The 114,352-nt window shown below is 55.2% G+C and carries 90 protein-coding genes and 2 tRNA genes (1 of these 92 running past the window's edge); 47 read left to right on the top strand and 45 right to left on the bottom strand.

What is annotated here, in order from left to right:
* The first annotated feature begins 960 nt into the window (after positions 1 to 960).
* Positions 961 to 1,974, top strand: a complete 1,014-nt coding sequence (locus tag OHL19_RS18285) for a glycosyltransferase family 2 protein (RefSeq protein WP_263359252.1) — start codon at positions 961 to 963, stop codon at positions 1,972 to 1,974.
* A 28-nt stretch (positions 1,975 to 2,002) separates the two neighbouring features.
* On the opposite strand, the gene OHL19_RS18280 is transcribed toward OHL19_RS18285, so the two are convergent.
* The gene (locus tag OHL19_RS18280) at positions 2,003 to 2,527 is read right to left on the bottom strand and encodes a hypothetical protein (RefSeq protein WP_263359251.1); all 525 of its coding nucleotides are present in this window, start codon (positions 2,525 to 2,527) and stop codon (positions 2,003 to 2,005) included.
* A gap of 64 nt (positions 2,528 to 2,591) precedes the next feature.
* Here OHL19_RS18280 and OHL19_RS18275 point away from each other — a divergent pair, with 64 nt between their 5' ends.
* The gene (locus OHL19_RS18275) at positions 2,592 to 4,031 is read left to right on the top strand and encodes a hypothetical protein (protein ID WP_263359249.1); all 1,440 of its coding nucleotides are present in this window, start codon (positions 2,592 to 2,594) and stop codon (positions 4,029 to 4,031) included.
* Positions 4,032 to 4,175: 144 nt separating this feature from the next.
* On the opposite strand, the gene rfbD is transcribed toward OHL19_RS18275, so the two are convergent.
* From rfbD to OHL19_RS18255, 4 genes are all read right to left on the bottom strand, one after another.
* Positions 4,176 to 5,078: a dTDP-4-dehydrorhamnose reductase gene (gene rfbD / locus OHL19_RS18270; RefSeq protein WP_263359248.1), complete on the bottom strand. Its 903-nt coding sequence runs from the start codon at positions 5,076 to 5,078 to the stop codon at positions 4,176 to 4,178.
* Positions 5,078 to 5,623: a dTDP-4-dehydrorhamnose 3,5-epimerase gene (gene rfbC / locus OHL19_RS18265; RefSeq protein ID WP_263359247.1), complete on the bottom strand. Its 546-nt coding sequence runs from the start codon at positions 5,621 to 5,623 to the stop codon at positions 5,078 to 5,080. The genes rfbD and rfbC overlap by 1 nt, the downstream gene beginning before the upstream one ends.
* Positions 5,620 to 6,519: a glucose-1-phosphate thymidylyltransferase RfbA gene (rfbA, locus tag OHL19_RS18260; RefSeq protein WP_263359266.1), complete on the bottom strand. Its 900-nt coding sequence runs from the start codon at positions 6,517 to 6,519 to the stop codon at positions 5,620 to 5,622. The genes rfbC and rfbA overlap by 4 nt, the downstream gene beginning before the upstream one ends.
* A 136-nt stretch (positions 6,520 to 6,655) precedes the next feature.
* Positions 6,656 to 7,156: a MogA/MoaB family molybdenum cofactor biosynthesis protein gene (locus OHL19_RS18255; RefSeq protein WP_263359246.1), complete on the bottom strand. Its 501-nt coding sequence runs from the start codon at positions 7,154 to 7,156 to the stop codon at positions 6,656 to 6,658.
* Positions 7,157 to 7,279: 123 nt separating this feature from the next.
* Here OHL19_RS18255 and OHL19_RS18250 point away from each other — a divergent pair, with 123 nt between their 5' ends.
* Entirely contained in the window at positions 7,280 to 7,849 is a 570-nt protein-coding gene (locus OHL19_RS18250) for a glutathione peroxidase (protein WP_263359245.1), read from the top strand.
* A gap of 129 nt (positions 7,850 to 7,978) precedes the next feature.
* Here the strand turns inward: OHL19_RS18250 and rhaT are convergent, their stop codons facing one another.
* On the bottom strand, positions 7,979 to 9,046 hold the full coding sequence (gene rhaT / locus OHL19_RS18245) for an L-rhamnose/proton symporter RhaT (RefSeq protein ID WP_263359243.1): 1,068 nt from the start codon (positions 9,044 to 9,046) through the stop codon (positions 7,979 to 7,981).
* Positions 9,047 to 9,235: 189 nt separating this feature from the next.
* Here rhaT and OHL19_RS18240 point away from each other — a divergent pair, with 189 nt between their 5' ends.
* Entirely contained in the window at positions 9,236 to 10,483 is a 1,248-nt protein-coding gene (locus tag OHL19_RS18240; RefSeq protein WP_263359241.1) for a DUF6786 family protein, read from the top strand.
* 46 nt (positions 10,484 to 10,529) lie between these two features.
* Here OHL19_RS18240 and OHL19_RS18235 read toward each other — a convergent pair whose 3' ends face one another.
* Positions 10,530 to 11,168: a MarC family protein gene (locus tag OHL19_RS18235; protein WP_263359240.1), complete on the bottom strand. Its 639-nt coding sequence runs from the start codon at positions 11,166 to 11,168 to the stop codon at positions 10,530 to 10,532.
* A 319-nt stretch (positions 11,169 to 11,487) separates the two neighbouring features.
* Here OHL19_RS18235 and OHL19_RS18230 point away from each other — a divergent pair, with 319 nt between their 5' ends.
* The 6 genes from OHL19_RS18230 to OHL19_RS18205 all read left to right on the top strand — a co-directional run bounded on the left by OHL19_RS18230 (position 11,488) and on the right by OHL19_RS18205 (position 18,960).
* A complete protein-coding gene (locus tag OHL19_RS18230; protein WP_263359239.1) occupies positions 11,488 to 12,384 on the top strand; it encodes a ThuA domain-containing protein in 897 nt (298 codons plus the stop codon).
* 50 nt (positions 12,385 to 12,434) lie between these two features.
* On the top strand, positions 12,435 to 13,607 hold the full coding sequence (locus OHL19_RS18225) for a Gfo/Idh/MocA family protein (protein WP_263359238.1): 1,173 nt from the start codon (positions 12,435 to 12,437) through the stop codon (positions 13,605 to 13,607).
* 30 nt (positions 13,608 to 13,637) lie between these two features.
* The gene (locus OHL19_RS18220) at positions 13,638 to 14,597 is read left to right on the top strand and encodes a sugar phosphate isomerase/epimerase family protein (protein ID WP_263359237.1); all 960 of its coding nucleotides are present in this window, start codon (positions 13,638 to 13,640) and stop codon (positions 14,595 to 14,597) included.
* 82 nt (positions 14,598 to 14,679) lie between these two features.
* Positions 14,680 to 16,083, top strand: coding sequence for a multicopper oxidase family protein (locus tag OHL19_RS18215; protein WP_263359236.1), 1,404 nt, complete (start codon positions 14,680 to 14,682; stop codon positions 16,081 to 16,083).
* 90 nt (positions 16,084 to 16,173) lie between these two features.
* On the top strand, positions 16,174 to 17,301 hold the full coding sequence (locus OHL19_RS18210) for a c-type cytochrome (protein ID WP_263359235.1): 1,128 nt from the start codon (positions 16,174 to 16,176) through the stop codon (positions 17,299 to 17,301).
* Between the two features lie 54 nt (positions 17,302 to 17,355).
* Complete coding sequence (locus tag OHL19_RS18205) at positions 17,356 to 18,960, top strand: acido-empty-quinoprotein group A (RefSeq protein ID WP_263359234.1); 1,605 nt, start codon at positions 17,356 to 17,358, stop codon at positions 18,958 to 18,960.
* A gap of 96 nt (positions 18,961 to 19,056) precedes the next feature.
* Here OHL19_RS18205 and OHL19_RS18200 read toward each other — a convergent pair whose 3' ends face one another.
* Genes OHL19_RS18200 through OHL19_RS18190 form a run of 3 tightly spaced genes read right to left on the bottom strand, consistent with a single transcriptional unit; the run spans position 19,057 to position 21,517 of the window.
* Positions 19,057 to 19,605: a carboxymuconolactone decarboxylase family protein gene (locus OHL19_RS18200; RefSeq protein ID WP_263359233.1), complete on the bottom strand. Its 549-nt coding sequence runs from the start codon at positions 19,603 to 19,605 to the stop codon at positions 19,057 to 19,059.
* Positions 19,606 to 19,608: 3 nt separating this feature from the next.
* Positions 19,609 to 20,190, bottom strand: coding sequence for a carboxymuconolactone decarboxylase family protein (locus OHL19_RS18195; protein ID WP_263359232.1), 582 nt, complete (start codon positions 20,188 to 20,190; stop codon positions 19,609 to 19,611).
* 7 nt (positions 20,191 to 20,197) lie between these two features.
* On the bottom strand, positions 20,198 to 21,517 hold the full coding sequence (locus tag OHL19_RS18190) for an APC family permease (RefSeq protein WP_263359231.1): 1,320 nt from the start codon (positions 21,515 to 21,517) through the stop codon (positions 20,198 to 20,200).
* A gap of 271 nt (positions 21,518 to 21,788) precedes the next feature.
* Between OHL19_RS18190 and OHL19_RS18185 the strand changes: the two genes are divergently transcribed.
* The 4 genes from OHL19_RS18185 to OHL19_RS18170 all read left to right on the top strand — a co-directional run bounded on the left by OHL19_RS18185 (position 21,789) and on the right by OHL19_RS18170 (position 27,879).
* The gene (locus tag OHL19_RS18185; protein WP_263359230.1) at positions 21,789 to 24,986 is read left to right on the top strand and encodes a TonB-dependent receptor; all 3,198 of its coding nucleotides are present in this window, start codon (positions 21,789 to 21,791) and stop codon (positions 24,984 to 24,986) included.
* A gap of 90 nt (positions 24,987 to 25,076) precedes the next feature.
* Positions 25,077 to 25,673 (top strand): carboxymuconolactone decarboxylase family protein, encoded by a 597-nt coding sequence (locus tag OHL19_RS18180; protein WP_263359229.1) that lies wholly within the window; start codon positions 25,077 to 25,079, stop codon positions 25,671 to 25,673.
* A complete protein-coding gene (locus OHL19_RS18175) occupies positions 25,670 to 26,284 on the top strand; it encodes a carboxymuconolactone decarboxylase family protein (RefSeq protein WP_263359228.1) in 615 nt (204 codons plus the stop codon). The genes OHL19_RS18180 and OHL19_RS18175 overlap by 4 nt, the downstream gene beginning before the upstream one ends.
* A 35-nt stretch (positions 26,285 to 26,319) precedes the next feature.
* Positions 26,320 to 27,879 carry an alpha/beta hydrolase gene (locus tag OHL19_RS18170; RefSeq protein WP_263359227.1) on the top strand — a complete coding sequence of 520 codons (1,560 nt, stop codon included), beginning with the start codon at positions 26,320 to 26,322 and terminating at the stop codon, positions 27,877 to 27,879.
* Positions 27,880 to 28,001: 122 nt separating this feature from the next.
* Here OHL19_RS18170 and OHL19_RS18165 read toward each other — a convergent pair whose 3' ends face one another.
* From OHL19_RS18165 to OHL19_RS18155, 3 genes are all read right to left on the bottom strand, one after another.
* A complete protein-coding gene (locus tag OHL19_RS18165) occupies positions 28,002 to 28,919 on the bottom strand; it encodes a tetratricopeptide repeat protein (protein ID WP_263359226.1) in 918 nt (305 codons plus the stop codon).
* 120 nt (positions 28,920 to 29,039) lie between these two features.
* Complete coding sequence (locus OHL19_RS18160) at positions 29,040 to 29,552, bottom strand: hypothetical protein (RefSeq protein WP_263359225.1); 513 nt, start codon at positions 29,550 to 29,552, stop codon at positions 29,040 to 29,042.
* 41 nt (positions 29,553 to 29,593) lie between these two features.
* On the bottom strand, positions 29,594 to 31,837 hold the full coding sequence (locus OHL19_RS18155; protein ID WP_263359224.1) for a tetratricopeptide repeat protein: 2,244 nt from the start codon (positions 31,835 to 31,837) through the stop codon (positions 29,594 to 29,596).
* A gap of 517 nt (positions 31,838 to 32,354) precedes the next feature.
* Here OHL19_RS18155 and OHL19_RS18150 point away from each other — a divergent pair.
* The 3 genes from OHL19_RS18150 to OHL19_RS18140 all read left to right on the top strand — a co-directional run bounded on the left by OHL19_RS18150 (position 32,355) and on the right by OHL19_RS18140 (position 38,150).
* Positions 32,355 to 34,277, top strand: coding sequence for a CRTAC1 family protein (locus OHL19_RS18150; RefSeq protein WP_263359223.1), 1,923 nt, complete (start codon positions 32,355 to 32,357; stop codon positions 34,275 to 34,277).
* Between the two features lie 56 nt (positions 34,278 to 34,333).
* Complete coding sequence (locus OHL19_RS18145; protein ID WP_263359222.1) at positions 34,334 to 36,106, top strand: tetratricopeptide repeat protein; 1,773 nt, start codon at positions 34,334 to 34,336, stop codon at positions 36,104 to 36,106.
* A gap of 136 nt (positions 36,107 to 36,242) precedes the next feature.
* Positions 36,243 to 38,150 (top strand): CRTAC1 family protein, encoded by a 1,908-nt coding sequence (locus OHL19_RS18140; protein WP_449701831.1) that lies wholly within the window; start codon positions 36,243 to 36,245, stop codon positions 38,148 to 38,150.
* Between the two features lie 16 nt (positions 38,151 to 38,166).
* On the opposite strand, the gene OHL19_RS18135 is transcribed toward OHL19_RS18140, so the two are convergent.
* From OHL19_RS18135 to OHL19_RS18125, 3 genes are all read right to left on the bottom strand, one after another.
* A tRNA-Lys gene (locus OHL19_RS18135) sits at positions 38,167 to 38,242 on the bottom strand.
* Between the two features lie 473 nt (positions 38,243 to 38,715).
* On the bottom strand, positions 38,716 to 40,485 hold the full coding sequence (locus OHL19_RS18130; protein WP_263359220.1) for a carboxypeptidase-like regulatory domain-containing protein: 1,770 nt from the start codon (positions 40,483 to 40,485) through the stop codon (positions 38,716 to 38,718).
* Positions 40,486 to 40,615: 130 nt separating this feature from the next.
* Positions 40,616 to 42,469 carry a GWxTD domain-containing protein gene (locus tag OHL19_RS18125; protein WP_263359219.1) on the bottom strand — a complete coding sequence of 618 codons (1,854 nt, stop codon included), beginning with the start codon at positions 42,467 to 42,469 and terminating at the stop codon, positions 40,616 to 40,618.
* Between the two features lie 362 nt (positions 42,470 to 42,831).
* On the opposite strand from OHL19_RS18125, the gene OHL19_RS18120 reads away from it, so the two are divergent.
* The 3 genes from OHL19_RS18120 (at position 42,832) to OHL19_RS18110 (ending at position 46,314) form a co-directional block, all read left to right on the top strand.
* On the top strand, positions 42,832 to 44,214 hold the full coding sequence (locus OHL19_RS18120) for an HlyD family secretion protein (protein ID WP_263359218.1): 1,383 nt from the start codon (positions 42,832 to 42,834) through the stop codon (positions 44,212 to 44,214).
* A gap of 74 nt (positions 44,215 to 44,288) precedes the next feature.
* Entirely contained in the window at positions 44,289 to 45,038 is a 750-nt protein-coding gene (locus OHL19_RS18115; RefSeq protein WP_317890593.1) for an ABC transporter ATP-binding protein, read from the top strand.
* A gap of 163 nt (positions 45,039 to 45,201) precedes the next feature.
* A complete protein-coding gene (locus tag OHL19_RS18110) occupies positions 45,202 to 46,314 on the top strand; it encodes a sigma 54-interacting transcriptional regulator (protein ID WP_263359217.1) in 1,113 nt (370 codons plus the stop codon).
* A gap of 11 nt (positions 46,315 to 46,325) precedes the next feature.
* On the opposite strand, the gene OHL19_RS18105 is transcribed toward OHL19_RS18110, so the two are convergent.
* The 8 genes from OHL19_RS18105 to OHL19_RS18070 all read right to left on the bottom strand — a co-directional run bounded on the left by OHL19_RS18105 (position 46,326) and on the right by OHL19_RS18070 (position 51,731).
* Positions 46,326 to 47,114 (bottom strand): ribonuclease HII, encoded by a 789-nt coding sequence (locus OHL19_RS18105; protein ID WP_263359216.1) that lies wholly within the window; start codon positions 47,112 to 47,114, stop codon positions 46,326 to 46,328.
* Positions 47,115 to 47,260: 146 nt separating this feature from the next.
* The gene (gene rplS / locus OHL19_RS18100) at positions 47,261 to 47,620 is read right to left on the bottom strand and encodes a 50S ribosomal protein L19 (RefSeq protein ID WP_396126798.1); all 360 of its coding nucleotides are present in this window, start codon (positions 47,618 to 47,620) and stop codon (positions 47,261 to 47,263) included.
* A gap of 110 nt (positions 47,621 to 47,730) precedes the next feature.
* Complete coding sequence (locus OHL19_RS18095) at positions 47,731 to 48,144, bottom strand: VOC family protein (RefSeq protein WP_263359215.1); 414 nt, start codon at positions 48,142 to 48,144, stop codon at positions 47,731 to 47,733.
* Positions 48,141 to 48,959: a tRNA (guanosine(37)-N1)-methyltransferase TrmD gene (gene trmD / locus OHL19_RS18090; protein WP_263359214.1), complete on the bottom strand. Its 819-nt coding sequence runs from the start codon at positions 48,957 to 48,959 to the stop codon at positions 48,141 to 48,143. The genes OHL19_RS18095 and trmD overlap by 4 nt, the downstream gene beginning before the upstream one ends.
* Complete coding sequence (gene rimM / locus OHL19_RS18085; RefSeq protein ID WP_263359213.1) at positions 48,949 to 49,587, bottom strand: ribosome maturation factor RimM; 639 nt, start codon at positions 49,585 to 49,587, stop codon at positions 48,949 to 48,951. Before rimM ends, trmD begins: the two co-directional genes overlap by 11 nt.
* Positions 49,588 to 49,629: 42 nt before the next feature.
* Positions 49,630 to 49,890: a KH domain-containing protein gene (locus OHL19_RS18080; RefSeq protein ID WP_263359212.1), complete on the bottom strand. Its 261-nt coding sequence runs from the start codon at positions 49,888 to 49,890 to the stop codon at positions 49,630 to 49,632.
* Positions 49,891 to 50,120: 230 nt separating this feature from the next.
* Positions 50,121 to 50,378 (bottom strand): 30S ribosomal protein S16, encoded by a 258-nt coding sequence (gene rpsP, locus OHL19_RS18075; protein WP_263359263.1) that lies wholly within the window; start codon positions 50,376 to 50,378, stop codon positions 50,121 to 50,123.
* A 492-nt stretch (positions 50,379 to 50,870) separates the two neighbouring features.
* Positions 50,871 to 51,731, bottom strand: a complete 861-nt coding sequence (locus OHL19_RS18070) for an alpha/beta hydrolase (protein WP_263359211.1) — start codon at positions 51,729 to 51,731, stop codon at positions 50,871 to 50,873.
* Positions 51,732 to 51,876: 145 nt separating this feature from the next.
* Between OHL19_RS18070 and OHL19_RS18065 the strand changes: the two genes are divergently transcribed.
* The 5 genes from OHL19_RS18065 (at position 51,877) to OHL19_RS18045 (ending at position 54,453) form a co-directional block, all read left to right on the top strand.
* Positions 51,877 to 52,611, top strand: coding sequence for an esterase family protein (locus OHL19_RS18065; RefSeq protein WP_317890591.1), 735 nt, complete (start codon positions 51,877 to 51,879; stop codon positions 52,609 to 52,611).
* A 10-nt stretch (positions 52,612 to 52,621) separates the two neighbouring features.
* Positions 52,622 to 53,134, top strand: coding sequence for a DUF1697 domain-containing protein (locus tag OHL19_RS18060; RefSeq protein WP_263359210.1), 513 nt, complete (start codon positions 52,622 to 52,624; stop codon positions 53,132 to 53,134).
* A gap of 88 nt (positions 53,135 to 53,222) precedes the next feature.
* On the top strand, positions 53,223 to 53,564 hold the full coding sequence (locus OHL19_RS18055; protein ID WP_263359209.1) for a DUF2089 domain-containing protein: 342 nt from the start codon (positions 53,223 to 53,225) through the stop codon (positions 53,562 to 53,564).
* Entirely contained in the window at positions 53,561 to 53,923 is a 363-nt protein-coding gene (locus tag OHL19_RS18050; RefSeq protein WP_263359208.1) for a hypothetical protein, read from the top strand. The genes OHL19_RS18055 and OHL19_RS18050 overlap by 4 nt, the downstream gene beginning before the upstream one ends.
* Positions 53,924 to 53,955: 32 nt before the next feature.
* Positions 53,956 to 54,453 (top strand): DinB family protein, encoded by a 498-nt coding sequence (locus tag OHL19_RS18045; protein ID WP_263359207.1) that lies wholly within the window; start codon positions 53,956 to 53,958, stop codon positions 54,451 to 54,453.
* Positions 54,454 to 54,462: 9 nt separating this feature from the next.
* On the opposite strand, the gene poxB is transcribed toward OHL19_RS18045, so the two are convergent.
* Entirely contained in the window at positions 54,463 to 56,187 is a 1,725-nt protein-coding gene (gene poxB, locus OHL19_RS18040) for a ubiquinone-dependent pyruvate dehydrogenase (protein ID WP_263359206.1), read from the bottom strand.
* Positions 56,188 to 56,419: 232 nt separating this feature from the next.
* Between poxB and OHL19_RS18035 the strand changes: the two genes are divergently transcribed.
* The 3 genes from OHL19_RS18035 to OHL19_RS18025 all read left to right on the top strand — a co-directional run bounded on the left by OHL19_RS18035 (position 56,420) and on the right by OHL19_RS18025 (position 62,937).
* Positions 56,420 to 58,615: a DUF4139 domain-containing protein gene (locus OHL19_RS18035; RefSeq protein ID WP_263359205.1), complete on the top strand. Its 2,196-nt coding sequence runs from the start codon at positions 56,420 to 56,422 to the stop codon at positions 58,613 to 58,615.
* 427 nt (positions 58,616 to 59,042) lie between these two features.
* On the top strand, positions 59,043 to 61,553 hold the full coding sequence (locus OHL19_RS18030) for an Ig-like domain repeat protein (protein ID WP_263359204.1): 2,511 nt from the start codon (positions 59,043 to 59,045) through the stop codon (positions 61,551 to 61,553).
* Between the two features lie 355 nt (positions 61,554 to 61,908).
* Complete coding sequence (locus OHL19_RS18025) at positions 61,909 to 62,937, top strand: ATP-grasp domain-containing protein (RefSeq protein WP_263359203.1); 1,029 nt, start codon at positions 61,909 to 61,911, stop codon at positions 62,935 to 62,937.
* Positions 62,938 to 63,011: 74 nt separating this feature from the next.
* Here OHL19_RS18025 and OHL19_RS18020 read toward each other — a convergent pair whose 3' ends face one another.
* Entirely contained in the window at positions 63,012 to 63,626 is a 615-nt protein-coding gene (locus OHL19_RS18020) for an alpha-ketoglutarate-dependent dioxygenase AlkB (RefSeq protein WP_263359202.1), read from the bottom strand.
* Between the two features lie 190 nt (positions 63,627 to 63,816).
* Here OHL19_RS18020 and OHL19_RS18015 point away from each other — a divergent pair, with 190 nt between their 5' ends.
* Positions 63,817 to 64,926, top strand: a complete 1,110-nt coding sequence (locus OHL19_RS18015) for a carboxylate-amine ligase (protein WP_263359200.1) — start codon at positions 63,817 to 63,819, stop codon at positions 64,924 to 64,926.
* 59 nt (positions 64,927 to 64,985) lie between these two features.
* On the opposite strand, the gene OHL19_RS18010 is transcribed toward OHL19_RS18015, so the two are convergent.
* The gene (locus tag OHL19_RS18010; protein WP_263359199.1) at positions 64,986 to 65,522 is read right to left on the bottom strand and encodes a hypothetical protein; all 537 of its coding nucleotides are present in this window, start codon (positions 65,520 to 65,522) and stop codon (positions 64,986 to 64,988) included.
* Positions 65,523 to 65,679: 157 nt separating this feature from the next.
* The gene (locus OHL19_RS18005; protein WP_263359198.1) at positions 65,680 to 69,078 is read right to left on the bottom strand and encodes a TonB-dependent receptor; all 3,399 of its coding nucleotides are present in this window, start codon (positions 69,076 to 69,078) and stop codon (positions 65,680 to 65,682) included.
* A 318-nt stretch (positions 69,079 to 69,396) separates the two neighbouring features.
* Here OHL19_RS18005 and OHL19_RS18000 point away from each other — a divergent pair, with 318 nt between their 5' ends.
* Both OHL19_RS18000 and OHL19_RS17995 read left to right on the top strand, forming a co-directional pair.
* Entirely contained in the window at positions 69,397 to 70,443 is a 1,047-nt protein-coding gene (locus OHL19_RS18000) for an aminopeptidase (protein ID WP_263359197.1), read from the top strand.
* A gap of 117 nt (positions 70,444 to 70,560) precedes the next feature.
* Positions 70,561 to 71,538, top strand: a complete 978-nt coding sequence (locus OHL19_RS17995) for an aldo/keto reductase (protein ID WP_263359194.1) — start codon at positions 70,561 to 70,563, stop codon at positions 71,536 to 71,538.
* 71 nt (positions 71,539 to 71,609) lie between these two features.
* Here OHL19_RS17995 and OHL19_RS17990 read toward each other — a convergent pair whose 3' ends face one another.
* The 3 genes from OHL19_RS17990 to OHL19_RS17980 all read right to left on the bottom strand — a co-directional run bounded on the left by OHL19_RS17990 (position 71,610) and on the right by OHL19_RS17980 (position 74,032).
* Entirely contained in the window at positions 71,610 to 72,137 is a 528-nt protein-coding gene (locus OHL19_RS17990) for a hypothetical protein (protein ID WP_263359193.1), read from the bottom strand.
* Positions 72,137 to 72,928 (bottom strand): hypothetical protein, encoded by a 792-nt coding sequence (locus OHL19_RS17985; RefSeq protein ID WP_263359191.1) that lies wholly within the window; start codon positions 72,926 to 72,928, stop codon positions 72,137 to 72,139. The genes OHL19_RS17990 and OHL19_RS17985 overlap by 1 nt, the downstream gene beginning before the upstream one ends.
* Before the next feature lie 144 nt (positions 72,929 to 73,072).
* Positions 73,073 to 74,032: a hypothetical protein gene (locus OHL19_RS17980; RefSeq protein WP_263359190.1), complete on the bottom strand. Its 960-nt coding sequence runs from the start codon at positions 74,030 to 74,032 to the stop codon at positions 73,073 to 73,075.
* Between the two features lie 291 nt (positions 74,033 to 74,323).
* Between OHL19_RS17980 and OHL19_RS17975 the strand changes: the two genes are divergently transcribed.
* The 3 genes from OHL19_RS17975 (at position 74,324) to OHL19_RS17965 (ending at position 77,096) form a co-directional block, all read left to right on the top strand.
* The gene (locus tag OHL19_RS17975) at positions 74,324 to 75,523 is read left to right on the top strand and encodes a hypothetical protein (RefSeq protein ID WP_263359189.1); all 1,200 of its coding nucleotides are present in this window, start codon (positions 74,324 to 74,326) and stop codon (positions 75,521 to 75,523) included.
* A 425-nt stretch (positions 75,524 to 75,948) separates the two neighbouring features.
* Positions 75,949 to 76,308: a PilZ domain-containing protein gene (locus OHL19_RS17970; RefSeq protein ID WP_263359187.1), complete on the top strand. Its 360-nt coding sequence runs from the start codon at positions 75,949 to 75,951 to the stop codon at positions 76,306 to 76,308.
* Positions 76,309 to 76,322: 14 nt separating this feature from the next.
* Positions 76,323 to 77,096, top strand: a complete 774-nt coding sequence (locus tag OHL19_RS17965; RefSeq protein ID WP_263359185.1) for a LuxR C-terminal-related transcriptional regulator — start codon at positions 76,323 to 76,325, stop codon at positions 77,094 to 77,096.
* Here the strand turns inward: OHL19_RS17965 and OHL19_RS17960 are convergent.
* Both OHL19_RS17960 and OHL19_RS17955 read right to left on the bottom strand, forming a co-directional pair.
* Positions 77,029 to 77,619 (bottom strand): MarR family winged helix-turn-helix transcriptional regulator, encoded by a 591-nt coding sequence (locus OHL19_RS17960; RefSeq protein WP_263359184.1) that lies wholly within the window; start codon positions 77,617 to 77,619, stop codon positions 77,029 to 77,031. The genes OHL19_RS17965 and OHL19_RS17960 overlap by 68 nt on opposite strands.
* 97 nt (positions 77,620 to 77,716) lie before the next feature.
* The gene (locus OHL19_RS17955) at positions 77,717 to 78,292 is read right to left on the bottom strand and encodes a YceI family protein (RefSeq protein WP_263359183.1); all 576 of its coding nucleotides are present in this window, start codon (positions 78,290 to 78,292) and stop codon (positions 77,717 to 77,719) included.
* 206 nt (positions 78,293 to 78,498) lie between these two features.
* Here OHL19_RS17955 and OHL19_RS17950 point away from each other — a divergent pair, with 206 nt between their 5' ends.
* Positions 78,499 to 79,770 (top strand): MFS transporter, encoded by a 1,272-nt coding sequence (locus tag OHL19_RS17950; protein ID WP_263359182.1) that lies wholly within the window; start codon positions 78,499 to 78,501, stop codon positions 79,768 to 79,770.
* A gap of 41 nt (positions 79,771 to 79,811) precedes the next feature.
* Here OHL19_RS17950 and OHL19_RS17945 read toward each other — a convergent pair whose 3' ends face one another.
* Positions 79,812 to 80,456, bottom strand: coding sequence for a flavin reductase family protein (locus OHL19_RS17945; protein ID WP_263359181.1), 645 nt, complete (start codon positions 80,454 to 80,456; stop codon positions 79,812 to 79,814).
* 220 nt (positions 80,457 to 80,676) lie between these two features.
* On the opposite strand from OHL19_RS17945, the gene phoU reads away from it, so the two are divergent.
* Complete coding sequence (gene phoU / locus OHL19_RS17940) at positions 80,677 to 81,348, top strand: phosphate signaling complex protein PhoU (RefSeq protein WP_263359179.1); 672 nt, start codon at positions 80,677 to 80,679, stop codon at positions 81,346 to 81,348.
* A gap of 142 nt (positions 81,349 to 81,490) precedes the next feature.
* Here the strand turns inward: phoU and xylB are convergent, their stop codons facing one another.
* Both xylB and OHL19_RS17930 read right to left on the bottom strand, forming a co-directional pair.
* Entirely contained in the window at positions 81,491 to 82,966 is a 1,476-nt protein-coding gene (xylB, locus tag OHL19_RS17935) for a xylulokinase (protein WP_263359178.1), read from the bottom strand.
* A gap of 238 nt (positions 82,967 to 83,204) precedes the next feature.
* On the bottom strand, positions 83,205 to 85,790 hold the full coding sequence (locus tag OHL19_RS17930) for a beta-glucosidase (RefSeq protein WP_263359176.1): 2,586 nt from the start codon (positions 85,788 to 85,790) through the stop codon (positions 83,205 to 83,207).
* A 601-nt stretch (positions 85,791 to 86,391) separates the two neighbouring features.
* Between OHL19_RS17930 and OHL19_RS17925 the strand changes: the two genes are divergently transcribed.
* The 4 genes from OHL19_RS17925 to OHL19_RS17910 all read left to right on the top strand — a co-directional run bounded on the left by OHL19_RS17925 (position 86,392) and on the right by OHL19_RS17910 (position 91,178).
* Entirely contained in the window at positions 86,392 to 88,173 is a 1,782-nt protein-coding gene (locus OHL19_RS17925) for a sodium:solute symporter family protein (protein WP_317890590.1), read from the top strand.
* 10 nt (positions 88,174 to 88,183) lie between these two features.
* A complete protein-coding gene (locus tag OHL19_RS17920; protein ID WP_263359175.1) occupies positions 88,184 to 88,405 on the top strand; it encodes a hypothetical protein in 222 nt (73 codons plus the stop codon).
* 66 nt (positions 88,406 to 88,471) lie between these two features.
* Positions 88,472 to 89,899, top strand: a complete 1,428-nt coding sequence (locus OHL19_RS17915; RefSeq protein ID WP_263359174.1) for an L-fucose/L-arabinose isomerase family protein — start codon at positions 88,472 to 88,474, stop codon at positions 89,897 to 89,899.
* Positions 89,900 to 90,023: 124 nt separating this feature from the next.
* A complete protein-coding gene (locus tag OHL19_RS17910) occupies positions 90,024 to 91,178 on the top strand; it encodes a M24 family metallopeptidase (RefSeq protein ID WP_263359172.1) in 1,155 nt (384 codons plus the stop codon).
* Positions 91,179 to 91,184: 6 nt separating this feature from the next.
* On the opposite strand, the gene OHL19_RS17905 is transcribed toward OHL19_RS17910, so the two are convergent.
* The 7 genes from OHL19_RS17905 to OHL19_RS17875 form a co-directional block, all read right to left on the bottom strand.
* Positions 91,185 to 92,144, bottom strand: a complete 960-nt coding sequence (locus tag OHL19_RS17905) for a COX15/CtaA family protein (protein ID WP_263359171.1) — start codon at positions 92,142 to 92,144, stop codon at positions 91,185 to 91,187.
* A gap of 79 nt (positions 92,145 to 92,223) precedes the next feature.
* Entirely contained in the window at positions 92,224 to 93,438 is a 1,215-nt protein-coding gene (locus tag OHL19_RS17900) for an acetate/propionate family kinase (RefSeq protein ID WP_263359169.1), read from the bottom strand.
* 133 nt (positions 93,439 to 93,571) lie between these two features.
* A complete protein-coding gene (locus tag OHL19_RS17895; protein ID WP_263359168.1) occupies positions 93,572 to 96,010 on the bottom strand; it encodes a phosphoketolase family protein in 2,439 nt (812 codons plus the stop codon).
* Positions 96,011 to 96,265: 255 nt separating this feature from the next.
* Positions 96,266 to 97,099 carry a glycosyltransferase family 2 protein gene (locus OHL19_RS17890; protein WP_263359166.1) on the bottom strand — a complete coding sequence of 278 codons (834 nt, stop codon included), beginning with the start codon at positions 97,097 to 97,099 and terminating at the stop codon, positions 96,266 to 96,268.
* Positions 97,100 to 97,183: 84 nt separating this feature from the next.
* Positions 97,184 to 98,365 (bottom strand): acyltransferase family protein, encoded by a 1,182-nt coding sequence (locus OHL19_RS17885; RefSeq protein WP_263359165.1) that lies wholly within the window; start codon positions 98,363 to 98,365, stop codon positions 97,184 to 97,186.
* Between the two features lie 23 nt (positions 98,366 to 98,388).
* A complete protein-coding gene (proC, locus tag OHL19_RS17880) occupies positions 98,389 to 99,243 on the bottom strand; it encodes a pyrroline-5-carboxylate reductase (RefSeq protein ID WP_263359164.1) in 855 nt (284 codons plus the stop codon).
* 95 nt (positions 99,244 to 99,338) lie between these two features.
* Positions 99,339 to 100,778, bottom strand: a complete 1,440-nt coding sequence (locus OHL19_RS17875; RefSeq protein ID WP_263359163.1) for an APC family permease — start codon at positions 100,776 to 100,778, stop codon at positions 99,339 to 99,341.
* 63 nt (positions 100,779 to 100,841) lie between these two features.
* On the opposite strand from OHL19_RS17875, the gene OHL19_RS17870 reads away from it, so the two are divergent.
* Both OHL19_RS17870 and OHL19_RS17865 read left to right on the top strand, forming a co-directional pair.
* Entirely contained in the window at positions 100,842 to 103,709 is a 2,868-nt protein-coding gene (locus OHL19_RS17870; protein ID WP_263359161.1) for a PIG-L family deacetylase, read from the top strand.
* A 456-nt stretch (positions 103,710 to 104,165) separates the two neighbouring features.
* On the top strand, positions 104,166 to 106,070 hold the full coding sequence (locus tag OHL19_RS17865; protein WP_263359160.1) for a hypothetical protein: 1,905 nt from the start codon (positions 104,166 to 104,168) through the stop codon (positions 106,068 to 106,070).
* A gap of 89 nt (positions 106,071 to 106,159) precedes the next feature.
* Here OHL19_RS17865 and OHL19_RS17860 read toward each other — a convergent pair whose 3' ends face one another.
* Together OHL19_RS17860 and OHL19_RS17855 are read right to left on the bottom strand one after the other, a co-directional pair.
* Entirely contained in the window at positions 106,160 to 108,715 is a 2,556-nt protein-coding gene (locus OHL19_RS17860; RefSeq protein ID WP_263359159.1) for a c-type cytochrome, read from the bottom strand.
* A 100-nt stretch (positions 108,716 to 108,815) separates the two neighbouring features.
* Positions 108,816 to 109,424: a trimeric intracellular cation channel family protein gene (locus tag OHL19_RS17855; RefSeq protein WP_263359158.1), complete on the bottom strand. Its 609-nt coding sequence runs from the start codon at positions 109,422 to 109,424 to the stop codon at positions 108,816 to 108,818.
* A 249-nt stretch (positions 109,425 to 109,673) separates the two neighbouring features.
* Here OHL19_RS17855 and OHL19_RS17850 point away from each other — a divergent pair.
* The 5 genes from OHL19_RS17850 to OHL19_RS17830 form a co-directional block, all read left to right on the top strand.
* Positions 109,674 to 109,758 (top strand) — tRNA-Leu (locus OHL19_RS17850).
* A 132-nt stretch (positions 109,759 to 109,890) separates the two neighbouring features.
* Positions 109,891 to 110,196, top strand: a complete 306-nt coding sequence (locus OHL19_RS17845) for a DUF3467 domain-containing protein (protein WP_263359157.1) — start codon at positions 109,891 to 109,893, stop codon at positions 110,194 to 110,196.
* Positions 110,197 to 110,202: 6 nt separating this feature from the next.
* The gene (locus tag OHL19_RS17840; protein WP_263359156.1) at positions 110,203 to 111,942 is read left to right on the top strand and encodes a glycosyltransferase family 39 protein; all 1,740 of its coding nucleotides are present in this window, start codon (positions 110,203 to 110,205) and stop codon (positions 111,940 to 111,942) included.
* A 57-nt stretch (positions 111,943 to 111,999) separates the two neighbouring features.
* Positions 112,000 to 113,772, top strand: a complete 1,773-nt coding sequence (locus tag OHL19_RS17835; protein ID WP_263359155.1) for a tetratricopeptide repeat protein — start codon at positions 112,000 to 112,002, stop codon at positions 113,770 to 113,772.
* Positions 113,773 to 113,804: 32 nt separating this feature from the next.
* Positions 113,805 to 114,352 carry the 5' end (the start) of an NfeD family protein gene (locus OHL19_RS17830; RefSeq protein ID WP_263359154.1) on the top strand. The gene runs 817 nt beyond the window's last position, so 548 of the gene's 1,365 nt are visible here — the first part of the coding sequence; it begins with the start codon at positions 113,805 to 113,807; its stop codon lies beyond the right edge, outside the window.

The following is a 114,352-nucleotide window of genomic DNA, read 5'->3' as shown; positions in this document are numbered from 1 at the left end:
CCGTTATCCCAATAATTAATCGACCCAAGATTCAACCCAACTCGCTTCGTCGTCGGACGCACAATCGACTGATCATTCAATACAACACTCTGACACTCAACTCGCAAGATACATAACTGCACAAACAGAAACGAAAGAAAGAACATAAAGGATGACTTCAGGAAACGGCCTGCAGCAAATCGGTTCTGCGATGGCATCGACACAAATGTCATAGTTATAACTCCTCAAGAATCAAATTGACATCGAAGTGGGATTCCCTAATGCTGCATTATGGGCTCCACAAATACCTGCTACCGGCTTCTTCGCCCTCAAGACTCTATTGCGTTACGTTACTTAAGAAACGCAAAGAGAGATGGAGTTTGGACGCACCAATGCGCAAGCAAAAAAACAGTTTTGAACGCATCCTGTGCAGATATTCTGGGGGAGTGAACAGCTATTCAATCTGCGCGAAACATTCGCGTCTCTAGGATCACGCTACACCAAGGAAATGTATGAAATGTAAATACATCAATCGCTTTGCCTGTGGCTACGCAGCAGTCTGGCTGCCGTCGCGCTGACGCCCTTAATCCTGGACACTTGTTTAAATACTACCAAGGAAACTTCAATATCTTCGCCACTTAATAAAGGTTGATTCAATATAGATTCGATATCTCAATACTCATCCAGCAATCTTTAAGTAGACACAATAGTCATGTATATCCTGAAAGTCTAAGTAGTTGTCCAACATTCGAACAATCGAGGAATAACTTTCTGCAAATCTCGATATCTTCGTCCCATTTCGGAACACTTATCTGGCAAGAATTTGCATTTGTTAACTTTTATTCCTTCGTATCTTTGAAAATTCCAATACAACTATCGGGTTTTGCCAGCAAGAATCCATTCGCTACAATAAATTGTTGACTCACACGCAATTCAACTTCTGACACCACGCACGTTCCGGAAAGGAAACCGCCGGATTCCATGACGCCAGACGATTCCCCTTCCTACGCTTTTGATATCTCTCTGATTCTCGTTTCATTTAACACTCGCGAAGTGCTGCGCGAATCTCTTCAGTCTGTTGCGCGAGAAACCAACAATCTCCGCATCGAGACCTTCGTTGTCGACAACAATTCTCACGATGGTTCCGTGGAGATGGTGGAAGCCGAATTCCCCGGCGTCCGCATCTTCCGCAGTTCGGTCAACCTGGGATTTGGCGCGGCCAACAATGTTGCTCTTGAGGTCGCCCAGGGCCGCTACGTCGTGCTGCTTAACTCCGACGCATTCCTCTGCCCTGACTCCCTGCGGCTCTCTGTCGAGCACATGGACGCGCATCCTGAAGTTGGCCTGGCTGGTGGTCGCCTCGTGGGTCGCGATCTTGCGTTGCAGCCCTCGGCCCGCATGTTCCCCAGCGTCTTCAATGACTTTCTCGTCATGACCGGCCTTGCTGCAAAATTTCCGAAGTCCCGATTCTTCGGCAGCTTCGATCGAACCTGGGCCGACCCAATGGAAGCCGCGGAAGTTGACTGGGTCCCGGGGGCGTACTCCATTATTCGTGCCGACGCGCTGAAGAAAGTCGGCTTCTTCGATCCTGACTTCTTCCTCTATTCCGAAGAAGTCGATCTCTGCCTGCGCATCAAGAAGGCAGGTTACAAGATCCTGTACTGGCCGGATATCGTCGTGATTCACATCGGGGGCGAATCTTCGCGTCAGATCAAAACGCTGGAAATGTCCTCAGCTGGAGCGCAGCTAATTCGCTGGCGCATGCGCAGCACCCTGCTCTACTATCGCAAGCATCACGGTATCGGAGCATGGATGGCAAAGATGCTTGAACTCGTTCTCTACCGGCTCATCGTACTGCGCAACAGTATCAGCAGCGAACCCCGGCGAAAAGAACGTGCCGCAAGAAATCGCAATCTCGCTCGCCTCATGCACCAGGCATGGGAGGACACCAATGGCGGCCGTACATCCCCACCCCGCCCATGGAAATTCGACTAATTAGCTAGTGGATTGTTGATAGCCAGCCTCAAAAACGTCGGCTGTCTTTCAACAATCCAAAGCTCGTGAACAACCCAAGCCCGAGCCACAACAAGCCAATCGCCATCACGCCTCCCAGCATTGCGTGAAAGACGGCATCCAGGTAGTGATACGAGAGCGTCTCAGCACACCAGAGTCCGACTGAGAGCAGTGTTCCCACAGTAGCCATCGCTGCGGCTGGCATGCCCCGAAATCGCTTCGACACCCAGATCACAACGCCAATTACGGCAGCGGCCAGCACCAGCAGCGCGATCAGTTGCGGCGAACGACGAAGCTGGTAGACGCCTTCACTCTGCGCCCGGCGCATCCAGAACTCATGCAGCATCCATCGCCAGTTGAAGATCATGTCCAGCAACAGAAGCAGTTGCGCGATGGCAACAGCCGTCAGCCAGGATTCACGTCTACCGCTTTTGTTGTACTGTATCCATGCAACCGCACAGGCCAATAAGGACATCCCATAGCCGACCACTCCGCAAATTTGCGTAGACGAAACCTGCATACTCGAGAGAACCATAATCTATGCTCTACTTTATTCAAGATATTCGCCGAGTCTACGGATATCTTTATCAGGTGCTCTGATGATTCCTCCCCTGGTCGCCCTGTTCGCCTGGCTGCCCATCAGTCTTGTGCTTTACCGGCGTTTTCCCGTCCGGGTGGCCCTGCTCATGAATTTTGTGGGCGGATGGGCCGTGCTCCCTGCGGCCAATTACACGCCGACTACCGTCGAGTTCCCCTACTGGATTTTAGGTACCAGCCTCGAATCGGACTACTTCATCACCAAAGCCACGATTATTGGCCTCGCCGGTCTGCTCGGGATCCTCATCTTCGACCGCGACGCATTCAAGCGTTTTCGGGTTACGGTGTGGGACATCCCCATTATCATGTGGTGCCTGGCGCCACTGCTATCCGCGATAGCCAACCCGGATAACTTCTCTGAGGGTATTCGTGGCGCGGTTTATCAATTTCTTGCCTGGGGCAGCCCGTATCTGCTTGGGCGCTTGTACTTCACCGAGACACAGTCCCTGCGCCTCGCCGCCAAGGCCTTCGTTATCGGCGGCCTGGCGTACATTCCCATCTGCCTGGTGGAGATCGTCACCGGCCCGCGCCTATATGTCTTGCTGTACGGCTATCAGCCTCTCCAGTTAATTGGTGCGGACCGTACAATCGGCTACCGCCCGATAGGCCTTCTCGAAAACGGCAATATGCTCGGCATATGGATGGCAACCGCCTCCATCATCGCCATCTGGCTCTGGGCCCGCCGCACCGCTGACTCCATTCTGCGCATCCCCATCAGTGTCGTTGCGATTGCGCTCTTCGTCGTGACCCTCTTCTGCCAATCGACTGGCGCAATTATCCTGCTGCTCGCTCTGGTGCCTTTTGTTTTTGTAGATCCACGCCATCTTTCGCGCGCCGTCAGTGTGCTCATTGTCTTCGGAGTTCTGTCCTTCGCAGGCCTGCGCATCGCCAACGTCGTTTCGTTGAGGACTCTGGTCAAGCAAAACAACACGGCACACGCCGCAGCCAGCTTCCTGAAGCACATCGGCAAAGGTTCTTTCGGATGGAGACTCTCCCAGGACGAACGCCACATCAACATTGCGTTGGAGCAGCCTCTACTCGGCTACGGCCAATGGAACTGGTGGCAGCGCGGCTTTGAACGCCCCTGGGGCCTCTGGCTGCTTTCCTTCGGCATGTACGGCATCATCGGGCTGGCTGCGCTGGAAGCCGTCCTGCTCATCCCGGCATTGCGTGCCGTCTGGTTTCCGCTGGCAAGGTCCGATATAGGCTACATGAATCTGCGCCACACGCTTTCCGCAGCCGTACTCATGTCGGCTATCGACAGCCTGTTGAACAGCGCGATCCTGCTGCCACTCCTGCTTGTCATCGGCGGTATGAGCATCTGGTCGACCACGGACACGCCCGTTGAAGTCGATCCCGTAACGGCAAAAGACCATCCCGGCCGTGCTCCGACACGAATCAAGCTGATCCGTGCTCCAGATGGAACGATTAAACCGTTCTAGGCAATTTTCAATTCAGGTATGGATAGATTTGCCATTGATAGATGTGCGGTTTTCCCATCCTCGCAGCGCGTTTGCTGTAAGGATGGGAAACCAAATATTCGCCCAAGATCCCTGTATCTAAAAGCGAAAACTTCCAGCCCAAAACTACGCCTTCGACGCCGTCTCTGCCTTTAGCAAAACCACTCGCGTAACTTCATCCAGGGCATCTTCCCAGTGCGGCATCTGTATCCCGAACTGCGCAGTGAGTTTGCTGCAATTCAAGCGGCTATTGTGCGGTCTGCGCGCCGGAGTCGGATACGCTTCTGTAGGAATCGGCAGCACTTCAGGAGCCTTCTGCTGCGATGCAAATCCAGCAAAGATAGCCTTGGCAAACCCGAACCAGCTCGTCGCACCACCACAAGCCAGGTGATACACCCCGCTCGCGCCAGCCTGAACTTCGCCAAACGTCAGTTGCGCCAATATATTCCGAGTGGCCGTAGTAATCGCTTCTGCCGAGGTCGGTGCACCGATTTGGTCGTCAACAATCGTGAGCCGATCCCGCTCGCGCCCCAGCCGCAACATCGTATGCAGAAAATTTCGTCCTTCCGCTGCATACACCCAACTGGTACGTAGAGTCACATGGCGGCAGCCCGTCGCCGCAATCGCCCGTTCGCCATCCAGCTTGGTCTGCCCATAGACACTCAACGGCCCCGTCGCGTCCGTCTCGACCCACGGCTTCGATCCCGAACCATCGAAGACATAATCAGTCGAGTAATGAACGAGCCAGCCTTTGGTCCGCTGCACTTCCTCTGCAATGACCCCGGGAGCAATCGCATTGACCGCGTGCGCCAGTTCACGCTCCTGCTCCGCTTTATCGACAGCCGTGTAGGCCGCCGCATTGATCACAATTTCAGGCCGAGCCGCACGAATCGCGGCTCGTAATGCATTAGGATTCGCAAAGTCCAACTCAGCCCGCGTCAGCGCCGTGAGTTCTGTCTCAGCAGCTAACGTCTTCGCCAGTTGCATGCCCAGTTGCCCGCCTGCTCCAAGCAGTAAGACTCGAGACATTATGCGAAAACCTCTGCGTCGGCAAACAACGCACCGACAGCATCCTTCGCAGAGAGAATCGCCTTGTCTGGCGCGATTTTCCAGTCAATCGCCAGCTCCGGATCGTTCCAGAGAATGGTGCGCTCTGCCTTGGGAGAGTAATACTCGGTCACCTTGTAGCTCAGCGCCACCGTCTCCGTAAGGGCAGCAAAGCCATGCCCGAAGCCAACAGGAATCCAAACCATCCGCGAATTATCTCCGCTCAGTTCGACCGTCGTATGCTGGCCAAACGTAGGCGAGCTGCGTCGCAAATCGACAATTACGTCAAGCGCCGCGCCTGTGATCACCCGCACAAGTTTCCCCTGCGGCTCGCCAATCTGATAATGAATACCGCGAACAACATTGGCCTTTGAAATGGAAAAATTATCCTGCTTCCACTCCGCCGGCAGACCCAGCTCAATCATCTTAGCCAGGTTAAAAGTCTCAAAAAAGACACCCCGGTCATCGCGAAACTGGCGCGGTTCCAGCACCAGCACTCCGGGCAGAGAGGTTTCCGTTACATTCACAGCAAACCCTCCGAAGCAGAAAGCACAAACGGCTCATCCAACAATCCCAACAGATATTCGCCGTAGCCGCTCTTCTCTGCCCTGCGGGCCAGCGCCTTCAGTTGCTCGGCATCGATCCAGCTCTTGCGATAAGAGATCTCCTCGGGACTCGCGACCTTCAATCCCTGACGCTGCTCGATCGTCTTGATGAACAGCCCAGCCTCAAAGAGCGAGTCATGTGTGCCCGTATCCAGCCACGCCATGCCGCGGCCCATCACCTCGACCCGCAGATTTCCCTGCTCCAGGTACAGCCGGTTAACGTCTGTGATTTCGAGTTCGCCACGTGGCGAGGGCTTTAGATTCGCTGCAATCTCAACCACCGAAGCGTCATAAAAATAAATGCCCGTCACCGCATACCGCGACTTTGGCTTCTTCGGCTTCTCTTCAATACTGATGGCGCGCCCATCCGGCCCGAACTCCACCACGCCATAGCGCTCTGGATCGTGCACAGGATAAGCGAATACCGTTGCCCCTTCCGTGCGCGTAGCCGCAGTCGTAAGCAGTTGCCCCAACGATTGCCCATAGAAAATGTTGTCGCCCAGAACCAGCGCGCAGCTCTCGCCGCCGACAAACTCGCGGCCAATAATAAAGGCCTGCGCCAATCCCTCAGGCTTAGGCTGCACTGCATAACTCAGCTTCATGCCCCACTGGCTGCCGTCCCCCAGCAGCGCCTGAAAACTGGGCGTGTCCCGAGGCGTCGAAATGATCAACACCTCGCGAATTCCCGCCAGCATCAGCGTCGAAAGCGGATAGTAAATCATCGGCTTGTCATACACCGGAAGTAGCTGTTTCGAAACCACTTGTGTGACCGGATACAACCGCGTCGCCGATCCGCCTGCCAGAAGAATACCCTTCATCATTCCCTCAATATCCCGGCGAAACGTTCTACATCCCGCCCATAATTCCAGAGCAAGAATAGATAACTTCCTCGCCAGGAACCATTCTTCTTTCGTGCCATGCGGCACTAACCCGGATGACCTATAAGGATGAGACCTAATCCTTCGGATGCAGCGCACCACCAGCCGCCACGTCCAGCGCATGAGGCAGCAATGGCAGAATAACGGAAAGATTTTCAACCGCACCCCGCTCGCTACCCGGCAGATTCACAATCAGAGTTTTGCCCTTCAATCCAGCGACCGCCCGGCTGAGCCATGCAAAACGATAACCCGGCGCACTACCGGCACGCATCGCCTCCGCCAGACCGGGAACCTCGCGATCAATCACCCGCCGCGTCGCCTCCGGAGTTACGTCCCTAGGCCCAAGCCCCGTTCCGCCAGCGGTCAGAATCAGCTCATATTCCTGATGGCAAAGCTCGCCCAGCAGAGTCACGATTGCGTCCTCGTTATCCGGCACCAGCCCACGCCCAATCGTTCCAGGAGGATTCGCTCCCGGCCACTGCTGCGAAAGCAGGCGTACAACCGCAGGGCCGGTCGCATCCACCTGCAACCCAGCCGAGCACCGATCCGAAATAGTTACCACCGCAAATCCAGCCATCCAGCCAATGCTAACTGATAGCCCCCATAGCCAGAAGTTTCCCTTGTCCCGAAGCGTTTCCCTGCTCCGCGCGTAAATCACCCGCAATCAGCTATCATCGACCTGTTCTCTTCTGGAGGAACAATGCGCAAACTCGCCCTTCTCTGCCTGTCTCTTGGCCTCGCCGCTGCCGCACTCATCCCAGCGATTCACGCTGCGGACGCCAAGTCCATCTACGACTTCACGCTCAAATCCATTGACGGCCAGCCCACGCCGCTTTCCGCGTATCACGGCAAGGTCGTACTGCTGGTGAATGTGGCCAGCCGCTGCGGATTTACGCCGCAATACACCGCACTCGAATCCACCTACGAAAAGTACAAGAGCCGCGGCTTGGTTATTGTCGGCATTCCAGCCAACAACTTTGCCGGACAGGAACCTGGCACCAACGAAGAGATCAAAACTTTCTGCACGAAGAAGTACAACGTCTCTTTTCCGATGATGTCCAAGGTTTCCGTCAAAGGCGACGACAAGACGCCGCTCTATCAGTTCCTCACCAGCAAGTCCGCAGACCCCAAGCTTGGTGGCGAAATTCAGTGGAACTTCACCAAGTTTCTCTTCGACCGGAACGGCAATCCAGTAGCCCGGTTTGAGCCTGCCGTCACGCCCGATTCGCCTGAAGTTGCAGCCGCAATCGAATCGGCACTCAGCCGCTAATACGCAAAACCGCTAGCACGCAAAGCAAGGAACATTCTTTAACCGATATTGAATCTGAAACGCCGGAAAAAGAATGTTCCTTCTGCGCTTATCTACCAGTGCAGTTATCTACATGAGTTACGCAACAACCTAGCGCGTACTCAGAAGATTTCCATAACCGACCACGGCCGTGGAAGAGACCAGCACCAGCAGCGTCAGAAAGACCAGCACTTTCGTCCGTCGCCCGACACCTCGCCACTCATGCAGAGCAATTCCCCACAGCGTGCTGAAGATGATGATGCTCGCCATATGCAGAGTCCAACTTGAGAAGCCATATTTCTTGCCCATCTGCGTCTCGCCCATCGTGTAGAAGAAAAACTGTAAATACCAGGTAAATCCGGCGATTGCAGAAAATAGATAATTCTTAAAAATAGACGCGGTCTGCGTCCTGCCTACTGGCACCTGCAGATATTCGCCGTATGTCCGATTGCGAAGACTGAGTGCGGCGCACCATATGCAGTTCGTCGTAAAGCCACCGGCCAGCACAACGATCAGTACCGGCAGCCCCTGCCACATGATGGATGTGCCATGCTGCAATGTGAGCAGTTTAATCGGATCGCCGGCAGCTAATCCGAAAGCGAAACACGCGCTCATGATGCCTGCGAATGTGGCAACTGCCAACCCCAGCTTCAGGTTAAATTCCGGTACGTCCGCTTTCTGCTGCTCCGGCGAAAGTTCCCGGTCCTTTGAGACCCCTGCTGCTCCGGCAAACAGAATTCCCAGCATGCAGATGCCGATTCCGATCAGAATCACGATTCCCGATCTCTGCTCCAGCAGCGCGTGAAACTGTCCGCGAAAGATCGGCGGGATGAGCGTCCCGAAGACGGCGGTATATCCCAGCGCTACCGCCATGCCCAGCGAAAGCCCGAGATAGCGCATAGCCAGCCCGAAGGTCAGTCCGCCGAGTCCCCAGAGCGCGCCGAAAAAATAGGCCCACCAGATTGTCGCGCCTGGCGCTTCATGCAGAACTGCGAACAGATCCTTCGTCAGCAGCCCAGCCAGCAGGACAGGCGCAATGATCCAGCTCATCACTCCGGCGACCAGCCAGTACGTCTCCCATGACCAGCCTTTTACTTTGCGAAAAGGAACGTAGAAGCTGCCAGCGGCCAGACCGCCGAGCCAGTGCAGAAGAACGCCCAATATCGGATTCGGGACCAAAAGCAGAGTTCTCCTGATCTGGAAACTTTATGTTTAATGAAATACGAGCGAATCGTATGGCACCTAAACTATAGCTGTCAATGCATGGATTCTATTGCCGCGTTATCCCGCCCGGGATTTAGCCTCTTTTGATTTTTTGGTTCGAATAGGAAATACTTCGTCAGGCATTTTCGCCATCGATGAGGCTGCATGAAATTTTCCGCTCCGCGAATCACAATCGCCCTGGTTGCCATTTTCATGTTGACCACTTCCGCCATTGGCCATGCTCAATCTGCCCAGGCTAAAACCTTCAAGAGCGCGGTAGATCTCGTCAATCAGCATAGTTCCCTGGTTGTTCTGGCGGATTCGTCCTCCGGTGCATCCATCGCGGTTTGGCCTGCGATGCAGGGCCGAGTGTTGACCAGCTCTGCGGATGGTCCGAACGGCCACAACTTCGGCTGGATCAAGGAAGACCTCGTCGTCTCCGGAAAGCTCGATCCGCACATGAACACGATTGGCGGCGAAGACCGCATCTGGCTTGGCCCCGAAGGCGGCCAGTTTTCCATCTTCTTCGCCCAGGGAACGCCTTTCGATCTGGCGCACTGGTATACGCCGCCTGCATTCGATTCACAGTCCTTTGACGTTGTGGGCAAGACCAGCAAGTCTGTCAGCTTCCGCAAAACGCTTGAACTAACCAACTACTCCGGCACGAAATTTCATGTCCAGATTGATCGCACGATTGATTTGCTCACATCGGCCCAGGTGTGGGAGCACGTGCATCTGGCGCCAGTAGCTGGCGTAAAGGTTGTCGGCTTCCAATCGAATAACAAACTGACCAATCTCGCACCGCAAGCGTTCAGCAAATCGACAGGTCTGCTGTCGCTCTGGGTATTGGGGCAGTTCCGCTCATCGCCTCATGCCGAGATCATTCTGCCCATTCGCAGCGGACCGGTCGACAAGCTAGGAACCCCGGTAACGACGGATTACTTCGGAGCTGTGCCTGCAGACCGAATTCACATTGGAGACAATGCTGTTTTTCTGAAGGCCGACGCTAACTACCGCAGCAAGATGGGACTTAGTCAGGCGCGTTCCAAGGGCGTTCTCGGCAGCTATGATCCAGACAATCACGTGCTTACGGTCGTTCAGTTCAGCCAGCCATCAACGCCAGCGGATTACGTGAATGCCGCGTGGAAAATTCAGGAACATCCATTCAAAGGCGATGCGGCAAATTGCTATAACGATGGGCCGCCCGCTCCAGGCAAGCCTCAGTTCGGCCAGCTTTATGAACTGGAATCGTCCTCGCCTGCGGTGGCACTTGCCTCTCACGGGACATCGCATGACTCAGTCGAGCACGTGCAACGCACCATGCATTTTGTAGGAACCGCACAACAGCTAGATGCAATCGCCAAAGCTGCGCTTGGTGTATCGCTCAAGGACATTCCAATCAGCAAAGACTAGACGAGATGGAAGCAATATCCGGTGAAGCCCCGTGAAGCGCCTTTGCTCATCGAATATGCAGCGTCACCGACTCTATCAACGCTTTAGCCCCGTTCCAGGTGATCTGCACGCCGATACAAACCAGTAGAAAGGACGACAACTGGGTGATTACAGTCATCCCGGTCGGCCCGAGGATTCGTGCCAGGCGATCGGCAAATCCATAGCAGAGCAAAATGCTGACCGCGATCAGCGCCAATCCAATCAGTGCCGCCAGGATCGTCAAAGGATGGTACGCGTGATGGAGAGCCGCGTTCGCGCCCAGCGTGAGCGCCGCCGAGATAGATCCAGGGCCTACGGTTAATGGCAATGTCAACGGATAAAATGCTCGGCGGATTGCATCCTGCGGCTGGACGGTTTTCTCCACACCCTGCTTTTCATCGTCTCGCGGTTTCAGCAGCGACCATCCTGTCGCAATAACGATCAGACCTCCACCGACCTGGACTACCGGCAGCGAAATCCCGAAAAAGGCGAGCACGTAAGTCCCAATAAAATACGTCGCTACCAGCAGCGAAAAGCTGTTGACTGCAATGCGCCAGGACAATGCTTTTCGAGCTTCCGGTGAATATTCCCGGGGCAGTGCCAGGAAAAAAGGGCTGCCTCCGAGAGGGTCCACTATAGGGAAGAGCGTCACGAGAACCAGAAGCATAGTTTGAGCTGCTTCCTGCATAAGTCTATCCTCGGATTGTAATCGATCTCGATTGCGGTTAAACCAAGGGGACGGATGACAGACGGGTGTATGGATCGGGCTGGATGAATCAGGGTTGCGTGTTTGATCCTGGACCAAATAGACTTCTGGCGAGCGAAGTTTGCCCGAACCACGTACGCGAAGCCACGCCTCATCCTGACGCGCAAGACCGCACGATCAATCGACACGGTGAAATAGAGTCGGGACACACTCCGCTGAGCTGAACAGCTTGCGGATCATCTTGTGATTTTGAACCATTTTCATGCAATAAGGAGCTGCCTTGCGCCTCTTCCGAAACTCTCTTTCTCTCGTTGTTTGCGTAACAGCCTTGTCTGTAGCCATGCTGAGCGATTGCGCTTGGGGCCAATCTGCGGAAGTTGCGCCGTTGCCGCCTCAACCGCACGCCAAGCAGATTCATCTCAAGCATGTCCTGGTCATCGGCCAGACAAAAGGTTTCGAGCATGACTCGATTTCGTCTGCAATGGCGGCCGTATTCAACATGGGCAAAGAGTCCGGCCTGTGGGATACCGAGATGCGCACCGACACAGAGCTGCTCACCAAAAAAGATCTGAAGAATAACGCCAAAAATCTGAACTACTTTGACCTGATCGTTTTCACCAGCACAACAGGCGAGCTGGACATGGACGCAAGTCAGAAGGCAGACATGCTTTCGTTCATCAAGGAAGATGGCAAAGGCTTTGTCGGTATTCATGCCGCGCTCGATACCAACTACACATGGCCGGAGTACGGGGAGATGATCGGCGGCTGGTTTGACCAGCATCCCTGGATGACGTTCAACGCACCAATTCTCACAGAAGATTCGGATTTCCCTGCGACGCGCCACTTCCCTAAGTCCTTTGTGAAGTACGACGAAATCTATCAGCCCAAGACATGGTCGCGGGATAAGGTCAATGTCCTGCTGAGCCTTGACCCTTCCCGGCTGGACTACTCCAACAATCCACGCATTCACCGCGCCGACCATGATTTTCCTGTCGCATGGAGCAAGATGTACGGCAAAGGACGCGTTTTCTACTCCACTCTGGGCCATACCGAAGAGTCGTGGGACGATCCTGACGTTCGCAAGATGTACTTTGAAGCCATCCGCTGGGCACTCTGGATGACCGACGGAAGCACGGCGTCACATGGGCGTCTGCCTTCTTCTGCCCAGGCTCACTAAGGTAAGCTGCAAGCAGATTGACTCGGCAAGCGAGGTACACATAGAGCGTTATGAAGCGAATTGGCATGGGACTCATTGGTCCCGGTTTTGTTGCAGCACATCACATTGATGCCGTCCGGCGATTGGGCGACGTGGACGTCGTCGCCATCGCCGGATCTTCACAGGAATCTGCCGAGCGCAAGGCTCGCGAACTGAAGATCGATCGAGCTTATGGGGATTTCCATGCCCTGATCGCTGATCCGGATATTCAGGTCATCCACAATACAACGCCGAATTATCTGCATCTGCCGGTTACACTTGCGGCGTTGGCAGCGGGCAAACATGTAATTTCGGACAAACCTCTGGCGCTGAATCCGCAGGAGGGGCGCATACTTCGCGATGCTGCGGTGGCAGCAAAGGTGGCGCATGTGGTCACGTTCAACTATCGCGGAAATCCTCTGGTGCAGCAGGCACGCGCGATGATTGCCAAAGGCCAGAACGGCGATGTCAGCTTCGTTCACGGCCACTATCTTCAGGACTGGATGACCGATCCGAACGTCTACTCGTGGCGCTCCGATCCGGCCAAGGGTGGCGCGACTTCTGCCCTTGGGGATATCGGCTCGCACTGGTGCGATCTAGCGGAGCATATCTCGGGATTGAAGATTGTTTCAGTGCTTGCGGACCTGACCACGGTCATTCCTGAGCGCTACTCTACGGGTGCTTCGGGTGAGGCATTCTCGGCAAAGCGAACCGGCGATAAAGTACCGGTTACCGTGCAGTCGGAGGATCTTGGCAGCGTACTGCTGCATTTTGATGGCGGGGCCAAAGGATGCTTTTCTGTAGGGCAGGTTTTGCCAGGTCATAAGAACGATCTGGTGCTTGAGGTGAACGGTAAGCTGAGTTCGCTCAAGTGGAAGCAGGAGCAGCAGAATGAACTCTGGATCGGCCACTATGACCAGGCGAATTCCCTGCTGGCAAAAGACCCCTCGCTCGTTCTGCCGGAAGCGCAGCGCTATACGCACTTGCCGGGTGGACATCAGGAATCGTGGGCCGATGCTTTCTGCAATCTCATGCGCGATGCATACGAATGGATTCACGCAGGCGGTGCTCCAGAGGCCAGGCCGTCGATGTTGCCGACTTTTGAGGACGGCTATCGTTCGACCTGCCTGGTCGATGCAATGCTAAGAAGTCATGTTGCCGGGAACGTGTGGCAGCGGGTAGAGTTCTTTCCTGAGGCAAATTAGTTACGGACGGAAACAAGGAGATCGAACGCAATGAAACTGGGAGTGTTTACCCCCTTACTGTCCAAGCTTCCGTTGGAAGAAGTGCTGGCGAAGCTGCAAACCCTGGATATTCACACCGTGGAATTAGGTACGGGAAACTATCCGGGCAATGCGCACTGCAAGTTGTCGATGCTCGAAGATGCGTCGGCTTTGCAGGGGTTCAAGACCAGGCTGGCTGATCAGGGTACGAGCATCAGTGCTCTGAGCTGTCATGGCAATCCGCTGCACCCTGACCCTGCACAGGCAAGGCTGGCGCAGGACGTCAATCGCAAAACAATTCTGCTGGCGGAGAAGCTTGGAGTAACAGAGGTCGTTGATTTTTCGGGATGTCCGGGAGATTCGCCCAACGCCAAAGCGCCTAACTGGGTAACTTGTCCGTGGCCGCCGGAGTATCTGGATGTGCTGGCCTGGCAGTGGGAGCAGGTGGTTACTCCCTACTGGATTGAGCGCGCAAAGTTTGCCGCGGATCATGGCGTACGCATCGCTATCGAGATGCATCCGGGCTTCGTGGTCTACAACCCTGAAACGATGTTGCGGCTCCGCGAAATCGCCGGTCCATCCATCGGATGCAACTACGATCCAAGTCACATGTTCTGGCAAGGCATCGATCCAATTGCCGCGATTCGCGTGCTAGGCGATGCGATCTTCCATGTTCACGCGAAGGACACGCAGCTCTACTCAGCCAACCTGCCGCGCACCGGTGTACTCGACACCAAGCCGTATACGGATGAGCGCAATCGAGGCTGGATCTTCCGCACATGCGGTTATGGGCATGGCGCCGAGTGGTGGAAGGAATTTGTTTCTACGCTGCGCATGTTCGGTTATGACAACGTTCTCTCGATTGAGCATGAGGACAGTCTGCTCTCGCCGGAAGAGGGTCTCACGCGAGCGGCGGAGTTCCTCAACGGAATCATCCTGAAAGAAAAGCCTTCAGCCGCGTGGTGGGTCTAGCAGGACTGAGATCTACCAGCAACGGACTGAATATGCATTCAATCGTACTGAACACGGAATCCAACAATGGCGGTCGAACCCGATGAATCGTAGAAGTTTTCTCTCTTCGGCAGGAGTGCTGCTGGCAAGCCAATCCATACCGCGGCTTCTGCCTGCGCAGGCCAATCAAAGCCCGGGCAAGCTGAAAGGCAAGCCCGACCACACACTTCGCATTGAGCCCTGCACGCTCGACATCGGACCCGGCGTGAGTATCAAGACAACTAGTTATAACGGACAGGTCCCCGGGCCGCTGCTGCGGCTGCGCGAGGGAGTTCCGGTCACTATCGATGTCACCAACGCCAGCACGGAACCCGACCTGGTTCACTGGCACGGTCTGGCAATCGATTCGTTGAACGACGGCGCGATGGAAGAAGGTTCGCCGATGATCGGCCAGGGCAAAACGCAGCGATACACGTTTACCCCCAAGCCATCCGGAACGCGCTGGTATCACACCCATGCTGCAGCGTATGAAAATCTCTCCCTCGGCACCTACACTGGGCAGTTTGGCTTTTTGCTGATTGAGGGCAAAGAGGAACCGGCGCGCTACGATCAGGAGTTCAATCTCGCCATCCATCACTGGGAGCCGTCGTTCGTTCCCATGGTTCAGATGATGCGCGAGCAATCCTCCAATGTGCCCCAGACCAGTGGTTCGGATGTTGGCTATAAATACGCCACCATCAATGGCCACATGCTCGGCGCAGGCGAACCAATCCGCGTCAAGCAGGGGCAGCGCGTACTGCTTCGTCTGCTCAATGCAAGCGCGACGGATAACGTTGTACTCGCATTGCCTGGGCACAAGTTCACGGTCATCGCCATGGATGGCAATCCAGTTCCGAATCAAAAGAGCGTCGAAGTTCTTTCGCTTGCGGTTGCAGAGCGAGTCGATGCCGTCGTGGAGATGAACTCTCCCGGTGTCTGGATTCTGGGTTCAACGCTCGAAAAGGCGCGGCAGATGGGCCTGGGCATCGTGGTCGAATACGCCGACAAGACGGGCACCCCGGCATGGAAAGATCCAGAGCCGGTCGACTGGGATTACACGCAGTTTGCCAATACAACCACGGCTGCTACACCGGATGAGACTTTCGTTTTGACCTTCCGCGATATTGGCCCGAAGCGTGGCTCGAACTTCGATATCTGGACGATCAATAACAAGTCCTGGCCGGAGATTGAACCGCTGATCGTGCATCCCGGCAAGCGTTATCGGATGGTCTTCCGCAATGGCAGCGGCGATCAACACCCGATCCATCTGCATCGCCATACATTTGAAATCACGAAGATCGGCGACAAGCGTCTGAGCGGGCTGATGAAGGATGTCATCAACATCATGCCGCTGGATACGGTGGAAGTCGACTTCGTTGCGAATAATCCTGGCGACACACTGATGCATTGCCACCAACAATTGCATATGGACTATGGCTTCATGCAGTTGATCAAGTACGCAGGTTGAAAAGCGGCTCGTGCTGGAGCGTGTTGCTCCAGTCAGTTCGACCGGTTATCTCTACCAGCACCATGAGAGGGTTTTACGTTGGAACAGGGTATGAATCGATATCGGGTTGCAGCAGTTCTGGCCTTGATTGCATCAGGATTCATGATCTATCAGGGCACCGAGCGGCCGGTTCACGCGGCTGCACACGGCTCCTCTTCTGGAAGCATGGCTTCGGCGTCCCAGGCGATGCAGCAGCCGCCTGCAGGCCCGGTTGACGCGGGCGCGATCTCGTATGCCAAGCACTGCGCCATCTGTCATGGCGATCAGCGCGAAGGCATTTTGCCTGCGTTCCCACCTCTGCTGGGCATTCAGCGGCAGTTGACGGACGAGAAGCTTACGGCTTTCATCTACACGGGCAAGGGCCGCATGCCTGGATTCCCGAAGATCTCCAAAGATGAAATGACCGCGCTGTTGCATTACCTGACCACGACCGATCAGCCTGCCCCTGAAACCACATCCGCGGTTGGGGCCAGCGGATCGAATGCGGCTCTGCATTCTTCCCGCCTGTCGGCAGCAGGGAGTTCGCTCTTTCAGCAGAACTGCGCCTTCTGCCACGGCCGGGATGCGATGGGTGGCGAAACCGGGCCTGACCTGACGCAATCCAAACTGGTGCAAGGCGATAAGAATGGCGACGCGATTTCAGGCGTGGTACGCGAAGGCCGGCCAGAAAAGAAGATGCCTGCCTTCAACTTTTCCAGCCAGGAATTGCTGAGCCTCGTCGCATTCATTCGCGAGCGTGAGACAGCAGCAGCATCCATGAAGGGCAACCGTCGCGGAGTCGCCGTAGCAGACCTGCAAACCGGCAACGCGCAAGCGGGTAAAACCTATTTCAACGGAGCGGGCGGATGCAGCAAATGCCATTCGCCTTCGGGTGACCTTGCAGGAATAGCGAACCGTTTTGAAGGGCTGCGGCTTGAAGAGCGCATGCTTTATCCCAGCGGCGCCAAGAGTAAGCTTACGGTCACCATTGCGCCCGGAAAAACGATCAGCGGCACGCTCGCCTATCGCGATGAGTTCACCGTCGGCATGCGGGATGCCGACGGCACCTATCGTTCGTGGGCCACGAACCGCGTGAAATACACGGTGGATTCTCCCGTTCAGGCGCATGTGGAGCAGTTCCCCAAGTACACGGACGACGACATCCATAACCTGATGGCCTATCTGCAGACGCTGCGTTAGGCCGTTGAGTTCTAGTCAAATGTCGCTCAAGTCACGAGAGGTTCTGTCATCGATATGAAGCTGCTGAAAAACACACTGACTATTGCCGCACTTTCCATGAGCGCATTTGCGGTGCTCGCGACAGCGCCATACAAGCTTGACGCTCAGAATCTCGATAACGCGCAGATACTGCATCCTGCGCCGGATACCTGGCCGCTCTATCACGGAGACTACTCGGGCAGGCGGCACGTTCATCTCAAGCAGATTACACCGCAGAATGTCGGCAACCTGAGCCTGGCGTGGGCCTTTCAAACCAACCAGGCGGCATCGATCAAGTCTTCGCCGCTGCTCGTGGATGGCGTGCTCTACTTCACGGTGCCAGACAATATCTGGGCAGTCGATGCGCGGTCGGGGCACATGCTCTGGCACTACAACAAGCCGACGACGCAAGGCGACCATATCGGCCAGCGTGGCGTGGCCATGTATAAGGGCTGGCTCTATTTCGTTACACCGGATTGCCACTTGATTTCGCTGAACGCGAAGGATGGTACCGTCCGCTGGAACCAGTTGATCGCCGACGTAAGCAAAGGCTATTGGACCACGATGTCTCCGCTGGTTGTCGGCAATCACGTCATCGTCGGCGTCTCTGGCGACTTCGATAATCTCAATGGCTATCTTCGTTCCTTCGATCCAGAGACAGGCTCGACGCAGTGGCAGTGGGACAGCACTCCGCCAGCCGGAACGCCGAACATGACCACGGGCGGCATGACGTGGATGACCGGCACGTATGATCCGGATCTGAATCTCATTTACTGGGGGACAGGAAATCCTACGCCCGTCCTGAACGGAAAGAGTCGCCCAGGCGATGATCCCTGGACTTGCAGCATTGTCGCTCTCAATCCCGATACCGGCAAACTGGTATGGGGCTTCCAGGTCTCTCCGCACGACACGCATGATTGGGATGCCGTCGAAACCCCCGTCCTTGTCGATGCCAATTTTCAAGGTAAGCCGCGCAAGCTGCTGATGCAGGCCTCGCGCAACGGCTATTTCTTTGTGCTGGATCGTATCAGCGGCAAGAGCCTGCTCACGCTGCCTTATGGCCCAACCAACTGGGCTACGGGCATTGATAAAGATGGCAGACCGATTCCGAATCCCGATAAAGAGCCCGCGCCGGATGGACGCATTATCGCTCCCGACGAAGGTGGTCTCACCAACTATCGCGCGCCCAGCTTCGATCCTAAGACCGGCTTGTTCATCGTTGATGCGCACCCAAGTTGGAGCCTCTATTTTGCCAAGGCCGCTGACGGCAATTACGGCTGGGCCGGCGCGGATTACGGAGTATGGGGCAAGGGCGTCATTGAGGCAATCGATTACCAGACAGGCAAGATTCGCTGGAGTCACGAGCTTGGCGATGGCGGCTCAGGCGCAGGCGTCATGACAACCGATTCAGGCTTGACCATCACTGGTGATGGCGCCGGTAACGTGCTTGCGCTGGATACAAGCAATGGCAAGACCCTGTGGCATGCGGGTACTGGGTCGGGCATGCAGAGTTCGCCGATCTCCTACGAACTCGATGGCCGCCAGTACATCATGACCGGCAACGGTGGAGTGCTCTTCGCATGGGCACTGCCTGAGAGCGCCGCGTCAACGAAACATGCCGCCCCACCGACAGATAAGTAAGACGCACAGGTTAGCTTTGCCGAAAGTAAAAACGAGCGCAGCGGAAACGCTGGCGCTCGTTTTTATTTCCGGAACAGGTGGAGTCGTTCATGACCACTAAGCAGCAGTCATGGATGATTTCCGATAACCCTCGCTTGCCAGGTGTTTGCCCATCTCCTCGTACATACCCTCTTGGCGCGGCTGCCACGTTGCCAGTCCATCGACATAGCGGTTGTACATGCAGAAAGCAGCAGCAATCAGCACCGTGTCATGAATCTCCATATCTGTGGCGCCAAGTTCCTTCGCAGCGTCTACGTCCTGCTTAGTGACGTGCTTCCCATCGCTCTGCACCTTGCCTGCAATGACCAGCAAGGCCTTCAGCTTGTCAGAGATGTCAGCATGCTGAAAGTCGGCCTTGACCTGCTTGACGGTGCTGCTGTTTCCCAGGTGACACGCAGCCGCTGCTCCATGACTGGTCTGGCAAAAATAGCAATCGTTCAGAGACGACACATAGGTCGCAATCAGCTCTCGTTCACCGGGATTGAGACTGTTGGGTTCATGTAGCAGAACATGCGCCAATTCACGCATGGGCTTCGCCGTCTCAGGCCGAAAGGCGAACCCGGCGCTGATTCCTGGCAGTCCAGCGGGAAGATCAATGTGTGGCATAGTTCAGGCTCCTTGCGTCTCAAGCTCAGCTTGTGGAATGTATTCCTTGCTCATGGTCACATAGCCTTCTCGCGCGGTCTTTTTACCACGTTCGCGATAAAGGTCTTCTTCTTGCGGCTGCCACGTCGCGAGGCCATCGACGTAGCGGTTATACATGCAAAAGGCCGCTGCAATCAGAACTGTATCGTGTATCTCGACGTCCGTCGCACCAACCTTGCGAGCCTCTTCCACATCCTGCGCAGTCACATGCTTGCCTCCGCGCTGCACCTTGCCTGCAATGACCAGCAACGCCTTCAGCTTGTCAGAGATGCCAGCATGCTGAAAGTCGGCCTTGACGCGCTTGACGAGATCTTCATCGCCATCGAGATGCGCCGCCGCAATTGCACCGTGCACTGTCTGGCAGAAGTAGCAGTCGTTCAACGACGAGACATACGTAGCAATCAATTCGCGCTCTGCCGGATCGAGAGAGTTAGGCGCGTGCAGCAAAATCTCTGCAAGTTCATTAAGCGGCTTGGCCGTCTCAGGCCGAAAAGCCATTGGCCCACGAATCCCTTGCAGACCTTCGGGCAGTTGAATATGTGGCATGTTGAACTTATCCCCTTTCGGATGTGAGCGGCACAACGGCTGGACGAGGCATGAGAAACCTGCGCAGTGGAATTCCGCATAGAACGATGCCAACCCCTGCCAGCGCAGGCAATGGATCGTGCATAAGAATGAGCAGCGCAATTACCGCACAGCAAGCGATGAACAGGATCGGAGCCATAGGAAACCACCAGCCTCGAACAGGTTCCTTTGTGCGAAAAAGAGTGGTAGCAGTTAGCGCGAGAAAGACAACTGCCGAGAAGATAATGTATGCCAGGACACGATCAAATGCACCCAGCAGCAGCACTCCCAGGGAAAGGGCTGTTTGCAGCAGGATCGCATTGATCGGCGTTCCCAGGCGCGGATGTAACTTGCCGAATGCAGGAAAGAACGCGCCCGACTGGGCCATCGCATAACAGACACGCGGCGCAGCCATGGTGAGAGCAGCGATGCCTCCGCAGACACAGAGCAATACGCAAATGGAAAGTACACGAGCACCTGCTGAGCCGAACAATACTCCGCCAAACTGCGCGACAAATGCAGTGTTCGATGTTAGTTGCTCAATCGGCAGCACAGAGAGAAACGCCGCGCTGATCAACAGGTAAACAGCAGTTACGATTGCAACTCCGCCAAGGAAAGCCAGCGGCAGATTGCGGCGAGGGTTGCGAACTTCTCCTGCGATTTTGCTTGCTTCCCACCATCCGCCAAAGCTGAAAAATGCGCTGATGATTCCGCCTGCAATCGCTGGAACAATTGCGTCAGAACCGGGACGACGCGGCGTCAGTGGCAACAGGTTGTAAATATGCGCGTGACCTGAGACGACGGCCCAACCTACCAACGAGAACAACACCGCCAACTTCAACATGTTGGCAAACGACATGATCGCTCCGCTCAACCGCGTACCGAGCAGATTGATTCCGCAGAACAAACCAAGAATCACAAATGGAGCAATGGAAACAGCCTGCGGGCTTAGCGGCAGCACCTGTGCCAGGTACGGCGCCGCGCCTACAGCAAGCGCGGCAGCCACCCCCGGATACATCACAATCGAACTCATCCATCCGTAAAGGAAAGCAAGCTGTTCGCCGTATCCCTCGCGCAAGTAGACATACTCGCCGCCTGATTCTGGAAACCGTATCGCCAGTTCGGAATAGCAAAGTGCGCCGCACATGGCCATGAAAGCCATGCCCAGCCATATCAACCCAAGCAACATAGGAGAGCCGAGCGACTTAGCCATTGCCGCAGGAGTAAGAAAAATTCCAAGTGCGATTGATTCGCCTGTCACCACAGCGACAGCAGCCGCCAATCCTAACTGTCTTGATTGATTCGCCACGTCGAAAATCCTACGTGGCGACCACCCAACCCGCATCCATCGAAAGGATGAGCCACGCGGTACGCAGACAGATATTGCGCTCCTTCCCATCTCTCCATCGTTAGGTGGGGGCCAATCCCCACACCCTGATGGAGGACAGAGGTGCTTCACTCCTATAGATTTGGTCGGTCGCAGCCTAACGAAAATCCAGATGCCTCTTCCTGAAGTTGCGGGCTTAACGCCCCGCTGGGCTGTACGTTGCTGCCAATCTCGAGAACGTGGGGATGCTTCAATGCTCAAGATAAGTCGATTCGTTTTTCTATTCGTCGTCCTAAGTCTGGTTGCACGTTTTGTTCATGCACAGATACCAACAGGCAGTCTCAATGGCATCGTGACCGACCCCAAAGATGCCATCGTGGTCGGTGCCCACATCACAGCATTGAGCGTCACGCAGGGCGTGTCGCGTGAGACCGTGACGAACACGGATGGTCTGTATGCTCTCTCCAATCTTCCCGTCGGCGCGTATGACCTGAAAATCGAGCAGTCTGGATTTGGAATCAGCGAATTCAAAGGCGTCGTCATTGAGGCTGGCCGTACGACCACAGTGGATGCGCACCTGATGGTTGCCAATTCTGGAACCACGGTAGCCGTCAACGCATCCGCGGTAAACCTCGATCTAACGCAATCCATGATCCAGGGACAAATCACGTCAAAGACAATCGATAGCATTCCTCTCAATGGCCGCAATTTTCTGGAGCTTGCCTATCTTGTCCCCGGCAATCGTCCCGCGCCGACGTTTGATCCAACCAAGACCAACACGCTTGAAGTAAGTTCCGCAGGCGGCTTCGGTCGTGGAGGTAACATCACCGTCGATGGCGGCGATAACAACGATGAAGTTGTCGGCGGAACACTGGCCAATTTTCCTGAGGATTCCGTGCAGGAGTTTCAAATCGCCACTGGCCGATTCACCGCCGAGGTTGGTCGCTCCGGCAACAGCATCGTAAACATCGTGACCAAGGCCGGTGCAAACGCCTATCACGGCTCTGTCTTTTTCTTCGAGCGAAATCGCAACCTGCAAGCGCTGCCTGCTACCTTCAATCGTGATTTGCCAACTCCACCCTTTGACCGCGAACAGTTCGGCGGATCCATCGGCGGCCCCATTGCCACCGATCATGCATGGTGGTTTTCATCCGTTGAGTATCGCAACCAGAACGCATCTATCCAAACCGGTACGCGTGACTTCGCAAGCGGCACCATCCTCAACTCTGCCGCCTCTGCGCCGCTACGCGATGCACTGTGGTCAACGCGTTTCGATGATCAGATCAGCGAACACAATCGCCTGATGGTGCGCTATTCCTTCAACCGCTCAACGGACACGGCAGAGGCCTCACCATCGGAAAGCACACCAGCCTTCACCGCAGCAGAACGGCAGAATTCGCTGAACCGCTTTAACTCCATCGTCGCTAACTTCAACTCCGTACTCTCGCCCACCAAGGTCAATGACCTTTCTTTCCATTACGACAATTTTTATAACAACATCCCCACGTATCCGCAGGATTCTCCAACGACTGATCCAGCGTCCCTTGGCCTCACGAATGAGTTGATTTTCCCCGATCTCGCGGATGGTGAGAACTTCAATCTTCCACAAGCCACGCATCTCGATCGCTACCAGGTACGCGACGCTCTTTCATGGGTGCTCGGAAAACATACATTGCGCATCGGAGGCGAGTTCCAACACTACACGGCAAATGGCGAACTGAATATCTTCGGCACCGGCACTCTAATCCTTGTTTCGAACTTTGGATTTGCAGATCTGAATGGAGATGGTCAGGTCAATGATCTCGACATCCCGATTGCCGTTGCACTCAAGAGCAGCGCGCCCGTTATGCCGATTCCAATTCCAACCGTTTTCGATAGTTATGTCGCTGGCTACGTGCAGGACGACTGGCGTGTTCATCCAAGGCTCACGCTCAATCTCGGCCTCCGTTGGGAGTACGACTCGAACCTCACCGGCAATTCCAGCGCGCATGATCCATGCCCTAGCCTGACGGTTGAGCCAACCAGGCCATGCACCTGGATGGCTAACGTCATCGACCTCAAGAAGACTCCGGATAAGAAAGACTTCGCGCCACGTGTAGGATTTGTCTTTGATCCACTCGGCAAGGGCAAGACTGCTATCCGTGGTGGCTATGGCATCTACTACGATCGCATCATTCTTGAGGCTGGCGCAGAAGAGCTCGTGCAGAATGATCGCGCACTCACCGTCACGCAGTACGGAGGCTCAAGCTGCAACTCGCCATTCGTACCCGACGGTGCAAGTATCAACGCATGTTTTGCGCCTATGGCCAGTTTTGCAGCAGGCAGCCCAACCCTGTCGAACGCATTCAGCGGGCCGCATCAGACCGGAGGAGTCGGCATTCTGGCAATGGGGCCCAATGCGCATCATCCACTCTTCCAGCAGTTCTCGCTTGGCGTACAGCAACAGGTTGGCAGCAATTGGCTCATTTCAGCGGATGGCTTGCATGTCTTTGCAACACGGCAAATCATAGGTCATCTCCTGCGCGATACAACCTCCACCTCGCCGGACATTACATGCCCCGGCAACAATCAACCATGCGTCATCACCGATCCCCTCAGTGGAATCTCGGACAACATCACCCTGCTGCAATCACAGGCAAAGTCCTGGTATGACGGTCTGATCACCAGCGTCGGGCATCGTCCCACGAAGGTTGGCCCGATAAGCTACCAATACAACATCAGCTACACACTCTCAAAAACGTTTGATTTCTCTGACGATGACCAACTCGACTCGACTGCCGATGAACAAGTCGATCTCGTAGAAGGCATCAACGATCTGCGCATGGAGAAAGGCTACGCTGTAACGGATGAACGCCATCGCCTGACGCTTTATGGAGAAGCACAGTTGCCGTGGCGCCTGTCCCTCGCACCGATCTATACCTACGGATCAGGCGTGGCGGCAGATACCTTTCTTCCTGGCACGGGCAGCATCAATGGCTCAAGCGGTTCTCGCCTCCCGCTGCTGCAACGCAACACCATCGGACGCGATATCAAAAACAGCAATCAGCTCAATGCTGTCATCGATCGCTGGAATGCATTGCCCGCATGCCCTGCAGCGTTTCCCTGCCTTGCTGGTGGCACACTCCAGCATGTACCTGCAGGCATCAACTTCTACAGCCCATTCAGCTCGCTTGATCTTCGCCTCAAAAAAGAGATCAGCCTTTGGGAACATGCGAAGCTGAGCTTGATCGGTGAAGGGTTCAACATGTTCAACGAAACGAATATTCGCGGATCGAGTAACAGCAACTATGCCGGACGCAATATCTCCATCAGCCCATATCAACCGGCATCCGATGGCCAGCCCGCGCAAAGCGTGCAGGCGAACTTCTATTCGCCCGTGAGTACCGCTGGCGGATTCTTCGGATCAGGCGGACCACGCGCATTTCAGTTCGCCGCGCGAATCGAGTTTTAACAGGGGTGACTCTTGGTATTGCCCGAGTACGAAAAACTATCACGTCTTTCCCATAAAAAACGCCAGCCTTCCTCCACGAATCTCCCGGTCGTGGAGGAAAACGAAGCGAGTGGCGAAGTAGCGGAACTCTACGAACATTTCCGTTCTCACTTCGGCAGGCCGGACGTGCCCGGAATTTTGAAGTGCTTCGCGACGCACCCTCCAATGCTGCGTCACATGATGGACCTAGCCGAGAGCCTGCTCTTCGCCGATGGTCACTTGAATCGCCGCCACAAAGAAATGATCGCGACATTTGTCTCCACACTGAATGCCTGTGTCTATTGCGCAGACAGTCATGGCTATTTTCTTCGCATGCATGGCGGATCATCCGAACTGCTGTGCGCGCTGCAACAGAACGACATTGCATCCTCCACACTCACCACCGCAGAACAAGCTCTGCTCAAGTTCGCAGCCAGAGTGAATGATGATTCGCAGGAGATCAGAGCGATCGAGATAGATGTATTAAAACAAGCAGGCTGGGACGAAGCGCAGATCGCCGAGGCCATCCACATCGTAGCTCTCTTTGCCACATTTAATCGCGTAGCCAATGCCTTTGGACTTTCATCTCAAGGACTGCTCCGCAGTATGCAAGATGAAACAGTTATCGCGAATGAAAATGCAATTGAATCCAACGGGAGTATCCAATGAGGACTGTACAATCCGCAGCTTCCCTGTTCCTGGCTGATGTGGAAAACAACCCGCAGCCCAGCCCTTATTTCGATTTGATAGCTGCGGCAAAATCATCTGGAGCGGAGTATTGGCGCATCTGGAACCTGCTCGCATTTCGACCCAAAGCATCGCATTATCTGGCTGCCTTTTCGCATGAAATCATGCATGAAGACGCGCCCATCAGCAAGGCCATGCGAGAGCTGATTGCGACTTACACTTCGTCGCTCAATCGTTGCGAATTTTGCATGAAAGCACACGCCGCAGTGGCCGCGCATTTGTTCGGCGATGAAGCTCTCGTATGGAGCGTGGTGCGAGATCTGGAGACTTCACCGCTGGCAGAGAAAGACAAAGCCATCCTGCGTTTTGTGCATAAACTCACACTAAACTCCGGCTCGATTGATGAAGCAGATGTAGCGATCCTGCATAGCGTCGGATGGGACGATACATCCATTTACTACGCCATAGCAGCCTGCGGTCTATTCAACTTTTACAATCGCTTCGTCTCCGGCAACGGAGTGAAGCCTGTCTCAGACGCAGCATTCAAGCGTCTTGGCGCACGCATGGCAGAAAGAGGATATTTACGCGACTAAGCAATTACCACCAAAACACTCCAGCCTTTAAGCTATTGTCTAAACGCAGATTCCTCGGCCTGGTGCTCGTCTTTTTTTACGCCCTTACGTTGCCCGCGCAGACAGTAAGCGCTCCACCTCAGCATACATTTTTTCATGTTACTCTTGACGCCAAATTCAAATCTCCAGTCTCCGGACGACTGCTTGTGTTCATCGGTATGCAACCGGAGAACACCTCTTCCGTCGACATGGACATGATGTCTATCTCCAGCGTCTATATTGCCGCCAAGGAGTTGCCGCAGCTTACCCCAGGTGAAACAGTCGATATCGATGCGAATGATATCGTGTTTCCTCAGCCACTTTCGCGAGCATCTGCGGGTACCTATAGAGTTCAGGCAGTTCTGGACATTCATCACAGTTATAACTACGACAGCCGCTCTTCGGGTGATCTTGCAAGTGAACCCGTGACTGTCACTCTTCCGTTTTCTACATCGCCAAGCCTTGCCCTCACCCAGGTAATACCTGAGCCGCCCGACGCACTCGCAAACAATCCTGAAGTAAATTCAGCCATCAAGCCACTGGACTTCACCAGCCCGCTACTCAGCAAGTTTTGGGGACGAGAGATACACATGCGCGGCTGGGTTCTGCTGCCTCCTGGCTATGCGACTCATCCCAACGAGCACTACCCTACCGTCTATTTCACGCATGGCTTCGGCGGTACCTTGCGAAGCCTCCGCGCACGCTTTGCGCCGATGTTCTACAACCGTATGAAGCAGGGGAGCATGCCCGAGATGATCTGGGTGCTTCTCGATGAGAGTAGCCCGACCGGCACACATGAGTTCGCCGACTCCGTTAACAATGGCCCGTGGGGAGCCGCATTAACAACCGAACTGATTCCAAATATCGAGGCCGCGTATCGCATGGATGCACGCACCTCAGGACGCTTTCTGCAAGGGCATTCCTCAGGTGGATGGGCAACCCTTTGGCTTCAAACGCGATATCCAAAAATTTTCGGCGGCACCTGGTCTACTTCACCCGACCCAAGTGATTTTCGTTTCTTCAGCACCATCGACATCTACACGCCACATGCCAACTTTTATCATGGCGCGGATGGTACACCGAATCCGATGATTCGCGATCAAGGCAAACCACGAGCCACAATGCAGCAGCTCGCTGAAGTCGAGACTGTTCTCGGCCCCTACGGCGGGCAGTTAGCTTCATTCGAATGGGTGTTCTCTCCACGCGGAGTAGATGGCCGCCCCGCACAGTTATTCAATCGCAGCACAGGTGAGATCGATCCAGCGGTCGCTTCGTATTGGCGCAATCACTATGACATTGTTCAACACCTGAATGCCGATTGGAGCACCATTGGGCCTGATCTGAAAGGTAAGATCCATCTCTTCGTTGGCACAGATGATACGTTCTATCTCGACGGCGCTGCGCACAGCCTGCAATCCACACTTGAGCAACTTGGAGGTGACGGTCATTTCACCTTCCTGCCCGGACGATCGCACTTCAATGTGTACAAAATCGGAGATGACCCATCAGCACTTTTTGATCAGATCGCCGCGGAGATGTACAAAGTCGCGAGGCCCGGATTCGTAAGTCCAAAATGACGATCCAGTAGTGTGAACCGGAATGGTGTGAGCCTCGAAGCTACAAACTCTAATTCGAGATCCACATCACTGGATCGGTCAGACCTCGACGTATGCAAGCTACCAAGATTCATTGCAAGATTTTATTTCCGCGATGCAGCTGTAATTTTCTCGGAAGCCTTGAACTCGATCATCGCTTCCGGCTTCTTACCCATATCTCGATAAGCCTGCCCGAGGAAGAAGTGACTCATCTGATTTCCTGGGTCCATCTGCACCGCGCGTTTTAAATAGATGGCTGCTGTTGCTGGATTGTCACGCTTCAGCAGCACCTGCCCAAGCAGAATATAAGGCCCAGTCATATCAGGCTCCAGAAGAATGGCGCGGTTAAGCGCATCCTGTGCCTTCTCGAATTGATTCTTCTGCAGCAACGTATCGCCCAATCGATCGTACGCAGGTCCATACATGGGATTGATTTTTGTCTCATGCTGAAACTCGTCCAATGCCTGGTCCAGGTTGCCTACGGAGAAATATATCTGGCCAAGCAGAAAATGAGCCTCTGGGATTTTGGGATTGATAGTGAGAGCCTTTTTCGCCATCTCTTGAGCCGCGGTAGAATTCTGCTCCCGCAATAACATACGCGCAAGAAGCAGATAGGAAGATGACGACTCTACATCCATTCCATAAAACCCCGCGAATGAGAGACGCGCATCGTCATAGCGATGCTCTTTCAAATAACACAAGGCCAGCACATAGGTTCCATTAATATTGAGGTTGCTTAAATTGGCATGAGACTGCTCCAGTAACGGCAATGCAGCAGCTGTTTTCCCCATTCTCAATAGAGTCACGCCCCTCAACTCCAACGATTCGCGATCGCTGGGATCGTCATGTAGCGCTGCTGCAAATGCCTTGTCTGCTTCTTCGAGATTCGTCTTGAGGTAGAAGATTTTGCCACGCAATCGATCGACACCCTTCGCAGCAGGATGTTGTTGCGCCAACGCATCCGTCGCTTTCAACGCTTCGTCTAACTGCCCTCGATCCACAAGGTGCTGTACCTCACTCACCGGCATGCTCTGGGCGGGTTGATGCGCCTGCTGTGCGATTGCCTGCGAGGTAAAGAATGCGAGAGAGCAGATAAAGCGTAGGTGTCTAATGGAGGTTGCTCCAGGGTTAGATCTTGAGAATTAGAAGAGACTGCCCGCGATCTGTTCGGCAACATTTCGAATTATACTTTCGGAGCCATCAAGATCCTCAGCGTGCGAGCGATCCCCTGTTTTTCGCGCCGACCACTTCAGGATAAATACTCTATCTCGTACTCTACCGATGATTTGCTCTGTGCTATATCCAGCCATCTCGCTCAAAGTACACTCCACAGCTTCGTTGCCAATACCTCTCAATGGCGTCGAAGTTGCCCCGCATGAGGAGCGAGCATTCTGGAAGTCCTTTTGTGATGTAGAGGATGTGCGCACGGCAATCTTCAGAGAAGATTTCGATCCTTCCCTCTCCAGCGTATAGTCACACGTCATATTTTCCGGCGTGGTGTGGGTTAGCCTTGCAACGACCGTTCCACCTAGCACACCGCCTGCTGTTGCAGCATTGAGCCACGGACAATTCTCTGCGTGACAATACGGTGAGACTACGATGAACGATCCAAAGATCAGTCCCAGCACCAGCCATGATTTGATCAACGATGACATCCTATTCCTTCGTCTTTTCCTGGTTATGAAACCGCCCATTCTTAGTACTGGCCACCGCTTCTAACCTCCTCATTGGAAAGATCCGAGTGTATATGCCACGGCACGCTTTCCGTGGATATCTCCGGATGCTTCCGTAGGAAATCAAGCGAGTATGTCGGCGCACCGGGATCAACCTTCTTGGTTACGAACATGGCCGATTCTCTCCTAGCCTTATCCTTCATTCCTGCACGGCGATACAGGATTGCAAGGTTATAGTGCGCAGCAAGATCATCGGGATCAATCTTCTGCAACTCTTCGAACTGCTCCATCGCCAGCTTCGGCTGATCCTGCTGGTAATACGAAATCCCCAGTTCTCGACGTGCATCCCGCGATTGCGGATACATTTCGACAACCTTTTTAAGATCTGCAATCTCCACTTCGGAGTGCGATAAACGGCGCTCGATAAGAGCCGAATAATACAGTGCTCGTACGCTATCAGGATTGAGAGCCAGCGCCTTATCCAGGACTGTCCTTGCATCGGTGAACTTTTCCCATTCAATGTTCGTCAGGCCAAGGTTTGTGTAACCGTCGGCGTAGTCGGGCCGAAGTTTGACTACCTCCTGAAAGGCATGGATAGCGTCTGGATACTGCAACTGATCAAGATAACCAATGCCTAAGTTATTCCAGCGCATCCAGTCCGGGTTATCGCCAGCATCCGGAGGCGTGATCTCGTTTTCACCGATCTTTAGAACCCGGCTGCGTGAAGCAAGCTCGATGATCGGATAATCCGGATGATCTTTGCCAAGCACGTTGTTGATGTAGCTTTGCCGAAGATGGCGATAGTTGACGCGAGCCGTTATTGTGATTGCATCCTTGATATCCGCAGGAATCTTAAACTCATAGCGCACCAGAGCAGAGCGGCCTGCTGCGACAGTGTTGTCATAGGCCACAGAATGTATGGTCCACACCTTGTGGTTATCTACAAACGTGCCTTCTGAATTAACCGGACGATTGGTAAAGCTATGGGCTCTCTCATCAAGCATCCCGTCCGGTTTGATAAATCCACTGTGGTAGATATCCTTCCCTGCACTATCTTTCACGGTGAACTCTACCCAGGCCTCGTATAGATCGCGCACCTCGGGAATCAACGAATGGCCGATGTTTTTGTTTTGAATTACCACTAGGGCCTGCACCACATCGCTCGGTTTAAGCGTGAAAGGTTTAGTGCCGAGTGGGGCGATCATTTCATCCTGGCCAGCAATCTGAAGCGCGAAGAGATCGACATTCAGATAGTTCCCTGAGCGCAGGAATGCAATGGTTTTCTGCAACTGCTCATCGAACCCATAGTAAAAAGGAACCGCAGTATTGCCAGCCTCCCAGCGATGCGATACGAAGGTGCCATTCTTGGCGCCCGGCTCGGGCAGCGTGTTTGCCGCGCGCTTCATGTGGCAACCCTGGCATGTGGTGAAATCTGCGCTATAAAAAGTCAGAGGATTACGTTGTGAGAATTTTGAATTTTGCCATTCATCGTATGTGGTGAATGCGCGAATCCACTTATAACCATTCAATGGAGTGGGAAGATTGGCCTTGTGACACGCTGCACAGAATTCAGGAGTTCGATAGAGCGGTTGCATGACAGCTTTTGCATGCCTGTCGGGATGCGCCAGAATATCAGCGTAAGGAACTTCTCCTGGAATACGCTTTCCATCCACATCTGTCATGACCGCCGGAACGCCCATAACATAACCGCCGTTACCGATGGTTGATTGCACCTTCTGTATCGAATGGCAAGTTGCACAGGTAAGTCCATCCTGATCGAACTTTCGGTCCACGATGGATTCCTGCGTGAGCCCACCGGAGAGAACAGCGATCGGATTATGGCAGCTATCACAGTGTCGCGCGAACTGAATTCCCTTCGTGTTCATCACGATGTTTACGCTAGCTCGATAGAACGGAGTTCGAAAGGAGTTGGAGTGAAGAGCCTGGCGCCATTGATGATAGGCTTCCTGGTGACAGTGACCGCAGTACTGAGCATTTGGAAAGGCACCGGGTTGGATGAAGTCGCCACCTTGAACGGTGGCATTTCCAGGTAGAGATATGTTTCCCTTCATCACCGAAAAGTTATAACTCTGCCGCACCTTATCTGCGTATGCTTTACGTTCGGCATTTAGACCTGCCTCGGACTGCGGTTCTGCCTGAATATATTCCGGCTGTTCGCTTTGACTATTCTGACTATATGGATATGCCTGTTGTGGATGGGGAGCTTTCTCTGTGTAGCTCGATTGCGCGGAGATATGGAAGGGCATGAAACAAATTATGGCGAGGAAGCATAAGAACAATCCGAGTAAAGATCGTGCCCTTGCATAGTGTGCGGCAAAAATCACTTGCATCTAAGCCCCCTGAGAACTTCACCCGTCTGATTGCTCGCGAGGAAACGACACGTAGTAGAGAAATCACATAGTCGGCTCCGCTCGCCGCATAGGCCGCTTTCTCTTTCCTGTCTCCGTTGATATTGAGCAAGATGATCGAGCCTGCGACTGCGAAATGAACAATATCGCAACCATGAGCCATCTGTCATCCCTCAGGAGGGCGAACGAAATATCAGCCTTTAGGCTGAGGCATTTGGAAGTTTCGCCGCTCGCTACAAGGCATTTATACCCGGCGGGGATTTTTTAAAACTCATCGAGCGGCTATCGAATTTCAGGAGTAGATGGCTATCTACATCGTTTGGCTGAGGTCTGGTCCATCCTATCAGTTGAAGACCGGATTGCTCGCCTTATCCATACTTGTTACGCTGTCAGTGTCTAATTACAGGTGTCGTCAATGTCATTCAGCTTGCGTACTAAAATTACGAACATCGCAGTTGCTTCAATCCTATTTGCGGCAGTGCTCCCAGCTGTAACTACTGCAGTTTATTCTCAGGACACTAAGACACCACCCAACAAGGCCCAGACAGCACCTACAGCGCTCGGCTCTGCGACTGGAGCGGCCCGTGCTGCCATCCTCGACAACCAGCAAAGACCTATTACCGCAGGCGGATTTGTGAAAGACGGCGCCCTGGTATTCAAGGATGTCTCCGAGAGCGCCGGGATCAGCACTTGGCATCATCACATGGGCAGCGTTCAGAAAGACTACATCCTCGACACGATTGGCTCTGGCGTTGCGTTGATTGATTACGACAAGGATGGATGGCTGGATCTCTACTTCGTCAACGGCTCAACCTATGAGGCACTGGCCGGTAAGGCAGACCCGCCACATGCCGCTCTTTTTCATAACAACCATGATGGAACCTTTACCGACGTTACAGCCAAAGCCGGCGTTAACAATGATCGGTGGGGATACGGCGTGGCAGTTGGTGATTACGATAACGATGGCTGGCCTGATTTATATGTAGCCAACTTCGGAAAAAATCGCCTCTATCACAACAACCATGATGGAACTTTTACCGATGTTGCGGAGCATGCTGGCGTCACGCTTGGTAACTGGTCTACTGGACCAAGCTTTGGAGATTATGACGGCGATGGCCTGCTCGATTTATTCGTTCCTGGATATATCCACTGGGATGTTGATAATCCTCCTCTGTCAGGAACAAAAGCTGTAGGCTATGCATTCTGTGAATTTCGCGGGGCAAAGACCATGTGTGGCCCGCGCGGCCTGCTAGGGGAAGCAGATCACCTGTTCCATAACAACGGAGACGGGACATTTACCGATGTAAGTGAAAAAGCAGGCGTCGGAGATGCGGATCACTACTATGGCTTTTCATCAACGTTTGTCGATGTAAATCACGATGGCAAAGTAGATCTGGTCGTGACGAACGATTCTTCCCCCAACTACCTGTATCTGAATAACGGAAATGGAACATTTGAAAACGCGAGTTTCTACTCCGGCTTTGCATTGAATCAAAGTGCTCGTGAGACCGCATCCATGGGGCTGGCCGTCGGGGATTATCTCAACAACGGCTCTGTCGATTTATTTACAACCACGTTTTCAGATGACTATGACACGCTCTTCAAGAATGACGGCGAAGGAAACTTTTCGGAGATTTCATCCAGACTGGGCCTCGCAGAACTGACATATCCATTCCTGAGCTGGGGCACACAATTCATCGATTACGACAATGACGGCTGGAAAGACCTGATGACAGTAAGTGGACACGTCTACCCTGCGGTTGACCAGCACGACTGGGGCACGACCTGGGCGGAGCGGCCGTTGTTGTTTCACAATGTCAATCATGGAAAACATTTCGACACTGTGCCGGCCGTCGAGGGTTCGGGCCTTGCTGACGTGATACCTGCTCGCGGCGCTGCTTTTGGAGATCTGTTTAACGATGGCAAAATCGACGTTGTAATCAACTGCATCGATCACTCTCCCGTGTTGTTACGCAATGTGAACGCTGACACAAATCACTGGGTCGGCCTGCAACTTATCGGGGGACCCAAAGGTCCGCGCGATGCTGTTGGCGCAACGGTATTTATAACTGCAGGCGGCATTCGGCAACGTGGGGATGTTATGAGCGGTGGCAGTTTTGAATCTTCAAACGATCAGCGGCTTCACTTCGGCATTGGACAGGCAACCTCGATCAGCACGGTTGAGATTCATTGGCCAGGAGGAGATGTGGAACATGTAAATCTCCCGGGTATCGATCGGATATTTGTCATTGAGCAGGGCAAGGGAGTCATGCCAAGTGTTTATGACAATGCCGGCCATCCACATACGAACCAGGCGCGCGGCGGACGCGGAGCCTAGTCTGCCGAACAGATGCTTCGCCTGCGCGGGTGGAGTTCAGGTAGGATGAATGCGCCATGCATTTGCTGTTTACTCGTTCCAATGCGCAGCGCATTACGTTCCTGCTACTCTACCTCACCGCTACGCATTGCGCTCTGCCCCAGGGGCCGTCGGCAGAACTCAAAGAGGCCGACACGTACTATCGCGCCGGCACAGCCGCACTCGCTCGCAACGACCTGCCTACAGCTCTGACAGACTTTCAAAAGGTCGTGCATCTCGCGCCCAAGGCTGAACAGGGCCATAGCGCAGTGGGCGCAGTGCTTGTGCGCATGGGGCGAACCGCCGAAGGCATTCGTGAACTCGAAACAGCGCTCTCGATCTTGCCCAGCGATAGCAGCGCGCAGATGAACCTTGCCTTGACCCTTGAACAAAATGGTCAACCGGCAAAAGCGCTCCCGTTCTTCTCAAAGCTCAATGCATCGGCTCACGCAGAGAAACGATCCCTCGCACTTCCATTGCTGCTCTCGTATGTTCGCGCACTCGCGGCAACCAAACAGTTTCATGAAGCTACAAAAGAGATGAAGGAAGCGGTCGAGAGAAATCCAAATAATGCAGAGTTACAGGATGAGCTCGGCTCTCTCTATGCACAGCAACAGGATTGGCCAGACGCGGAACATGTCTTTAGCCTCGTCGTAGAATCCAGGCCGGAATATGCAATAGCTCATCTTCATCTCGGCCTTGCACTACAGGCAGAAAACAAGGCCGGATCTCTTGACGAACTAGCCAAGGCATACCAACTCGCCCCAACCAGTTCGATGATTGCGCTGCAATTTGGCACGTCTCTTGCAAAGGCAGATCAGGATGAGCAGGCACTCCCTGTATTGAAGCACGCAATGGAACTGAATCCAGCATCGGTAGAAGTCGGTTATCAATTGGCTCTGGTGCTGCAACGTACAGGCCAGTTGGATGAAGCCATCGCTCTACTTAGAAAAGCAGCATCGGTGTCTCCGCAAAATATCGAGATACAGATCAACCTGGGGATGGCGCTTTGCCAGGCACAAAAGGCCAAAGATGCAGTTCCTATTCTCCAGCGCGCCGTGGAGTCTGCCCCAGAAAGTCCAACGGCTCATCAGGATCTCGCAGTGGCCTATATCCAGTTGAATCAGATTGACGATGCCATCACGCAGTTGCGCCTGGCACTTAAACTTCTACCTGACGCTCCGCAACTGCACTATAACCTCGGGCTTGCACTCAAGATGCAGGACGATGCTGTCGGCGCGATTCCAGAGCTTGAGAAAGCTCAATCACTCAATCCCAATGCGCCTGAACCGGCCTACATTCTAGGCGTGCTCTATATGCAGGTCGGCCGATATCTCGATGCCGCGCGAGAGCTGAATCTATCGCTCAAGTTGCGTCCGGAAAATGGAGATGGATGGGCGACTTTAGGAAGCGTCTATAACAAGCTCGATCAACTTCCTGAAGCAGCATCAGCGCTGGCCGAAGCGATACGACAGCTTCCGCAGCAACCGGATCCGCATCTCACGCTCGCGGCAGTTCTCGTAAAACAAAACAACGCAACCGAAGCCGTACAGGAACGCAAAAAGGCCGCAGATTTAATGCGCACAAGCATGAATCACCAGCGCGCCGAGGTTGCTACTAACTCGGCCAACGCGCAATTGAAGAGTGGTCACGTAGACGAGGCGATTGCTCAGCTTCGCGAAGCTATCAGCTACGATGCCGGCTATGCAGAGGCACATCTTGGCCTGGCGAGCGCGCTTGATCGACAGGGAAAATCCGTAGAAGCCGCCGCCGAACGCCACAAGGCAGATCAATTGCAATCCAGGCCATAACGTTGAACACTTCCAATATCTCCGTACCCAACGCTTCTTTTTCACTGCAATGAAACAGGATTATGCGGATGTACAGTCGCCTTGTGGATTCGCTATAGTAATCGCAATTCAAGCGCCTCGTATTGCGCAGTTGATAATGCAGCTCAGGAAAGGATCGAGTTCGGTGAAACGTCGCACGTTCCTCCAATCCCTCAGCCGCACAGCGTTGGTACTTCCCTTCGCAGATATTCTTGCTCTGGCATCTCCTGCGCAACAGGCACAGCCCGGCCTACCTAAAATTGGCGCCCAGGAGCGAAGCTATGAAGCCAAGCCTGCGCCGCCGCCTCCGGGCCCTAAGTCTCCGATAGAAGGAACGCCTCTCGGTATCAGTTTTGTCGATGTAGCAACTCAGGCTGGCTTGAACACCAAGACAATCTACGGCGGAGAATTCACGAATAAATACCTGCTCGAAACAACAGGATGCGGCCTCGCTTTCTATGACTACGACGATGATGGTTGGGTTGACCTGTTTCTAGTAAACGGCTGGAGATTAGAAGGTTTTCCCGCTGGCCAGGAACCACGCTGCCATCTCTTCAAAAACAATCGCGATGGAACATTCACTGACGTGACCATCGGCTCTGGACTTGAGCACAAGACCGGTTGGGGTCAGGCCTGCTGCGTGGGTGACTACAACAACGATGGTCATGAGGATCTGTTCGTGACCTACTACGGTCAAAACGTACTCTATCGCAACAATGGAAATGGAACGTTCACCGACGTGACACAACAGGCTGGCCTCATTCAACCCGGCCCTAAGATTCGCTGGAATACCGGATGCACTTTTGTCGACTATGACCGCGATGGACATCTCGATATCTTTGTTGCCAATTACGTCGACTTTGATCTCAAGACTGCGCCCAAACCTGAAGATGGCCCATGTACTTACAAGGGAATTCTTGTAGCGTGCGGTCCGCCTGGTCTGCCCGGCGGTGTGAACATTCTGTATCACAACAACGGTGACGGAACATTCAGCGACGTAAGTGAGAAGTCAGGTATGTTGACGTCGGTCGGGACGTACGGGCTGAGCGTCGCCGCCTCTGATCTTGATAATGACGGCTGGCCCGATATCTATGTGGCCAATGACTCCGCGCCTGCCACGCTCTATCTCAATCAAAAAGACGGAACGTTTCGAGACATCGCGATCGAAGCCGGGGCAGCACTTTCCGCAGAGGCAAAGCCGCAAGCCGGCATGGGCGTATCGATTGGGGATTACAACCGTGATGGCAACCTGGATGTAGTCAAGACAAACTTCGCAGGCGACACGGATTCACTCTATACCAACCTCGGCGATGCCACGTTCGAAGATCGAACCTATCCCGGAGGCCTCGGTGTTAATACGCGGCTTCTCGGCTGGGGTGTCGGTTTTTTTGATATGGACAATGACGGTTGGCTCGACCTGGTTATGTCGAACGGCCACGTGTATCCGGAGGTAGATAAGTCACGAACCGACCTGAAGTATGCCGAGCACAAGTATCTTTACCGCAATCTCCGAAACGGAAGATTCGAAGAAGTTACCAATCAGGGCGGTCCCGGAGTTTTAGAAAATGCCCCTGCACGCGGATGCGCATTCGGGGATTTCAACAATGATGGCTGCATCGACATCGCGGTGAATTGCATGAACACCGTGCCTCAACTGCTTCGCTGCGACTCCACTCTGAATCGTAACTGGATCAAGATCAAGTTGGTCGGAGTTAAATCCAATCGTTCGGGCATCGGTAGCCGCGTATCGGTGACAGCCATGACCTCGCCGGACTCGACCAAACCACTCATCCAGATGGAAGAGCTGCGCAGTGGCGGCAGCTACTTTTCCCAAAACGATTTGCGTATGCATTTCGGTCTGGATCAGGCGAAGAAGGCCGACATGGTCGAGATTCGATGGCTCAGCGGACAAGTCGATCAGATCAAAGACCTGGCAGCGAATCAACTGCATGTCATCCAGGAAGGTGGCAAAGTCCTCAAATCCGCACCCCTGCAGCAAGCCAAACTAGCTGCCAAACCGCACTAGAATTTATGTCTTGGAATGGTGGACCCGGTGGGAATCGAACCCACAACCTGTCGATTAAGAGTCGAATGCTCTGCCAGTTGAGCTACAGGTCCATGATGTAATTTACGCCCGGCAACAGAAAGTCGCACAAAGCTTGAACAGGTAAAAACACTGTCCACTTGAAGATTCTACCACAGTCCTTGAGCCGCTCCAATAGGCCACAGTATCGGGTAGCGGGTCAGCCTGCATACAGCATCGACGTTCAGAACTTTGTCCTCGCCCTTGCTTTTGCCGTTGCCTTTCCGGCTGTCATTCCCGAAGGGAATCTGCTTCTGCCCTTCCCCAGAGAACTGCCACAAATAAAATGACCCCACCCGAAAGTGAGGTCATTTAAGCTTGCGAAAATTGAACCGGATGGATCGCTCTCGCAACCTGGTAAATTAGCCTTCGCGCTTGCGTCCCGGTTCAACCTTCGGCTTCGGCTTGGGAGCCTTTTTGGTCTCCCGCTTCCCTGTATCTTTGCTTCCCATAGAGTTCCCTACCCCACTGATAGATTTCTTACCTGAAACGTCTGACTCAAGCCTGATTAAAAGGTAAACGCCAGACCACCGCGAACGCAACGGGGAGCCTGCGCAAAATAAATCTGCGAACCATCGCTGGTAAGGAACGGCTGATATCCCTCGGCCAGCAAATTCTCCAGATCGAGTACGAAATCGAAGCCGCCCGGCCCCTGCCGATTGGTCCAGACCGGCTGGCGCACATAGACATTCAGATACGGCTCGCTGGCGTCGACGGCGAATGGAGCGACCGCAGTTACCGTCGACTCCGGTTGCCTGCGATAGCTGGCCCGCCAGTGCGTCTTAGTCTCCTGCACCGTGCCGGAGAGCGAAATCGAATACATCTGCGCGCGGTGCGAGTGCGCACTCTGGACGATAGTGCCGAGATCTTCCGGATTGAGGTTGGCATGCATCACCAGGGCGTCTCCGCTGGCGTAACTCAACCTGACTTTATTGTGCCCCGGCAAACGGCTCTCCACCGATGCCATCAAGCCCTTGGTCGAATAATTTGGGCCCGCCGTGCGCAGCATATTGCTGGCGCCATCCACCAGCACCCATTGCCCGGCGTTGTCTCCGCTGGTCAAATGACCCGATCCCTGCAGCATGGGATTTTCAATCGAATCCCCGTAGATCACAAACTGCATGGATGCCGGGCCAGCAGTCGTGGACCAGCCTAATTCCTGGTGCAATCCATGCTCCAGCACCAGCGAACCATTCCGTTCGCTCAGAACCGGCAGCCAGGTTCTCGGCGATACCTCGCTGGCATCCTGATTCATTGCATTCATCGCTCGCGAGGTTGCCACGCGGTACTGCAAGGCGCTTGCTCCTCGATGCATCGTCAGGCTGGCGAACGGCAATGCCGCCACCACCGTCGAACCACCGCCGACCCTCGCCAAAACCTGATCGGAACCAGCCTCGGCCTCCAGCGTGTTCAGCATTTGCAAGGATTCCCATGTGCGGAAAGCCGCTGTCTGCAATCCCTGCTGGCTGCCTGCGCCTGCCTCCGGGTCCACAAGTACGGCTGCCAGGGTCTGCATGGAGCTCGATCCAAGGCCGGTATTCGTCAACTCCTGCCGGAAGCCGAGCATCGCTTCCATGAGGCCTGCCACTTCGGGAGAAACCTCTGTACTCATCGCAACCCGGTGACGCTCAGAGGTATCCTCCTGCATGGCCACCGAAACCTGCTCCGGGCTTGCCCCGAATTGATGCTGACCCGCCGTAGCCTGTACCCGTAATTTGCGCTTGCTCTGCGAACCTGGCTGGGTCTCCGCAGTCTCATTGCTTCCATCCCAGACCATGATTGGCGAGCCATCGTCCAGCCAGCGCAGCAGAGGACGGCCCTGTGCCGAGCGCAGCGTCCATGCCCAGTCATCTTCGCCCTGGGGACGCGGACGCTGCGGCTGCGGAGCCCATTGCATCAGGTCATACAAACTATTGAGCGTGAGATTGACGACGGTATTGGTGCGAATACGCAGGTTTTGCTTGATAGAGGGAATAAAACTTGCGCTGAGCGCCTTGAGCGCGTATTGCCCCGGCCTCACCGTCGCGATGCTGTAGTGGCCCTTGCTGTCGGTAAAGACACGCGCCACCAGCGATGAATCGGCGCGAAGCAGCTCTACAGCAACCCCGATCTGCGGAGCACCCGTAGAATCGGAGACCACACCCGCAACAGATCCACGGCCCCCGATTGGGACTGCGGCGGAGGCAACTGTGGGAGAGGGGAGACTTCCCAGGGCGGCTAGCGCGAAACACGCAATGAAGAATTGCGTACTTACGAATTGTTGAATCGTTCGCTTCACGTTGTTTGAGTGATCGAAATGCGCCCCGGCTGTCTCACTTTTCTTGAGAATGCCTTTCTCCTAAATTGCACATCCAACAGGATCGACCGGGTACTTCGCCCGGTCGTATCACTCACCTTGGGGGGATACCCTATTCGACGACAAAAGACGCAGTTTTGGCAACCTCTTGTTTCGAAATTGCGTCATTGATCCGAATCGTCATCTTGTAGGAGCCCGGCTGCAAACCTGCCAGCGCAACGCTCTGCTCCATCGTCAACTGGTCGCTGTGCGCGCTCAGGTCCGCAGACGCCTGATGCGTTTCGAGCAACAACTTGTCCGAAGCAGAATCCCGTATCTCGTAGGTCACCGTCGCCGAATTACTCTTCGTCTTGTCGTCGATGCCCAGGTTGTACACCTGCATCCAGCAGTTCAAATGCTGATCGCGCGTAAACTTCACCGGCGTCGCGACATTCGCACTCACGCGGGGGCGAATGTAAGTATTGCCGAGGATGAAGTTACCCGTGCCAATCGTCTGATTGGGAACCTTCTCCATACGATCCGCAAGGATCAGGGAAGAGGTCGCCAGCTTCTCATCGTCATACTTGGGAACGTTGAGACTCTGCGCATAGATTCCGATGTGATCCTTGTTGTTTACATCCTTGATCGCAATATCCATACGATATGCGCCGGGACGCAACGGCAACGCCTTCCAGTAGACCGACTGCTTGTCCAATGTCTTCTGCAGCAGTTCCTCTGGCTGGGTGATCTCCACCGTATCTTCAAATGTCTGAACGGTCTTATGTGTAATCGTCGAGACCTTGCCCAGAATATTGACTACGCCCTTGGAGACGCCGTCCTTGGTAATAAAGGTTACGTCCCGGTTCTTGATCTGAAGCGTGACTGGCACCAGCACTGTATCTTCCGTCACCTTTGCATAGTCCGTGCGCACTTCAAACGGGAACACTGGTCCGCTCAACAGGGTGTGCTCAGAGATGAAGTTATCCAGATCCTTGAACTTGATCGGCGGAGGAGCAAAAATCTTCGCCGCCAGCTCGATGCGGTCAAACTGCTTCGATTGCTGGCCAGTGGACATTGGCCCAGTTCCCAGGCTTTCGAGTCCGCCCTTGAAACGGTCGGCTTTCTTCGCCTGCCCCATCTGCTCGTACATGGTTTCGCCGCCGCCTGGAACATGCAGCAGCGCATCTTTTTCCGAGCGATCAATAGTGAAGTGATAGTCGCCGCACTGGCAGGTATCGACAAACTCCAGATCGATATTGTCGCCTATGCCTTCGAGATAGCGGTAATGCCATGTTTCGAATGGGAAGGTGGAGGTTTCGCCGCCGCCCTCATCCATTGGCCGCTCGTAGCTGCCGCCCGAGGGATGCGAATCGATCGAGTCCGGCTTACCAAACGAAATATAGATGTGGCCGCGATCCGTCTTCCAGCCCGGTTTGCCCGCCGCGTAATGCTCGTTGGCGTAGGCGATACGGCGATAATGCTCTTCGCGGAATTCGTTGTCCGGCGAATCCGGATTCGGATTGCGGCGCAGCCAGAATTGCTCAATGAAGGCATCGCGCTCTTCATCGTTGCTCAGACTCTTGAAAGCCTTGGATTCCTGATCCGTAATGATCCAGGCAACATCCTGGTTGAGCCAGGTCTTGTAGGCGCCAGAGATTTCCTGCTTCATCTCGCGCTGACGCTTGATCTTCTGTTTATCCGAAAGCGGCCGGTTCAGCGGATCGACATCCTCCGGCTTATCCAGCTTTTTGCGGTCCTTGTCACTGCCCGCGGCCGGGGCTGTCGTCTGTGGCGCGTCTTGCGGCGCTGCCGGTTCCTGCATGGCCATTGTCAGTACGGCGGCTGCTCCAGGTGCAACTGCACCAATAACCGGGAACCCCCATGCGGTTGCCCCATTGAGCCCACTACCGGGCACAAGCATGAAAATGCCGATTCCAAGTGCCAAAACCGACGACTTCTGTGACAAGCGAACTACCTTCTGCTTCATTTTGATATCCAACTCCCGCAAGCCCCTATTCTACGGTTGCGCAAGGGCGCGAGCAAGGATGGGAGTGCAGATTAGACCCCTCTTTGATAAAAACGTCACTTATAAATACAGAAAATAGGAAATAGTGCCGCACAGACGAAAGAGTAGGCCCCGGACCAGCACAGAGTGAATAGCGAATAGACAGATTTGACGGATAGGCGAATTGAGCCGGCCAGCAGCAAGTCCGGCACTCCATTCCCTAATCCGTAGCCCTTAGTCCCTGCTCCTTAACCTCCGGCCCCTGCTTTTAGCTTTTTCTGGGAACTCCCACGCTGGAGATTGCGTACACTGTCAGCGGAGACTACCTCACAGTAAATTCAGATATGAAAAAAGTCATTGTCATCATTTTGATCGTCTTGGCACTTGCCGGTCTGGTTTCCTTCATGGTGTGGAAGGCTCAGTCCGGATACACCAGCGTACTCACCGGCAAGGTGGTTCGGCAGGATCTGACGACGATTGTCAGCGGCACTGGTCAAATTAAGCCAAAAACCTATGTCAACGTCGGCGCAACCTCCTTCGGGCGCATCACTCACCTGGATGTGAAGGAAGGCGACCACGTCAGCAAAGGACAAGTGCTCGCCCGGGTCGAAAACGTTCAACCCGAGGCCAATGTCGATGCCCAGCAGGCCCTGATTGCCTCGTCCAAGACGGATGTAGCCTCTTTCGTCGCGGCTGAAGCAACAGCCAAGGCCAACGTGGAGCACTCCAAGGCGGATCTGGAGCAGAAACGCCTGGATTGGGAGCGAGCGCAGGGCCTCTATAAGGAAGGCATCATGGCCAAACAGGACTTTGACGCCAAGAAAGCCGCCTATGATCTCGCCGTAGCCACCCTTGCCCAGTCGGACGCAGCTGCCCTTCAGTCCCGCGCGCAAACGGAATCCGCCCGCGCCAAGGTCACGAACAACCAGGCCACGCTTCGTTCCAACGTTGACGCGCTGGATAAAACCGTCTCCACCGCGCCCTTCAACGGCATCGTGACCAACTTGCCGGTTCGCGAGGGTGAAACAGTCGTCGTCGGCATTCAGAACGCCGAGGGCTCGACTTTGATGACCCTGGCGGATATGAGCGTCATTACCGCCGAAGTCAAAGTCGACGAAACAGACATCGTCAATATACAGATGGGGCAATCCGCCGAGGTTACGGTGGACGCACTCCCTGGCCGCGTCTATAAGGGTCACGTCACCCTGGTCGGCGATCAGGCCATCCTGCGCTCCACCGGTATAGCCACCTCGCAGAGCACCACCGGAACCGAAGAGGCCAAGGACTTCAAGGTCGTCATCACCTTGGATACGACAGGCGATGCAGCGAAGGAGCTTCGTCCCGGCCTTTCGACCACGGCCAAGATCACGACTGCCCACAAGGCAAGTGTGCTCACCATCCCGATCCAGGCGCTCACCCTGCATATTCCTGAGACACTGGATGCTACCGGCAAACCAGTACCTCCGCCGACACCCGCGCCAGGAGCCAAGCCAGTCGTTCCGATTCAAGGCGTCTTCACCGTCAAGGACCAGAAAGGCAAGCCTCACGCCATTTTTGTTCCAGTAACGACCGGCATCACCGGCGCTACGGATATCGAGGTACTTTCCGGCCTTGTCGAAGGACAGGAGATCATTACCGGGCCGTTCAAAACCATGCGTGCGCTCAAAGGCGGCGCGTTGCTCAAGCGAGACGATACCAAGCCGTCCGCGGCAACACCGGCGAATTAACCGTTTCTGCGCCGGAGGGACATACCCTCCGGCAACCACCCAGGCTTTATTGTTGAGTTAGAGGACTTACCAGGATGTCGACCAACAGCATCACGACAGCGGAAACAGCGCAAGGCTCCCAGACAAAACGCGACATGATCGTCGTCGAAAATCTCTGGAAGACCTACGACATGGGCTCGGAGCAGCAGGTCAGCGCCCTGCGAGGCATCTCGCTGAATATCAAAGACAATGAATATGTCGCGATCATGGGTCCGTCAGGCTCGGGCAAATCCACGTTCATGAACCTGATCGGCTGCCTCGATACTCCGTCCAAGGGCAATTACTGGCTCAACAGCCAGTTGGTCAGCGCGCTGGACGACGATGAACTGGCCCGCATTCGCAACAAGGAAATCGGATTCGTCTTCCAGACATTTAACCTGCTGGCCCGCGCCTCCGCGCTGCACAATGTCGAGCTGCCGCTTATCTATAACGGCACCCCCGCAGCCGAACGCCTGGAGCGCGCCAAAGAGGCCCTGCGTAACGTCAATCTCGAAACCCGCATGAATCACAAGCCCAACGAGCTCTCCGGTGGACAACGCCAGCGTGTGGCCATCGCCCGTGCCCTGGTCAATCGGCCCTCCATCATCCTGGCCGATGAACCGACCGGCAACCTGGACTCCAAAACCGGCGTTGAAATTATGGCTCTCTTTGACGAACTGCAATCCAAGGGCAACACCATTGTTCTCGTCACCCACGAGCCGGATATCGCAGAGTACGCTCACCGTGTGGTTCACATCCGCGACGGCGAAATCGCCTCCGACGAGCCCTCGAAGCGCGTGCGCTAACAGAATCCCAGGCAATCACCCACCGGCCTTTCGATCGCGTTTTCCCAAACCATGCGCGATCTGGAGGCCGGTTCCGCTTTAGCAATCCTCTTCCTGCAACGCCTCCAGCCATTCAAGTTCGCCTCGGCATCGCCGATAGGGCCAGAAGGACTGCTCCTTCACCATGCCCATGCTCAATGACTCTCTCAAGAACTCGCTCAACGACTCCCTCAGAAATTCGAACCATAACTCGTCCAATAATTCGCTAAACGACTCGAACAACCACGCTCCCTCGATGCCCCACCAGCATGCGAACGATTCGAGTGCGCCCAGGGCATCGGATCTTGCCGAGTTTATCTGTGTAAGCGCCGCTCTTCGCCGCCTGCTGCTCCAGGCCGATGTAACCGGAAACCGCATGCACATCGCAAGCATCGAAGGCGAAGCCGGCACCGGCAAGCATCTTTTCGCGCAGACAATCCACCGCCGCTCCGAGCACGCAACCCTGCCTTTTCGACGGCGGGACGCCCGCGAATGGCTGGCTACCGACACAGACCCCGGCGAGTTGACCGGAACCCTCTACCTCGACCGCATTGACATGCTGGCGCCCGCTGGTCAAAGCCTGCTGCTCAATCTGGTCCGGACGCTCCCCGACAAGACAAACCCAGCCCCGCCCCCTGCATTCCAGCCCTCCGGATTATCGCGACAACCCGGACTCGCTCACCTCTCTCGATTTCTCCTGCTCGTCTCCAGCCATGCTCCGCTGCGGCATCTCGCCGCACAGGGAAAACTTCTTCCCGATCTCGCGTTCCGCCTCTCTGCTGTTCGATTTTCTCTGCCACCGCTGCGAGAGCATCGCGAAGACATCGCCCCCATCGCACAAGCACTGGTCGACCGCATCTGCCGCCGCTACCAGCAACCTACAGCGGTTCTGGCTCAGGGCACGCTTCCAAGGCTGCTGCAACATACATGGCCCGGCAATGTTCGTGAACTGGCCGCCGCGCTTGAATCCGCAATCCTGGAATCGGAAACCGGAACCATACGGCCTTCCGACCTCGCACTCGCTCTCGAACTTCCAGAACAACATGCCGCGCATGAATTCGAGCCGCGAACATTCAAGCCGAATCAGGAATCGCCAATTGCTTCCCTCAATCTCACCCTGGATCTGGCCATTCAACGACATATCCAGACAGTGCTGAAGCTGAATCGGGGCAATAAGCTCCGCACAGCTCGCCAACTCGGTATTAGCCGCTCCACCCTCTATCGGCTCCTCGTCGGTGAATCCGGCTTGGCGAGCTAAACAGCTTCTCCCTACTCCTCGATCAAATCGAACTCCAACTCAATCGCATCGAGAATGTCGATTCCCTCAACCCCGCCCATAAACAGTTCGGCGACCGGCGCAAAGCTTCGTCGATGCATCTCCGTAATCCCCAATCGAAGCAGAGCAGCTTTGTGTTCCGGTGTTCCATAACCCTTGTTCCGAGCCAGTCCGTAGCCGGGAAACTGCGTATCCAGTTCGCACAGCAACCGGTCGCGATGCACCTTGGCGATCACACTGGCAGCGGCAATCGAGAGGCTGCGAGCATCGCCCTTCACCACCGTCGTCTGGCGACACACCGCATCGATTTTCTGGTTGCCGTCAATCAGCAGGTGATCCGGATCGAGCCCCTGGCGGCACAGGCTCTCCACAGCAATCTTCATCGCCAGCCGCGAAGCCTGCAGAATGTTAATCCTGTCGATGGTGCTCACATCGACCTCCGCAACCGCGCAGGCAACGGCTATCGAACGCACTCGCTCATTGAAATGTTCGCGCTCTTCTTCGCTCAGCTTTTTGGAGTCGTTCAGCCCTTCAAGCTCTGCGCCCTCCGGCAGGATGACCGCCGCAGCCACCACCGGCCCAAATAACGGACCCCGCCCAACCTCATCAACTCCCGCAATGAGCCGCGAACCCTCAGCCCGCGCAGCGATTTCAAACTCCCAATTGCAAATCCATCTGTCGACAGGCTCAGCTCCAGCTAAATCCAGCCGCGCCGCCTCGGTAGGCCGCCGCGCATTCGTCTTGCGGGCTTTGCCGACCGGCTCTTTAGTTTTGGATTTCACGCGAGCAGCCATAACCAAGTATAGAAACAGGCCGAGGCAACCTGAGAACAGCTACGCCCACGTTCCGCAAATCATATGTGGAAAAACGGGCAGAAAAAAGCCCCGGCACATGGCCGAGGCTTCTCTGGAATTGATTTGAAGAAAGCTTACGCGCGGTCGCGGGCAACTTCCTTCATACGGGCTGCCTTACCACGCAGTTCGCGAATATAAAACAGCTTGGCGCGGCGAACGCGGTAGCTGCGAATCTTCTCGACCCGGTCCACAACTTTGGAGTTGAAGGGGAAGATACGCTCAACGCCCTGGCCAAAGCTAATCTTGCGCACGGTAAAGGTACCCTCAGGGCCATGCTTGATGGCGATCACGAGGCCTTCAAAAGCCTGAAGACGTTCTTTGTCGCCTTCTTTGATCTTGACCTGTACGCGAATCTGGTCACCGGCCTTGAACACCGGCAAATCGGTACGCTTCAGCTTATCCGCCAAGCGCTGCATTACTGGATGAATAGACATACGCTGCTACTTTCCTGCTGAATTTCTTGCTTAAATTTCCTGATTGATCCAACTGACACTCAGAACTTCAAGTCTACTACAGAATATGATCTGAAGACTACTCTACGGTATTACTTCTGATCGGCGCCTATACGCTTTTCCCATGCTTCCTGCTCCGCATGGCCCCAATGACAGATCGTCACGCTGTATCCATCGGGATCAAACATGCGAATCTCGCCGCTCCGCATCCAGTCCGGGGAAACAATCTCGGGGACCTCAAGGCCAGCGCTCCGCAGTTGCTCTCGAAAACCAATTAGATCCGCCGTATACATTACAAGCGAAGAAGTCTGGACCTTCGGGTAAAGCTGCCCTTGCACTACTAACAACATTAGCGAACCACCCTCGCAATGCAGTCGCGCCCAACTTGCCCGCGTGTTACCCACTTTGTCTATCAACTCAAATCCCAGCAGCTCATAGAACACGATCGATCGCTCTACATCCATCACCTGCCGCATCGGCGTCGCATACTTGGCCTTAATCGTCATTGGCCGTTATCCTCCGACCGCAATCTATCCAAAATGCTCAGATCCTGTTCGCTCAAGGCAGCATTTTCCAGTAAATCAGGCCGGTTCTTCAACGTCTTGCGCAACTGCTGTTCCCGCCGCCATTTTCGAACTGCCTGATGATCGCCGCCCATCAGCACTTCTGGCACAGCAACGCCGCCAAACTCAGCAGGCCGTGTGTAGTGCGGATAATCCAGCAGCCCACCCGCTCCATGCTGCGACCGAGGAACGCCCTCAACATCCGTAGTGATCGACGCATCCCCCACGCCAAAGCTCTCAAACTCGCTCGAAGCCTCGTTGCCCAGCACTCCAGGCACCAGCCGCATCACCGCATCCAGAATGACTGCCGCACCCAGCTCACCGCCGCTCAAGACATAATCCCCAATCGAAAGCTCCCGGTCGCAATACAACTCGTTGATGCGCTCATCCACTCCCTCGTATCGGCCGCAAATAAAGACCACACGCTCCAGCGCCGCCAACTCACGCGCCACTGCCTGCGTAAACGGCTTCCCCTGTGCAGAGAGCAGAACAACCGATGTGCCCTGCCGGCCATCCGCGCCCAAAACTCCAATGCCAAGCGACTCCAGCGCATCGGCTAACGGCTCCGCTTTAAGCACCATTCCCTCGCCGCCGCCAAAGGGACGATCGTCCACAGTGCGATGCCGATCATGCGTAAACTCCCGCAGATCACGCACCCCGATCTCCACCAGCCCTTTCTTCTGCGCACGGCTGACGACACCATGCTCAAAAAAGCCACGAAAGAACTCCGAAAAAATCGTAAGAATCTCAAACCGCATCGAGATCCTCGGAAACATCCTCGGAAACATTTTTGTCTGCGTTCGGTACCTGCACGTCAACCAGCCTATCCGGCAGCGCCATCTCGACCCGCTTTTTCTCCAGATCGATCTTTCGCAGATAAGCCTTGGCGAATGGCACCAGGATTTCGTCTCCGTTGCCTACACCCTTTATCACCAGCAGCGAAACTGGCCCGGCATCGCGGTCCACGCCTTCGATCTCTCCGACGATCTGCGCAGGATCATGCGCAACATCCACGAGAGAGCAGCCCATCAGGTCGCCGACATAAACCTCGTCCTCGCCCAGTGGCACGCGCTCGGTTCTGGGGACGGCGACCACCAGATCGCGTAGCTTCTCCGCATCGTTGATCGAATCAATGCCGGCAAAGTGCAGCACGACATCTCCGGTGTGTCCGGACTTATGCAGCCAATGCGAATTGAGCGTGATTTCACGCGCGGCTTCCCGATCGGTTCCAGCGGCAGTCAGCAGCCAGACCTGTTTGCGCTCTGCAAATTTTTCAGGAAAATCAGTCAGAATCTCGGCCAGCACTTCGCCCTTGCGACCCTGCACCTTGCGAATGCGCGCCAGCCAAACCCAAGCCTGTAAATCAGGCAACTGCTCCGCCATCATCGAACTCCCGGATAGACCCAGCCGTGGCAGCCGCCTGAAAGACTAGTCCTCTTCGAGGATGTCCAGCGTGTAACGGTGGTGCAGCTTCATGCTCACCGCGCCCAGAATCGTGCGCACCGAGCGCGCCGTCCGCCCCTGTTTGCCAATCACTTTGCCCACGTCCTGCGGAGCTACCTTGAGCCTCAGGACAGTGTTTTCGTCCCTGCTTACCGATTCCACTTCCACAGCGCCCGGTTCATCTACTAACGCGCGCGCAATCTGGCGAACCAGCTCATCCACTGCGACCATATCCAATTGGGTCATGCACGTACTCCATCCCCAAAACTTGCGGATATTCTGGACAATCCAGCCGTCCAGACTCTATACCGCAAGAGTCACCGTTTGTTCGGTGGGCTATAGTACCAGCCCGAACCTACATTCGTCAGTAACTCAAGTTATTGCAATTGGTACTCTTAACTGAGGGTACTGCGGGCCTGTTAACTCCGCGGACCCAACCCCTTTGGGATTGGGCTCGCTCGATTGCAGAACGTGGCCTAGGCAGCTACCGTTTCAGCCGGAGCGGCTGCGGGATTCTTCGCGACCAGCTTGGCAACGCGATCCGAGAACTGCGCGCCAACGCTGATCCAGTACTTAATCCGGTCATGTTCCAGCGAAACCGCTGCTGGGTTTTTGCGGGGATCGTAAGTGCCTACGACTTCGATGGAGCGGCCATTGCGGGCGCGATCCTTTTCGATCACGACGATACGGTAAAACGGCTTCTTGGTAGCGCCAAAACGCGCCAGACGAATCATAACCACGGCGATGCATTTCCTTTCAAATCTTGCGAATACGTTCGTGTCAGGAGGAAAGTCGTGTCAGACAAAACAGACACTTTCAAAACCGAGGGGCGGGACAGAAGACCAGCCGCACAAGACACAACAACTAAGTATCGCTGAAAATAGGTGTTTTGAGCAACCTGTAAACAGAAATCAACACTTCCCTCTCAGTACTTCCCCATAGACCGGCCATGCTATTTCAAGAAATTGTGCATTAGTCTCCGTCTGTCTAATTCACGTAAGAGCTGCCACAACGGTTTTTGGGTCTCTTCAAATTGCAACGCTACGCTATAGTGTTCACGAATTCGCACTAGGATATCTGCGGGATCGGACATAGACACATCCCAAAGCGACGCCTCATCACTGATGAAAGAGGCTGTTCGTCCCAAAGCACCTTCTCGAAAAGCTCATTAGAGAGCAGTTCGACCTTCTGCATCTCAGTATTTGAACTAAAACCGACCACAGGGATTAGCGTCCACTCGCAGGAAATAAAAACCGCAGCATAGGCCTGACCCGCTTCGCCCAACTGGCCTCATCATGCGTTCCACCGGGCGCTTTCTCAAAATGGACGCTCTCCTCATCCCGCCAGCCATTTGCCTTCAGCCTACGCGCCAGGACTTCTGCATCCCGCACCATCATGCGGCCTTCGAGATCCCCGGCATCCAGCCAGATGCGTGGTTTAGCCTGCAGATGCGGAGCAACCTCGTTTACAAAGCCCAAAATGCTCTTGTGATTCCACCAGACACTCGGCGAAAGCACCGCCAGCCGCCCAAAAATATCCGCGTAGCGCAGGCCGAGATACAGCGAAACCAGGCCACCCAACGAGGAGCCGCCCATCCCTGTATGCTCGCGCCCTGTCTTGATGTGGTAATGCGCGGCAATCCACGGCATCAGCTCCTCGGTAATCAGCCTGCCGTAGGAGTCAGCCTCGCCGCCGCCCATCTGCCAGTCGCGCTCATGCGTGTACTCCGCCAGGCGACGATCACCGGTGTTGTAGATGCCCACAATGACCAGCGGCTCCACTTCCTCCGCCAGAATTGCGGCATCGGCAGATTCCCTGACCTGCCATGTCCGGCCAGGAATAAACGAAGTCCGCGGATCGAAGAGGTTCTGTCCATCATGCAGATACAGCACAGGATAAGTCCGCTCCGGATGCTCGTCATACCCCGGCGGAACATAGACGATCAGGTCCCGTTTATCGGGCAAAATCCGGCTGGCAAATCCCGGATGCAGACGCAAACGCTCGTGCGGCATCTCGGCCAGCATTCCCTCTGGAGGCGAATCCCACAACCCTGCGTTCAGCGGTGAGTCCTGCTCTACTGCTTCCACGTCCAAACTCTCCGCCCTCCGCCTTCCTCGCGGCTTTGCCATAGGCATTCCGCTACCATCCGCCCGTACCATGCAGCCTTCACTGCCCAGTCAGGATTTTCATCCCCGTGGCTGTTACAGTATCAAAAATAGCGCGCCTCCCCAAATGGCTCGAAAGGTGGTTCCTCCCGTGCATCGCGAGTATCACAAATGGTATTCCAGCCGCCTTGGGCGTGATATGGAGCTGCTCATCCACGGACACTCCGGCGTGCCCGTGCTGGTCTTCCCTACCTCCGGCGGACGCTTTTTCGAATTTGAAGATCGCGGCATGCCTGCCTCTATCGGCGACAAGATTGACCGTGGCGAAATTCAACTCTTCTGTGTCGATTCAATCGACATGGAAAGCTGGTACAACCGCAACGTGCCGCCGCGATGGCGCATTGCGCGGCATGTCCAGTACGAAGATTACCTGATCCACGAAGTCGTCCCGCTCATTCGAAATAAAAACTGGAACCCGCACCTGGTTGCGCTGGGTTGCAGCTTCGGCGGATATCATGCCGGGAATATTGCTTTCCGTCATCCCGATATCTTCACCGGCCTGCTGTCGATGTCGGGCGCTTTCGATATGTCCAACTTTCTGCGCGGCTACTACGATGACGACCTCTATCTGAACCTGCCGCCGCACTATCTGTCCAACCTCTCCGACGGCTGGTACTTCGATCGCTATCGGCGTAACACTTACATCCTGGCCACCGGCTGGGACGACCAATGTCTCGGCTCTAACCAACATCTCGACCAGATTCTCAGCAGCAAAGAGATCCCGCACAAACTCTATGTCTGGGACACATGGAATAGCCATGACTGGCCGACATGGAAGATGATGATGCGCGAGTATCTATAGGGAGCAAACCATGCCCTCGTACATTGCTTTATTACGCGCCGTAAATGTCGGAGGCACCGGCAAGCTGCCTATGACCGAGTTGAAATCCATGTGCGAGCAGGCCGGTTTCACAAAGATCAAGACATACATCGCCAGCGGCAACGTGGTCTTTCAAAGCAAACTCACAGAAGCGAAGGTCAAGTCGACACTTGAAGCGGCACTGGCTATCTATGCGGGCAAAGCCGTAGGCGTATGCGTGCGGACAGCAGCCGAAATGTCCGCCGTTCTCGCCGCCAATCCCTTCCCGGAACGAGCCACAAACAGCACTGTCGCAATCTTCCTCGATGCGCCGCCTCCAGCGAATGCACTTGACGCCGTCACCGGCCAAAGATCGGAAGAAATGCAGTTGGGCACGCGAGAGATTTACGTTCACTATGGAGAAGGCATGGGCGACTCTAAACTCAAGATCCCCACTGCAAAAGCCGGCACCGCACGCAACATGAACACCATTGCGAAACTAGCAGAAATGGCTCTAGCGCTTTAAAAGCAATGTAATTATTCATGCAAGATATAAGTTAAATAAAATTGATTTCATTTTTAATTTTATTTATTTTCATGCTATCGTGGTGCTCATGGGAATTTCCTCGTATGAGCGCCAAAGCACACGAGAACATCCGCTTTGCCAACTGCCCGAGGAGGATCTCGATTTTGTTCTCCAGTTCGTGCTGTCCTCGGGATCGTTGAAGGAGATGGCACGTCTATACAGCGTTAGCTATCCGACTATTCGAACCACACTTGACCATGTCATCACGAATCTTCAGCAGCGTGTTGACGGTGCACCCCCTGATCCAATGACCAATCTATTGGCCGACCTGGTAGAGCGCGGCGAACTTAAAATCGGCAATGCAAAAATGATCCGTTCGGTTTACCGCAATGCACTTGAAGCCATCACAGATAAGGAGAAGCCCCAATGAACATTGGCTTATACGCAATGCTGCCTGATCTACAGCGCTACCACCTTGTTGTCGCGATCGGCGTTCCACTCCTCGGAGGCGTGATGGTCATCGCAGCCTGCATGCTGATGCCTCGCGGCAGAGCCAAAGGTCTGCTCACGGGAGCCTACATGTTTCTTGCCTGCCTGGGAGCTGCCTCTCTTCTTTTCACAATTTTTGGTGCGTTTACGGGAGTTCCCTGGCATACAATCACGCCATTTCTCTTCTTAGGAATTGTGCTTACATTGATCATGGGCATCTTTGCACGGCAGACTATCCGCGAATACCAGCGTTTCGAATTCCGCAAGTTAGCCGCGGGACTTTTCCGCCGCAGCCAATAAATTTTAGCCCTTAACTATAACTGGAGAACATTATGTCAAATTCGAATCCCTACGCAAGCTTCCTCGACCATCGTCCCGTCGCAACCATCCTCACCGCGACACCCATCCTGCTCTCTGCATTTTCAAAAAAGATCGGCCCGGAAAAAATCGCTATTGCCCCAGCTCCCGGCAAGTGGAGCCCGGCAGAAACCATCTGCCATCTCGCCGACACAGAGATCGCCTTTGCTTTCCGTCTTCGCCAAACATTAGCTCAGGATAACCATGTAATTCAGACTTTCGACCAGGACAAATGGGCCATACCGTATGCCAGCTTCGGTCCGGATAAAGGCGCAGAGCAGGCACTCGCGGCATTCAACGTTCTGCGTAACTGGAATATGCTTCTCATCACCACAGTGCTTCCCGCATCAGCCGACAAGTCTGTAACTCATCCCGAACTCGGCGCGTTAACCTTCGCAACCATCGTCGCAACAATGGCCGGCCATGATCTCAACCACATTCAGCAGTTGCAGAAGATAGCCGACCAATCCTGATCGGCACTTCTAGCGAAACAGATTCGTCTTCGCCAGATCGATTACCTCATCCGCGCGGCCATTCATCACCGCGCGCATGATGTAAAGACCAAAGCCAGTCGCCTGCTTGAACTCGATCGATGGCGGCAATGACAGCTCCTGCCGGTTCACCACAACATCCACCAATGCTGGCCCATCAAAGGCCAACGCCTGCTGCAACGCGCCTTTCAAATCCTCCGGCTTCTCGACACGCACTCCGAGAAAACCGCATGCCTTCGCAATCTCTGCAAACGATGGATTCTCAAGCGTCGTACCGAAGTCCAGGAACCCAGCCGCCTTCATCTCAAGCTCCACAAAGCCCAGCGCACTGTTATTGAAGACCACAATCTTTACCGGCAGCTTCATCTGTTTCAATGTCAGCAAGTCGCCGAGCAACATCGCCAGGCCGCCATCACCAGCCAGCGCAATCACCTGCCGTTTTGCAAACGCCGCCTGCGCGCCAATCGCCTGCGGAACCGCACTCGCCATCGATCCATGCACAAACGAACCAAGCAAACTACGCTGCCCATTCATGCGCAGATAGCGCGCAGCCCAGATCGTCGGCGTGCCTACATCGCACGTGAATACCGTATCTTCCGCAGCGAGTTCGTCGATTAACTTAGCCACGTACTGCGGATGAATCGGCGTCTTGCCCGGCTCACCAACAGCAAGCTCATCGAGATCCTTGCGCGCCTTCTTGTAGTGATCGACTGACGTCTTCAGATGATCGGAATTCTTCTCTCCCTTGAGCTGCGGCAACAGCGCATGTATCGTGTCTTTCACGCTGCCAATCAAGCCCAGATCGACACGCGTGCGCCGCCCAATCTGCTCTCCGCGAAGATCGACCTGAATGATCTTCGCCTTCTCCGGAAAGAACTGCGTGTAAGGAAAATCAGTGCCCAGCATCAGCAGCACATCGCAGTTCTTCATCGCGTAATAGCCCGAGCTGAAACCGAGCAAACCCGTCATGCCAACGTCATTCGGATTATCGTGCTCAATAAACTCTTTACCGCGCAGTGCATGAACAATCGGCGCCTGTAACTGCGCGGCTAGGGCCATCAACTCTGCATGTGCTCCAGCACAGCCAATGCCGCCTAGAATCGTTACTTTCTTCGCATCGTTCAACAGCGATACCGCTGCCTTGAGATCGTCTTCGCATGCATGATGCACAGACGCTGGATCGCAGAGCTTGATCGCTTCCACCTCGCCCGAGCAGTCGCCAAGCAGCACATCGCCAGGCGCAACAATCACCGCTACACCGCGACGCGCAATCGCCGTACGCATTGCAATCTTTAAAATGCGCGGCACATTATTAGACTCGCTCACCAGTTCGCAGTAGTGGCTGCAATCTTTGAAAAGTATCTCAGGATGCGTCTCTTGAAAATAACCCGTGCCTAACTCTGAGCTCGGTATCTGCGCCGCAATCGCCAGCACAGGAACACGGCTGCGATGACAGTCATACAGTCCATTGATCAAATGCAGATTGCCCGGCCCGCAACTGCCCGCGCACACGACAAGATCGCCCGTGAGATGCGCCTCGGCGCCAGCCGCAAAAGCTGCGACCTCTTCATGGCGAACATGCACCCATTGAATCTCGCTATGCGTTCGAATTGCGTCCGTCAACCCATTCAATGAATCGCCGGGCAATCCGTACACTCGCTTTATTCCCGAAGCTACAAGCGTCTCTACAATTACCTCTGCCGCACTCTTTGCCATTCTTCCCTCCGCTCGGTAGGATGCTGAGGACAGCAACCCAGTTGGTCTTCTTTCAACCAGGCTACGCATTCCCGTTCTCATTCACTGAAGCTTCACACATGAGATCAAAACATGCCTGAGTATAACTTCTTGAATATGTCGGGAACCTTTTTTGCTCCTGCAGGGTCAAAGTAATTAGATATCCGGTAATAACACACTCTTGAACCGCAGGATCCGCAACGCTGGAGACACAATGCGCCCGCTCTTCTCCGCCGCACTCTTGTTTGCTGCAGGTGCTCCCTGCTTCATGATGTCCCAGACGCCTGCCACGCTTAAAGCTGCTGCTCCAAAAACAGCCGAGCCAGCCGCCACGGCCCATGGACTCCCCGTCCGGCAAGTGGTTCTCTACAAGAACGGCGTCGGCTACTTCGAACACACCGGCAGCGTCAGCGGCAACCAGCGCGTGACGATTGACTTCACCTCGTCACAACTGAATGATGTATTGCAATCCCTAACCGTGCTTGACGAAGGCGGTGGCCGCATTGCAGGCGTCAATTACAACTCCACTACTCCGCTTGCAGAGCAGCTTAAATCGCTGTCGCTGGGGATGAGCGATGACCCGAGTTCCACTGAATTATTTCAGTCGCTGCGCGGCCAGCGTGTCGAGGTATCCGGCGGCCCTGGTGGAGTAATTACCGGTCGGCTCATGTCTATCGAAACCAGGACGGAGAAAGCCGCCACAGGCGACGCGACTGTCGACAAGAGCTATCTGACGCTCATCTCTACGGGCAGCGCCGTCCGCGTTATCGAGCTTACTCCGACGCTCAGCGTGCGGCCGCTCGACGCGAGCCTGCAAGGGCAGCTCGACCGCTATCTTGAGCTACTCAGCACGACACACGCCACAGGTTTGCGCCATCTTACACTCGACGCGCTCGGCCAGGGCCAGCGTCAGCTTCGTGTTAGTTACATCAGCGAAGTCCCTGTCTGGAAGTCTACCTACCGCATCGTCTTTCCAAATACGGCAGACGGCAATGCCATCCTGCAAGGCTGGGCCGTAGTCGACAACACGATCGGAGCCGACTGGGATAATGTCCAACTCTCTCTCGTTGCCGGAGCGCCGCAGAGCTTCATTCAGCCGCTCTCGCAGCCGCTGTATCTGCGCCGCCCAGAAGTTCCGATTTCAACGACCGCGATGACTACTCCGCAGACGCATGAAGCAGCCGAGATGCGCGAGCCTCAAGCACCGGTTCCAATGGAACAAATGACCGCATCCATGAACAACCGTCTCATGGCCCCAAAGACGCGAATGAATCCCGGCGTGGCTGGAATGGAAGGCACCGGTTCCGGCGTAGGCGGCGGCATAAGTTCCGGCGCAGCAGGTGGCGTGATCGGCAGTATATTTGGCGGCGGTGGCGGTGGAGTCTATCGCCCCAGCGACGCCATCCAGCAAGGCGATGTCTCCGCGAATGCCTTTGATGACTTCTTCCAATACACGCTCGCTCAGCCGGTCACTATTCACAAAAATGAATCCGCGATGGTTCCCATCCTTCAGGAAAAACTACCCGCGGAGCGCGTCACCTTGTGGTCGCAGACCGAACCGCATCCCTTCCGCGCACTCTGGCTTGAGAACACCTCAAAACTCACCTTCGACAGCGGCAGCTTCTCCGTATTCGAGAGCGGAACATTCGCAGGGGAAGGCCTTCTCGACCCCATCCATCCTGGTGAAAAACGCCTTATCTCTTACGCCTCCGACCAGGCCGTTCGTGTGCGTGAAACGAATGACGAGAACAAGCGCGAGATTCGCGAAGTTCACATCTATCCCAACAAAGGCAACCCCGCGGTCATTCAAAAGAAATACGGCGTTCAGGGCAGAAGCACTTTCACCGTTTCAAACTCAGCCGATGAAGCTCGCATCGTAGTGCTGGAACTGCCCCGTCGCGGTGACCGTACTCTCACACCGGAATCCAAACCAACCGAAACCGCGGCCAATCTCTACCGCTTCAAAATTGCCGTGCCTGCGCACCAGTCCGCCAAACAGCAAGTCGGCGACGAAGGAACCGAATACGAGAGCTGGGAGATTCAGCCAGACGCAGATCAGGTCGGAGCCCTGCAAAGCCTAACGGAAGAAGTTCCCGCGCTGCTCGATCAACTCAAGCCCATCTACATGGCGCAACATGAGATCCAGGAGATGCAAGCTCAGATCCAACAATCCAATGAAAAAATCATCTCCCTTACCGCCGACGAAGCCCGCGCACGCGAGAACTTGACCGCCCTTAAAGGCAACGATGCAGCCAGGCGTTTTGTAGACGAACTGAACCGCGCCGAAGATGAATTACAAACAGTCCGCAAACAAAATACCGACTTACAGGAAAAGAGAAAAGCCTCGGTAGAATCACTTCGCCAAACGCTGCTAACTCTGACCATCAACTGGACCTCATCGGGTAACTGAGGCAACGCATCTTGCCACACATCTCAGACGCAAAATGCGGGACGAGCTACATTTGCGTTTGAGATGTGTAGTGAATAATTTCACACTTCCTTCTTCCAATTTCAGGCGACAAATATACCGCGCTTCGGTTACGCTTCCCGTAATTCGGCGAACGACTTCCCGCCTCAACCGTACAGCATCATAGCGGCTTGAGCTTAAGACCGGATACCTGGGTTGCCCTGTCCCCCCGGGGCTATTTCTGCGCATCACTTTCATTTTTCTATCCAGGCAGTTTTGCCATCAGGGCACGGCCACGCCGTCGCTTGTCGTCTTCGCCAATTTAGCGAAGATGAACACACCTCTCCGTACGCATGAATATGTTGATACGCAAGTGAGTTCGCAAGCACTATTCACCGCATCGCACCCGATCCACTCCAGGAGGAAGAATATGAATTTCCCCAGCAGCCGGCAAATCTGCATTCAACAAACCCGTATACCGAGAAGAAATATCTTCAGACTCTTAGCCATACCTTGCCTTACAGTTCCAGGCCTCACAGTTTTAGGCTGCACCGTATTAGCCTGTGCCGTCAGCACGATAGCCGTTGCACAATCCTCAAAACCAGTCCTCTCCCCCGTCATCTCTCTTGATCCGGCTGAGGTTCGTGAGGTGCAGAGTGAAGCAGCAGCAAAGCCCGGAAGCACTACGTCCCAGCCTCCAGCGAACTTTCGAAACTTTGCCGACGCCAAAGTTGGAGAGCCCGCCGACCTTGAAAAGCTGACTCTGCGTTTCGCAGAGACTACCAAGCTTACGAAGATTGCTTCGACACCTGATTTTCAGGTTGAGCAGGGCAGCAGTTGCGTCGAGGGCGATATCTACCAGGCCAAAACTACCTGCACGCTTCTGGTACGCTTTACGCCGCAAGGTGCAGGCCACCGGGTAGGTAAATTGACCATCGATCACACTGCATCCATCACGCCTTTTTATGTCGGTCTGGGCGGCAATGGCTACGCGCCCGTGATCAGCTTTACGCCTGCGATGATATCGACAGTTGCTGGAACTTATCCATCCAACAAGGGACTGCTTCTCGGCGCGCAGAATCTTGCTACAGATGGTGGCGATACTCTCTACATCGCCGACACAGGCAACAATGTCATTCGCTCAATCGATTCCAGCGGGACGATCACCACTGTCTCTTCCGGCAGCCTGAGCGCGCCAGTAGGAATTGCCGTGGATACATTCGGCGAAGTCTTCTTCAGCGAACCTGCTGCCGCCAAGGTCTTTGAGATTTATGATTATGGTCTGCAATTCCAGTTGAGCGGAACGGGAACCGATAGTTGTACGGTTGCCTCCCCATGCAATATAGGCGCAGAATTGCTCTATTCGCCCGGGCAGATGTCCATCGATGCTAACAACCAATTATTTTTTACGGATGGTGCGGCAGGAGCTGCTTTAGCCTCAGTTCAGACTTCTCCAGTGACTCTCGCGCGTCTTTATGATCCCTTTACCTATCAAGCAATAGGGAATGACGCCTTTGCCGTAGATGCTGAAGACAATCTGTATTCCTCCTGGAGCATCACAAGCGTCTGTCAGATTAATTCGCAAAGCTACAGCGACGCAGCTAATTCCCGCCCCACTTACAAGAAAATTGCCGGCGGTAAAACCTGCGGTTTTTCAGGAGATGGCGGCCAGGCGCGAAATGCCGAGATCGGCTCTGCCGTGGGTCAGTTCGCCTTCGATATCGCGGGGAACATGTATTTCACCGACACTAAAAACAACAGGGTGCGCACAATTGACTCAGCAACCGGCATCATCAGCACCATTGCTGGAACAGGGACAGCGGGCAATTCCGGGGATGGCGGAGCGGGAACGCTCTCGGCGATCAACGCTCCAACCGGAGTTGCAGTGGATTCCCAGGGACAGGTCTATATCATCAGCAATTCAGCCTCCACCGGAACTGCCCAGTCGATTAGGAAGCTCGGCCCGAATGGCGCTCTGCCTTTCGGCAATCAGTTAAGGGGCTCTGCGAGCGTAGCCAAAACCATTACCCTTTCCAACACTGGAAATTCGCAACTCACCTTCACCAAAGTTCTAATCAGCGGAACCAATGCCGGCGACTTTACTCTCGACCCCAACACAACCAGTTGCAACATCACTGCAAATGGCGTTCTTGCCAATGGTCAGAGCTGCAAGGTTGGCGTGATCTTCAAGCCTGCTGCTGCGGGAACTAGGACTGCGAATATCGTGTTTCTGGATAACACGGTTACGAACTCCAACACTGTCTCCCTCTCAGGAACCGGTACACTGCCCAGTCCAACTTTTGCCATCACGGCTCCTGCATCGGGAGCGTCCTTTACTTCTGGAACCACGGTCAAGTTCAGCGTCAGCGTAACTTCCACAGGAACGGCTCCTACCGGCACTGTGAAGTTCAGCGTGGATGGAGCTGTCTTTGGAAACCCTGTAGCACTCGCTTCGGGCGTTGCATCCGCCAACCTGACAGGATTGACGATCAAGGCCCATACGCTTTCGGCGAGTTATAGCGGCGATGGCAACTACTCAGTTGCGGGACCGCTAACACGTACGATCACCGTTGTAGCCGCAGCCAAAACGCCTGCCACGGTAAAACTTGGCAGCAAGACAAGCAATGTAACCTCATGCACGTCTATCGCCTTATCTATTGCGGTAACGGGAAAGACCCCAAGCAGCGCACCGGCTGGAATAGTGCAACTGAAGGACGGAAGCAAATCCCTGGCAAACGTGACACTCAACCAGGGCAGCGCTTTGTTCACTATACCGGCGTTGAGTGCAGGTACTCACATGCTCACAGCAAGTTATGAGGGAGATGCAACCCATGCAGCAGCGGTTTCGCCCACATTGAAAGAGGTCGTTGCGCCGAGAACCCTGTGTCAGACTCTAATTGCGAGCCCGGCACGAGCTATAAGAAATCCCAGGGTTAACTAAACGAGGAATGCTTGAGCGATAGAAGAATTCTTTCTATCGCTCGAGTTTCCTTATCCGTGCCCAAAGAAGGAATGATCACGGATGGCTTGCTTCCCTGAGCCATAACTATAGACGGCATAAATATTTCCCTAGCCGATCCCTATTGCAATCAAATAGATATAAAAAAACATATGGAGTCAAAGGAAACAAACTCATCTCTGTATTCAAGGCGAAATATCCAAAGGATGAGTATTTCGATGCGGATTCACGCTCGATTCAGCACAGTAATTGCAAAGGCTCCTTCGATAGTCTGCCTTAAACTAGAGGCAGCAATCGGGTTGGAAGGCTCTCTCGATTTCTCAGGAGGACGATAGGAATGAAAAAAATCGGCGTTTTGTTCGGTATGGAAAACAGCTTTCCCGGTGCACTCGTGGAACGCATTAATTCGCTTCACGTAGACGGCATCACTGCCGAGTTCGTCGAAACCGGCGCTGTCCACCTCGACAAGACTCCGAAATATTCCGTCATTGTCGATCGTATTTCGCACGACATTCCGTTTTATCGTGCCTTCCTCAAGCACGCAGCGATCAATGGAACGGTGATCATCAACAACCCGTTCTGGTGGTCTGCAGACGATAAATTTTTCAACTACACACTCGCTGAAAAGCTCGGCGTTGCCGTGCCGCCGACCGTCATTTTGCCGCATAAGAAATACCCCGAAGGCACCAACGAACGCTCCATGCGCAACCTCGAATATCCGCTCGACTGGGATGGAGTTTTCAACTACGTCGGCGAGCATGGATTCATGAAACCGGTCGATGGCGGTGGCTGGCGCGACGTGTATCACATTCACAATCGCGAAGAGTTTTTTAACGCCTACGATCAGTCCGGCTCGCTGTGCATGATGTACCAGAAAGCAGTTGATTTCAAAGAGTATTTCCGTTGCTATGTTGTGGGGCAGAAGAAGGTGCGCGTCATGCCTTATGACCCACGAAACCCACATCACGAGCGCTATCTGCAGAATCCGCCGAAGTACGATAAGGCTTTGCTCAAACGCGTCGAGCAGGACGCATTGAAGCTCTGCCAGGCTCTCGGCTATGACTTGAATACGGTTGAGTTTGCTGTCGAAAACGGAATTCCGTACGCAATCGATTTCATGAATCCAGCGCCCGACGCAGATCTGCATTCCGTCGGCGAAGCCAACTTCGAATGGATCGTTTCTGAGGTTGCTGCGCTCGCAATTGAAAAAGCGAAGAAGGCTCCCAGCGTACTTGAATTACGCTGGTCCGGCTTCCTCGGAGCCGCACCTACTCCGGCAAAAACAGCAAAGCCCGCGAAGAAAAAGGCGCCTGCAAAGAAAGCTGCTAAGCCCCAAAAAGTAGCGGCAAAAGCAACAAAGAAGTAGTAAGCGCTTCCATCCGTCAACACGAATGCCGTGCGGTTCATCGCACGGCATTCGTGTTTCATCTGCGAGACAACTTAGTGCGTCTTGCGGAAGGTCAGGTTATAGCGGTACACACCGGTGAGTAGATGGCTGCCGGGCTTCAGCGGCTGTACACCGTGGAAGCGCAGGCGCGATGGACCACCCCAGACAATTACATCTCCATGCTCAAGCAGAATGTGGCGCGGTTTCTCACTTCGTTCCAGGCCGCCGAGCAAAAACACTGCTGACAGCCCCAGCGAGACGCTCACGATGGGTTGACGCAGGTCGTTTTCGTCGCGGTCCTGATGAAGGCCGAGTTTGATTCCAGCGTGATAGCGATTGATGTGCCCAGAGTCGGGACGAAAGCGCGGGAAACCGGCGAGAGTTGCAGCTTGAATCGCAAACGAATGAAAAACTTCCGGCATCGGAGGCCGCGCATGATTCTCTGTTGCCTGGGGTGAATCAGGGAAACCTGGCATGGACGGCACAGACGATGGGGCGCCGTACCGAAATGGGACGCGATCATGGACCTGGCGCGGCCCACACCCCGTACTGACCACATGCATTTTCAGCCCGCCCGACGTCGTCATGTGGCGAAATGGGATTACAGTAGCGATATCTTCAACAGCAGCAAGGAGTTCCCTATCCAGCGGAAGCGCCAGGCCTCGCATCAGAACGGCTCCAGGGAAAAGTTCCTCATGGGTGGGTTCAGTTTCGAATTGGGAAAAGAGGTTCATTGCACGCACGTTTATCTTAACGCAAAAGGCGAATATATGGCGAAATGTTTTGATGTTGTCTTTAGATCCGGATGTGGGCCTTACAATTGGCGGAAAGCTGTGAAAAACCCTGACAGGAGATTCCATGCGGCCATCCTTTACGCTCGGCATTGAAGAGGAATACCAGACAATCGATCCTGTCACCCGTGACCTGCGCTCTCATATTGCTACGGAGATGCTTTCGCAGGGCAAGATGCGTCTTGAAGAGCGCGTCAAGGCAGAGATGCACCAGTCCGTTGTCGAGGTAGGAACGCGCATCTGCCACAACATCGAAGAAGCGCGCGAAGACTTATACGACCTGCGGCGGCAGATGATCCGGCTGGCAAAGGAGAATCAACTCACGTTGGTCGCCGGCGCTACTCACCCTTTTGCAGACTGGAGAAAGCAGGAGATCCATCCCGACCCGCGCTATCGCCAGGTGGTGAAGGACCTGCAGTTAGTCGCGCGATCCAACCTGATCTTCGGCTTGCATGTGCATATCGGCATCGAGGATCGTGAGGTGGCGATTCGCACCATGAATTCGATGCGCTACTTTCTGCCGCATATCATGGCGCTTACGACTAACTCACCTTTTTGGCTCGGGTTGAATACGGGTTACAAAGGCTATCGCGCCAAAGTGTTTGAAACCTTCCCACGCACGGGCATTCCGGATGAGTTTGCGAGTTATTCCGCTTTTGAGAACTATGTCAACCTGCTGATCAAGACCAAATGCATCGATGATGCCAAGAAAATATGGTGGGATATTCGACCGCATCCCTACTTCGATACGGTCGAGGTGAGGGCCTGCGATATTCCTCTCCGTGCTTCGGAGTCGATTGCAGTTGCGGCATTGATTCAGGCCACGGCGGCAATGTTATGCCGTCTTCACGAGCGCAACCTGGACTTTCGCCAATACGCGCGGCCATTGCTGATGGAGAACAAGTTTCGCGCCGTGCGTTATGGGTTAGATGGCAACCTGATTGACTTCGGCAAGGAGCAGGAAGTACCGGAGCGCGAACTTATCCTGGAGTATCTTGAGTTAGTCGATCCGGAACTGGATGAGTTAGGCAGCAGAAGCGCGGTCGAAGACATTCGCCATATTCTTGAAACAGGCACGGGGGCTGACCGGCAGTTAGCAGTGTTTGAACGAACGGGCGGAGATCTCAACGCCGTTGTGGATTACATGGCGGAGGAGACGGCGGCGGGCTTGTTCTGACGGCTCTATTAGCCTATCTTCCCCCGCATCTTCCCGCTCATCTTCGAGGACTAACGCTGCTATCTGGCCACCAATGACGGGCTTGGAGTCGGATGATAACTGCAAGTGTGCTGGGCTGGCTTCCACGTCGTGCCGTCGGCGTAGGTGACTTGTTCGATAGATAGACTCTCAAAGCCCAGCACGGACTCAGCCAGGGCAAGCTGCTGTGAGCCCTCGCCAATGGAGAGATGCAGCGGAAGCTCGCGTATGGTGGAGTCCAGTTGATAGGGACTATCTTTGACTTTGAAACGAGCGAGCAGTTCCACGGCTCTAACTGGCTTTGTGCTTTGATTTGTAACATGCACCGTGAGCGTCGGTACAGCAGCGGAACGTTTGTCTGCGGCGGAATGCCTGTCGGACGCGGCAACCAGTATTAGCTGTGCGGGCCGGTTAAAAGAGGCGCGGACGATCTTCTCCTCGCATCCGGCATCATTCGCCGGTTCGAATACAAATACTCCGGAGTCGTTGAGGATGAGGCCCCTCTGTGACTGCTGAGTTTGTTGGCTTAGGGCTGGCAATGTCGTCAGGAGCAGAAGTGGAAAAAGGATTCGTTTCATCTGGCACCTCACCGCAGAAGTTACCTTTGGACAGAGTATGCCTGCGATTGGTGAGTGTAAAGAGAGTTATTAGGACAAACATTTGTGCTTTATATAAAAAGCCCAGGTCTCTGGTTTGAGACCTGGGTACCTGTGTTCCTTCGGAATTGGAACTGGTTTAGTAGATGACCTTGAGACCGAACTGCACGATACGCGGCTCAAAGGTGCTGGTGATTGTGCCTCCGCTGGTAGGCGCGCTGCCCGGGACTCCGCCCAGGCCGCTGGAGGGCAGGTAGAGGTTCGTGTGATTGAAGACGTTATAGAGTTCGCCGCGGAACTCAACCTTCATGCCGTCAATCGGAGTGTTGAAGCGTTTGTTAAAGTCCAGATCGGTTGTGTAATACGCCGGCGTTCGGCCCGGGTTGCGGCTGGCGTTACCGAATGGGCTGAGGAGGGCACCGCTCGCATCTTTCGTGCCGGGCAGTGTGTAAGCTGCGTAGTTCACATACTGGATATAACCACTGGAGAGCGTCGTCTTCTCAAATGGCTTCACGCCGGGGACGACGTTAGGGCGGTATTCATTGGCTCCGCGATAAGTCGCCGTGATTTGCGGTGAAACGGCGTTGGCTGAGTTAGGCGTGTAACCGAGGTTGAAAGGCGTTCCGGCCTGCATGGTGTTGATAGCGCTGATTTGCCATCCACCGAGAACGGCTTCCGTAACTCGATTGCTGCTGGCCATAAAGCGCCGTCCATGCCCCACAGGTAGGTCGTATACGAGGCTGGTCACGTTGGCGATGGGCAGATTGTAGTCAGACTGGCTATAGTCCGCCTGGATGTTGTTGCCATCCTGCGGAGAAGGCGTGTTGCCCTCAAGCGAGGCGCTGGCGTTATCGAGCGCATGCGACCAGGTGAAGGAGTTGAGCAACGTCAGACCGGCAACAAAGCGCTGTTCATAACGCGCCTGGAGCGAGTTGTAGTTGGACTTGAAGCCGTTCAGCGCTTCTGTAATATCGCTGGGCCAGATGTTGGCGTAGGGACGGGTAAAGCCCTTCGCGGGATTGATCTGGTTAGCATTCAGGAAGCCCTGTAGGCGACCGCCAATGTTGCCGACGTAAGCGATGTCGAGGATAGTGTTCTTTGCCAGTTCGTATTGCCCGCTGAGGAAGTAGCTCTGAACGCGGCTATCGCGGGTGTCCCTGGGGATGTAGGTGATGTTGTCCGTAGCCGGATTGAAGTTCGAGGCCAGGCCCTGTGGGAAGCCCTGGTCAACGGTCCGATAGCCAGCAGTGTTGGGCTTCTGCGGTACGGAGACAAAGAGCGCAAACGGCGCGTTGATGGCCAGGATGTCGCCTGAACCCGCGCGCGTGTAGTGGATATAGCTGATACCGTATCCGCCGCGAACCGCGAACTTTGGCGTAACTGCATAGGCAAAGCCCAGGCGCGGGGCCCAGTCAGCGTAATCCGGATTGACCAGGGTGCGATCGTAGGTGCTTCCGCTTTTGGCGAGCAGCAGGGCTGTCGCCGTGGACGTGGCGGTCGGATCGAAGTTGGAGAGGTGGTTGTGTACTTCCGAGTAAGGCGAACCATACTCCCAGCGGAGGCCAAGATTGAGCGTCAGCTTGGAGGTAGCATGCCAGTCATCCTGCGCGTACGTGCTGTGCATAGTCTGGAGCAGGTGCGCGAGGAAGTAGGTGGCGAGAGCGTAGTTGTTGGTGGTTCCAAAGAGGAAGTCAGCCCAGTAGGTGTCGGCGGCGGCCTTGGGATTAGCGCAGTTGGGATCGGTCGATCCGTCTGCGAGAAGCGGGCAGGCGCTGAAACCGCCGCCGTAAGAGAAGGAGCCGTAGAGCGGGTTGGAGTCCTGAACTTCCATCCAGACATGCTCGAACTCGTAGCCGAACTTGAAGGAGTGATGGCCGCGCACCCAGGAGTAATTAATCTTGGGGTCGAGCAGCGAGGGATATTGCCATTGCGGATTGGTGCTCTGGCGGCCAAAAGCAGTGTATCCACCCGTGATGGACGTGGACGGCAGTCCACCCGCTACGGTTGGGTCGGTCGGCAGACCAGGGATATTAAAGGCATCGTCGCCAATCGACAGCGAGAACTTGCCGCCGCGTGTACCTGAGAGGCCGAGGCGTGCGTCGAGAACCTTGTTGGACCCAAAGAGATGCGTGTAACCGGCAGCTACCTGCTCGTCATGAATCAACGTACGACCGTTGGTCTGGCCGTCGAGAGGCAGCGGAATTGTCGGGTAGTTGATGCCGGTTTCCTTACGATCACTGATGTGCAGGAACCAGGAGCTGCTGGCATTCTCCTGGTAGTCAAGCCGCAGGCTGCCCTTGTCGGAGTTGTCGGTGAAGGGTGCTTCGCTCGGGTAGTCGTTCGATGCGAGGCCTGAACCTGCTGCGCCAGAGAGCGGAAGATTCTGCAGCCCGCTGAAATAGCCGAGAAGTTGCCGGGAGAGCGGCGAAATATCAGGCGAGGTCAGCAGCGAGGTACCGGCCTTATAAACGGTGCCGGGGGCAAGCGGGTCCTGAACATCCACAGCCAGAACGCCCTTCAGTTCAGCCTGCGTAGGCATCGTCAGGACGACAAGCGGCTTGAGTGTCTGGCGGAAGCCTTCGTAATCCAGAAAGAAGAAGAGCTTGTCTTTCAGAATAGGTCCACCGAGGTTGAAGCCGAACTGATTGCGGTTGAATACCGGCTTCTGGAACGGCGTGGTGCCAACCGTAGGCTTGAAAAAACCAGCAGCGTTCAGGTCGGTGTTGCGGATGAATTCGTAGAGAGTCGTGTGAAACTTATTGGTTCCGCTGGCCGAGGCAACGTTGATGGTCGCGCCGGAAGAGCGGCCATACTGCGCGCTTTCGTTATTGGTGACGACCTCAAACTGCGCGATAGAGTCAGGCGGAGGAGCGATGATCTGGTTGTCAAAACCCTGATTGCTCTCACCGTAAGCGTTGTTGTCCATACCGTCGAGCAGGAAGTTATTGAACATGCTGCGCTGGCCATTGACATTGTAGGATCCGGCGCGAACGAGGCTGGTGGCTGCCGTGGTGGTCGCAGCCGTAGGTGCCTGCCGTGAGCCGGTTACGAGGCCGAGCAAATCGGAGTATTGCCGCGAGACCAGTGGCAGTGCTTCGGTCTGGTAATTGGAGATATTCTGACCGCGTTCGCTGGTCTCAGTCTCCAGCGCGAGGGAGACGCCGGTTACTTCGACCGTGTTTTCCGTTCCACCGATCTTCAATTCAAGATTGATACGGGTGCGGCCCGCAACGGAGATGTTGATCTCCTGGGCAACGGCTGCCGAAAAGCCCTGCGCCTCGGCACGGACGGTGTATACCCCTACGCGGAGCGACGGGAACTCATAATCGCCCGTGGCGTTGGCAGCGGCTTTGGCGACGATGCCGGTAGCGTTGTTCGTGGCTGAGACCATCGCGCCCGGAATAGCTGCGCCGCTTGGATCGTGAATGGTGCCAACTAGGCTGCCGTCTTCAAACTGCGCCCTGGCGAGCGTACTTCCCAGAATGAATAGCAGGCCTGCCAAAAAAGAAATAGAAAGGTTTCTTATCGTTAGTTTCATAGCGACAAGCATAGGAAGCAGTGACTTGGGGCAAATTTAACAAAACGTGAACAGTGGTTAAATTTCCCGTCAGAGCATCAGGATGGTTACTTTAGTTTAGAGTTAAGCGTATTATTATGAATAACTTGAATTGATCCATCCAACGCAGGGCTGTTCATATATTGAAACGTTCGAATCGCTCTTTTGATAAAAAGAACATCCGTTTAAGGGGCATCCCTATCAGAAAGCGCTAGATTCTTCTCATTTCAATTGGGTGAAATTTCCGGTAGGCTCAAAGAAGATCATGGCGTGTTTTGACCGCCCGATTTCGGAGTCCGCGTGACATCAACTGCCAAAGAACTCTTGCATCTTCCCTATCCGATCGAATTTGCGCCTGGTGCGCAGTCCGCTGTGACGACCTGCCTGCGCATCGAACCGTCGGAAAAGGTGACTCTGATAACCGACCGGGCAACGGAACAGATTGCAGCCTCTATTGGCGAGCAACTGGCGGCACGTGGCTGCGAATGGAATGCATTTCTCCTGGAAGATCTGGCGCCGCGCCCGCTGCTGGAGATGCCCAGTGAAGTGCTGGCCGATATGGAGAGTTCGCAGGTGTCGATCTTTGCCGTGCAAGTGCAGCAGAATGAGCTGCGTTCGCGGATGCAGATGACCGATGTAGTAAATCGCCGCCACATGCGCCATGCGCATATGGTGAATATCACCGCCGAGATTATGTGCCAGGGGATGCGAGCGGATTTCAACCTCGTGGACCGGCTTTCGCAGCAGGTGCTGGACCGGGTAAAGAAAGCAACACGGATTCGCGCGACAACCGCCGCCGGAACCGATATCACCGCCGAAATGAATCCGGGATACAAGTGGTTCAAGACAAGCGGAATCATCAGTCCGGAAAAGTGGGGCAATCTGCCCGGTGGGGAGTGTTTTACCTCGCCGGGTGAGGTCAACGGCCGTTTTGTAGTGGATGGCGTCGTTGGCGACTGGCTGTGCGCGCGCTACGGGCTGCTACATGAGACTCCGCTGACGATTGAGATTGCCGGAAACCGGATTGTTAGCTGCTCAAGCTCGAACAAGGCGCTTGAGGCCGACTTCTGGGCCTACACGCATACCGATGAGAATTCGGATCGAGTCGGCGAGTTTGCAATTGGGACCAACCTTGGCGTTGAACGAGTGATCGGAAACATCTTGCAGGATGAGAAATTTCCCGGGATTCATATAGCCTTTGGCAATCCCTACGGCGAACACACGGGCGCGCCCTGGCGCTCCGGTACACATATCGATGTGGTGGGGCTAGGGTTCAATATCTGGCTGGAGTCTGCGGATGGCCAGGAACAGATCATGCGCGATGGACGGTTTCTAATCGCAGCTTGAACTGCCACTCCAGAGCAAGCGCATGAAGCTGCTTACTCTCCCAATCATATAAATCAATAGAGCGATAGGTCGTTTCCATGCGGCCTATCGCTCGCCCTGTGCGTCTATGCTGGACATATGACCGAGACAGCTTCCCTTCCCTTGAAACAACTTGGCAACTCAGACCTCAAACTGACGGCGATCGGCTTTGGCGCATGGGCCATTGGCGGTGGCAATTGGGATTTTGGCTGGGGCGCCCAGGAAGATACGGACTCCATACACGCTATTCACGCCGCTCTTGACGCGGGCATCAACTGGATCGATACAGCCGCCGTTTACGGGCTGGGACACTCTGAAGAAATCGTTGGGAAAGCGGTGAAGAGCAGCGCATACAAACCGCTGGTCTTTACGAAATGCTCAATGCGCTGGAACGCCGACCGTCAGATTTACCACAGCATCAAGGCCGCTTCAGTAGCAGAAGAGCTGGAGGCATCTCTACGGCGCCTGGGCGTCGAGACGATTGATCTCTACCAGATACATTGGCCCAAACCCAACGAGGAAATCGAAGAAGGTTGGGCTGAACTGGCGAAACAACAAAAAGCTGGCAAAATTCGCTGGATCGGTGTGTCCAACTTTGACGTGAACCAGATGAAGCGAGCCCAGGAAATCGCGCCTATTACTTCCCTGCAGCCTCCTTACTCAATGCTGCGTCCGGCAGTGGCGGCTGAAATTCTGCCGTATTGTGAACAGAACAACATCGGAGTCATCAACTACTCCCCCATGGTCAGCGGTTTGTTGACCGGGCGGATGAGCGCTGAACGGGTAGCCGCGATGCCTGCGGATGACTGGCGGCGCAAGGCGATAGAGTTCAACGAACCTCGGCTAAGCCGAAATATGCGACTGGTCGAGCTTCTACGCGAGATCGGCTCTGCACACGGAGTACAGCCAGGAGTTGTGGCTGTCGCCTGGACACTGCATAATCCAGCGATCACGGCGGCGATTGTCGGCGGACGAAGCGGAGAACAGGTCAAGGAATTAGCGGCGGCACTACACTTCCGGCTGAGCGAGGAAGAGTTTGCGCTCATTGGCAAGTTCCTCTCTGAAAATCCGGTCTAGCCTGACTTCAGACAAAGCAAAAGCCCCGGACCTGAAGCAGGTCCGGGGCTTCTTTTCGTTCTGGGAGAGAATTACATCGCTGCGACGAAGTCCGGTAGGACGAGTGCCGCGTGGTCCTGAAGCAGGATGGTCATGCGTGCTGCCATGCCACTGTAGAGGCTGGCTGCGCGGAAGGCATTGACCTTCACGCCTGCAGTTGCCTTGCTCAACGCATATTGACCGAGGGCCATCAGAACGCAAAGGCGAATCTGCATGGCATCGCTGCGAAGAGCTTCCAGAATCATTGGATCGATGGGATTCAATTCCGAAGAGTTGCGCTTGGCGTAATCAGCCATTTCAAGCATGACGCGCGCATTCTGAAACATCGCCCAAAGCCCCTTGGGGCCATCCAGACGCTGCCAGATATCGTCGGTGGTCGCGTTCAGGCCTTCCTTCCACAGAAACTGATCGCTCAGATCACGTGCGCTCCAGTCGGAACGAAGCTGGCCGAGAAGGCCATCCCAACTTTGGACATTGCGACGACGCATGTTGCGACGCCACTGGCCAAAGTACACCAGTAAGGCACTCACGATTGCGATTTGTAGTAACGGAAAAAGCATTACTTATCCTTTTGTTTCGAGCGTTCTGCGGGCAAATCGGTAAGCGCGATTCGACCAGCACGCGCCCCACCACCCATTTGTAACAGAAAGTTTTGCATTTGTGGACTGAATTCTTTGCGTTCTTGCTCTTTAGTGCTAAAACTCACCACCCAATAGAACAGTGTACCGAGGTAACTAAACGTTACAGCCTGATAAAGCCGGAGATATTGAGCCCCAATTTCAACCTGGTGGGAGTGAAGAACGGCCACCATGAGGCTGACTATCGAGAAAAAACCGAGCCCGGTTGCTATCTGAAGTTCGCGATCACGCCATCCGATCGACAAAACCTGGCTGAAGCCCGCCAGCACCAGGAAGCAGACAACTCGTAATATCGCGATCGTCTCTTGAAAGTGAACATAGAAACGAGCATTGGAAGAAATATCCTGAGGAACGGTCGTACCCGCCAAAGGCCAGATCGCAAGCCCGGCAAGAGCGACAAGTAATCCCAGGATGATCGTAGTGCCACGGGGGAGAATTTTACGAACCGGGCTTAGAACCGACCGGGCCAACTCAACCAGCACAGTAAATTGAAGACACGCATCTACCGGCGTGTAGATAAGGTAAAAACGGTTATAGGCGTCTGGAATCTTATAGATAAGTAGGTAAGTTCCTACAATATCGGTCAGCAGACTCCATGCAACGTATATCGAAAAGAAAGGCAGAGTTCGCCACGATTTACGACGCAAAAGGAGAATGGAGACAGTAGCTTCACCCAACATTCCCACGACTGAAACGATCGTGTCGAGAGCCACTGTTGCCTCCAGGAGCGGACGTTAAAAGTCCCTCCAAAAAAGAGTCTAGCAGCACGAAGCCAATGTCTGTATACAACTTAAGATCGAACTCGACCCAGAAAGAAACCGGGGTAATCCGATCGCTCTTCCAGCGACATAAATAGCTTACGAGAGTACGTTGCCGCTGGCAGCTACGAAGTGAATGTCCTTCGGGTTCGGCATTGGCAACGTAGGGCCGTTCTCAGCTACAAAGTGGATATCTTTCGGATTAGGCATCGGCAACGTCGGGCCATTCTCAGCTACGAAGTGAATATCCTTCGGGTTCGGCATCGGCAGGGTAGGACCATTCTCGGCGACGAAGTGAATATCCTTCGGGTTCGGCATCGGCAGCGTAGGACCGTTCTCAGCTACAACGTGGATATCCTTCGGATTAGGCATCGGCAACGTCGGGCCATTCTCAGCTACGAAGTGAATATCCTTCGGGTTCGGCATCGGCAGCGTAGGACCATTCTCGGCGACGAAGTGAATATCCTTCGGGTTCGGCATCGGCAGCGTAGGGCCATTTTCAGCTACGAAGTGAATATCCTTCGGGTTCGGCATCGGCAACGTAGGGCCATTTTCAGCGACGAAGTGAATATCCTTCGGGTTCGGCATCGGCAACGTAGGGCCATTTTCAGCTACGAAGTGAATATCCTTCGGGTTCGGCATCGGCAACGTAGGACCATTTTCGGCGACGAAGTGAATATCCTTCGGGTTCGGCATCGGCAACGTAGGACCATTTTCGGCGACGAAGTGAATATCCTTCGGGTTAGGCATCGGCAGCGTAGGACCGTTCTCAGCTACGAAGTGAATATCCTTCGGGTTAGGCATCGGCAACGTAGGGCCATTTTCAGCTACGAAGTGAATATCCTTCGGGTTCGGCATCGGCAACGTAGGACCGTTCTCAGCTACGAAGTGAATATCCTTCGGGTTCGGCATCGGCAACGTAGGACCGTTCTCAGCTACGAAGTGAATGTCCTTCGGGTTCGGCATCGGCAGGGTAGGGCCGGCAAATGCAGCGGTTGAAGTGACAGTAAGAACGAGCGCGGACAGGATGCGAAGGGGGGAAACAGCAGCAAAGGTCATGGTTAAATCTCCGTCTAATTTGACAAATCTAAGGAAAGCCTACCGCAAAGCGCCTCATGGAAGTACAACGAAAGCTGTAAAATGGTCAAATTTAAGGGTCTATTCTCTTTTCATTATGGGAAAAGCGTGGTAATAAACTCTTTTCCAACGGAATGAGATTACTTTCGCGGTTGGAGGCATTACTTGATCGACAAATTACGAGCTGCCTTTAACACTGGATTTACGGCAGAGCAATATCGGAATTTATTGGCTCGTTTGGATACAGATTCGGGTACAAAAGTGGAGTTCCGGGTGGCCGAAACCCCCGTTTTTCTCCCCAAGGCACTCCTGAATGAGATGGCAGATGCCGGAATTCGGCTGACGGAGCGCCTGCTCAGGTGGCCGGAATACCTAGTGGGAGCCAGAAATTCCATTCCCGAGAAGTTTTGCGTGGCTGGAGAATCCTCGCACCCTCATTTTCTGACCGCAGATTTTGCGCTCGTTCGCGATGGAAAAGGAACCCTGGTTCCAAGGCTCGTGGAGCTCCAGGCTTTTCCGTCTGTGTACGCCTATCAGACATTGTTGAACCATGCATACGCGGATGCTTACGATCTCCCAAAATCCCTCGGTACCTTCCTTGGTGATTTAACCGAGGCGGGGTTCTGGGAACTGTTGCGCCGCACCGTGCTTGGCAATCACGCGCCGGAAAATGTTGTGCTGACGGAAGTGGATCCGTTGCACCAGAAGACGCTTCCCGATTTTTTGCTGACGGCAAAAGCGTTGGGAATCGCGGTCGTCGATATAACAAGCCTCATTCCTATTGGTAAAAAACTGCATTATCGAAATGCCCAGGGGGAGTTGATCCCCATCCATCGCATCTACAATCGGGCGATTGCAGATGAGATGATCGCGCGCAGGATAGAACTGCCCTTCCGCCTGACTCAGGAGTGGGATGTAGAGTGGGCCGGGCATCCTAACTGGTATTTTTTAATCAGCAAGTATGCTGTGCCGTGGCTTTCGAAGTCAGCAAATGATTCTTCCGTGGAAAATAAATTCCCTCTTGAACTTTCGGCTGGTGATCCGGTAGTTCCACCTGCGGTATTTCTTACAGATTTTCTAAACGGAACCGGCCACACCCAATTGGCGGCAGCGGGCGTTTCTCTACCCCAGGGGAATGATCCAGGGATCATTTATGACAATCTGTTGCTGAAACCCCTGTTCTCATTTGCAGGAAAAGGAATACAGTTCTCGCCCAGCCGAGGAGATTTGCTGGCGATACCAGAGCAGCAACGTGGAGATTATCTCCTGCAGCAGCGGATGTATTTTGAACCTACGGTTAAGACTCCACACGGGCTCACTCAGGCAGAGATTCGCATCCTGTATTTATGGCCCGACGGAGGCGAACTGACGCCTGCCTTATCGCTGGTGCGGTTAGGACGCGGAAAAATGATGGGCGTAGACCACAACAAAAACCAGGAATGGGTCGGCTCTTCGGCTGCTTTCTGGGCCTGACCGCCGATTAGATCGCCGACTAGACCACCGTTTGGACTGAGACTGAAACGATTCGCGACAATCACAGTCCCATTCCAATGCCCGATTCCGGCACCGGAACACCCTATACGGCCTAAGCCTAGGGAACAAACCCGAATCGAGCCGGGCGTGAGGTCAATATATATAGGAGCGCAGTCAGCCTATATAGAAAAGCAGCCAACCTCGCGGCTACCCGACAGGCGTCGGATAAGGCCGTGACCAAAGTAACTGGTTTTCGCTTTTCCCGGATCTCCAATTGCAGGAAGCAGATACCACAGAAGGGTTATTTACGAAGTACTTAAGCGAAGGTTACAGTTGCGTGAGTGAAAGAAACTTTGGTATCAGTCCAGCAGTACTCAACTTGAGTTACAGTATTGGTAACGCTTCCTGAAAGGAATGGTTGCCCGATGAATCTATCGATCCCAGAGTTGCCTGTTTCACCAACAAGCACTGGAGGCGCGCCCCGTCAGGAGGTTCGCTGCGCGGTGCGATTTCCTTTGAGTCTTCCCGTGGTTTTATCAGCGGATGGTGGGGAGTTTGCAGCGGTGACGAGTAACGTTTCCGCCAGCGGAGTCCTCTTCATTACGGACCGAGCTGTAACCCCGGCGACGTCCATCGGATTCTCTTTGAGAATGCCGGGAGAGATTCTTGGCACACCCCGAGACGTACTAGTTCATTGTCGTGGACGTGTGGTACGCTGTTACCCAAGTCAAACTGGTTACCATACAGCCGCCACAATTGATGAGTACCGATTCGCTGATCAGTAATTCTGCAGGCACCTATGTCAATCATCAAAATGGATATTCTGGAAGACTCTCCAGAAGGGGAAGTTCACGATTCGGCAGCCAAGCCGGGTGCGATCCGCGTCATTCTAGCGGACTCTCAGGCCATTTACCGCGTTGGTATACGAAAAGTCTTTGCCCTGGAGGATGATGTTCGCGTCGTTGCGCAAGCCGACTCGATCGAGAATCTGCACGCGGCTGTGCAGCGATACCCTACAGATGTCGTTCTATTAGAAGGCGGAATGCTGACCGGAACCGCGAATGCGATTCCTGAACTGCTTCGCCTTGCGCCTGACGTCAAGATCATCGTTCAGGCATCCTATTCCGACGAGAGCCACACAGTCGAACTTTACCGGCGTGGAGTTCGGGGCATTATTTCGCGCGCCATTTCACCGGATTTGCTGGTGAAGTGCGTCCGCAAGATTGCTTCGGGAGAGACCTGGATCGATAACCAGTCCATCAATCTGGTGATTGAGGCCTATCGTTCGCAGGCCGCTGCACTCGTGAGTCCGCGGACCCAGCCTAGACTTTCGCCAAAAGAGATGGCGATCATTACCTGTATTACCCAGGGTAAGCGGAATAAGGAAATTGCGTATCAGTTGGGAACCACGGAACAGGTAATCAAAAACTACCTGCGCAAAATCTACGATAAGCTCGGCGTTTCAGACCGGCTCGAACTGGCTCTCTATTGCCTGCACCATAAGATTATTCAGGGTGAGGGCGAGGAAGAAGTGGGTTTGGCTGCAAGTGTCGCGAAGATGGCTTCCCGGTAACGGGAGGCCTGTTTCCCGCCGAATCACTTGCTGCGACGGTCCTTTCACTACAGGCTTGCACCTTGTTCAGCAGCCGGATGAAACTCCGCAGCTCCTCCGAATTGAGATTCTGGAAAAGCTCTTTCGGCGCTTGATCAATAACGTCACTCAGTTTAGACAAAAGCTCCAGCCCCAGGTCCGTAATGTGTGTCCATAGGACGCGCCTGTCTTTTTGATCGCGCTGCTGAGAGATGAGCTTTTGCAGCTTGAGGCGAGCAAGAAGCCGCGTAATATCCGGCTCAGGCGTAATCATTCGCTGCCCGATAGCGGAGCAGGTGAGGCCGGTAGATCTGGCGCCACGCAAAATACGCAGTACGTTATATTGGGTCGATGTCAGGCCATAGGGCTTCAACCGCTGCTGTAGCGTGCGATGCAGGCAATCTGCACTACGCATCAGGGTTAACAGCGCCTCTTCCTGGGGGCTCGAAAAGCCCGGACTTGCAGAACTGGCAGCACGCTCTGTTTCTGGCAAGCCTGACGACATTCCGCTCTCCGATAAAACAAATATGAGTTAAAACTGCGGAGGCTGATGGATTCAGCCTCCGGCCGTGCAAAGTCTTTTCTTTCAATTCATTGCGCGATTACTGTTTGGCTACATCCAGATCGATCGTCAGCCGCACATCTTCGCCTACGACCGCAGCTGGGAAACCTGCGCCAATGCCGAAGTCAGTGCGATGAATGGTGGTCCTGCCCGAAAAACCGATATGAGGCTTTTTGTCCATACCGTCGACCGGAGCGGTCGGTCCTTCGATCTGGAGAACAACTGGCTTGGTCACGCCGTGAAGGGTCAGGTTGCCGGTCACAGTGAGTCCATCGCCGCTCTTGGCTACGCTCGTGCTCACGAAGGTCGCGGTCGGGTACTTTGCCACGTCAAAAAAGCTATCTGTCTTGAGGTGATTGTCACGCGGCGCCTCGCCGGTATCCACGCCGGTAACGTCGATGGTGGCGTTCACTGTGGACTTGGTGATGTCTTTTTCGTCGAGGGTGATGGTGGCATCAACCTTGCCGAAACGGCCGCGAATGTTGGAAACGCCGAGATGCTTGATGGCGAAATTCACTTCGCTGTGAGCCGAATCGCTCTTCCAGGTGGAGGTTTGAGCCATGGCGAACGGGGCGGCAAGAACGAGAAGTCCAGAGGCGATCTTGAGAAGCTTCATAAATGTATTTCCTTTCGATTTGGGTTGCGGGTGTACTTAGAAATCTGAGTCTCGGCTTCCAGTAAAAGAGCGAAGCAGAAGATAGCCGTGTAAACAACTGTATTGCCGAAACCACGGCTAGTAATCAAAAGATGCGGCGAAAAAGTATTCGTTGCAACAAATATTATTTGCTCGACAGATTTTCATCCAGACGCGGCCTGTCTGCTATGCTCCGGCGTATGTCTGTTGGGGCAATTGGATCCATTCGTGGTCATTTTCGCAATCTGACGCGCACGCAGCGTCATGCATTTTTAGCCGCGTTTCTGAGCTGGACGCTGGATGCGCTGGATTTCTTCCTGCTGGTCTTCTGCATCCCGGCGATTGCGAGCGAGTTTCATGTGGCGGTTTCGAGCGTAGCGGAGGCGGTTTTTCTCACGCTCGCATTTCGGCCGGTTGGGGCTTTTCTCTTTGGGGCAATGGCAGACCGATTTGGACGCAAACCTACCCTGATCCTGAATATCCTCTGCTACTCCGCGATTGAGCTGGGATGCGCCTTTGCTCCCTCGCTGCGTGCATTACTGGTGTTGCGAGCGCTGTTTGGCGTGGCCATGGGCGGAGTCTGGGGCGTAGGCGCGGCTTTGACCTTTGAAAGCCTGCCACGCGAGGGTCGCGGCATCTTTTCCGGCATTTTGCAGGAGGGGTACGCCATCGGCTATCTACTTGCTGCAGCAGCCTTTGGAGTGCTTTTTCATTGGATCGGCTGGCGAGGATTATTCGTTCTGGGAGCTGCACCTGCCCTGCTGGTAGGTTTTGTGCGCTCCAATGTGGATGAATCGCCAGTATGGTTGGCAGCACGCCTGGAGGCCAGCAAGCAGAAGCTCGCTGGTATTCGAAGGCCGCCGATGCTGGCCAATTTCATCTCTTACGGACCGACATTTCTGTTCTTGATCCTGCTCATGACCGCGTTCACCAGCTTCTCGCACGGAACACAGGATATGTATCCGACCTTTCTACTCAAGGGGCGCGGGTTTTCGCCTGGCATGGTAGGCGTGCTGGGAGTCATCTATAACGTAGGCTCGCTGGCAGGCGGATTTGTCTTTGGTGCGCTCTCCGAGAAATGGGGGCGCAAGCGGGCAATTATTACAGCCGCTCTGCTGGCTATCCCGATTGTGCCCCTGTTTGCCTATGGTCAAACGCCGCTGTCACTGGGACTTGGGGCATTCCTGATGCAGTTCATGGTGCAGGGAGCGTGGGGCGTAGTACCGGCATATCTGACGGAGCTTTCACCTGGACCGGTGCGAGCGATCTTTCCCGGATTGGCGTACCAGTTAGGCAACCTGCTTACTTCGCGCAACCTCGTAATTCAGACGAAGCTCTCGGAACAGATGCATAACTTTTCGCCGGTGCTGGCGGGGACTGTGGTCATCGTAGCGATTGTGCTGGCGATTGTGACCGCTTGCGGACGCGAGAGTCGCGGTGTCGAGTTAGCGCCCGGCTAGTGCGTTGCGGGGATGATTTGGTCCCAATGACTGGGCCCGAATTATTTAGGCCGAATCAGCTCGAAGCGGTCATGCGTGCTCACCCAGGTGTTACCAGCCATGCGGCCCACGGCGTCAAGCTTTTCCGGATCGATGCGAAAATTGCTTTCCAGGTCGGCTCGAACGTGAAAGCGAACAATCTGGCCGAGAACGATCACGCCAGCTCCCGGACCTTCTCCAGCAAAGATAATCTGAAGCAGCTTGCACTCCAGTTGCGCCGGTGCCTCGGCTACGCGGGGCGCGCGGATTACTTCGCTTGCGATAGGCGTCAGGCCGGCTAGCTGAAACTCGTCTACTTCGGGACCAACATCAGCGGCGGCAGCGTTGGTGGCCTCAGCAATCGCCGATGAGACGATGTTGATGACAAATTCGCCCGTCTGCTCGACGTTGCGCAGCGTGTCTTTTCGCTGATCGCCGCTGGAGCGAAGCGTGGGGCAAAAAATCACCGTCGGGGGATTGGAGCCGACCCCATTGAAAAAGCTGAAAGGTGCAACGTTGTGAACTCCGTCACGATCAATAGTGGAGACCAGGGCGACGGGACGCGGCACGATCAGGCCAACCATCAATTTGTAGATCTCGCCAACCGTGTGATCGGAGGGGTCGATACTGTGCATCTTCTGTGAGCTGACAGACTGGGGCGCGTACATGTTTCCAGATTAAACGCCCGCCCAGGCCTGGACAGGTCGAAAACGGCCGGAGCGGGCACAAAGTGTAGTGCTTAGTAACCTCCAGGCGCGAAAACGGTGACTAATTCAGAAAAATAATGCCAGGCTATAACGGATTTGATGCATTCTTGTCTACTTACTTCTTGATATTTATGTACCGGCAACATGCAATAATGCACAATCATTTATAGGGAGAACGACCGTGCCGCGCATTCACTTTCAATTACAGCTCGCCGAACTGAAGGACAAAATCCTGGCGATGGCGGCTTTGGCCCAGCAAGCAGTCGAATCGTCCGTGGATGCCTATCTGCGACGGGACGCGGGGCTTTGTCAGTATGTACGCGAGAATGAGACGGCAATCAACACCGCCCAGCGCGCTCTGGATGAAATGGCGTACGAACTGCTCGCAAAAGAGCAGCCGATGGCTATCGACCTGCGCTTTATCCTCGCGGTGATCAAGATTAACGGCGACCTGGAGCGCATTGGAGACCAGTCGATGAGCATCGCGATTCGCACCCGCGAAGTGCTGGACATGGATGACGTCGAGCTGCCTGTAGATTTTCTGGCGATGGGCGAATACGCCGGACGCATGATCCGCACCGCCCTGCAAGCCCTGTTGGATGGCGATGCGCACGTTGCCGACACGGTACGGCTGATGGATGACGAGATCGACCGCATGAATCGCAAGGCCCAGGCTGACCTGCTGGCACGCATTCAGCGCATCCCTGCCGAGACTCCGCAGGCGTTGAACGCGATTCTCATCTCACGCAACCTCGAACGCATTGCCGATCACGCAACCAACATTGCTATGGATGTGATTTTCTGGGTTCGCGGCGCAGATGTCCGCCACGCACTTAGCTTGGCTTCGGACTAATTATTAATTATTGACGGGCCTTCCTTACTTACGGCCAGACAAAGACCTGTGATCCCATCCCTGCTGTTCTAATCCCATCCTTGCTGCTATCGCGCAGCAAGGATGGGTTACCCGAAGTGTATTTGCACCTGCAGCGAAAACCCTAGCGCAGCGTCGCCAGCGCTGGATACAGTTTGCGCCATTTCGCGTAGCCGGAGCTGTAAGCTGCTTCCCACTTTGGATCGGGTTCAATGCGCTCAGCGACGCTGATGCCCGCTGCACATGCCGCGTCGAGATCAGGCCACGCCCCCGCGCCAACTCCGGCCATAAGCGCTGCTCCAAAGGCCCCGCCCTCCTCTGCGACAAGCACTTCAACAGCATGACCATAAACAGCCGCCTGAATCTGCCGCCAGAGTGGGCCGCGTGCACCGCCGCCTCCAAGACGAATGCCGCTCACTGGAATTCCCAGGGCCGCGAAGAGAGTAAAGGTATCTTCAAGCGAATAAGCCACGCCTTCGAGCACCGCCCGCACAAAATGGGCCGCGCTGTGATTTGTGGAGATGCCCGCAAAAGCTGCTCGAACTTCGGGGTCGAGATGCGGCGTGCGTTCGCCCAGCAGGTAGGGAGCCCATTCGAGACCCTCGCTGCCTGGCGCAATCTTGCCTGCCGCAGCGCTGAGCGAATCGTAATTATCGCCCGCGAAGAAGGTTTCCTTGAGCCAGCGCAGACTTAATCCCGCCGATTGCGTGACGCCCATGACATGCCAGCGGCCCGGCACAGCGTGACAGAAAGTATGCAGGCGGCCTTTGGGATCTTTGATCGGCGCGGCAGTCGCGGCGAAAACCACGCCCGAAGTTCCAATAGTCGCGGAGACAGAGCCCGGCTGCAGAATGCCCATGCCAACCGCTCCTGCACCCTGGTCTCCCGCTCCTGCCACCACCGGAGTCCCGGCGGTGAGGCCGATAAGGCTTGCCGCTTCCGCAGAAAGCGTGGCGCAGACCTCGGGTGATTCGTATAGCTCGGGCAGCCAGCTTTCAGGAATTCCAGCAGCCGCGGCTACTTCAGAAGACCAGCGGCGATTCGTCACATCCAGCAGCAGTGTGCCGCTGGCTTCCTGCACATCAATGGCGTAAGCGCCGGTGAGGCGAAAGCGGACATAATCCTTGGGGCAGAGAATATGGGCAGTGCGAGCAAAGATTTCCGGCTCGTGTTCTTTCACCCAAAGCAGCTTGGTCAGCGTGAAATTTGGCAGCGCAGGGTTGCAGGTCAACTCGATGAGGCGCTCGTAGCCGATGGTTTCATGCAGCCAATCGCACTGCGGCTGGGTGCGAGTATCGCACCAGATAAGCGACGGGCGCAGCACGACACCAGCTTTATCCAGCAGAACAGCCCCATGCATCTGGCCGGTCAGCCCAACACCAGCAACAGGCTCATGCGGCAGCGGAGCAGCAGCCAGCGCTCCGCGAATGGCGATCTGCGCAGCGCGCCACCAGTCTTCTGGGTCCTGCTCGGCCCACCCCGGATGGGGAGCGCGGAAGGCTGCATGTTCTTCGGAGGCAGAGCTGACGACTTGTCCCCGCTCGTCAATCAAAACTGCGCGTGTGCCGCTTGTACCTACATCCATGCCGAGGAACCACATTGCCGAACCGCCTTCCTAAATCGCTTTTCTTGGTCATTTGCTGTGCGCTGGTCAGGATAGCAGCTTTCGCCGTCACGGGGAAAGATTGAAAGATTGCTACCACCTGATTTGATTGAATAGCCTTCGCAGCTTTGCTCCCTTCTCTGGATGGATACTTTCCACAAACCCCACGCGACCGTAACAAAATCGGCCTGCCGCGGAATTCCGCGGCAGGCCGATCTGCATTCGTATTGGTTGCTTATTCGACTGAGGTAATGCTTGCTTCCAGCGGAGTGGATTCCGAAGAATCACCCACATGAATCAGGAATTTACCAGCGTCCATCTTCCAATTCTTTGTGGCCTCGTCCCAGTAAGAAAAGTCGCGGGCGTTCAGGCTCAAAGTGACGTGCTTGGTTTCTCCAGGCGCCAGGCGGACTTTTTCAAAGCCCTTCAGCTCACGCTCAGGACGGGGAACCTTTGCTCCAGCACCGGTCATTGCCGGTTCGGACACATAAAGCTGTGCAACTTCAGCACCAGCCACACTACCAGTGTTGGTTACGTCAAAGCTGACATCGACTGTACCGCCAACCTTGACTGTCTGGGGCACGGATAGGCTGCCGAACTTGAACGTGGTATAGCTCAGGCCATAGCCAAACGGATACAGCGCATGCTTCCCTGTCGTCGTCCAGTAGCGATAGCCAACCATCAGCTTGTCGCCGTACTTCACATGCGGAATACCGTCGGCCTCTACCTTTGAGTAATAGAAGTTATACGACGGATTTTCCTGCCATGTGCGATCGAAGGTGACAGCCAGTCTGCCTTCAGGATTCTGCTTTCCAAGCAGCACTTCCGCTACCGCGGTGCCGCCTTCCTGCCCAGGATAGAAAGTCTGCAGCAGCGCAGGAACCTTATCCAGCCAGCGCCGTGTATCGACCGCTCCACCGGCAGTAAGAGAGACGATAGCTTTAGGATTGACTGCCACAATCGCGTCGATCAGGGCATCCTGCCCCCAGGGCAGCTCAAAGGTACGATCATAACCCTCGCTCTCCGTATCGGCATCAAAGCCGATTGATAGCACCACAACATCGGCCATCTTGGCGAGGCGAAGAGCCTCGGGCGAAATAAGCGACGACTCCGGCGCGAGACCCAGCGAAAGGCGCACACCGGGAGTATGCGGCACGTAGTCCGCAACGATGTGAATAGGCTGTCCGGCCGTAAGTTCGATCGTGGTAGAAAGCGGAATCTGCCCCTCGCGATGCGGCTGGTCGAGAACCTGCTTACCGTCTACCTTGACGCTAAAGGAGTCCTCGCCAGAAGCAGCAACGAGCAATAGATATTTGCCACTTTCTTTCGGCTTGTAAGTGGCCGTGTAGCGCAGGCTGCGCGGGTTGGGATCGGTGGCATCCCACATGGCCGGCTTGAGGTCGTTGATCTGAGCCTGGTGGCTCTTGACCGACGCGCCGGAAAATTCGTGGTTCGCAAAGGTCTCGATCTGCGCATCACCTTCAAAGTGCGTCTTGCTGAAAATGTCGTTGACCTGGGGAAGCCCCCGCGCATAGACCACGTTCGCCCCTGATTCCGCAGCAAGGGACGTGAGTCCGGCAAGGATGCTGACCGGTTCAAAAGCCTGGGCTTGCGATGAGCCTCCGCCGCCCGGCACTGCGGGATAAGCGTCAGGACCGATGAGCGCAATCGTCTTGACTTTGCTCGCATCGATGGGCAGAGCATGGTTCTCATTCTTGAGCAGCGTGATGCTTTCGCGAGCGCCCTGTAATGCAGCTGCGCGATCGGCAAGCGAATAAAGAGAAAGGCTATCGACAGTCTGAGGACGAGCATTGGGACCGATCCAGTTGTAACGCAAAGCTACGCGAAGCATACGCAGAATCTTGTCATCGATGGTCGCTTCCTTGACCCTACCGTCTTTGATCGCAGGCAGCAGCTCTTTCCTGTTCATGAACTTTGCATAAGGCATTTCAAGGTCGAGACCGTTGTTCGCCGCGCCAATCGCGCTATAGGTCGCATCCCAATCCGACATGAGCAAGCCTTGAAAGCCCCATTCCCCTTTGAGCACCTTGAGATTGAGAAATGCGTTCTGCGTGGCATGAACACCGTCGAGCAAGTTATACGAGTTCATAACCGCATCGACCTTGGCAACCTTTACAGCAGCTTCAAAAGCAGGAAAATAAAGTTCGCGAAGCGTGCGCTCATCGACATCGGAGCTGACGTTGTGGCGGTCATACTCCTGATTGTTGGCAGCAAAATGCTTGACGGTTGCGCTTACTCCCTGCGACTGCACGCCCTGGATATAGGGCACTGCAAGATGCGCATTGAGGTATGGATCTTCCGAGAGATATTCGAAATCGCGGCCATTAACCGGCGAACGAACAATATTCACGCCAAGCGCAAGCAGGAAGTTGACGCCGCGCGCGCGAGCATCGCGGCCGAGTCCTTCGCCTACCTTGCGGGCCAATTCCGGGTCCCACGAGGCGGCCAGAGATGCTCCACCGGCGTAGGCCGTGGTCGGCCCCCAGCTACGCACGCCGAGCGGTCCGTCTGACATTTTGAACTGAGGCAGATTGGCCGACGGTTCGGCGTAGGTGTACATATTGTCGACTCCGCCCAGCAGTTCGACTTTCTGATCGAGCGTAAGCTTTGCCAGAATGGCATGCGCCTCCGCTTCAATGGCTGGCGAATCGGGAACGGGACCGGATAACGCCGGAACCTGGGTTTGAGCTCCGGCAGGGACCGGCGATACCGCGATTCCGAAGACAGCGAGAGCAACGAAAGGGATGCAGAAAACTGCGCGGAAAACCGATTGACTAGAGATGTTTCTAAGATTTTGCATATCGAAGAGAAGCCTAAACCGATGGACGCGACATTGGCAAAAGAATTCTGAACAAGGCGGGCAGAGGATTTGCTATCCCACTACTGACGGGTGAAGCTCGATGCAGACGAAAGCTCCGGAGATTTGCCGATGACTCGATGCAACGAGCGGTTGCTCATTGCGGAAACCTTACCATTCTAACAACAATCGTTTGTCTTCAAATGAAAATGCAGACGCACCTCTGGCCCAATATCCTCATCAAACCGAGCCGATCTGGCAGACAGGAATTCGCGCCAGCGATGCCAGAGAGCGCAATGCGATCCGCCGGGAAAGAGCATTCCCCAGTCAAAAACAGGTCGCGCTAACCATCATGCTAATCTTAGCGCGGTAAACGATTTCTCAATATAGGTCAAATTGGGTATACCGCAAAAGCAAACACAGAAAATCTGTCAGGCTGCCAATCTCCGGCTCCAACTCCCCGCTCGCGAAACAGCGCGGCGAACTTTACAAAAAGATTTAGCAATTTGCTTGACAGGTCTTCAGGTAAACCCATTTACTAAGGTCGCATCTCCGGAAAACATGAAACCGTTCCGGAACGAAATGCTCTCACTCGGGTGATCGAATGCTAGAACTAGCAGCAACCGCAACAACCTCCGGCGGCCTCGTGTCGTCGATGATGGCCTCCCTCGCGATCGGAGTTCCGTCGCTGGCGCATCTGAGCCCGTTGGATATCGCGGTCATCGTGATTTACTTCGCCATGGTGATGTGGATCGGCTTCTACCTGAAGAAGCGCGCCAACACCAGCGAAGAGTTCTTCATGGCCGGCCGCGAAATGACCGCGTGGATCGCCGGACTGAGCTTCGTCTCCGCGAATCTCGGCTCGCTCGAACTGATGGGCTGGGCCGGCTCCGCATACCAGTACGGCATTCTGGCAGCGCATTGGTACTGGATCGGCGCGGTACCCGCAATGCTGTTCCTCGGCATCGTGATGATGCCCTTCTACTACGTGTCGAAAACACATTCCGTACCCGGCTATCTGAAATTGCGATTCGGGCAGGGGTCGAGCATTGTCGCCGCATGCTCCTTCGCATTCATGACCATTCTGATGAGCGGAGTGAACATGTTTTCGATGGCGCTGGTGATGAAGGTGGTGCTGGGCTGGGATATAACTTTCAGCATCGTCATTTCCTCCCTGGCAGTCGCCGCGTATGTTGCGCTTGGTGGTCTGCGTTCGGCCATCTTCAATGAAGTGTTGCAGTTTGTCTTGATCTGGGGCGGTGCCTTGCTGGTACCGATCCTCGGCCTGATCGAAGCACATGGCTGGACGGGCCTCAAGGCCCAGATCATTCATAACTTTCCCACGCAGGATTACCTGCACATGTGGAAAGGCGTCGGCCACTTCTCCGATAACCCGATGGGCGTACATTGGACGGGAATCGTCTTTGGCCTCGGCTTCGTAATCAGCTTCGGCTACTGGACGACAGACTTTCTAGTCGTACAGCGAGTGCTCGCCGCGAACAGCCTTCGCTCAGCGCGCATTGCTCCGGTCATCGGTTCCTACTTCAAGATGGCCGTGCCGTTCATCGTAATTCTGCCCGGCCTGCTTGCTCTGGTGGTCCTCCACAATCCGGACGGCAGCCTCATGCACCTGGTCGGCGAGGACGTAGTCAGCGCCCACCCTGGAATGGGTCTGCATAGTTATAACGAAGTGCTGCCGCTGATGCTGGTGCGTTATTGCAGTCCCGGCCTGCTGGGGCTCGGCATCACCGCGCTTATCGCTGGATTTATGAGTGGCATGGCGGGCAACGTGAGCGCCTTCGCCGCAGTGTGGACGTATGACATCTATCAGCCTCTGATCAACAAGAAAGCGCCGGATCAGCATTATGTTTCGGTAGGCAGATGGGCAACCATACTGGGTGTCGTCGTCTCCATCGGTGCTGCTTATCTTGTCATGAATGCCAAGGGCATCATGGATTACGTGCAGGCGCTGTTCAGCTTCTTCATTGCGCCTTTGCTCGGGTCGATCCTGATGGGTATGTTCTGGAAGCGGGCAACGAAAGCGGGCGGCTTCTGGGGATTGCTTATCGGCACCATCACCTCAATCGGCCTATGGGCATGGGTGAAAGCGGATCCATCGGCCCTGCGCTATGTGGCCATTTCGCCCGACGCCAAGGACATGGCAGAGAACATGTATCGTGCGCTATGGTCTTTTGGAGCCACCGTCATCATCACTTTTGTGGTGAGCATGTTTGGCACAGCGCGACCTGTTGCGGAGCTGAATGGACTCGTCTATGGCGCAACCAAACTGCCCAAGGAAGAGCCCGTTCCCTTCTACAAAAATGAGTGGTACTGGGCCGCGCTTGCCGTCGTCCTGTTTCTCGCTTTGAACATCATTTTCTGGTAAGGAGGCAAGTATGAAATCGACGGAAATCTCAATCTGGTTTTTTATCGGCGTGCTCCTCACCATCTATGGAGTGATGATCATGCTGTATGGAATGTGGGAGTGGGTAACCGGCAACTGGAAACTTACCAATGTAGTCCTCGCGAATCTGCATGCGCCCGTCTGGTGGGGTGCGATCATGCTGGCGCTTGGACTGTTTTACTCACTCCGCTTTCGTCCGGGCAAAGAGTTATAAGCTACGACCTTTGTACGAAGATCGCAGTCCAACCTGAACTTATCGCAATCATGAGGAGCTTGAGCAATGGCAGCGCAAAAGACAATGACCTACGGAGTAGTTGTAGGCAATCGCGGATTCTTTCCGGATTCCCTGGCTAAAACCGGACGTGAAGAGATCATCACAGCAATCGAATCTACAGGCGCGAAAGCAATCGTTCTCACCGCGCAGGAGTCGAAGTTTGGCGCAGTGGAAACATTCGCCGAAGCACAGCGCTGCGCAGAACTGTTCAAGAAGCACGCAGCCGATATCGATGGCATCATCATCACCTTGCCCAACTTTGGCGATGAACGCGGCGTAGCGGATGCCTTGCGGCTCTCAGGGCTCAAGGTGCCGGTACTCGTGCAAGCTACTCCCGACAAGAGCGATGCAATGACCATCGCTACGCGTCGCGACAGCTTCTGCGGCAAGATGAGCGCCTGTAACAACCTGATGCAATACGGCATTCCCTACTCGCTGACTACGCTGCATACAGAGCATCCTGCATCGCCTGAATTCAAGGCCGATCTCGAATGGTTCGGCGCGGTTTGCCGCGTTGTTGGCGGACTCAAAAATCTGCGCATCGGCTCGATTGGTGCGCGTCCTCAGGCATTCAATACCGTTCGCTACTCCGAGCGCATTCTTGAGACGCACGGCATCTCGGTTATCCCAATCGATCTGTCTGAAATCCTGGGCCGCATCAACAAGATGGGCGACATGGATGACTCTGCGCAGGCCAAGCTTTCCGCGATCAAGAGCTATGTCACCACCTCCGGCATTCCCGAAGCCGCTCTGCTCAAGATGGCCAAGCTGGGTGCTGTAATCGATGGCTGGATGAAAGAGACAGCCGTCACAATCTCCGCAGTGCAATGCTGGACTTCACTCGAAGAATACTTTGGCGTGGTGCCCTGCACGATCATGAGCATGATGTCGAATGACCTGATTCCATCGGCCTGCGAAGTGGATGTGCCGGGCACATTGAGCATGTACATGCTGGCCTTGGCCTCAGGGACGCCAAGCGCGTTGCTCGACTGGAACAACAACTACGGCAGCCATCCTGACAAGTGCGTTTGCTTCCATTGTTCAAACCTGCCGAAGCACTTCTTCAAAGAAGTCAAGATGGATTTTCAGGAGATCATTGCCGGTACCGTGGGCAAGGAAAACACCTTCGGAACATGCGTGGGTCGCGTAAAGAGTGGTGCCATGAGTTACGCACGCTACTCGACCGACGATCGGCGTGGCGTGATCCGCGGCTATTGCGGGCCGGGACAGTTTACAGATGATCCGCTGACAACATTTGGCGGTGCAGGTGTAGCCGAAATCCCCAAGCTGCAGAAGCTACTGAAGTACATCTGCCGCGAAGGATTCGAGCATCATGTTGCCGCGAACTTCAGCGATGTTTCAAAGTCAATTCACGAGGCCGCAACACGGTATCTTGGGTTCGAGAGCTACTATCACCCGGAACTCGAAGATTAATCCATTCTTCGCACAGGGCGCCGACTTGAGTTGGCGTCCTGTTTCGTTTCACGGGTTTGAGCTTTATGGGATTGAGCTTTACGAGATTGATTCGATATAACTCCTGAAGGAGAGTAATAAACACATGAGCACGCGTATCCGCAAGAGCCTCGTCATCGCCGGAGCAACCATCGTTACAGAAGAGGCCTGGAATGCTGAACTGGAAGCCAAACACCAGCAATTGGTCGCATGGTTGCAAGCGGAGCGGCTCGATGCCGTTTTGTTGAGGCGCAGCGAGAATATCGCATGGTTGACAGGCGGTGCCGTCGAAGTACGTGTGCGTACTACCAGCGAGACCGGAGTAGCGTCCCTGTTGATCACTGCCGAGGGCTCACGCTACTACATGACCACTGCGAACGAAGCTCCGCGACTCCACGATGAAGAGTTTGGAGCACTGGACTTTGAGCCCCTAATCTTTCCCTGGTATGCGGACGATACGGCAGAAACTGCGTTGCGGCTGGGCCGTGATCAAGTAGGATCGGACACCGCAATTCCAGGCTTTTTGCTGGTGAATCTTTATCCCCTGCGAATGTCGTTGCACGAGACGGAGATAGCTCGATATCGCTGGCTGGGCGCGCAGACTGGCAACGCTGTGAGCAATGCTTTGCAGGGACTTGAGCCGGGAATATCCGAGTTTGAGATGGAGGCTCAAGTCGCCGAAGTGCTGCTGAGCAGGGGCATCCTGCCTACGGTGTTTTTGATGGCCGCAGACGAGCGCATCTTCAAGTACAAACATGCAGTCGCGCGCGGGAAGACATTGCAGCAGTACGCCATGCTGAATCTATGCTCGCGCAAATGGGGACTCACCGTTTCCATCACGCGCTTCGCACATTTCAAATCCATGCCCTCAGAGTTAGCGGATAAATTCCATGCCTCGGCACAGGTGAATGCAGCGCTGCTTGACGCAACGCGTGTTGGAGCCACTTCGGCAGAGTTGTTTCGAGTAGCCGCGGATGCTTATGCGAGCAATGGATTCGCAGGCAACGAGCAGCTACATCATCAGGGCGGCGCGACTGGCTACATCGAGCGCGAGTGGGTCGCTACTCCAGATGGAACACAACGCGTTGTCAACAACCAGGTCTTCGCCTGGAACCCAAGCATTCGCGGCGGCAAGGTAGAAGATACCGTCCTGCTACACGATGGAAAGATTGAGTTGCTGACGCCGACTCCGGAACTGCCTGTTCTTGAATCAATCGCAAATGGCAACAGCTATCCCGCTACCGGCGTGTTGATTTTGTAATCGCGATCAGGCTTTCGTTTGCCTTGGAATCAATGTGAGTCGCGCTGTGAGTACGACCAGCGCAGACCACAATAGATCCGCACCCAGCAGGTGAATGACCTGCATCCACACGGGTGCCAGCAGCCATACATCCAGCGCGCCAAGTACGTATTGCACAACAAGCAAACCCACGACGAGCGCCGAGAGTCCGCGATTATCCCACGGGCCGCTGCGGCGTGTAGCGCGAATCAACAGCCAGATCAGGAAGATGCTCGCGAGAATGGCAAAGGTAGGGTGCGTCCATCGCCAGCGCAGCAGCCATGTGCTGTCCGCTGAAAAATCCTGGGCCAGTGAACTGCGAAAAGATGTTGCGGGAAAAAGCGTATCGCCCAGCGCAGCCAGAGAGCCCGTTACGCCGACGACCATCACTGCAAGCATCCCAATAGTCGTGCCAAGTGGAGAACTGATGCGAATGTCACGCCAGCGAAAGCCGACGCGTCGCCCAAGCAAATGCGCCGTCATAGCCAGCGTGGCTACGAGCAGCAGCGTATTCGACAGATGCAGCGCGAGGAACGGTGGCCGCAGGGGTGACCGGCTGTCCGCCGTGAGGCCCAGCTTTACCAGCAGCGCTCCGAGCAGCCCTTCGGTCAGCGTAAGAAAGACCGACGCACCGGCAGCCCAGCGTGCAAGATGGCCGGAGACCGTCTTGCGCCACGTCCAGACCAGCAGCCCGAGAACGAAGAAGAGATCAAGCGCAGCGGTAATGCGGTGCGTGAATTCGATAATTGTCTGCAGCGTGGGCGACTGCTGAAAGACAGTGCCGTTGCAGAGCGGCCAGTGATCTCCGCAGCCTGCACCGGAGCCTGTCGCGCGAACGATCGTTCCCCAGAGTATCGTGGCGATGAAGTATGCGAGTACAGCCCAGGCAAAGCGGCGTAGACCTGCTGACGGAGTTCGATCTGCGATGGAGATTGCGGCGATAGTCATTTCCCAAGCCCTTTGCAACTACCCATCAGTGTAGAACAGTCAGAGTTTGCCCGTGGGACGCAATTCTCTCCCACGCAAATTACGTCCGCGCTTCATCCATCAGGCGGCGAACGTGATAGACAATAGTCAGGTCTTCCGCAGCCGGTATCACGCGTATTTCAACAGCCGAGTTGGCAGCGGAGATAGTAGCTTCGCCCTGCGACTCATTCCGTTTCGCGTCGAGAACGATGCCGAGAAACTCAAGACCTGCGCAGACTTCAGCACGTGTAGCGTTGTCATGCTCGCCGATACCACCAGTGAAGACAAGCATGTCGAGCCCGCCAAGTACAGCGATGTAACCGCCGATAAATTTGCGCAGCACGTAGACGAACTCATCCACTGCGAGGCGCGCCTTGGCGTCGCCCTTGTCGATGGCCTCACGCAATGTGCGCATGTCATGAATGGACTGACTCAGACCCTGCAGACCGGATTGCTGATCTACGATTTCTTCGAGCTGATCGGCAGCGGCCTGCGTGTCTTTGCATGTTTCTCCAACCTTGCGCAGAAGGAAAAGAAGCACGCCCGGGTCCATGTCGCCGGTACGAGTGCCTGACAGGATACCGCCAGTAGGAGTAAGACCCATCGATGTGTCCAGGCTCTTGCCGTCGCGGATGGCGCATACAGACGCACCGTTTCCGAGATGCGCGACAATCAGGCGCGCAGGGATATTTGGCTGTAGATGAGCAACGATAGATTCATACGAAAGACCATGCGCGCCAAAGCGGCGTAGCCCCATCTGCGTGTACTTATCGGGGATCGGCAGATGCCTGGTCACCTCCGGCAGGTCGCGATGAAAGTAGTTGTCGAGGCAGACGAAGTTCGGCACGTCCGGAAAGAGTTCCATCGACTGACGCATGATGTAGATCGCGGTAGGAATATGCAGTGGAGCAAAGTTTGTATAGCGCTCCATTTCGGTGACGAGCTGCGGCGTAAGGCGCTGATTTTCGATGATTGCCGGGCCGCCGTTGACCATGCGATGGCCCACTGCCGTCGGACGTGGAAATGGCGGTTGGTTGATCGCCTTTCCGATCACCCCGAAGGCGGCTTTCGTGTCCGCAAGATCAGGCTTTTCATCGACGATCTTCTTGCCGTCGTCGTTCCCTTGCCATGATTTGATCCAGAACTCATGCTTGTTTTCATCGGCGCCGATGCCGTCTACCGCGCCTTCCAGCAGCTTGCACGGAGCATCTTTACCTGCATCGTAGATTGCGAATTTGATCGAGGACGAGCCGCTGTTCAGTACGAGTATGTGCATGGTCACGCCAGGGGCATTGCTGTTGGATTGTTAGCGGTTCGGGCGGAGATTTGCGCCCCCATCCTCTGCGTGCAACACGCGCAAAGGATGGGGCACCCGTAGATTTGTTAACTCTTGAACTGAAAGCCCAGCCCTATCGCGAGGTCCACTTCCAGTTGCGGACTTCGGGAAGATCCTGGCCGTTTTCTGCAACGTAGAGGCGGTGCTTCTGGATTCTCTCGCTGTAGAGTTGGCTGGCAGACTCGATCATGCTGGCCAGACGCGGCACGCGGCGAATTACATCGAAAGATAACTGGTAGCGATCGATGTTATTGCGCACGCACATGTCAAAGGGAGTAGTTGTCGTGCCTTCTTCCTTGTAACCGCGCACGTGGATGTCGTCATGATTGTGGCGGCGATAAGTCAGTTGATGGACAACCCGCGGATAGCCGTGGAAAGCGAAGATAGTAGGAACATTCTTACCGAACGCAAGATCGTACTCTTCATCCGAAAGACCATGCGGATGTTCAGAGGTAGGCTGCAAAGTCATGAGATCGACCACGTTGATGACGCGAATCTTAAGGTCGGGAATTTGATCGCGCAGCAGCGTAACAGCAGCCATGGTTTCAAGTGTGGGAATATCTCCACAGCAAGCCATAACAACATCCGGCTGGTCACCGTTGTCGGTCGAGGCCCAATCCCATACGCCGAGGCCCGCGATACAGTGCTGCACCGCTTCGTCCATATTGAGCCATTGCGGTTGCGGCTGCTTCCCGGCAACGATCAGGTTGATGTAGTTGCGGCTACGCAGGCAGTGGTCAGAGACCGAGAGAAGCGTATTCGCATCGGGCGGAAGATAGATGCGAACGACGTCGGCCTTCTTGACCAGCAGGTGATCGATGAAGCCTGGGTCCTGATGCGAAAACCCATTGTGATCCTGCCTCCACACATGCGAAGTGAGCAGGTAGTTGAGAGAGGCGATAGGTTTGCGCCAGGGAAGCTCGCGCGTAACCTTGAGCCACTTGGCATGCTGGTTCACCATCGAGTCAATGATGTGGATGAAAGCTTCGTAGCAGGAAAAGAAGCCGTGACGGCCCGTGAGCAGGTAGCCCTCAAGCCAGCCCTGGCACATGTGCTCGCTGAGCACTTCCATAACGTGGCCAGTCTCAGAGAGATTCTCATCCACCTCCAGAGTTGAGGCCATCCACGCTTTGCCTGTGCCGACTTCAACTTCCTCCAGCCGGTTCGAGGCCGTTTCATCGGGACCGAAAAGGCGGAAGTTTCCCGCCGGAAGATTGGCCTGCATTACGGCGTGAAGCAGATGACCGAGTACTCGCGTGGATTCCTCATCGACCTGCCCACGATTTTCCGCGGTCACATCGACAGCGAATTTGCGAAAGTTAGGAACGACAAGTGGCTTCAGCAACAGGCCGCCGTTGGCATGAGGATTCATGCCCATGCGTCGATCGCCCTTGGGAGCCAGATCCGCCAGATCTTCGCGGAAGTGACCATGTTCATCGAAGATCTCATGCGGCTTATAGGAGCGCATCCACTCTTCGAGCTGACGCAGATGATCGAGATTGCCCTTGATCTCGATGGGAACCTGGTGAGCGCGCCATGTGCCCTCAACCGGCTTTCCATCCACAAACTTGGGACCAGTCCATCCCTTCGGCGTCTTTAGAATCAACATCGGCCAGCGCGGACGCTCGGTGCTTCCCTGTTCGCGAGCCGCTTTCTGGATCGCAGCGATACGGTCCAGCATCGTGTCGAGCACTGCGGCCATCTGTTCATGCATGATGGCCGGATCGTCGCCCTCAAGAGTAAAGGGCTCATAGCCGTAGCCGCGCATCAGGCTTTCCAGCTCCTCGTGAGGAATACGAGCCAGCACCGTTGGATTGGCAATCTTGTAGCCGTTCAGATGAAGAATCGGTAATACAGCGCCATCGGTTGCCGGATTGAGAAACTTATTGGAATGCCAGCTCGTAGCCAGCGGACCGGTTTCAGATTCACCGTCGCCGACCACGCAGGCCACCACGAGATCAGGATTGTCGAAGGCTGCGCCGTAAGCGTGAACGATCGAGTAGCCAAGTTCCCCGCCCTCATGAATGGAACCGGGCGTCTCTGGCGCAACATGGCTGGGAATCCCCAGCGGCCAACTGAACTGGCGGAAGAGGCGCTTGATGCCATCTGCGTTTTGTTCGACAGGAGGATAAATCTCCGTGTATGAGCCTTCAAGATAGGTATGCGCCACGATGCCGGGGCCGCCGTGGCCCGGGCCCATGACATAGATCATGTTTAGATCGCGCTCCTTGATAACGCGATTCAGATGAACGTAGATGAAATTGAGGCCAGTAGTCGTGCCCCAGTGTCCCAGCAGGCGAGGCTTAACATCTTCGAGAGTAAGAGGCCGCTTTAGAAGAGGATTGTCTTTGAGATAGATCTGGCCGACAGTGAGGTAGTTCGCGGCGTGCCAGTAGTCGTTCATTTTAGCCAGGAGTTCTGCACTCAGTTTGGGCTCAGAATTGGCCGGGGTGTTGGCGCTGGTTGAGCTATCTGCGGCAACTGCTTCAGGGGTCAGAGTTTCATCCGTCATGAAGAACCTCAAGATATATGTTGATGTGCCATTGTTACCCGATAAGATGCGGGGACGCACGAAAAAGCGTCATTCAACCGGCAACCTAGACTACCTGCGATGCTAGCACCCGCAGATTACAAATCTGTGTGATAACGCTCACAGAAATCTGGCAAGGATGGCCTGCGGGTTTGGGCATGACAGATCTTCCGGGGAACCTTGATGGTTTCCGCCCGGAAGTTTGTGGATGCTTATATTCAAAACGCCTTGCTTCTATTAAGAGCGATTTCTCTTTTCCCAGATCTTTGCATCGATCAAAAAGCGAAACCAGAAGGTTTGGAGAACCCAGAAGATGAAGCCCTCAGTGCCATCCAGGAAACCCATCTTGAAGAAATAGCGATATCCAAAGAGCGCAAAGGGTCGGACGAAAAGGGGTAAGTTGTTGTATTTCTGACGCAGTGCGCGCTTACGCTGCGCCGGGTTTCCCTTGGCGTCGGCGACCAGCCGCCCGGCAGCAGCATGGCCCGTTTCTGCTGCGTCCATTTCGGCCACTTCGCCGTCTGCCCAGCGGTTGTGGCGTGCTGTCCATTCGGAGAGGCTCATGGCGATGTCGTCGATCATCACGCCTGGGAGCTGTCCACTCGTGCCGCTGGAGATCAGGTAATGCTGGTCGTATTTGCGATCCTCGCAGCGCCCGATTCCCGTGCGAAAGAGACGGAGATGCCAGGTCGGGCTCATGCCTCCATGACGCATCACGCGGCCCAGAAACTTCACATAGCGTGGGACGAAGTACCCCGAGTGCTCCGGCTCGTCGGGCAGAGCCTGGATTGCGGCGACCAGCTCGTCGTCCATCACTTCATCCGCGTCCAGGTGCAGCTGCCATTTCCGAGAGATCGGCAGGTGATCGATGCCCCAGTTGCGCTGGGCGCCGTAATTTTCAAAAACATGTTGAACCACAGTAGCGCCGAACGATTCAGCGAGGGCTATGGTGTCGTCGGAACTAAACGAATCGATGACGAAGATCTCGTCGGAAACCTCGCGGGCGCGTGTCAGCGTTGCGCCCAGTGTGTCCACTGAATTGTAGGAGAGCAGAATAACGGTGGGCCGCATATAGCTAGATGGTAGTGCATCGCCTGTTTCAATCAAAGTAAAAGTACGGTATATCGGTCACAAGAGTTGCTGACCCTGCATGACTTACGCGCTTTTAAAGTATCGTTTCAGCTTGAGCACTTGAGACTCAAAACCATACCAGAGCGCCGTGGCGACGACCGTGGAAGCAACCAGCCGCAGTCCGACGATAGCCAGATTACCCGGGATTCCGCGGTGATATTTGTCGTCGAGACGCGCATCGAAGTTGCCGAAGTAAACGAAAACCAGGATGTGCGTCATGTACAGCCCGTAGCTGATGCGTCCATAAAAAGCCAGCGGACCGCGCCGTAGCAGCATCGCAACAGGATTGGCAGCTCCGGTTCCAGCGACTGCGACCAGCACAACTCCAGCGAATCCAAGCGCCAGGCCCGTATCGAGAAATGCTGAGCCTGCAAAGATAGTGCCAGCCGCCACAAACCCGGATATAGCCGCGACTAACCCAATCCATAACCAGGTACGCCGAGCCATGCGAAGGTGATAAAGGCAGAAGGAAATCAGGCTGCCCATCGCAATCCCTTCGAGATGAATGAGCGTGTGCGTAGTGTTCAGCCAGTGTGCATGGCTGAGCCGGAAGATAGGCGAAGCAGCCACCATCGCCAGCAAAATGACAGGCAGCAGCCAGTTCAAGCGCCCCCTGCAATAGCGAACCACCGGCGCCCAGACAAGATAATACTGCTCCTCGATGGCCAGCGACCATGTAGGACCAAGCGTTCCCGGCAGCGGAGTATGACGCAGGTTCTGAATAAACAGCGCGTAGCCAAGCAGGATTGGCCACCGTGCCTGGTGCGCAAACGTATCCCCGAGAAACCACTCCGGCACAGCGTAGCAAACAATCAGCAGCAGAAAGTAGACAGGCCAGATGCGCAGCACGCGGCGAGCATAGAAGTTGCGAAAATAGTGCGGCTTCTCGCGAGCTTCAAGCAGGATTGAGGTGATCAGAAATCCAGACAGCGCGAAGAACAGGTTGACGCCCGCCCAACCCCACAACATCGGACCGTAGATCCAGGTGCCCGTCAGCCGTTGATGACAGTGGTAGAGCACCACAGCCAGCACGGCCAGACCACGCAGGCCTTCCAACTCCGGGATGTAAGTCGGAAGCCAAGTTGGCCGACGCGTGAGCACAGCAGAAGAACCGCCCGAAGAATCGCTCAAGGAGACGAGGCCCTGATCTGAATCCAGATCAGGACCCAAATCCGGGTTATGCAACGTTGATTTTGTATCGGGCATCGGCATCCTTGAAAACCGATTCCCTACCCTGCAGCCAGTTCTTTGGCGCGCTGCGTGGCCCGCATCACAGCTTTGATCAGCGTCACGCGCAATCCGCCTTCTTCCAGCTCCAGGATGCCGTCGATAGTGCAGCCTGCCGGGGTCGTCACCGCGTCTTTGAGGAGCGCAGGATGGTAACCAGTATCGAGCACCATTTTGGCCGCGCCAAAGGTCGTCTGCGCAGCGAGCAGAGTTGCAGTCTCGCGAGGCAGGCCGACTTTAACTCCGGCTTCCGCAAGCGACTCCAGAATGATGTAGATAAAAGCCGGTCCGGAGGCAGAGAGACCCGTAACAGCGTCCATGTGCTTTTCATCCACGGTAACGGTGCGGCCTACGGTCTCAAAGATGCGCCGGGCCAGATCCATCTGCTTGTCCGTGACGAACTTTCCGCGGCAAAGGCCCGCGATCCCCGCTCCAAGAGCCGACGGAGTATTGGGCATAGCGCGAATAACCGGAATCTCGATCCCCGCGGCCTCTTCAATCGCAGCAGTCTTTACCGAAGCAGCAAAGGAGATCAGCGTCTTCTCCGGCGTAAGCGCCGGGCGAATCTGGGCGACCAGATCGGGCACTTGAAACGGCTTGACGCCGAGCAGGATCAGATCCGCCTGCTGTGCCGCAGCCAGGTTGTCCGTCGAAACATCGACGCCCCACTGCGTAGAGAGCGCCTGGGCGCGTTCAACGTGGGCGACAGTAGCGTGAATGTGCTCAGGCGCGAAGAGGTTCTGCTTGAGAAAAGCCTGCAGCAGAATGCCTCCCATCTTGCCGGTGCCAAGTACCGCGATGCGGATGCTGGGCAATTGCGCGGGGATATCGATGACAGGTACAGCGATCTCAGACACGATAGATTCCTTCGGAGGCGAATGACCTTCTTTTCAGAATACCCTTTGTTGCGCTTCGCGCGGCACATACCAGGCGGGGAAAGATAAGGAGAAGCCTATATCGGACCGAATGGCCATTCGCGGCGACGATGGGCGCGAATCAGGTAAATTACGGTTCCGACAATAGCAATTGCGGCAGCAACACCCAGTTCGCGTGCCGGATTGGGCCTGTACGCCAGCACAAAAAGAAACCCAGCAATAGCAGCCACCGGCGGCAGCGGAAACAGCGGCATCCTGAAGGGACGCGGAAGATTTGGCTGGCTGAAGCGCAGCCAGATAACACCCACCTGCTGTAGCAAAAACTGCAACACGATGCGGATCACCACCAGCAGCGTAATGACCTGCGTAAGCGAGAAGAAGCAGAAGACCGTCGCCACCAGCCCGAGCGCAACCAGGGACCGATGCGGAAATCCATGACGTGGATGGACCGCAGCGAGCGCTCTGAAGTAGTTGCCATCGCGGGCAGCAGCGTACGGCACACGCGAGTAGCCGAGCAGCAATGAGAAGACCGACGCAAACGCGCTCCAGAGAATCAGCGCAGCCAGTACCTGGCCGGCAATGCGTCCGAAAGCCGATTGTGCAATCTCAGCAACCAATGCCAATCGCGCTGGTGCGCCGGCCTTCGCAGCCAGCGACGATCCCGCGCTGAGAGCAGGCAGTACCGCCAGATTCATTGCCACATACATGGCAGCTACAACCAGCAGCGAGATCAAAATCGCGCGCGGAATAGTACGCTCCGGCTTGCGAACTTCCGAGCCCAGGAAGCAGATGTTGTAGTAGCCCCAGTAGTCATAGCAGGCGATAAGCGTCGCCGAGGCCAGAGCCGGAAGCAACGTTCCCCCTGCCCCCCACGGCGGCCACGCGACCATGTCGGCGAGGTGCCAGCCTGTCGCACCAGTCAGGCGATTGCCCGTCACAAGACCGGACGCAATGACTCCCGCAACCGTGAATAGAACCCCCGCAAAAAGTATCCATGCCAGCCGGGTAATCGAACTAAGGTTGCGATACAGCAGAGCCGTCACCACAAGGCATGTTCCCGCAGCAACCAGGTTAGTACCGTGAATAAATGGGATTGCCGCGAATGGAACAGCCTGCAGCGGAGACCACAGCCAGCCTAGAAACGTCGCAAGGCCAATGCATCCAGAGGCGATAGAAAGCGGTGCGGAAAAACTAAGCTGCCATACATAGAGAAAAGATATCCAGCGACCGGCACGATCAGGGCCGTAGATTTCGCGCAGAAAAGCATAAGAGCCACCCGCATCAGGAAAGGCTGCGCCCAGCTCGGCCCACACCAGTCCATCGCAGACCGCAATCGCAGCGCCCAGTATCCATGCCCATACCGCAAACCTGCTGCCTGCCGCAGCAATCACCAGCGGCAAAGTGAGAAATGGTCCCACCCCGATCATGTCCATCATATTCAGGGCGACCGCAGAGGACAGCCCGATGTGCCGGGAGAGCGTGGCGTGCGTCGAAGACAGGCGAGAAGGTGAAGTCATTTCGAAATGGATGAACTGGCAGCAAAAGAGACGCAGGACTGCACGGATTGTACACTGGAGCCAATGATGCGACACACTGACCAGACCAGGGCTCTGACCGAGACTCTGCTGCGCACTCGCACGGTGACCGCGACAGCATGGATAGCCATTGCCAGTATGCTTTCGACCGCAATCCAGGCACCACAACTTCAGGCACAGCAACCAGCGACGACGTCTTCCCCTGAATTCGGCGAAGCAACGGACCGGGCTTTACCTCTACCCGAAGATCGCGGCGCAGCGGCACTGGAGCAGAGCCTTCGGCGTCTTGGAACCTGGGCCAGCCTGATGGCGATTGTCGCCCATCCAGACGACGAAGACGGATCCATGCTTACCTATGAAAGCCGTGGGCAGGGCGTGCGCACTTCGCTCCTGACGCTCACGCGCGGCGAGGGCGGGCAGAATGCAATGTCCGCCGATAGCTACGATGCGCTCGGAGTAATTCGCACCAATGAATTGCTGAAGGCCGGTGAGTATTACGGAGTCAAGCAGTATTGGGGTACGGAAGCGGACTTTGGATTCTCTAAGACACAGGAAGAGTCCTTCATGCGCTGGGGACACGAGCGCGTGCTCTATGACACCGTGCTCGCGATTCGCCGCGAACGGCCGCTGGTGCTGACTGCAACCTTTGTCGGCGGCGTGACCGACGGCCACGGGCAGCATCAGGTCTCCGGTGAAATCGCGCAGGAAGCCTTTCTTGCAGCAGGCGATCCAAAGATTTTCCCCGACCAGATTGCTGCCGGTCTGCGCCCCTGGACTCCACGCAAAGTCTACGCACGAGCGCCGTTTGCTCCCATCACCGGCAAGGGCATGTTCGATTACGCTACAGGCAAATGGGCTCCCGCTCGCTTTTACAACTACGTCACGAAAGAATGGACAACGACAGCTCCGCCCGCGAACGTCATCATTCCATCGGGGCAACTCGACCCCGTGCTGGGACGAAGCTATGTACAGATTTCGCGCGAAGGATGGGGCCAGCAGAAGTCGCAGTATGGCGGCGCGAATCCGGTACTGAGCGGACCAGGCGGCTCTGAATATCATCGCTATGGATCACGCGTAGAGCCTGCGAAGAAGGACGAAGCGGGGTTCTTCGATGGAATCCCAACCGGCATCGAGGGGATTGCTTCCCTGGTCTCCAGCACGCCGCCGAAGTGGCTCACGGAGGGGCTTGCGAAGATTGCCGCCGACATCGCCGACGCACAGAAGAGCTATGTCGCAACCCAGCCTGTAAAAATCGCTCCCCTGCTGAAGCGAGGATATCTCGCAGCCGAGTCATTGCGTCGCCAGGTCGTCGCCAGCGATCTGCAACAAGACGATAAGGCCAATCTAAACGCCGAACTCGACATCAAGCTTGCACAGTTTCAGAAAGCACTGGCCGAAGCGCTGGGGCTGGATTTGCAGGCGTTCACGCTTCGAGACGGCGACGCGCAAGGTGGAGGGCGCTTCAACGATGGAGTGGAAGAAACCCCGCGCAGCGTCTTTCCCGGGCAACAGGTTCACGTAAGAGTTCACACCGGCAATGCGACGGACCTGGCCACGCTCAGCCGCGTGTGGCTTGAGAGCAGCAGCGGCAAACCGTGGGCTAAAGCTCCCGAAGCCAGCAGCGATGCAAATCAAACGATTGTCGCAACCGTACCGAAAGATGCCGCACCGACGGAACCCTATTTCTCGCGGCCCAATATCGAGCAGCCTTATTACGATGTTTCCAATCCTGCGCTGCGCGGCCTGCCCTTTGCGCCCTACCCGCTCGCTGCCTGGGCAGAGTTCAACTACGATGGATTGCCCATTCGCCTCGGAGAGGTAGTGCAAACCCTGCAGAGAGTGATGGGCTCCGGAGGAACCTTCGAGCCGCTGGTAATCACTCCTCCTATCGGTGTGCGCATGGAGCCCGAGGCGCGCATTCTTCCCCTCGACGGCAGCCCTTTGCCCGTTCGCGTAACCGTACACACAGAGAGTTCGGCTGATGGAAAAGTAAAGCTGACGCTGCCCGAGGGATGGACCGCAACTCCCGCCGAAGCCTCTTTTCATCGCACACATGCAGGAGATACGGAGCCAATCGTATTCGAGGTAACCGCCCCGCGAACAAGCGCCCAGACCGAGGGCGAATTCAAACTCACAGCCCAGGCTGAGGCAGGCGGCCACGTCTATGCCAGCGGCTGGCATAAGGTGGGATATCCAGGGCTGCGGCCATATAACCTCTACCGCAATGCCGAGATGAAAACACGTGCTATCGACGTAAAGATAGCCCCAAATCTGCGTGTCGCGTATGTAATGGGCACTGGAGACATGGTTCCCGAGGCGATTGAAGGCCTGGGCATCACACCGCACTTACTGACATCAAACGAGTTGGCTACCGGCGATCTCTCCAACTGGGATGTGATCCTGATCGGGATTCGCGCTTATTCGGTGCGCCCCGAGCTGGCAGTTGCGCAGACACGGCTGAACGCATACGTGCAGGCCGGTGGCGCTCTGATCGTGCAATATCAGGGAGGCGACTTTCCCGCTCCGTTTCCTCTCTCCATGTCAGAGACTCCGGAACGCGTAGTCAACGAGGCCGACCAGGTCAAGATTCTCGCTCCGAAAAACCCGCTGCTCGTATGGCCGAACCAAATCACCTCGCACGATTTCGATGGATGGGTAGAAGAGCGCGGCCACTCGTTTCTCGACTCCTGGGACTCGGCCTACACCCCCCTGACCGAAACGGCCGATGCCGGGCAGGATCCACAGCAGGGCGGACTGCTCGTAGCGCACTCAGGAAAAGGCACATACGTCTATATGGCCTATGCACTTTACCGGCAACTACCCGAGTTAGTGCCAGGCTCGTATCGATTGCTTGCCAACCTTCTCAGTATTGCCAGAAATAACAACGGCGCAAGTAATACTCGGGCCGAATAACAAGAGATACAAATCATCACGGCATATCTATCATCACGCCGTAAGTTACCGCGTATCAACAGTTACGGCATACCGACTACCACCTACTCCGGCATGTAATGGCTGGGCTGGGTTTTTCGCATGATCCCGGATAGATTCCGGCGCGTACAACAGGCTATATTTGTATCTGGTTCTGTTAGGAGCAACTTAAGAAATAGCGAGACAATCGCGCGATATTTAACGAGTCTTTAATATTACTTCAGGCACTTGGAACATTAGACGCGTGGCGAAGGTAAATTCACACAACTGCAATATTGAGCACGTCTTGATTCGTTAAATATTCATACGTTTCTGAAATCCTCAAATCCAGAACCCATTTCGTGGTCGGGACAAGATGATGTTGTTAACCTTTTCCCTCAGTGAAACCAACCCGCCCACAAATGAACTTTCTAGCAACAAGTATCTCAGAGAGGCTCAATGAATATTCAAATCAAAGCAATCGCCGCGGTAGTTCTTGCTGCGGGACTTGCTTCACAGCAAGCATACGCAATCAATCCGGCAGCTCCTGCACCTGCAGCGGCAGCCAAAAAGCATGCAAAGAAAGCACCAGTCGCCCCCAAGCCGGCTACTGCGAACGTTGACCAGTTGCAGGAACTCAAGCAGGAACTGGAAAACCAGATTAACTCGCTGAAAGATCAGCTTTCCGATCGCGATGTAAAGCTGAAAGAAGCGCAGGATGCAGCCGCTGCCGCACAGGCATCTGCTGCCGCAGCCCAGGCCGCAGCCTCTTCTCAGCAACAGGTACTGAGCGATAACGCGACCGCTGTTTCCACTCTGCAATCCACCGTCTCCGATCTCAAATCCAACCAGACCCAGCTCGTCACCACCATTCAGGATGGTCAGGCTGCGGTTAAGAAGGCCATCGAGAGCCCGGATTCGCTACGCTACAAGGGCATCACCCTTACCCCTGGTGGCTTCATGGCGGCAGAAACAGTATGGCGCAGCAAGTCGACAGGCGCGGATATCGCGACTCCCTTCAGCGCGATTCCATTCCCCTCCGCGGATGCTGCTCACCTGAGCGAGTTCTACGGCACCGGACGTCAGTCGCGTATCTCCTTGATGGCCCAGGGCACGACCGACTGGGGCTCGATACGCGGTTATGTCGAGGCTGACTTCCTCGGCGTAGGCACCACCTCCAACAACAATCAGTCCAACAGCTACGTGATGCGTCAGCGCGTGGTTTGGGCACAGGCTGCGCTGAACAGCGGCTGGGCCTTCACCGGCGGTCAGATGTGGTCTTTGGCGACAGAAGATCGTCGCGGCCTCTCGAACCTCTCCGGCGACATCCTGACTCCTCTGACCATCGACCCGAACTATAACGCGGGCTTTGTCTGGACTCGTCAGTATGGCTTCCGCGTAACGAAGACCTTCAGCGACAAATTCGCTGCCGGTATCGCATTTGAAAATCCTCAGACCCTCGGACCGGGCGGCACCGTTGCCCTGAACTCTGGCGTCTCTTACCTGTGGGCGAATCCCGGTGCAAACGGCGGCGCGTATAACGCCGGCGCGAGCGATGCCTCGACCACCACCAGCACCTGCACCACCACCACGGCAACCCCGCCGGTTACGACCTGCTCGCCGGTTGTTCCTGCGGCTCTGACCACCTACGCCATCAACCCTTCTCCAGATATCCTCGCCAAGGTTGCCTTTGATCCAGGCGTCGGTCACTACGAAATCTTCGGCATCGGACGCTGGTTCCGCGATCGCGTTTATAACGCAGCCGTGGGCACCACTCCTGGCAACAACTACAACGACACGGAGTTCGGTGGCGGCATCGGCGCCAGCGCACGCGTCCCAACTCTGCACAAGAAGCTGGACGTTGGCCTGAAGGGTCTGTGGGGCACTGGTGTAGGCCGTTACGGCAATACCACCATCTCCGATGTGACTGTTCGCCCTGACGGCACCTTCTCGCCCCTGCATGCATTCTCCGCCTTGGGCACTCTGGAACTGCACGCCACTCCGCGGTTGGACATCTATGCCAACTACGGCGGCGACTATGTTGGTCGCACCATCTACACCAACTTGGCTGGCAAGAAAGATGGCTACGGCTTCGGCGAAGTCAACACCGGTTGCGGCAAAGAGCCGAATCCTACCAGCCCCGCTTTCCCGGCTGGTCCTTCGAGCTGCTCGGGCAACACCCGCGACGTGCAGGAAGGTACACTCGGCTACTGGTATGACTTCTACAAGGGACCGAAAGGCCGCCTGCGTCAGAGCATCCAGTACAGCTATGCTCTTCGCGGAATCTGGGCTGATCAGTCCGGCTTCGCTCCCAAGGGCATCGAGAACATGGTGTTCACCTCGTTCCGCTACTACATCCCTTAACCTGTAGCTGATCCAAAAACAAAAGAGGCGCTCCCTAACCGGAGCGCCTCTTTTGTTTGCATTCAACCGTATGCGATTTCCGCCAGCCACTAAGGCAGAGCGAATGCCACATAGACCCCGCCTGATCCCGATTTAGGGTCGCGTCCTCCTCCAGCGGCAATCACCACATATTGTCTGCCGTCGATGCTATAGGTCGCCGGAGTAGCCGTGCCCGCATACGGTAATTCCGCCTGCCACAGCAGCTTTCCCGTGCTGCTGTCGAAGGCGCGAATCTTGCGGTCGAACATCGTCGCGCCAATGAACACCAGTCCCCCGGCGGTAACGATGGGACCACCATAGTTTTCGCTGCCTGTCTTATCCATACCCAGCTTCGCAAGCTCCAGGTACTCGCCCAGCGGAATCTTCCAAAGATACTTGCCCGTGTTCATATCAATGGCGCTAAGAGTTCCCCACGGCGGAGCGACCGCCGGATAGCCGTCTGGATCGAGAAACTTGCGATAGCCCGTGAAGCGATACCTGCTCGGCGGTCCCTCCGCTTCTCCCTCACCATCCCAGACCATCTCCTGCTTATCGCTCTTATCGCTGCCAGCCTGTGCTGGCGCGGCCTTTGTGAGTGCGGCATTTTGAACTGTCCCCAGAGCCGGGCCCAAAGTTGGATCCAGCACAGGGTCCATACCCAGATAAAGCAGCAACGCATTCATTCCATCCTCTGAAATTTTGCTGCGCGGAAAACCCGGCATGCGGTCTTTGCCTTCGCGAATGATCGAAGTAAGCTGATGCGAAGAAAGACGCGTTCCAACTCTCGCCAGGGCAGGAAAACCCGGCTCGTTTCCGCTTCGGTCGTCACCGTGGCAGATCGCGCAATTCCGCTGATAAACACGCGCGCCGACAACACTCATAGGCTGCAGATTTTCCGGCGTTTCCACTGCAGCCATCGTGACTTCGGATACAGCTCCGGCCGCAGCATCTTTGCCCGTTCTGAGATAGAGCAAAAGCCGAGTCAACTGCGCATCGCGAATGCCGGGGTAAGCAGGCATCCGGCCCTTGCCTCCGTGGATCGTATCCACAATCTGCTGCGTGGAGAGCCACGAATATATGTCGATCAAAGACGGCAACGCAGGCGGAGAACCCGCGCGGTTATCGCCATGACACACAGCACATTCATTCAGATAAGTCGCCGAGCCTGAGCCCGCCCGCGAAGTATTGGGCGTAAGGCCGCCGGTCCACGCTACGTCATTGGCATTGACATAGATCACGCCGGTCTTCGGATCGGCTGCCGTGCCTCCCCACTCCGCTCCACCGTCGAAGCCGGGAAAGACGACAGTCTGCTTATCCAAGCCAAGCGGCACAAACTGCCCCTCGCTGCGAAAGGTGCGAAACTGCTGAACAGCCCACGCATGTGCCTGCGGAGTGCGATTCGTCAACTCATCTTCAGTAAGCAACTGGCGCGCAAAAGGCTTTGGCTCAAGAGGCAAAGGTTGAGTCGCGGAACTCTTTTCACCTGGAACAGTACTGGGCGGATACGGCTTTTCTGCAATGGGAAAAAGCGGTGCGCCCGTCGCGCGATCGAACAGATAAACGAAGCCCTGCTTGGAGGATTGCTCCACCGCATCCACTCGCTTGCCGTTGTGAGTCACCGTCAGCAGCGTCGGCGGAGAATCGAAATCCCGATCCCACATATCATGATGCACACCCTGAAAATGCCATATCCGCTTGCCCGTATTGGCATCGAGCGCAAGCAGCGTGTTGGCGTACAGATCTTCGCCCAGACGCGCCCCACCATAAAAATCCGGCACCGCGGAGCCGGTCGGCGCGTATACGATTCCACGCGCAACATCAACCGTCATGCCTGCCCAATTATTCGCCGAGCCTGCACTCTTCCATGCATCCGGAGGCCACGTTTCATAGCCAGCTTCGCCCGGGTGCGGAATAGTATGAAAACTCCAGCGCAGCTTACCTGTGCGCACATCGAAAGCACGAATATCTCCATGCGGAGCCGGTGGAACCTCCGAAGTGCGAAAACCTACGATGATCATGTCCTTGTAGATCGCGCCCGGCGAAGTCATCGCAACAGCCTGGCGAGTGTAGTCCACCGCGTCGAGATTTTTACGTAGATCGATGCGACCGCCTTCGCCAAAACTGGCAACAGGCTTGCCGGTCGCAGGATCGAGCGCATAGAGAAAGTTCATGACACCGGCAAAGAGGCGCGTGTCTTTGCCGTCACTCCAATAGCTAAGGCCGCGATCAGGCTGGTGTCCCTCAATGCCTGAGTCAAATTTCCAAAGCAGCCTGCCCGTAGCCGCATCGAGCGCAATTACTTTTTGTGTAGGAGTAAAGCCGTAGAGCACCCGGCCGACGATCAGCGGACTGGTCTGCAGTCCACCTGCTTCGGCACTGTCGAATTGCCAGGCTTTCTTGAGCCCTGCGACATTTTTGCGATTGATCTGCCGCAAGCTTGAGTAATGATCGTTCGCAGGACTGCCTCCATAAATAGGCCAATCCCGATCTGGATTCCTGGACGAGCCATGCATACCCGCCGACGCGGCCTCCACAATAGCAAGCCTTCCCGCATCCCCGGTAGCAGCAAACACCGCAACACAGATTGCCCCACGAAGCGCAGCCCGCCTCAGCATCTCAGCGCTCATTCTCTACCTCTAAAAAATAGTGCGGCTATCATACCTGCGCCGCGTCGTCCTGTTTTGAGCGAACAGCCGTGCATACCGAAACATCAACCCTATCGCCGTCTCAAGAGGACGCGCCAGGCAGGTTCCAATGGTTATAAACGGCCACCATACGAAGCACGAAGCAGCTCACAATGCCGAGAACGCTCGCCAGTGTCGGCGGCATTTTGAGTTTCAGGCAAAGAATAGTGATCGCCGCGCCAAGAAGCGCCGCTGCCGCGTACACATCGGACCGCAGCACGGTCGGCACCCTATTGAGAAGCAAGTCGCGAACAGTTCCCCCACCGACTCCCGTGATGCCGCCCATCATGACCGCGAGCAGTGGATGCAGTTTAAACTCCATCGCCTTTTCTACACCCGCAACCGCAAACAGGCTCAGTCCAGCAGCATCCAGCGAAGTGAGCAGCCAATAATTCATATCGGCAGTCGAAGCATGAAAGAGGAAAACCACCGTTCCCGTAATGAGTGCGACCGCGCCATAGCGCCAGTCCCGTATGGAACTGGGTGGCGTATATCCAAGCAAAAGGTCACGGATAATTCCGCCTCCCAATGCCGTCACAAAACCTATAACCAGGATGCCCAGCACATCCAGCCGCGCAGTCGCCGCAGTAGACGCGCCCTCGGCCGCAAAAACAGCAGTCCCCATAAGATCGATGACGATCAGTGACTTCAAAAAACCCTTATTAATAGGCAACCGCATGGCCAACTATAAAATGAACCGTTCTCCCGCAACAAGATCGAGTGCCATTCCGAACGACATACCAGATTCGCGCGATTGATTTGAGCCTCCAATAACAATTACAGAGCTATGGAAATACCACCTCTGCACCGCAATCTGCTCATCTTCCCCATCGGATTCGTTGCCATTGATATGCGTTTGCGGCTAGATTGGTAATAGCTGGAGTCGTTTTCGAGCTGCCCTGCGGAAGTGGCGAAATTGGCAGACGCACCAGACTTAGGATCTGGCGGGGTAACCCATAGGGGTTCAAGTCCCCTCTTCCGCACCAAATCTCCCCAGCCTTCGGGCTTTTCTTAAAGCGGCAATTTATTTAAAACACCGATCTCTTCACCTCCAGCAGGCCAACTCAGGCAGCGCCGAGTCGCGTGAGGCATGTCTGCCGGGGTAATCTGATGAGACTATGAGTCAGAATAATCCTCAGCCTCGTGTGAACCTTATTCAAACCCCGGAATATAGGGATACGTATGCCAACAGCGTCCAGATTCGCGTGAGCGTTTGGGACTTTCACCTCGTGTTTGGACAGGCTAACTCCGAGACTCCGGACCAGTTGAGTATTCAAAATCACCAGGGCATCTTCCTCAGCCCGCAGCAGGCAAAGGCACTTTGGAATGTGTTGGGACAGAATCTCGCCCAGTACGAGCAGGCTTTTGGCGAGTTGAACCTGGAGCCCCAAAATCCCAACTTCCCCCAGGGCGTTGTTAACTAGCCTCAAATGAACGAATCTCGCACCCAGGAGTCAGGCGTATCGCGGCGACGCGCAGAATCGCGAGATGAGGCGCGCGTGCCCGGCCAGCTTCCTGCTCGCAGAGGTTCGCCCCTACGCCGCCTGTTGCATCTGCAATCCGAGCCAGACGCGCAAATGCCGCTCTGGATGATCTTTCCCGTCATCTTCACCGTGCTGTATCTCACCCATTGGACGCTCCTCCGGCTGCCGTATTACTGGGATGAAGCCGGGTATTACATTCCCGCCGCGTGGGATTTCTTTCGTACCGGCTCACTGATTCCGATCACCACGATAACCAATGCGCATCCGCCTTTGCCGTCGGTCTACCTGGCGCTCTGGTGGAAGCTCTGCGGTTTTCATCCCGCCGTTACGCGCGAGGCAATTCTCATCGTTGCGTCGTTTGGATTACTCGCGGTTTGGCGTCTGGCAATGCGGCTCAACGGCAATGCGCTTGTAGCTTTCTGGACCGTCGTACTCACCGGGCTATATCCAATCTGGTTTGCGCAGAGCACCCTGGCCCACGCGGATATCTTCGCCGCAGCGGCCACGCTCTGGGCACTGACATACGCGCTTCTCGAGGCGGAGGCAGCCAAAACGGGCAAGCCCGTCATACCGCGCAAACCACGTAAACTTTGGATTGCAGCGATCTGGTTCTCCGTTGCAGCACTGGCTAAAGAGACCTCCATCGCGACCCCGCTGGCGCTGTTTGCCTATGAGTTTGTGACCGCATTTCAACTCAAGGGAGCAGCTCGCCGCAAGCGCATCGGCGAGTCCGAGTGGTATCTGGTCTGTCTCTTTCCGCTGGCAGCCTGGTATGGATATCACCGGCTGAAAACCGGTTTCCTCTTTGGAAACCCTGAGTTTCTGCGCTACAACGCCACCTCAACGCTGGAGCCGGTACGCATTCTGGCAGCCTTTGGTCACCGCATCCTGCATCTGACCGCGCACATGAATATGTTTGTGCCCGTGCTTTGCATGGCAGCGGCAATGATTCTGGACCCCATCAGGGACCGCGACGGACAAACAAGAGTACGCATCAGCTTTCCCGCCCAGAATAGGATTTGCATAATTCTGCTGGCAAACGCGCTCGCCTTTTCACTCCTTGGTGGAGCGCTCCTGACCCGATATCTGCTCCCGATGTATCCGCTGATCCTGCTGCTGGCCGTCTCCACTTTTCATCACCGTGTACGCTACTGGCAGTTGTTGTCTGCCTTTTCCGCCGCTGCATTTATCGTCGCGCTGTTCATCAATCCTCCCTATGGATTCGCCCCCGAAGATAACCTCAGCTACGCGCATGCGATTCGGCTGCACCAGCAGGCAATTCATCAATTGGAGACGCGCTACCCAGGCTCTACCGTGCTGACCGCCTGGCCAATGAGCGATGAACTAAGCCGTCCCGAGTTGGGCTACGTGCAGACGCCGTTTGATGTCGACCGGCTGGAGGACTTCACTGCTGCACAGATCAGCAAAGCTGCCGACGACCCCGGCGGGTATTCGACTGCTCTGGTTTTTTCTACCAAAGAAGAGCCGCCTTCGCTTCCCTTTCACCTCAATACGCCTGCGGTAGAAGAACAATATTTCGGCCTGCACCACGATCTCTCACCGGCCGCAATTGCGCAGCAATTGCATGGCGACCTCGTATGGCAACGCAAGGACGATCTGGAGTGGGTAGCGCTGCTGCGCTTTCATCGTTCGTTTGAGGCGCGGCTGCAACTACCGCCGCAATGATTTCCGTTCCCGAGCGCCAGTAGGGGATAGCGGTATAGCGCCTATAATCAGGGTGACGTGATTGCTGCTTATTCATCCCGCGCACATCGTAGTTTTTCGCATTGGGCGATTTTCCTTGTCTCGCTGCTGGGGTTAGCTTTCGCCTCCGGCGCCTGGGCTCAACATGCCGCATCCGACAGCGACGACGCAGACTCCGGGGCAACTACCGGCAATGGTCATATCCTGCTGGTACTGCCCTTCGACAATCAGACGGACGCGCGCTCTCCCAATGCCTCCAATTCGGAATCGTTGAGCCTGGACTGGATTCGCGAGGCTGCGCCGGAGATTCTGAACAGCCGTTTTGCTTCGGCCGGTTTTCAGCCGCTCACGCGCGAAGACCGTCTCTACGCGCTCGATCATCTCGGTCTGCCCGCGACCTTTCAACCCAGCCGGGCCACAGCACTGCGCATTGCGCAAACACTGGATGCGGACTACATCCTCATCGGCAGCTATTCAGTAAATGGAAAAACACTGACGATCAAGTCGCGGATCGTCGACGTCGCCAAACTGCGGCTCATGGATGAGATCACCGAGTCCGGTCAGCTTTCGCAGTTGATTCCGCTGTTGAATTCACTGGCATGGCAGTTGACCCGCAAGTTGGACCCCAGCTTTGGAGTAGCCGAAGAGACATTTCGCGCCGCTGGCTCCAAGCTGCGGCTCGATGCTTTCGAACAATACATCCGCGGCATTACAGAGCGTGATGCCGCCGATCAGCTACGCCATCTGAAGAAGGCTACCGATCTCAGCCCGGACTTTACCGAGGCATGGCTGGCCACCGGCAAGCTGGAGTTTGCCAGCCAGCAGTATGAGCAGGCGGCTGTCTCTTTTGGCAAGGTCACACGCGGCGATCCTGCGGAACTCGAAGCGGGATTCTATCGTGGACTTTCGCTGCTCTACTCTGGAAATTATCCGCGCGCCGAAGAGTCCTTTGCAGCAGTAGCGCGAGTGCTGCCCTTGCCCGAGGTCGTCAACAATGAAGCCGTGGCTCTGAGCCGTCGCGGACACGATGGCATTGCGCTCTTTCGCCAGGCCGAGGCCGCCGATCCTACCGATGCCGATTACCACTTCAACCTTGCCGTAAGCCTGCACCGGCATGGCAATACCGCAGAGGCTCTAAGCGAGCTGGCGCAGACTCTAAAAGTGCACCCAGGCGACAGCGAGGCGAAGACGCTCAGCGATATGTGGAAGAAATCGCCAGCCGTAGCTGCCGATAAATCGAGCACAGATAAAACAAGTACCGATAAATCAAGTACCGACAAGACCCCCGCCAATGCTGCATCGACGCAGCCTGACCCTCTCGAACGGATCAAGCGCAGTTACAACGGAGCAGCGTTTCGACAGGCAGGCCTGATGCTCGACCAGGTTGAGGCAGCTCATCTCGCCACGCTTCCCGCAAATGAACGTGCTGCACGATTGAGCCGCACCGCGCGTGAAAAACTCGATCGCGGACTGCTGCTCGAAGCCGAGCGCGAATATCACGCAGCTCTTGCAGCCAATGATCATAGTGCCGAGGCGCATGCCGGATTGGCCGAGGTTCGCGAGCGAGCCGGAGACACCGATGCCGCACGCAAGGAAGCCAAAGCATCACTGGATCAGCAGCCGAATGTCGAGGCTTACATGGTGCTCGCACGCCTTGATTTTGCGGCGAATCATCTGCCCGAGGCTCGCAGCGAAACAGCCGATGCGCTTAAGCTGGATGGCAACAACCGGGCTGCAAGAGACCTGCGCAAGGTCATCGACTCCCGCATGGATTCTTCAGTGAAACCGGCCATTGGCAGCAAGCCGGAGTAGTCTCGACAGGCTGGCGCAGAAGGAGGTTCGTCATGGGTAACTTCGGACGATATCGTTGCGCGTGGGCGATCGCATGGACAATGTGGATCTTTGCCTTCTTCCCGCTGCTCGCGATGCAATCACTGCACGCACAAAGCTCACCGGTTGTGGACAGGATTGAGATCCGCGACACCATTCAACCCGTCTCTGCAACGCGGCTCGAACGCGCCTTGAATCTCGCAAACCGCGATCATGCAGCGGCCCTGCTCGTCGAGCTGGACACTCCCGGAGGACTTCTCGACTCCACCCGCGAGATGGTCGGAGCCATTCTCTCTTCGCGCGTGCCGGTCATCGTCTATATTGCACCAGCCGGAGCACGTGCCGGGTCCGCAGGATTCTTCCTGCTGGAGTCTGCAGACGTAGCCGCCATGGCCCAGGGAACGAATGCCGGAGCAGCGCATCCCGTGCTTGAATCCGGCACTCCCGACACCACCATAAAAGAAAAAATGGAGAACGACGCCGCTGCGTTTTTGCGCTCATACGTGTCGCGCCGAGGGCGGAACGCGCAGGCCGCTGAAGAGGGCGTGCGCGCTTCTCACGC

Source organism: Acidicapsa ligni (genome assembly GCF_025685655.1).
Lineage (GTDB): Bacteria > Acidobacteriota > Terriglobia > Terriglobales > Acidobacteriaceae > Acidicapsa > Acidicapsa ligni.
The sequence above is the reverse complement of the archived record's forward strand: the minus strand, read 5'-3'. Positions and strand labels throughout refer to the sequence as shown.

What these genes read in the sequence shown, in the direction of transcription:
- OHL19_RS18285 (WP_263359252.1), top strand. Translation starts at nt 961, where the DNA reads ATGACGCCAGACGATTCCCCTTCCTACGCTTTTGATATCTCTCTGATT.
- OHL19_RS17915 (WP_263359174.1), top strand. Translation starts at nt 88,472, where the DNA reads ATGGCAGCGCAAAAGACAATGACCTACGGAGTAGTTGTAGGCAATCGC.
- OHL19_RS18010 (WP_263359199.1), bottom strand. Translation starts at nt 65,522, where the DNA reads ATGAAACGAATCCTTTTTCCACTTCTGCTCCTGACGACATTGCCAGCC.
- OHL19_RS17955 (WP_263359183.1), bottom strand. Translation starts at nt 78,292, where the DNA reads ATGAAGCTTCTCAAGATCGCCTCTGGACTTCTCGTTCTTGCCGCCCCG.
- OHL19_RS18240 (WP_263359241.1), top strand. Translation starts at nt 9,236, where the DNA reads ATGAAATTTTCCGCTCCGCGAATCACAATCGCCCTGGTTGCCATTTTC.
- OHL19_RS17930 (WP_263359176.1), bottom strand. Translation starts at nt 85,790, where the DNA reads ATGCAAAATCTTAGAAACATCTCTAGTCAATCGGTTTTCCGCGCAGTT.
- OHL19_RS18050 (WP_263359208.1), top strand. Translation starts at nt 53,561, where the DNA reads ATGAACATTGGCTTATACGCAATGCTGCCTGATCTACAGCGCTACCAC.
- OHL19_RS17865 (WP_263359160.1), top strand. Translation starts at nt 104,166, where the DNA reads ATGAATATTCAAATCAAAGCAATCGCCGCGGTAGTTCTTGCTGCGGGA.
- OHL19_RS18080 (WP_263359212.1), bottom strand. Translation starts at nt 49,890, where the DNA reads ATGACCCAATTGGATATGGTCGCAGTGGATGAGCTGGTTCGCCAGATT.
- OHL19_RS17925 (WP_317890590.1), top strand. Translation starts at nt 86,392, where the DNA reads ATGCTAGAACTAGCAGCAACCGCAACAACCTCCGGCGGCCTCGTGTCG.
- rfbA (WP_263359266.1), bottom strand. Translation starts at nt 6,519, where the DNA reads ATGAAGGGTATTCTTCTGGCAGGCGGATCGGCGACGCGGTTGTATCCG.
- OHL19_RS18035 (WP_263359205.1), top strand. Translation starts at nt 56,420, where the DNA reads ATGCGCCCGCTCTTCTCCGCCGCACTCTTGTTTGCTGCAGGTGCTCCC.
- OHL19_RS18120 (WP_263359218.1), top strand. Translation starts at nt 42,832, where the DNA reads ATGAAAAAAGTCATTGTCATCATTTTGATCGTCTTGGCACTTGCCGGT.
- OHL19_RS18055 (WP_263359209.1), top strand. Translation starts at nt 53,223, where the DNA reads ATGGGAATTTCCTCGTATGAGCGCCAAAGCACACGAGAACATCCGCTT.
- OHL19_RS17960 (WP_263359184.1), bottom strand. Translation starts at nt 77,619, where the DNA reads ATGTCGTCAGGCTTGCCAGAAACAGAGCGTGCTGCCAGTTCTGCAAGT.
- OHL19_RS18155 (WP_263359224.1), bottom strand. Translation starts at nt 31,837, where the DNA reads ATGCCCTTCCATATCTCCGCGCAATCGAGCTACACAGAGAAAGCTCCC.
- rimM (WP_263359213.1), bottom strand. Translation starts at nt 49,587, where the DNA reads ATGATGGCGGAGCAGTTGCCTGATTTACAGGCTTGGGTTTGGCTGGCG.
- trmD (WP_263359214.1), bottom strand. Translation starts at nt 48,959, where the DNA reads ATGCGGTTTGAGATTCTTACGATTTTTTCGGAGTTCTTTCGTGGCTTT.
- OHL19_RS18150 (WP_263359223.1), top strand. Translation starts at nt 32,355, where the DNA reads ATGTCATTCAGCTTGCGTACTAAAATTACGAACATCGCAGTTGCTTCA.
- OHL19_RS17990 (WP_263359193.1), bottom strand. Translation starts at nt 72,137, where the DNA reads ATGCTTTTTCCGTTACTACAAATCGCAATCGTGAGTGCCTTACTGGTG.
- OHL19_RS18175 (WP_263359228.1), top strand. Translation starts at nt 25,670, where the DNA reads ATGAGGACTGTACAATCCGCAGCTTCCCTGTTCCTGGCTGATGTGGAA.
- OHL19_RS17900 (WP_263359169.1), bottom strand. Translation starts at nt 93,438, where the DNA reads ATGCACATACTCGTACTGAACAGCGGCTCGTCCTCGATCAAATTCGCA.
- xylB (WP_263359178.1), bottom strand. Translation starts at nt 82,966, where the DNA reads ATGTGGTTCCTCGGCATGGATGTAGGTACAAGCGGCACACGCGCAGTT.
- OHL19_RS18220 (WP_263359237.1), top strand. Translation starts at nt 13,638, where the DNA reads ATGAAACTGGGAGTGTTTACCCCCTTACTGTCCAAGCTTCCGTTGGAA.
- OHL19_RS18185 (WP_263359230.1), top strand. Translation starts at nt 21,789, where the DNA reads ATGCTCAAGATAAGTCGATTCGTTTTTCTATTCGTCGTCCTAAGTCTG.
- OHL19_RS17950 (WP_263359182.1), top strand. Translation starts at nt 78,499, where the DNA reads ATGCTCCGGCGTATGTCTGTTGGGGCAATTGGATCCATTCGTGGTCAT.
- OHL19_RS18200 (WP_263359233.1), bottom strand. Translation starts at nt 19,605, where the DNA reads ATGCCACACATTGATCTTCCCGCTGGACTGCCAGGAATCAGCGCCGGG.
- OHL19_RS17920 (WP_263359175.1), top strand. Translation starts at nt 88,184, where the DNA reads ATGAAATCGACGGAAATCTCAATCTGGTTTTTTATCGGCGTGCTCCTC.
- OHL19_RS18115 (WP_317890593.1), top strand. Translation starts at nt 44,289, where the DNA reads ATGTCGACCAACAGCATCACGACAGCGGAAACAGCGCAAGGCTCCCAG.
- OHL19_RS17875 (WP_263359163.1), bottom strand. Translation starts at nt 100,778, where the DNA reads ATGACTTCACCTTCTCGCCTGTCTTCGACGCACGCCACGCTCTCCCGG.
- OHL19_RS17840 (WP_263359156.1), top strand. Translation starts at nt 110,203, where the DNA reads ATGAACGAATCTCGCACCCAGGAGTCAGGCGTATCGCGGCGACGCGCA.
- OHL19_RS17980 (WP_263359190.1), bottom strand. Translation starts at nt 74,032, where the DNA reads ATGACCTTTGCTGCTGTTTCCCCCCTTCGCATCCTGTCCGCGCTCGTT.
- OHL19_RS18140 (WP_449701831.1), top strand. Translation starts at nt 36,243, where the DNA reads ATGCAGCTCAGGAAAGGATCGAGTTCGGTGAAACGTCGCACGTTCCTC.
- OHL19_RS18005 (WP_263359198.1), bottom strand. Translation starts at nt 69,078, where the DNA reads ATGAAACTAACGATAAGAAACCTTTCTATTTCTTTTTTGGCAGGCCTG.
- OHL19_RS17965 (WP_263359185.1), top strand. Translation starts at nt 76,323, where the DNA reads ATGTCAATCATCAAAATGGATATTCTGGAAGACTCTCCAGAAGGGGAA.
- OHL19_RS18280 (WP_263359251.1), bottom strand. Translation starts at nt 2,527, where the DNA reads ATGGTTCTCTCGAGTATGCAGGTTTCGTCTACGCAAATTTGCGGAGTG.
- OHL19_RS18250 (WP_263359245.1), top strand. Translation starts at nt 7,280, where the DNA reads ATGCGCAAACTCGCCCTTCTCTGCCTGTCTCTTGGCCTCGCCGCTGCC.
- poxB (WP_263359206.1), bottom strand. Translation starts at nt 56,187, where the DNA reads ATGGCAAAGAGTGCGGCAGAGGTAATTGTAGAGACGCTTGTAGCTTCG.
- OHL19_RS17945 (WP_263359181.1), bottom strand. Translation starts at nt 80,456, where the DNA reads ATGTACGCGCCCCAGTCTGTCAGCTCACAGAAGATGCACAGTATCGAC.
- OHL19_RS17895 (WP_263359168.1), bottom strand. Translation starts at nt 96,010, where the DNA reads ATGACGGATGAAACTCTGACCCCTGAAGCAGTTGCCGCAGATAGCTCA.
- OHL19_RS17995 (WP_263359194.1), top strand. Translation starts at nt 70,561, where the DNA reads ATGACCGAGACAGCTTCCCTTCCCTTGAAACAACTTGGCAACTCAGAC.
- OHL19_RS18065 (WP_317890591.1), top strand. Translation starts at nt 51,877, where the DNA reads ATGGCTCGAAAGGTGGTTCCTCCCGTGCATCGCGAGTATCACAAATGG.
- OHL19_RS18215 (WP_263359236.1), top strand. Translation starts at nt 14,680, where the DNA reads ATGAATCGTAGAAGTTTTCTCTCTTCGGCAGGAGTGCTGCTGGCAAGC.
- OHL19_RS18160 (WP_263359225.1), bottom strand. Translation starts at nt 29,552, where the DNA reads ATGTCATCGTTGATCAAATCATGGCTGGTGCTGGGACTGATCTTTGGA.
- OHL19_RS17845 (WP_263359157.1), top strand. Translation starts at nt 109,891, where the DNA reads ATGAGTCAGAATAATCCTCAGCCTCGTGTGAACCTTATTCAAACCCCG.
- OHL19_RS17860 (WP_263359159.1), bottom strand. Translation starts at nt 108,715, where the DNA reads ATGAGCGCTGAGATGCTGAGGCGGGCTGCGCTTCGTGGGGCAATCTGT.
- OHL19_RS18275 (WP_263359249.1), top strand. Translation starts at nt 2,592, where the DNA reads ATGATTCCTCCCCTGGTCGCCCTGTTCGCCTGGCTGCCCATCAGTCTT.
- OHL19_RS17885 (WP_263359165.1), bottom strand. Translation starts at nt 98,365, where the DNA reads ATGCCCGATACAAAATCAACGTTGCATAACCCGGATTTGGGTCCTGAT.
- OHL19_RS17890 (WP_263359166.1), bottom strand. Translation starts at nt 97,099, where the DNA reads ATGCGGCCCACCGTTATTCTGCTCTCCTACAATTCAGTGGACACACTG.
- OHL19_RS18060 (WP_263359210.1), top strand. Translation starts at nt 52,622, where the DNA reads ATGCCCTCGTACATTGCTTTATTACGCGCCGTAAATGTCGGAGGCACC.
- rpsP (WP_263359263.1), bottom strand. Translation starts at nt 50,378, where the DNA reads ATGATTCGTCTGGCGCGTTTTGGCGCTACCAAGAAGCCGTTTTACCGT.
- OHL19_RS18025 (WP_263359203.1), top strand. Translation starts at nt 61,909, where the DNA reads ATGAAAAAAATCGGCGTTTTGTTCGGTATGGAAAACAGCTTTCCCGGT.
- OHL19_RS18015 (WP_263359200.1), top strand. Translation starts at nt 63,817, where the DNA reads ATGCGGCCATCCTTTACGCTCGGCATTGAAGAGGAATACCAGACAATC.
- OHL19_RS17970 (WP_263359187.1), top strand. Translation starts at nt 75,949, where the DNA reads ATGAATCTATCGATCCCAGAGTTGCCTGTTTCACCAACAAGCACTGGA.
- OHL19_RS18235 (WP_263359240.1), bottom strand. Translation starts at nt 11,168, where the DNA reads ATGCTTCTGGTTCTCGTGACGCTCTTCCCTATAGTGGACCCTCTCGGA.
- OHL19_RS18020 (WP_263359202.1), bottom strand. Translation starts at nt 63,626, where the DNA reads ATGCGAGGCCTGGCGCTTCCGCTGGATAGGGAACTCCTTGCTGCTGTT.
- rfbD (WP_263359248.1), bottom strand. Translation starts at nt 5,078, where the DNA reads ATGTCTCGAGTCTTACTGCTTGGAGCAGGCGGGCAACTGGGCATGCAA.
- rplS (WP_396126798.1), bottom strand. Translation starts at nt 47,620, where the DNA reads ATGTCTATTCATCCAGTAATGCAGCGCTTGGCGGATAAGCTGAAGCGT.
- OHL19_RS18095 (WP_263359215.1), bottom strand. Translation starts at nt 48,144, where the DNA reads ATGACGATTAAGGCCAAGTATGCGACGCCGATGCGGCAGGTGATGGAT.
- OHL19_RS18205 (WP_263359234.1), top strand. Translation starts at nt 17,356, where the DNA reads ATGAAGCTGCTGAAAAACACACTGACTATTGCCGCACTTTCCATGAGC.
- OHL19_RS18125 (WP_263359219.1), bottom strand. Translation starts at nt 42,469, where the DNA reads ATGAAGCAGAAGGTAGTTCGCTTGTCACAGAAGTCGTCGGTTTTGGCA.
- OHL19_RS18145 (WP_263359222.1), top strand. Translation starts at nt 34,334, where the DNA reads ATGCATTTGCTGTTTACTCGTTCCAATGCGCAGCGCATTACGTTCCTG.
- OHL19_RS17910 (WP_263359172.1), top strand. Translation starts at nt 90,024, where the DNA reads ATGAGCACGCGTATCCGCAAGAGCCTCGTCATCGCCGGAGCAACCATC.
- OHL19_RS18110 (WP_263359217.1), top strand. Translation starts at nt 45,202, where the DNA reads ATGCCCATGCTCAATGACTCTCTCAAGAACTCGCTCAACGACTCCCTC.
- OHL19_RS18195 (WP_263359232.1), bottom strand. Translation starts at nt 20,190, where the DNA reads ATGCCACATATTCAACTGCCCGAAGGTCTGCAAGGGATTCGTGGGCCA.
- OHL19_RS18225 (WP_263359238.1), top strand. Translation starts at nt 12,435, where the DNA reads ATGAAGCGAATTGGCATGGGACTCATTGGTCCCGGTTTTGTTGCAGCA.
- OHL19_RS17905 (WP_263359171.1), bottom strand. Translation starts at nt 92,144, where the DNA reads ATGACTATCGCCGCAATCTCCATCGCAGATCGAACTCCGTCAGCAGGT.
- OHL19_RS18045 (WP_263359207.1), top strand. Translation starts at nt 53,956, where the DNA reads ATGTCAAATTCGAATCCCTACGCAAGCTTCCTCGACCATCGTCCCGTC.
- OHL19_RS18210 (WP_263359235.1), top strand. Translation starts at nt 16,174, where the DNA reads ATGAATCGATATCGGGTTGCAGCAGTTCTGGCCTTGATTGCATCAGGA.
- OHL19_RS17870 (WP_263359161.1), top strand. Translation starts at nt 100,842, where the DNA reads ATGATGCGACACACTGACCAGACCAGGGCTCTGACCGAGACTCTGCTG.
- OHL19_RS18030 (WP_263359204.1), top strand. Translation starts at nt 59,043, where the DNA reads ATGAATTTCCCCAGCAGCCGGCAAATCTGCATTCAACAAACCCGTATA.
- OHL19_RS18255 (WP_263359246.1), bottom strand. Translation starts at nt 7,156, where the DNA reads ATGGCTGGATTTGCGGTGGTAACTATTTCGGATCGGTGCTCGGCTGGG.